At 42.3% G+C, this 115343-nt stretch carries 104 protein-coding genes, 1 rRNA gene and 8 pseudogenes (1 of these 113 only partly in view); 59 read left to right on the forward strand and 54 right to left on the reverse strand.

All coding sequences use genetic code 11. The features are described from left to right. Window positions 1-399 precede the first annotated feature (399 nt). Window positions 400-514, forward strand: a 5S ribosomal RNA gene (gene rrf / locus F973_RS04440). 587 nt (window positions 515-1101) lie between these two features. Here rrf and F973_RS04445 read toward each other — a convergent pair. After that, window positions 1102-1797 carry a TIGR04219 family outer membrane beta-barrel protein gene (locus F973_RS04445; protein ID WP_004679219.1) on the reverse strand — a complete coding sequence of 232 codons (696 nt, stop codon included), beginning with the start codon at window positions 1795-1797 and terminating at the stop codon, window positions 1102-1104. A 511-nt stretch (window positions 1798-2308) separates the two neighbouring features. On the opposite strand from F973_RS04445, the gene F973_RS04450 reads away from it, so the two are divergent. After that, complete coding sequence (locus F973_RS04450; protein ID WP_004756837.1) at window positions 2309-3787, forward strand: sodium-dependent transporter; 1479 nt, start codon at window positions 2309-2311, stop codon at window positions 3785-3787. 9 nt (window positions 3788-3796) lie between these two features. After that, entirely contained in the window at window positions 3797-3940 is a 144-nt protein-coding gene (locus F973_RS14495; protein WP_004679217.1) for a methionine/alanine import family NSS transporter small subunit, read from the forward strand. 67 nt (window positions 3941-4007) lie between these two features. Here the strand turns inward: F973_RS14495 and yidD are convergent, their stop codons facing one another. From yidD to fmt, 3 genes are all read right to left on the reverse strand, one after another. Further along, complete coding sequence (yidD, locus tag F973_RS04455; protein WP_004679216.1) at window positions 4008-4298, reverse strand: membrane protein insertion efficiency factor YidD; 291 nt, start codon at window positions 4296-4298, stop codon at window positions 4008-4010. A 179-nt stretch (window positions 4299-4477) separates the two neighbouring features. Continuing rightward, window positions 4478-5785 carry a 16S rRNA (cytosine(967)-C(5))-methyltransferase RsmB gene (gene rsmB / locus F973_RS04460; RefSeq protein ID WP_004760301.1) on the reverse strand — a complete coding sequence of 436 codons (1308 nt, stop codon included), beginning with the start codon at window positions 5783-5785 and terminating at the stop codon, window positions 4478-4480. Next, entirely contained in the window at window positions 5782-6744 is a 963-nt protein-coding gene (gene fmt, locus F973_RS04465; RefSeq protein WP_004760303.1) for a methionyl-tRNA formyltransferase, read from the reverse strand. The genes rsmB and fmt overlap by 4 nt, the downstream gene beginning before the upstream one ends. A 209-nt stretch (window positions 6745-6953) precedes the next feature. Between fmt and ilvD the strand changes: the two genes are divergently transcribed. Continuing rightward, window positions 6954-8783 carry a dihydroxy-acid dehydratase gene (gene ilvD / locus F973_RS04470; protein ID WP_034428198.1) on the forward strand — a complete coding sequence of 610 codons (1830 nt, stop codon included), beginning with the start codon at window positions 6954-6956 and terminating at the stop codon, window positions 8781-8783. Window positions 8784-8928: 145 nt separating this feature from the next. Then, entirely contained in the window at window positions 8929-10215 is a 1287-nt protein-coding gene (locus F973_RS04475) for a hypothetical protein (RefSeq protein ID WP_004760305.1), read from the forward strand. Between the two features lie 31 nt (window positions 10216-10246). Here F973_RS04475 and F973_RS04480 read toward each other — a convergent pair whose 3' ends face one another. From F973_RS04480 to F973_RS04490, 3 genes and pseudogenes are all read right to left on the reverse strand, one after another. Beyond that, complete coding sequence (locus tag F973_RS04480; protein ID WP_004760306.1) at window positions 10247-11542, reverse strand: solute carrier family 23 protein; 1296 nt, start codon at window positions 11540-11542, stop codon at window positions 10247-10249. A gap of 286 nt (window positions 11543-11828) precedes the next feature. Further along, a complete protein-coding gene (gene ppc / locus F973_RS04485; RefSeq protein ID WP_004760308.1) occupies window positions 11829-14510 on the reverse strand; it encodes a phosphoenolpyruvate carboxylase in 2682 nt (893 codons plus the stop codon). A gap of 84 nt (window positions 14511-14594) precedes the next feature. Further along, a pseudogene (locus F973_RS04490) lies at window positions 14595-15217 on the reverse strand (TetR/AcrR family transcriptional regulator). A 153-nt stretch (window positions 15218-15370) separates the two neighbouring features. Here F973_RS04490 and F973_RS04495 point away from each other — a divergent pair. The 7 genes and pseudogenes from F973_RS04495 to F973_RS15020 form a co-directional block, all read left to right on the forward strand. After that, on the forward strand, window positions 15371-16471 hold the full coding sequence (locus tag F973_RS04495; protein ID WP_004760311.1) for an efflux RND transporter periplasmic adaptor subunit: 1101 nt from the start codon (window positions 15371-15373) through the stop codon (window positions 16469-16471). A 2-nt stretch (window positions 16472-16473) separates the two neighbouring features. Beyond that, window positions 16474-19602 (forward strand): efflux RND transporter permease subunit, encoded by a 3129-nt coding sequence (locus F973_RS04500; RefSeq protein WP_004760313.1) that lies wholly within the window; start codon window positions 16474-16476, stop codon window positions 19600-19602. A 132-nt stretch (window positions 19603-19734) separates the two neighbouring features. After that, window positions 19735-20112 carry a hypothetical protein gene (locus F973_RS04505; protein WP_004679195.1) on the forward strand — a complete coding sequence of 126 codons (378 nt, stop codon included), beginning with the start codon at window positions 19735-19737 and terminating at the stop codon, window positions 20110-20112. Between the two features lie 145 nt (window positions 20113-20257). Then, a complete protein-coding gene (gene dnaJ, locus F973_RS04510; RefSeq protein WP_004760314.1) occupies window positions 20258-21361 on the forward strand; it encodes a molecular chaperone DnaJ in 1104 nt (367 codons plus the stop codon). Window positions 21362-21476: 115 nt separating this feature from the next. Next, window positions 21477-22298 carry a 4-hydroxy-tetrahydrodipicolinate reductase gene (gene dapB / locus F973_RS04515; protein WP_004679191.1) on the forward strand — a complete coding sequence of 274 codons (822 nt, stop codon included), beginning with the start codon at window positions 21477-21479 and terminating at the stop codon, window positions 22296-22298. Between the two features lie 93 nt (window positions 22299-22391). Beyond that, window positions 22392-23039: an START domain-containing protein gene (locus F973_RS04520; RefSeq protein ID WP_004760317.1), complete on the forward strand. Its 648-nt coding sequence runs from the start codon at window positions 22392-22394 to the stop codon at window positions 23037-23039. 143 nt (window positions 23040-23182) lie between these two features. Beyond that, window positions 23183-23416, forward strand: a pseudogene (locus F973_RS15020) (IS982 family transposase); the annotation flags it as partial. A gap of 12 nt (window positions 23417-23428) precedes the next feature. Here F973_RS15020 and ahr read toward each other — a convergent pair. From ahr to F973_RS14500, 7 genes are all read right to left on the reverse strand, one after another. After that, complete coding sequence (ahr, locus tag F973_RS04530) at window positions 23429-24454, reverse strand: NADPH-dependent aldehyde reductase Ahr (protein ID WP_004760318.1); 1026 nt, start codon at window positions 24452-24454, stop codon at window positions 23429-23431. A gap of 34 nt (window positions 24455-24488) precedes the next feature. Then, window positions 24489-25043 (reverse strand): DNA-3-methyladenine glycosylase I, encoded by a 555-nt coding sequence (locus F973_RS04535; RefSeq protein ID WP_004760320.1) that lies wholly within the window; start codon window positions 25041-25043, stop codon window positions 24489-24491. A gap of 36 nt (window positions 25044-25079) precedes the next feature. Then, entirely contained in the window at window positions 25080-25325 is a 246-nt protein-coding gene (locus tag F973_RS04540) for a hypothetical protein (RefSeq protein ID WP_004760321.1), read from the reverse strand. 9 nt (window positions 25326-25334) lie between these two features. Continuing rightward, complete coding sequence (locus F973_RS04545) at window positions 25335-25838, reverse strand: M23 family metallopeptidase (protein ID WP_171062316.1); 504 nt, start codon at window positions 25836-25838, stop codon at window positions 25335-25337. Window positions 25839-25908: 70 nt separating this feature from the next. Beyond that, entirely contained in the window at window positions 25909-26946 is a 1038-nt protein-coding gene (gene mutY / locus F973_RS04550) for an A/G-specific adenine glycosylase (RefSeq protein ID WP_004760325.1), read from the reverse strand. Window positions 26947-27324: 378 nt separating this feature from the next. Then, window positions 27325-28095: a dienelactone hydrolase family protein gene (locus tag F973_RS04555; RefSeq protein WP_228127456.1), complete on the reverse strand. Its 771-nt coding sequence runs from the start codon at window positions 28093-28095 to the stop codon at window positions 27325-27327. 115 nt (window positions 28096-28210) lie between these two features. Next, window positions 28211-28369: a DUF1328 domain-containing protein gene (locus F973_RS14500; RefSeq protein ID WP_004679179.1), complete on the reverse strand. Its 159-nt coding sequence runs from the start codon at window positions 28367-28369 to the stop codon at window positions 28211-28213. Between the two features lie 185 nt (window positions 28370-28554). On the opposite strand from F973_RS14500, the gene F973_RS04565 reads away from it, so the two are divergent. From F973_RS04565 to F973_RS15410, 5 genes and pseudogenes are all read left to right on the forward strand, one after another. Beyond that, window positions 28555-29007, forward strand: a complete 453-nt coding sequence (locus F973_RS04565) for a YcgN family cysteine cluster protein (protein WP_004760328.1) — start codon at window positions 28555-28557, stop codon at window positions 29005-29007. A 111-nt stretch (window positions 29008-29118) separates the two neighbouring features. Continuing rightward, a complete protein-coding gene (locus F973_RS04570; RefSeq protein ID WP_416201892.1) occupies window positions 29119-30270 on the forward strand; it encodes a PQQ-dependent sugar dehydrogenase in 1152 nt (383 codons plus the stop codon). 107 nt (window positions 30271-30377) lie between these two features. Beyond that, window positions 30378-30709, forward strand: a pseudogene (locus F973_RS15205) (hypothetical protein); the annotation flags it as partial. Window positions 30710-30792: 83 nt separating this feature from the next. Next, window positions 30793-32067, forward strand: coding sequence for a replication-associated recombination protein A (locus tag F973_RS04575; protein WP_171062318.1), 1275 nt, complete (start codon window positions 30793-30795; stop codon window positions 32065-32067). Between the two features lie 123 nt (window positions 32068-32190). Next, a pseudogene (locus F973_RS15410) lies at window positions 32191-32433 on the forward strand (hypothetical protein); the annotation flags it as partial. Window positions 32434-32603: 170 nt separating this feature from the next. Here F973_RS15410 and purC read toward each other — a convergent pair. Genes purC through dapA form a run of 3 tightly spaced genes read right to left on the reverse strand, consistent with a single transcriptional unit; the run spans window position 32604 to window position 34871 of the window. Further along, window positions 32604-33323, reverse strand: coding sequence for a phosphoribosylaminoimidazolesuccinocarboxamide synthase (gene purC, locus F973_RS04585; protein ID WP_004679174.1), 720 nt, complete (start codon window positions 33321-33323; stop codon window positions 32604-32606). Between the two features lie 36 nt (window positions 33324-33359). Continuing rightward, window positions 33360-33962, reverse strand: coding sequence for a hypothetical protein (locus F973_RS04590; protein ID WP_004679173.1), 603 nt, complete (start codon window positions 33960-33962; stop codon window positions 33360-33362). Window positions 33963-33977: 15 nt separating this feature from the next. Beyond that, entirely contained in the window at window positions 33978-34871 is an 894-nt protein-coding gene (gene dapA, locus F973_RS04595) for a 4-hydroxy-tetrahydrodipicolinate synthase (RefSeq protein WP_004760333.1), read from the reverse strand. A 268-nt stretch (window positions 34872-35139) separates the two neighbouring features. Here dapA and pncA point away from each other — a divergent pair, with 268 nt between their 5' ends. The 4 genes and pseudogenes from pncA (at window position 35140) to F973_RS14510 (ending at window position 38097) form a co-directional block, all read left to right on the forward strand. Further along, complete coding sequence (pncA, locus tag F973_RS04600) at window positions 35140-35772, forward strand: bifunctional nicotinamidase/pyrazinamidase (RefSeq protein ID WP_004760335.1); 633 nt, start codon at window positions 35140-35142, stop codon at window positions 35770-35772. Window positions 35773-35862: 90 nt separating this feature from the next. Beyond that, the gene (locus F973_RS04605) at window positions 35863-36327 is read left to right on the forward strand and encodes an Lrp/AsnC family transcriptional regulator (protein ID WP_004760337.1); all 465 of its coding nucleotides are present in this window, start codon (window positions 35863-35865) and stop codon (window positions 36325-36327) included. 216 nt (window positions 36328-36543) lie between these two features. Next, window positions 36544-36873, forward strand: a pseudogene (locus F973_RS04610) (YitT family protein); the annotation flags it as partial. Window positions 36874-36952: 79 nt separating this feature from the next. Next, window positions 36953-38097, forward strand: a protein-coding gene (locus tag F973_RS14510) for an IS3-like element ISAba14 family transposase (protein ID WP_155756458.1) whose coding sequence is annotated in 2 segments (ribosomal slippage) — window positions 36953-37217 and window positions 37217-38097 — 1146 coding nt in all. Because the reading frame shifts where the segments join, the coding sequence is not laid out codon by codon here. Window positions 38098-38415: 318 nt separating this feature from the next. Here F973_RS14510 and F973_RS04625 read toward each other — a convergent pair. Continuing rightward, complete coding sequence (locus F973_RS04625; RefSeq protein ID WP_004760341.1) at window positions 38416-38898, reverse strand: hypothetical protein; 483 nt, start codon at window positions 38896-38898, stop codon at window positions 38416-38418. 89 nt (window positions 38899-38987) lie between these two features. Here F973_RS04625 and F973_RS04630 point away from each other — a divergent pair, with 89 nt between their 5' ends. Then, the gene (locus F973_RS04630; RefSeq protein WP_004760343.1) at window positions 38988-39206 is read left to right on the forward strand and encodes a helix-turn-helix domain-containing protein; all 219 of its coding nucleotides are present in this window, start codon (window positions 38988-38990) and stop codon (window positions 39204-39206) included. On the opposite strand, the gene F973_RS04635 is transcribed toward F973_RS04630, so the two are convergent. The 18 genes and pseudogenes from F973_RS04635 to F973_RS04725 all read right to left on the reverse strand — a co-directional run bounded on the left by F973_RS04635 (window position 39203) and on the right by F973_RS04725 (window position 60847). Then, entirely contained in the window at window positions 39203-40162 is a 960-nt protein-coding gene (locus F973_RS04635; RefSeq protein ID WP_004760344.1) for a hypothetical protein, read from the reverse strand. The genes F973_RS04630 and F973_RS04635 overlap by 4 nt on opposite strands. Before the next feature lie 11 nt (window positions 40163-40173). Beyond that, a complete protein-coding gene (locus F973_RS04640) occupies window positions 40174-41880 on the reverse strand; it encodes an ORC-CDC6 family AAA ATPase (protein WP_004760346.1) in 1707 nt (568 codons plus the stop codon). 147 nt (window positions 41881-42027) lie between these two features. Next, a complete protein-coding gene (locus F973_RS14515) occupies window positions 42028-42288 on the reverse strand; it encodes an ORC-CDC6 family AAA ATPase (protein ID WP_004760348.1) in 261 nt (86 codons plus the stop codon). Window positions 42289-42290: 2 nt separating this feature from the next. Further along, window positions 42291-43283: a phosphoribosyltransferase-like protein gene (locus tag F973_RS04650; RefSeq protein WP_004760349.1), complete on the reverse strand. Its 993-nt coding sequence runs from the start codon at window positions 43281-43283 to the stop codon at window positions 42291-42293. A gap of 4 nt (window positions 43284-43287) precedes the next feature. Further along, the gene (locus F973_RS04655) at window positions 43288-44703 is read right to left on the reverse strand and encodes a DNA adenine methylase (RefSeq protein ID WP_004760350.1); all 1416 of its coding nucleotides are present in this window, start codon (window positions 44701-44703) and stop codon (window positions 43288-43290) included. 117 nt (window positions 44704-44820) lie between these two features. Next, entirely contained in the window at window positions 44821-46437 is a 1617-nt protein-coding gene (locus F973_RS04660) for a Tn7-like element transposition protein TnsE (RefSeq protein ID WP_004760352.1), read from the reverse strand. Further along, on the reverse strand, window positions 46430-47953 hold the full coding sequence (locus tag F973_RS04665) for a TnsD family Tn7-like transposition protein (RefSeq protein ID WP_004683632.1): 1524 nt from the start codon (window positions 47951-47953) through the stop codon (window positions 46430-46432). The genes F973_RS04660 and F973_RS04665 overlap by 8 nt, the downstream gene beginning before the upstream one ends. A gap of 13 nt (window positions 47954-47966) precedes the next feature. Next, complete coding sequence (locus tag F973_RS04670; RefSeq protein WP_004683630.1) at window positions 47967-49613, reverse strand: AAA family ATPase; 1647 nt, start codon at window positions 49611-49613, stop codon at window positions 47967-47969. Then, window positions 49614-51702 (reverse strand): annotated as a pseudogene (locus F973_RS04675) (transposase). Further along, window positions 51689-52519 (reverse strand): heteromeric transposase endonuclease subunit TnsA, encoded by an 831-nt coding sequence (locus tag F973_RS04685; protein WP_004760356.1) that lies wholly within the window; start codon window positions 52517-52519, stop codon window positions 51689-51691. The pseudogene F973_RS04675 and the gene F973_RS04685 overlap by 14 nt, the downstream one beginning before the upstream one ends. Window positions 52520-52671: 152 nt before the next feature. Then, window positions 52672-54510, reverse strand: a complete 1839-nt coding sequence (gene glmS, locus F973_RS04690) for a glutamine--fructose-6-phosphate transaminase (isomerizing) (RefSeq protein WP_004760357.1) — start codon at window positions 54508-54510, stop codon at window positions 52672-52674. 12 nt (window positions 54511-54522) lie between these two features. Then, window positions 54523-55887: a bifunctional UDP-N-acetylglucosamine diphosphorylase/glucosamine-1-phosphate N-acetyltransferase GlmU gene (gene glmU, locus F973_RS04695; RefSeq protein WP_004760359.1), complete on the reverse strand. Its 1365-nt coding sequence runs from the start codon at window positions 55885-55887 to the stop codon at window positions 54523-54525. Window positions 55888-55909: 22 nt separating this feature from the next. Next, complete coding sequence (locus tag F973_RS04700) at window positions 55910-56386, reverse strand: phosphatidylglycerophosphatase A family protein (protein WP_051062110.1); 477 nt, start codon at window positions 56384-56386, stop codon at window positions 55910-55912. A 22-nt stretch (window positions 56387-56408) separates the two neighbouring features. Then, window positions 56409-57326 carry a thiamine-phosphate kinase gene (gene thiL / locus F973_RS04705; protein ID WP_004760361.1) on the reverse strand — a complete coding sequence of 306 codons (918 nt, stop codon included), beginning with the start codon at window positions 57324-57326 and terminating at the stop codon, window positions 56409-56411. 12 nt (window positions 57327-57338) lie between these two features. Beyond that, a complete protein-coding gene (gene nusB, locus F973_RS04710) occupies window positions 57339-57788 on the reverse strand; it encodes a transcription antitermination factor NusB (RefSeq protein ID WP_004683615.1) in 450 nt (149 codons plus the stop codon). A gap of 3 nt (window positions 57789-57791) precedes the next feature. Beyond that, window positions 57792-58262, reverse strand: a complete 471-nt coding sequence (gene ribE, locus F973_RS04715) for a 6,7-dimethyl-8-ribityllumazine synthase (protein WP_004637206.1) — start codon at window positions 58260-58262, stop codon at window positions 57792-57794. 11 nt (window positions 58263-58273) lie between these two features. Then, a complete protein-coding gene (gene ribBA / locus F973_RS04720) occupies window positions 58274-59395 on the reverse strand; it encodes a bifunctional 3,4-dihydroxy-2-butanone-4-phosphate synthase/GTP cyclohydrolase II (protein WP_004760363.1) in 1122 nt (373 codons plus the stop codon). Between the two features lie 159 nt (window positions 59396-59554). Then, window positions 59555-60847 (reverse strand): hypothetical protein, encoded by a 1293-nt coding sequence (locus F973_RS04725; RefSeq protein WP_004760364.1) that lies wholly within the window; start codon window positions 60845-60847, stop codon window positions 59555-59557. 97 nt (window positions 60848-60944) lie between these two features. Between F973_RS04725 and serB the strand changes: the two genes are divergently transcribed. The 3 genes from serB (at window position 60945) to F973_RS04740 (ending at window position 63532) form a co-directional block, all read left to right on the forward strand. Then, window positions 60945-62165 carry a phosphoserine phosphatase SerB gene (gene serB, locus F973_RS04730; RefSeq protein WP_004760366.1) on the forward strand — a complete coding sequence of 407 codons (1221 nt, stop codon included), beginning with the start codon at window positions 60945-60947 and terminating at the stop codon, window positions 62163-62165. Window positions 62166-62568: 403 nt separating this feature from the next. Then, window positions 62569-62904 carry a ciprofloxacin tolerance protein AciT gene (aciT, locus tag F973_RS04735; RefSeq protein WP_004760368.1) on the forward strand — a complete coding sequence of 112 codons (336 nt, stop codon included), beginning with the start codon at window positions 62569-62571 and terminating at the stop codon, window positions 62902-62904. 148 nt (window positions 62905-63052) lie between these two features. Beyond that, window positions 63053-63532 carry a hypothetical protein gene (locus F973_RS04740; RefSeq protein WP_004679115.1) on the forward strand — a complete coding sequence of 160 codons (480 nt, stop codon included), beginning with the start codon at window positions 63053-63055 and terminating at the stop codon, window positions 63530-63532. A gap of 47 nt (window positions 63533-63579) precedes the next feature. Here the strand turns inward: F973_RS04740 and dtd are convergent, their stop codons facing one another. Then, window positions 63580-64020: a D-aminoacyl-tRNA deacylase gene (gene dtd, locus F973_RS04745; protein WP_004756864.1), complete on the reverse strand. Its 441-nt coding sequence runs from the start codon at window positions 64018-64020 to the stop codon at window positions 63580-63582. Window positions 64021-64171: 151 nt separating this feature from the next. Here dtd and pncB point away from each other — a divergent pair, with 151 nt between their 5' ends. The 4 genes and pseudogenes from pncB (at window position 64172) to F973_RS04770 (ending at window position 68167) form a co-directional block, all read left to right on the forward strand. Then, window positions 64172-65377, forward strand: coding sequence for a nicotinate phosphoribosyltransferase (gene pncB / locus F973_RS04750; RefSeq protein ID WP_004760369.1), 1206 nt, complete (start codon window positions 64172-64174; stop codon window positions 65375-65377). Between the two features lie 104 nt (window positions 65378-65481). Beyond that, the gene (locus tag F973_RS04755) at window positions 65482-66330 is read left to right on the forward strand and encodes a sulfurtransferase (protein WP_004760371.1); all 849 of its coding nucleotides are present in this window, start codon (window positions 65482-65484) and stop codon (window positions 66328-66330) included. Next, window positions 66327-67178 carry an archaetidylserine decarboxylase gene (gene asd, locus F973_RS04760; protein WP_004760374.1) on the forward strand — a complete coding sequence of 284 codons (852 nt, stop codon included), beginning with the start codon at window positions 66327-66329 and terminating at the stop codon, window positions 67176-67178. Before F973_RS04755 ends, asd begins: the two co-directional genes overlap by 4 nt. Window positions 67179-67347: 169 nt before the next feature. Then, window positions 67348-68167, forward strand: a pseudogene (locus tag F973_RS04770) (IS3 family transposase). Between the two features lie 129 nt (window positions 68168-68296). On the opposite strand, the gene phoR reads toward F973_RS04770, so the two are convergent. The 3 genes from phoR to F973_RS04785 all read right to left on the reverse strand — a co-directional run bounded on the left by phoR (window position 68297) and on the right by F973_RS04785 (window position 71289). Next, window positions 68297-69655 carry a phosphate regulon sensor histidine kinase PhoR gene (gene phoR, locus F973_RS04775; RefSeq protein ID WP_004760378.1) on the reverse strand — a complete coding sequence of 453 codons (1359 nt, stop codon included), beginning with the start codon at window positions 69653-69655 and terminating at the stop codon, window positions 68297-68299. 8 nt (window positions 69656-69663) lie between these two features. After that, window positions 69664-70374, reverse strand: a complete 711-nt coding sequence (gene phoB / locus F973_RS04780; RefSeq protein WP_004679100.1) for a phosphate regulon transcriptional regulator PhoB — start codon at window positions 70372-70374, stop codon at window positions 69664-69666. A 237-nt stretch (window positions 70375-70611) separates the two neighbouring features. Continuing rightward, on the reverse strand, window positions 70612-71289 hold the full coding sequence (locus F973_RS04785; protein WP_004683600.1) for a TetR/AcrR family transcriptional regulator: 678 nt from the start codon (window positions 71287-71289) through the stop codon (window positions 70612-70614). A 346-nt stretch (window positions 71290-71635) separates the two neighbouring features. Here F973_RS04785 and F973_RS04790 point away from each other — a divergent pair, with 346 nt between their 5' ends. Beyond that, window positions 71636-72463, forward strand: a complete 828-nt coding sequence (locus tag F973_RS04790; protein ID WP_004760382.1) for an SDR family NAD(P)-dependent oxidoreductase — start codon at window positions 71636-71638, stop codon at window positions 72461-72463. A gap of 63 nt (window positions 72464-72526) precedes the next feature. On the opposite strand, the gene F973_RS04795 is transcribed toward F973_RS04790, so the two are convergent. Together F973_RS04795 and F973_RS04800 are read right to left on the reverse strand one after the other, a co-directional pair. Continuing rightward, the gene (locus tag F973_RS04795) at window positions 72527-73894 is read right to left on the reverse strand and encodes an MATE family efflux transporter (RefSeq protein ID WP_004760383.1); all 1368 of its coding nucleotides are present in this window, start codon (window positions 73892-73894) and stop codon (window positions 72527-72529) included. Between the two features lie 92 nt (window positions 73895-73986). Next, entirely contained in the window at window positions 73987-75141 is a 1155-nt protein-coding gene (locus F973_RS04800; RefSeq protein WP_004760385.1) for a methionine aminotransferase, read from the reverse strand. A gap of 281 nt (window positions 75142-75422) precedes the next feature. Between F973_RS04800 and F973_RS04805 the strand changes: the two genes are divergently transcribed. After that, entirely contained in the window at window positions 75423-75872 is a 450-nt protein-coding gene (locus F973_RS04805; RefSeq protein WP_004760387.1) for a hypothetical protein, read from the forward strand. 36 nt (window positions 75873-75908) lie between these two features. Here F973_RS04805 and F973_RS04810 read toward each other — a convergent pair whose 3' ends face one another. From F973_RS04810 to F973_RS04820, 3 genes are read right to left on the reverse strand one after another with little or no spacing between them, the layout of a single operon-like run. Further along, on the reverse strand, window positions 75909-77216 hold the full coding sequence (locus F973_RS04810; RefSeq protein ID WP_004760388.1) for a DUF445 domain-containing protein: 1308 nt from the start codon (window positions 77214-77216) through the stop codon (window positions 75909-75911). 18 nt (window positions 77217-77234) lie between these two features. Further along, window positions 77235-77792 (reverse strand): CC0125/CC1285 family lipoprotein, encoded by a 558-nt coding sequence (locus F973_RS04815; RefSeq protein WP_004760389.1) that lies wholly within the window; start codon window positions 77790-77792, stop codon window positions 77235-77237. A 37-nt stretch (window positions 77793-77829) separates the two neighbouring features. Beyond that, window positions 77830-78369, reverse strand: a complete 540-nt coding sequence (locus F973_RS04820; RefSeq protein ID WP_004760390.1) for a DUF924 family protein — start codon at window positions 78367-78369, stop codon at window positions 77830-77832. Between the two features lie 234 nt (window positions 78370-78603). Between F973_RS04820 and gshA the strand changes: the two genes are divergently transcribed. Both gshA and F973_RS04830 read left to right on the forward strand, forming a co-directional pair. After that, entirely contained in the window at window positions 78604-80181 is a 1578-nt protein-coding gene (gene gshA, locus F973_RS04825) for a glutamate--cysteine ligase (RefSeq protein WP_004760392.1), read from the forward strand. A gap of 18 nt (window positions 80182-80199) precedes the next feature. Further along, window positions 80200-80700, forward strand: coding sequence for a disulfide bond formation protein B (locus F973_RS04830; protein ID WP_004760393.1), 501 nt, complete (start codon window positions 80200-80202; stop codon window positions 80698-80700). Between the two features lie 35 nt (window positions 80701-80735). On the opposite strand, the gene F973_RS04835 is transcribed toward F973_RS04830, so the two are convergent. Next, window positions 80736-82082, reverse strand: a complete 1347-nt coding sequence (locus F973_RS04835) for a PGAP1-like alpha/beta domain-containing protein (RefSeq protein ID WP_004760394.1) — start codon at window positions 82080-82082, stop codon at window positions 80736-80738. Between the two features lie 261 nt (window positions 82083-82343). On the opposite strand from F973_RS04835, the gene F973_RS04840 reads away from it, so the two are divergent. The 7 genes from F973_RS04840 to urtE all read left to right on the forward strand — a co-directional run bounded on the left by F973_RS04840 (window position 82344) and on the right by urtE (window position 90695). Continuing rightward, the gene (locus tag F973_RS04840) at window positions 82344-82931 is read left to right on the forward strand and encodes a YqiA/YcfP family alpha/beta fold hydrolase (protein ID WP_034432330.1); all 588 of its coding nucleotides are present in this window, start codon (window positions 82344-82346) and stop codon (window positions 82929-82931) included. A 17-nt stretch (window positions 82932-82948) separates the two neighbouring features. Continuing rightward, the gene (gene parE / locus F973_RS04845; protein ID WP_004760396.1) at window positions 82949-84832 is read left to right on the forward strand and encodes a DNA topoisomerase IV subunit B; all 1884 of its coding nucleotides are present in this window, start codon (window positions 82949-82951) and stop codon (window positions 84830-84832) included. A 260-nt stretch (window positions 84833-85092) separates the two neighbouring features. Then, complete coding sequence (urtA, locus tag F973_RS04850) at window positions 85093-86370, forward strand: urea ABC transporter substrate-binding protein (RefSeq protein ID WP_004760397.1); 1278 nt, start codon at window positions 85093-85095, stop codon at window positions 86368-86370. Between the two features lie 91 nt (window positions 86371-86461). Next, window positions 86462-88084: an urea ABC transporter permease subunit UrtB gene (gene urtB / locus F973_RS04855; RefSeq protein WP_004760398.1), complete on the forward strand. Its 1623-nt coding sequence runs from the start codon at window positions 86462-86464 to the stop codon at window positions 88082-88084. 4 nt (window positions 88085-88088) lie between these two features. After that, window positions 88089-89159, forward strand: coding sequence for an urea ABC transporter permease subunit UrtC (gene urtC / locus F973_RS04860; protein WP_004760399.1), 1071 nt, complete (start codon window positions 88089-88091; stop codon window positions 89157-89159). Beyond that, window positions 89160-89987 carry an urea ABC transporter ATP-binding protein UrtD gene (urtD, locus tag F973_RS04865; protein ID WP_004760400.1) on the forward strand — a complete coding sequence of 276 codons (828 nt, stop codon included), beginning with the start codon at window positions 89160-89162 and terminating at the stop codon, window positions 89985-89987. It begins immediately after the preceding gene. A 9-nt stretch (window positions 89988-89996) separates the two neighbouring features. Further along, complete coding sequence (gene urtE / locus F973_RS04870) at window positions 89997-90695, forward strand: urea ABC transporter ATP-binding subunit UrtE (protein ID WP_004760401.1); 699 nt, start codon at window positions 89997-89999, stop codon at window positions 90693-90695. A 23-nt stretch (window positions 90696-90718) separates the two neighbouring features. Here urtE and F973_RS04875 read toward each other — a convergent pair whose 3' ends face one another. After that, on the reverse strand, window positions 90719-91270 hold the full coding sequence (locus F973_RS04875) for a GNAT family N-acetyltransferase (protein WP_004760402.1): 552 nt from the start codon (window positions 91268-91270) through the stop codon (window positions 90719-90721). Between the two features lie 91 nt (window positions 91271-91361). Further along, window positions 91362-92087: an outer membrane protein OmpK gene (locus F973_RS04880; protein ID WP_004760403.1), complete on the reverse strand. Its 726-nt coding sequence runs from the start codon at window positions 92085-92087 to the stop codon at window positions 91362-91364. Window positions 92088-92458: 371 nt separating this feature from the next. Here F973_RS04880 and F973_RS04885 point away from each other — a divergent pair, with 371 nt between their 5' ends. The 5 genes and pseudogenes from F973_RS04885 to F973_RS04905 form a co-directional block, all read left to right on the forward strand. After that, the gene (locus F973_RS04885; RefSeq protein WP_004679065.1) at window positions 92459-92830 is read left to right on the forward strand and encodes an HPF/RaiA family ribosome-associated protein; all 372 of its coding nucleotides are present in this window, start codon (window positions 92459-92461) and stop codon (window positions 92828-92830) included. Window positions 92831-92970: 140 nt separating this feature from the next. Next, window positions 92971-93516 (forward strand): ankyrin repeat domain-containing protein, encoded by a 546-nt coding sequence (locus F973_RS04890; RefSeq protein ID WP_004760404.1) that lies wholly within the window; start codon window positions 92971-92973, stop codon window positions 93514-93516. A 31-nt stretch (window positions 93517-93547) separates the two neighbouring features. Next, window positions 93548-94315, forward strand: a complete 768-nt coding sequence (locus F973_RS04895) for a transporter (protein ID WP_004760405.1) — start codon at window positions 93548-93550, stop codon at window positions 94313-94315. 77 nt (window positions 94316-94392) lie between these two features. Continuing rightward, window positions 94393-96261 carry a protein-disulfide reductase DsbD gene (gene dsbD / locus F973_RS04900; RefSeq protein WP_004760406.1) on the forward strand — a complete coding sequence of 623 codons (1869 nt, stop codon included), beginning with the start codon at window positions 94393-94395 and terminating at the stop codon, window positions 96259-96261. Continuing rightward, a pseudogene (locus F973_RS04905) lies at window positions 96230-96593 on the forward strand (glutathione S-transferase); the annotation flags it as partial. The gene dsbD and the pseudogene F973_RS04905, both read left to right, overlap by 32 nt. A gap of 114 nt (window positions 96594-96707) precedes the next feature. Here F973_RS04905 and F973_RS04910 read toward each other — a convergent pair. Further along, entirely contained in the window at window positions 96708-97895 is a 1188-nt protein-coding gene (locus F973_RS04910; RefSeq protein WP_004760407.1) for a GGDEF domain-containing protein, read from the reverse strand. 272 nt (window positions 97896-98167) lie between these two features. After that, window positions 98168-99079 carry an alpha/beta hydrolase gene (locus F973_RS04915; RefSeq protein ID WP_004679056.1) on the reverse strand — a complete coding sequence of 304 codons (912 nt, stop codon included), beginning with the start codon at window positions 99077-99079 and terminating at the stop codon, window positions 98168-98170. A 187-nt stretch (window positions 99080-99266) separates the two neighbouring features. Between F973_RS04915 and F973_RS04920 the strand changes: the two genes are divergently transcribed. Beyond that, a complete protein-coding gene (locus F973_RS04920) occupies window positions 99267-99704 on the forward strand; it encodes a DUF2147 domain-containing protein (RefSeq protein ID WP_004760408.1) in 438 nt (145 codons plus the stop codon). 57 nt (window positions 99705-99761) lie between these two features. Here F973_RS04920 and F973_RS04925 read toward each other — a convergent pair whose 3' ends face one another. Together F973_RS04925 and F973_RS04930 are read right to left on the reverse strand one after the other, a co-directional pair. Next, the gene (locus F973_RS04925; protein WP_034432333.1) at window positions 99762-100112 is read right to left on the reverse strand and encodes an arsenate reductase; all 351 of its coding nucleotides are present in this window, start codon (window positions 100110-100112) and stop codon (window positions 99762-99764) included. A 484-nt stretch (window positions 100113-100596) separates the two neighbouring features. Beyond that, window positions 100597-101421, reverse strand: a complete 825-nt coding sequence (locus tag F973_RS04930; RefSeq protein ID WP_004760410.1) for an exodeoxyribonuclease III — start codon at window positions 101419-101421, stop codon at window positions 100597-100599. Between the two features lie 41 nt (window positions 101422-101462). On the opposite strand from F973_RS04930, the gene pyrE reads away from it, so the two are divergent. The 4 genes from pyrE to F973_RS04950 all read left to right on the forward strand — a co-directional run bounded on the left by pyrE (window position 101463) and on the right by F973_RS04950 (window position 104909). Further along, window positions 101463-102113: an orotate phosphoribosyltransferase gene (gene pyrE / locus F973_RS04935; protein WP_004760411.1), complete on the forward strand. Its 651-nt coding sequence runs from the start codon at window positions 101463-101465 to the stop codon at window positions 102111-102113. 342 nt (window positions 102114-102455) lie between these two features. Continuing rightward, a complete protein-coding gene (locus F973_RS04940; protein WP_004760413.1) occupies window positions 102456-102959 on the forward strand; it encodes a TIR domain-containing protein in 504 nt (167 codons plus the stop codon). After that, on the forward strand, window positions 102959-103837 hold the full coding sequence (locus F973_RS04945) for a DUF4231 domain-containing protein (protein WP_171062307.1): 879 nt from the start codon (window positions 102959-102961) through the stop codon (window positions 103835-103837). Before F973_RS04940 ends, F973_RS04945 begins: the two co-directional genes overlap by 1 nt. A 1-nt stretch (window position 103838) precedes the next feature. Next, window positions 103839-104909, forward strand: coding sequence for a toll/interleukin-1 receptor domain-containing protein (locus F973_RS04950; RefSeq protein ID WP_004760416.1), 1071 nt, complete (start codon window positions 103839-103841; stop codon window positions 104907-104909). Window positions 104910-104963: 54 nt separating this feature from the next. On the opposite strand, the gene F973_RS04955 is transcribed toward F973_RS04950, so the two are convergent. Both F973_RS04955 and F973_RS04960 read right to left on the reverse strand, forming a co-directional pair. Continuing rightward, a complete protein-coding gene (locus F973_RS04955) occupies window positions 104964-105152 on the reverse strand; it encodes a DUF3565 domain-containing protein (RefSeq protein WP_004760418.1) in 189 nt (62 codons plus the stop codon). After that, a complete protein-coding gene (locus tag F973_RS04960; protein WP_004683555.1) occupies window positions 105153-105605 on the reverse strand; it encodes a MarR family winged helix-turn-helix transcriptional regulator in 453 nt (150 codons plus the stop codon). A gap of 180 nt (window positions 105606-105785) precedes the next feature. Here F973_RS04960 and F973_RS04965 point away from each other — a divergent pair, with 180 nt between their 5' ends. From F973_RS04965 to lpxC, 9 genes are all read left to right on the forward strand, one after another. Beyond that, window positions 105786-106265 carry a glutathione peroxidase gene (locus F973_RS04965; protein WP_004760419.1) on the forward strand — a complete coding sequence of 160 codons (480 nt, stop codon included), beginning with the start codon at window positions 105786-105788 and terminating at the stop codon, window positions 106263-106265. A gap of 214 nt (window positions 106266-106479) precedes the next feature. Continuing rightward, a complete protein-coding gene (gene gshB, locus F973_RS04970; protein WP_004756907.1) occupies window positions 106480-107424 on the forward strand; it encodes a glutathione synthase in 945 nt (314 codons plus the stop codon). 225 nt (window positions 107425-107649) lie between these two features. Further along, the gene (murG, locus tag F973_RS04975) at window positions 107650-108747 is read left to right on the forward strand and encodes an undecaprenyldiphospho-muramoylpentapeptide beta-N-acetylglucosaminyltransferase (RefSeq protein WP_081399900.1); all 1098 of its coding nucleotides are present in this window, start codon (window positions 107650-107652) and stop codon (window positions 108745-108747) included. Window positions 108748-108760: 13 nt separating this feature from the next. Then, window positions 108761-110206, forward strand: coding sequence for a UDP-N-acetylmuramate--L-alanine ligase (murC, locus tag F973_RS04980; protein WP_004683550.1), 1446 nt, complete (start codon window positions 108761-108763; stop codon window positions 110204-110206). Between the two features lie 46 nt (window positions 110207-110252). Continuing rightward, window positions 110253-111179, forward strand: coding sequence for a D-alanine--D-alanine ligase (locus tag F973_RS04985; RefSeq protein ID WP_004760422.1), 927 nt, complete (start codon window positions 110253-110255; stop codon window positions 111177-111179). Window positions 111180-111182: 3 nt separating this feature from the next. Further along, window positions 111183-112040 carry a cell division protein FtsQ/DivIB gene (locus tag F973_RS04990; protein ID WP_004760424.1) on the forward strand — a complete coding sequence of 286 codons (858 nt, stop codon included), beginning with the start codon at window positions 111183-111185 and terminating at the stop codon, window positions 112038-112040. A 67-nt stretch (window positions 112041-112107) separates the two neighbouring features. Continuing rightward, on the forward strand, window positions 112108-113370 hold the full coding sequence (gene ftsA / locus F973_RS04995; RefSeq protein ID WP_004760426.1) for a cell division protein FtsA: 1263 nt from the start codon (window positions 112108-112110) through the stop codon (window positions 113368-113370). A 165-nt stretch (window positions 113371-113535) separates the two neighbouring features. Beyond that, a complete protein-coding gene (ftsZ, locus tag F973_RS05000; protein WP_004760428.1) occupies window positions 113536-114717 on the forward strand; it encodes a cell division protein FtsZ in 1182 nt (393 codons plus the stop codon). 111 nt (window positions 114718-114828) lie between these two features. Next, a protein-coding gene (gene lpxC / locus F973_RS05005) for a UDP-3-O-acyl-N-acetylglucosamine deacetylase (protein WP_004760429.1) crosses the window boundary here: on the forward strand, window positions 114829-115343 show its 5' portion. It continues 388 nt past the right edge of the window; the window shows 515 of its 903 coding nt (coding positions 1-515); the start codon lies at window positions 114829-114831; its stop codon lies off the right edge, out of view.

The raw sequence follows: 115343 nt of genomic DNA on the forward strand, positions 1-115343 counted from the left end.
ACGCCAGTGGCATCGCCGGGTAGCTATGTTCGGAAGGGATAACCGCTGAAAGCATCTAAGCGGGAAGCCTACCTCAAGATAAGATTTCCCTAGGAATTTATTCCTCTAAAGAGCCGTTCGAGACCAGGACGTTGATAGGTTGGGTGTGGAAGCACGGTGACGTGTGAAGCTGACCAATACTAATTGCTCGTGAGGCTTGACTATACAACACCCAAACAGTTGTTGTATTCAAGATAAATTCAATACACAACTTGATTTAGTGTGAAAACTAGTTAAAATGCTGAACACAAAGTTAGACTCAATATCTAATCCGTTAATAACTCTTTGGTTCGTAAGTAAGGCAGACATGAAGTGAAAACACAACATGATCAATAAGACCCCAAAACACCACAACAGTTTGCTGGCGACAATAGCAAGAGTGAACCACCTGATCCCTTCCCGAACTCAGAAGTGAAACCTCTTCGCGCTGATGGTAGTGTGGCGTTTGCCATGTGAGAGTAAGTCATCGCCAGCTTTTAAATACTAAACACCCCCTCCGCAAAAGCAGAGAGGGTGTTTTTTTATGCGAAAAGAAAATACAGAAAAGTATAAACAAAGAAGATTGTGAAATTCCTCAATATTATTTGATTTCTAGGTTAAAAATGCAAAAGCAGGAAAAGTGTAGGGTTTTCATCGGCGAATTGTATCTCGATGGATACCCTGTCAAATTCTGTTACAGGGTGAGAATAATAAAAAAAAGAAGCCCGATCATCCTGACAGGGCTTCTTTTATATTCAGTTTATTGTCGTTTATTTCCTATAAGCAACCACATCCTGTGCATCTTGTTGTTTTGAATGAGACTTCCTGTCTCTCTATGTTTTATATGATAGTGAAAATCTCCAGATGGGTATATTCGCCAATCTCTGCGATTGTTGTAGGTTTCGGCTTACATTGAGGTTTAGGAATCTATATAGCTAAATTCTAAAAATATTAGCACATGGAAACATCTGTAAAACCTCATTTCCTATAGTTTTAGGTGTGATGATAAATTAAGTATTCAGCTATAGTTTTAGATATAAAAAACGGAATCACTTGATTCCGCTTTTTAATCTGGCTTGATATTTAGAAATGGATATCTAAGCCAATATAAGGACCCTTGAAATTAAATTTAAGGTCATTTTTTTCGTAGTCGTCCAATTTAATGTCCAGAATACGGTAACCTGCCTTTAAGCCCACATCAACCAGTAGGTTATCGATAAAGTTGTACTGTAGTTCTGCCTGGGCATCGGTGATCTTGGCATCATTGAAGTTGCTATACAGCACTTCGCCCTTGGCACTTAAACCTGTAAATGGAAGTTTTGCACCTGCTGTTGCATAGATCACAGGAACTGTCTTATCAATATCTGTTTTGCTGAGAGCAAGAGTGGTGACATGACCGTTCAGGGTGGTTGCACCCACACCAACATCTGCATTTACGATATTATCCAGAATTTCATAGTATAGAATGAAGTCTGCATGATCCATGTTAATGTCATAGACTGGTTGTCCAGCAACTTCATTTTCAGTTTGGGTTTTTAAATTTACATAGCGAATTTTGGCATTGGGAATAAGTGGAACAGGATGCTCGATTGCCAGTGATAGTTGGGCTGCACCTTTACGCTCAAGGTCCTGATCACTTGCCGCTGTCTGGGCAGCCATGTTGGCCTGACCATCGTAAGCCCAGTAACTTAGGTCACCCTTGACACCAATGACATCTGCCTGTGCCAAACCGCTTAAGCCCATTCCTAGAGCAAGCAGTGATAATTTTAATACTTTCATTGAATTTTCCTAATTAAGTCGCTAAAAAAGTAATGAATTGTTGTGAATTCATCTAAGATTGGGCGAATCATATAGTGATCCAGAAAAATATGCAGTAATCTAAATTTAATTTTTTAAAAAGGAAATAAAAAGGACAAATGCAAAAGGCGTAGGTGGAAGAGGATTTTACTTGAATATTTTATATGCTGGACGGCAATAATTTGACTATACGGTTAAAATAACATTCAGTTGAAAAATAATCAATTATTTAAAAAACATAATTTTTCAGACAGAAATTACAGTAAAAAGAAATAAAAACAGGTATTGTTCGGCTATTAAAAAGCAGAAAAACAAAATCCAATCTTTAAGGAAGATGGTTTGGTTTTTGCTTGTTTGTTCATGAAAATGAGAGGCCCACAAGGTTGAAATTTCATGCAAGCAAAACAGGATTTTTATGGCACTTTTCATGTCTGTTGGATAATAAAACCTAACGCAGTATGAAAAATGCCAGCGGTATATATTTAGGTGTCATATGGCAGATTCTCGTGAAAACTGGACATCACGATCTGGTTTTATTATTGCAGCCGTTGGTTCGGCTGTAGGTTTGGGTAATATTTGGCGTTTTCCTTATGTTGCCTACGAAAATGGTGGTGGTGCGTTTCTTATCCCCTATTTACTCGCACTGATTACAGCTGGTTTACCTCTTTTATTCTTGGATTATGCAACTGGTCATCGTGCGCGTAATTCACCACCCAAAGCCTACCGTGCCCTGTTTAAAGGCGGCGAGACGCTTGGCTGGTGGCAGGTGTGTGTCTGTATCATTATTGGTTTGTACTATGCCAGCGTCCTGACCTGGGCGGGAAGTTATATCTATTTCTCAGTCGGTCAGGCGTGGGGCAGTGATCCAGAAAGTTTCTTCTTCAATACTTATTTACAGACTTCAAAGGCAACGGGTTTTGATTTTCAGTTTGTCAGTCACCTGTTTTGGCCAATTGTGGGAATCTGGGCGCTGACCTTGGTCATTCTATATGGTGGTGTGAAAAAGGGCGTTGAATTATCCAACAAGATTTTCATGCCATTGCTGTTCGTACTGTTCACCATCCTTGTGATTCAGTCACTACGCTTGCCTGGTGCGGTTGAGGGCTTAAACGCATTCTTTACTCCGAACTGGTCTGCGATGATGGACTATAAAGTGTGGCTGGCGGCGTATGGCCATACATTCTTCTCTCTATCCGTTGGTTTCGGGATCATGGTGACCTATGCCTCCTATCTCAAGCCTAAAACCAATTTGACAGGTTCTGGCTTAATCGTTGGCTTTGCCAATGCGTCAACTGAAATTCTGGCGGGTATTGGTATTTTTGCGGCATTGGGTTTTATGGCGCATACCGCAGGCAAGGAAGTGCAGGATGTGGTCAGTGGTGGTATTGGCCTTGCATTTATTGCATTCCCAAAAATCATTTCAAGTCTGGGTGCGGGTGCTGACCTATTTGGTCTATTGTTCTTCTCCTCACTGTTTGTGGCGGGTATTTCTTCCATGGTCAGTATTCTGGAAGTGCCAATTGCGGCAATGCAGGACAAGTTGAAATGGGGCCGTAAGAAAGCAGTAACCATCATTGGTGGGGGCAGTGCACTGGTTTCAGTGATCTTATTCTCAAGTGTGAATGCGATTAAACTGGTGGATATCGTCGATCACTTCATCAATAACATTGGAATTATTGGTGGTGCATTGATTTCAATTATCAGTATTGCGTGGTTTAAACGTTCAGCCCTGCTTGAGCTTCGTGACCATGTCAACCGTATTTCAACGATTCAACTCGGCAAGGGATGGGATTTTACCCTCACCGTGATTACCTCACTGATCCTGCTCACCACCTTAAGCATGACGGTATTTAATCTGGTGAAAAATGGTTACGATACCTACAGTATGAGTTTACTGGGCATCTTTGGATGGGGCAGTGTGATTTTCTGTGCTGTGGTTGCAATGGTGCTCAGCAAGATGAAAGATCGCTAGGAGTCTAGAATGAATACTTCCGCTATTATTATGATGATTGTTTCAATGGGTTTTATTTGGGGTGGGCTGGCTTTTTCCATTCTGCATCTGATGAAGCATCCAGAAGAAGCAGATGATGTTCTGGAAGATGTAAAAGACCAGCATACGCTTTAGTAAATGAGTAAAAAAACAGCCCTCAATGTAGGGCTGTTTTTTATACGAATTCAAATCAGGTGGAGATTTACAAGGGAATCGGCAGGACACAGCAACAGAAAGCATTCATGGGCTGGGTGGGATATGTAGCAAGGGTTTTGGCAGCCTGATGGCAACTGGAAAATTGTCGGTAGATCGCAGGCAGGCCTGAAATCAGTCCCTGTTTCTGAACAATATTTTTGACTGCACCTGAACAGGTCGTGCCACCATAAAGCTGACCCGCGGCGCATTTAAATCCCTTTATGGGTGAGAGGTGTTGCTGATAGGCTTCAATTGTTTTAATTGCCAGTGTATCGGTGAGTTTAGACAGAATCGCCATTTAAAATACCCATTATAATTGTATTTGAGCTACCCAAATTAACTGATTTCCTGAAATAATTAGGTTAAAGCCTGTTTGCTTTTTATGATGAAAATGCTGCGAAATAGCAGCAATCGTAACCATTTAAATTGTTTGAATTAAATCAACAAAAAAAGCAGGCTTTGAAGCCTGCTTTTTTATTAGCCTAATTTCTTAATCTGACAATAGTAGAAACCATCACCTGATTGTGCAGTTGGTAATAATTGACGACCGTAGGTCTGTTCAATGCCCCAATTGGCTTCGATTTTGATTTCCTCTGCATCTGCATGTTCCGCAAAGAATGCAGCCATTTGCTGTTCATTCTCAGCTTTTAGAATGGAGCAGGTGATATACAACAGCGTTCCACCAACTTTGAGCTGTTGCCACATCTGTTGAAGAATCTGTTTTTGTAATTCAACTGTCTGTGCGATATCAGTCGATTGTCTGAGCAGGCGAATATCGGGGTGGCGACGAATCACACCTGTTGCAGAACAAGGCGCATCCAGCACGATACAATCAACGGGTTCTGGTGCCTGCCAAGTGGTTGCATCAGCTGTCACGATCTCAACATTATGTTGATCTAATACAAGACGTTCTAAATTTTCAGAAACTCGCAGTAAACGTTTGGCATCATGATCCAGCGCAATCAGTTTTTTCGGGTTAAATCGCTCAAGAATATGCGCAGCTTTACCGCCTGGCGCAGCACAGGCATCGACAACCACTTGGTTATCTAAATTGGGTAAAAGCATCGCGCACAATTGGGCATGTTCATCTTGAACAGAAAAACCACCTTCTTCAAAACCTGGTAAATGGGTAATATTGCCTGTTTGTTCCAGAACAATACCCACATCTGAAAGCGTGCAAGGACGGGCGTCAATCTGTTCTTCATCTAAAATATCAAGATACTCATCACGACTGATTTGACGTTCATTGACACGCAGGGTCAGAGGGGCCACTTGTTTTAAGGCTTGGCATAGAGTTTCTGCTTGCTCAGGCCAATCTTTTTTGAGTCGCTTGAATAACCAGCTTGGTAAACCATGCGTATTATTCAACGCTGTTTGAAATTCAGCTGTTTCACGTGAAACACGACGCAGAATTGCATTGACCACGCCACTCATGGGTTCGAAACCGAGTTGCTTAGCCGCATTTACCGTTTCTGAAATCGCAGCATGTAAAGGAATACGCGTACATAAAATTTGATATAAACCTAGATATAAACAACTTTCTAGCGCTTCATTGTCCAATGGCTTCGTAAGTAAGGGTAAGGTAATTGCTTTTAAAGAAAACCATTGGCGTAAACAACCTAAAGTAAGTTCGTGATATAAACCACGGTCACGTTCAGAAACAATATTGATATGTTGATTTAAAACAGAAGCCAAAGATTGCCCGTTTTGAACCGCCAAAAGTGTTTTGACCACTTGTGCGCGCAGATTCAAATTTTTTGCAGATGATTGATTCGATTGGCTCATGGGAGAATTTGTCCAAGATGTAATTTTTGAGTTTGGGCAATTTGTACAGGATTTAGGGCCTTGCCACCTGGCCATTGCAGACTGGTGAGGCACACCGTGGTATTGTCGCCACAGGCAACATGTACGCCTTGTTTATCAATTGCAAGAATTTCACCGACTTGTGCATCTGCCTTGTTGTGTTCAGAGAGCATTGAACTCCAAACACGTAAAGCATTATTTTCATCCAATTGAATAAAAGCCACAGGCCAAGGATTGAACGCTCGAATATTGCGGTCGATTTGGATTGCAGTTTGTGTCCAATCAATTCGTGCTTCTGATTTCACTAATTTATGTGCATAAACCGTGAGGGATTCATCTTGAACTTCACGTTTTTCGATAAAATCCTGCAAGCTTTGCTCTGACTCAAGCACGGCACAAATCGCTTCAGCACCTTGAAGCGCCAACTTGTCATGCAAGGTTGCAGAGGTATCTTCTGCAGTAATTGGGCAATAGGTTTTGTACATCATATCGCCTGTGTCCAAACCTGCTGCCATTTGCATGATGGTGATACCTGTTTCAGCATCTCCTGTTGCGATTGCACGTTGAATCGGAGCTGCTCCACGCCAACGAGGTAATAGAGAACCGTGAATGTTTAAACAACCATATTTAGGGGTATCTAAAACCGCTTGCGGTAAGATTAAACCATAGGCTGCAACCACCATGACATCAGCGCCTAGAGCAGCAAGTTCTTGTCGAGCTGCCAAACCTTCTTCAGTAGACGCTTTAAAATTCAAAGGTTGATAGACAGGTAAATTGTGTTCAAGTGCCAATTGTTTAACAGGCGATGGTGTTAATTTTTGTCCACGTCCTGATTTACGGTCAGGCTGGGTATAAACCGCAATGATCTGGTGTGATGTTTTTAATAATGCCGCCAATGCGGTTGCCGCAAATTCAGGCGTACCAGCAAAAATGATTTTCACAAATGGAATCCAAATAAAACTTATCGCAAATTATAAGCGAAAACGTGACGAGTCCCTAATTCACGGGCTGAATTGCATTTGTGTAAAAAAGATAGGCCTGTTGGTCATCAGTTAAACGATAACTTGTAGTATGATGGAAACAGCTCAGTATCATTTCGCCAGAGAGAATGTTCTATTCTTCTCGAGCACAAACTTGTTGGGAATCAAAAATGCCTGATTATCGTTCGAAAACATCAACACATGGAAGAAATATGGCTGGCGCGCGCGGTTTATGGCGTGCGACAGGTATGAAAGATGAAGATTTTGGCAAACCAATTATTGCGGTGGTCAATTCATTTACCCAATTTGTTCCTGGACATGTGCATCTTAAAGATTTAGGGCAACTGGTTGCACGAGAAATTGAAGCTTCTGGTGGTGTCGCAAAAGAATTTAATACCATTGCCGTTGATGACGGAATTGCCATGGGTCATGACGGGATGCTGTATTCACTACCATCACGTGATTTAATTGCCGATTCTGTAGAATACATGGTGAATGCACATTGTGCCGATGCAATGGTGTGTATCTCGAACTGTGACAAGATCACACCAGGAATGCTGATGGCTGCAATGCGCTTGAATATCCCAGTGGTGTTCGTATCTGGCGGTCCTATGGAAGCGGGTAAAGTCAAATTCCGTGGTGATGAAAAGGCAATCGACTTAGTTGATGCCATGGTCGTTGCAGCAGATGAAAGCTATACCGATGAAGAAGTTGCAGCATTTGAGCGTTCGGCATGTCCAACGTGTGGTTCATGTTCGGGTATGTTTACTGCAAACTCAATGAACTGTTTAACTGAAGCTTTGGGTTTATCATTGCCGGGTAATGGTTCTATTGTTGCAACTCACGCTAACCGCAAAAAACTATTCCTAAAAGCAGGTCGTTTAGTCGTTGAACTTGCGAAGCGTTATTATGAACAAAATGATGACAGCATTCTGCCACGTTCAATTGCAACCAAAGCAGCATTTGAAAATGCGATGACTTTGGATATTGCAATGGGTGGTTCTACCAATACCGTATTGCATTTGCTTGCTGCTGCACATGAAGCAGAAGTTGATTTCACTATGGATGATATCGACAATTTATCTCGTAAAGTACCTGTATTGTCTAAAGTTGCACCTGCAAAGTCGGATGTGCATATGGAAGATGTACACCGTGCTGGGGGTATCATGGCGATCTTGGGTGAACTCGATCGTGCTCACTTACTGAACACCTCTTGCCCAACGGTACATGAACCTACTCTCAAAGATGCTTTAGACAAGTGGGATATTATCCGCACTGAAGATGCAGATGTTTATGAGTTCTATCGCTCATCACCGGGTGGTGTTCCAACTCAAGTGGCATTTTCACAAAACCGTTATTATTCAACTTTGGATGGTGACCGTGAGAAAGGTGTGATTCGTAATGCTGAACATGCTTTCTCTAAAGATGGTGGCTTGGCAGTCCTTTACGGCAACATTGCTTTAGATGGTTGTATCGTGAAAACTGCGGGTGTGGATGATTCGATTCTTAAATTCACGGGAACGGCTCGCGTGTTTGAAAGCCAAGATTCAGCGGTTGAAGCGATTTTAGATCATAAGATCGTGGCAGGTGACATCGTTGTCATTCGTTATGAAGGCCCACGTGGTGGTCCAGGCATGCAGGAAATGTTGTACCCAACCAGTTACTTGAAGTCGAAAGGTTTGGGTAAGGACTGTGCCTTGATTACCGATGGTCGCTTCTCTGGTGGTTCTTCAGGTTTATCCATTGGTCACGTGTCTCCAGAAGCAGCGGAAGGTGGTGCAATTGGTCTGGTTGAAGATGGTGATACCATCCAAATTGATATTCCGAATCGTAGCATTCACCTTGATGTTGATGATGCAACGATGGCACACCGTCGTACGGCACAGGAAGCCAAAGGTTGGCATCCAGTGGAAGAGCGTAAACGTAAAGTGTCTAAATCCTTGAAGATTTATGCGATGCATTCAACCAGTGCCGCAAAAGGTGCGGTACGAGTTTTGTAAGCCCATTCAGTCCCTTTTGATAAAAAAGGGACTTTTTTCTCATTTTATAATATAAGATACTGAATACACTTGATTCTCATTTGCCAGTAAACTTGAGAATATAATCTACTTTTCTATAAATTCATTACGCTTAGAGGCGATTGACATGTCTTTGTTACGTCGTTGGTTTGATCCCATCCGATCGAGTTGGTTCTATCAAAAACCCTCTCGTCAGGCGGTGTTACCCACGGAACAGGGTTTAACGATTTACCTCCGTTTGGATGATGTTTATAGCTATCTGGCAGTGCAGCAGCTTGATCAACTCAATGAGATCTTGAGTGATGAACTCAAACCCCTAAAAGTCATTATCTCAAGACAGGATGCAGAACCCCCGAATGGCATGTCCAGACAGGATTGGCAAAGTTACTGTCTAAATGATGCAAAAATCCTCGCCAAACAGCACCGTTTTGGTTTTGATGACACCCCAGAGATTCCTAGTGCAGAAGCTTTACAGCAGGCTGAGACAATTTTAAGAAATACCCCATTACGAGAACAAAATTTCCTGCATTTGCTTGAAGATGTGTTTCATATGCTGTGGCAGCAGCAATATGGAAAGTTGCGTACCCTGTATGCCATGGCAAGCCAGCATCAGGCGCCACAGGATTATCCTGAGCGTATCTTTAAAGATGTACCTGTAGCCGCCAGCTATTTCGAATTTGGCGAACGTAAATATCAGGCTGTAGATGATTTGCTGCGTCTAACCCGCCGTCTTAAACAGCAAAAACTGCTGACGGGCAATCCAATTTTCCTGATCAACCATATTGAATGGCGTGAACATCTGATCAATGATGGTGAGGCACTGGCAGAAGTTCAGGCATTGCAACCAGAGCTGGATTTGTATATTGCGCTTGAAGACCCGATGAGCTGGCTGTTGCTGGCCTATATCAAGGAAGAGCTGGCCAATTATTATAATATTCAATTGAGCGTTTATCCGCTGAGCTATCATGGGCGAGACTGGTTTGACTGGAGTCTCGCGACTCGTGTTTCCAAACGTACACAGGTGGCATTCACCCCATTCTGTCGTCCAACCAAAGAAGCCACCTATGAAATGGCGAAGCTGTTTTACAGTGTTGCAGAGGAACAGCAGGTGGATGTGATCCACCAGATTTTGGAAAGCGTATGGACACGAGGCAAGGATTTATCCTTTAAGGCGCATTTTCAGCGGATGCAAAAGCGCTTGCAGATTGAGCAGGTCACCGAACAGGATGTTGAGGTCTTATTAAAACAGAATGATGAGCTATGCCAGCAGAAGCACCAACCCGACTTTCCTGTACTGGAATTACGGATTGATGGGCAAAGCTATGTGTTTAATAGCCTGTATCGAGTTTGGATGATTGAAAGTATTATCAGTAATGTACTGGAAGAAAAATATAAGCAGGAAAGCCAAGAATAAATAAAAAAGGCAGCCTAAGCTGCCCACGATTTTAGTTTTTATCTTTTAAGCTAAACAACAAATTCAGGAAAATCGCTGCAAACGTTGCTGTGCCAATCCCACCCAGATTAAAGTTGCCAAATAGCAGTTCAAAATTGCCTGCACCTAAAATAATGGTCACTGAAGCCACAATCAAGTTTTTATTGTTGGAGAAGTCAACCTTGTTTTCGATCCAGATTTTCGCTCCAGCAATGGTGATCAAGCCAAACACCACGATGGAGGCACCTGTCAGAACCGCTGTTGGAATGGTGCTAATCACCGCGCCAAACTTTGGTGAAAGCCCCAGAAAAATGGCGAACACACCAGCGATTACAAACACAATGGTTGAATAGACACGGGTAACGGCCATCACTCCAATATTTTCACCATAGGTGGTCATGCCAGGCGCACCGACACTACCTGACAGGGTGGTGGCTAAACCATCGGCAACAAAGGCCTTGCCCAATTGTGGGGTCAGGTTTTCGCCTGTCATCGCTCCCACTGCCTTGATATGGCCTAAATTCTCGGCAACCAGAATCAGTGCCACAGGGGCAATAATCAGAATTGCATTCATGTCAAACGCTGGATGTGAGAAGCTTGGAATACCGAACCATGGCGCGGCTGCAATCTGAGAAAAATCAATGGCTTTGCCAAAGCCGAGCACATTGGTTGCAACGGCATACAGTCCGTAGGCAATCAACAAGCCCACCAATAAAAGTAAACGTTGTAGCAGACCTTTGGTGAAAACTGCGATAATACCCATACACAGTACTGTAATCAGTGCCATCCACATTTCAAAAGGCTGTCCCGCCACACCCTTGATGGTCACAGGGGCAAGGTTGAGACCAATGATCATCACGATTGCGCCTGTCACCACAGGTGGCATCAGTTTTTCAATCCAGCGCGTGCCTGTGAGCATCACGGCAACGCCAATCAGGGCATAGAAAATACCACAGGCAACAATGCCGCCGAGTGCAATCGCAAGGTTTGGATTTGCCCCCGAACCTGTAACATGACCTGTTGCGGCCGCCACCACACCAATAAAGGCAAAGCTTGAACCTAGGTAACTTGGAACACGTCCACCTGTGATCAGAAAGAAGATAATGGTACAAATCCCTGACATTAAAATGGCAAGGTTGGGATTGAATCCCATCAGCAATGGGGCAAGTACGGTTGCGCCAAACATTGCAAATGCGTGTTGAACCCCGAGCACCGCACTTTGTAAGGGCGGTAAATATTCGTTTGTCGCAACAGGGCGATGATCAATCTTTCCCTGATACGGCTGCCATTTTGGAAACCAACTTGACATAGATAAACTCTTGATCAGATAAATCAGCCGCTATGATACTCTGCCTGATCTGCAACTTTCATCTGGTCATGTTGGGCAATGGCTGCAATATCGTGGTTTTAAATACTTATTTTTATCATTTGGTAAAATAAATTTAAAGCTAAGCACCCATATTCATTGTGGATTTACACAAAGTTGACTATTTCACTCAACAAATAAAAAAGATGGGTTTTTAGCAATAAAAAATGACTGAATAGACATGCGGCATCTGCAAGTGACTTTACAGGTGCCGCGCCAGCTTAAATGATTAACCTGTATTTCTTAACCCTGCCGCAATCCCAGCAATACTGACCATCAAGGCATGATCGACAGGGCTATGTTCAGTTTGGTGCTGTGCCAGATACAGACGACGACGCTTCATCAATTCTGCCTGTAATAAATGCAATGGCAATAAATATGGTTTACGCACCTGCATGGACTGGTCCAGCACTTCATTATTACTTAAAAGCTTAGACTCACCTTTTAGACTCAGCAGGGTATCCACCGCATTTTGCAGGCGTTGGCGTAGCTCAATCCCTAGAACTTTTAAGTCCTGATCTTGGGTGAGATGAGATTCATAGTACAACGCAATATCTGCATCAGATTTGGATAAAACCATTTCCAGCATATCAATTAAAGTTTGGAAATACGGCCACTGTTCAAGCATTTCATTTAAGGTGTTTTGGTGTTGTCCATGTACCTGATTGATCGCCGTGCCTGTACCCAGCCATGCAGGCAGCATCAGGCGAATCTGGGTCCAGGCAAACACCCACGGAATGGCGCGTAGTGATTCAATGCCACCGCTAACCTTGCGCTTGGCTGGACGTGAACCGAGCGGTAACATTTGTAGCTCCAGTTCAGGGGTAACGGTACGCAGGTAGCTGACAAAATTTGGATTTTCACGCACAGTTTGTCGATAAACCTGTACCGATAAATCAGTCATTTGATTCATTAAGTCTCGCCATTCTTTCTTTGGCTCTGGCGGTGGTAGTAGTGTTGCTTCTAATGTTGCCGCTGTATAGATTTCCAAATTTTGTAGCGCGATGCCTTCTAAACCAAATTTAAAGCGAATCATTTCACCCTGTTCAGTAACACGAATTGCTCCAGAGATTGAACCTGGTGGCTGGGAAAATAAGGCTTGCTGGGTCGGTGCGCCGCCACGGCTGATCGAACCACCACGTCCGTGGAACAGGGTCAGTTGTACGCCATGATTTTTGGCAATCGCGGTCAGTTCCTCCTGAGCGCGATATTGCGCCCAGTTGGCCGACATAAAGCCCGCGTCCTTGGCTGAGTCTGAATAGCCAATCATCACTTCATGTTTACCCTGAATATGCTGTTTGTACCAATGCACATTAAACAGGGTGTTCATGGTTTTGGCTGCGCCATCCAGGTCCTTTAATGTTTCAAATAAAGGCACCACACGAAGCGGATGCTGAATCCCAGCTTCTTTTTGTAAGAGTAAAACAGCTAAGACGTCGCTTGGATATTCTGCCATCGAAATAATATAGGCACCCAAGCTCTCAGCTGGTTGTTCAGCCAGGGTACGCATGGTGGCAAACACTTCCAGCACATCTGGATGCCGAATCAGGCTGCCCTCTGGTTCATTCAGATATTTAGGGAGTAAAGGACGTTTGCTCTGCAGCTCTTGGATCAGGAAATTTTGACGAGCCTGTTCCGTCCACGATTCAAAATTGCCTAGACCTAGATATTCAGTAATCGCTGAAATGGCTTGACGATGTCGACCTGATTCCTGGCGGATATCCAGTTTCAGCAGTTCTATGCCAAAACAGTTGACACGGTAAATGAAATCCAGCAACTGGCCATTGGCAATTTCAGCTAGATTGCTGTCAATCAGGGAGCGATAGCACAGCAATAAAGGCTGTAATAGTTCATCTTTAGTCTTGATGATTTGACTGTCATCCGCATCCAGTCCATGTAAACGTTGTGTCAGCCAGTGACGAGTAGCTTTGAGTTTTTCACGTGTGGCTCTTAAATATTCACGATAGGGTTCAGGGTGTTCATAACCTAATGCTTGAGTGAGTTCATCTGAACAGGTTTGAATCGACAGTTCCCAACGCAGGTTTTCAATATCACGTAGATAGAGGTCGGCCGCCTGCCAGCGCGACAGCCACAACACCTCCTGTGTCACCTGATGGGTAACATTGGGGTTGCCATCACGGTCGCCACCCATCCATGAGGCAAAACGAATCGGGGCAATATCCAGAGGCAGGGATTGCTGGCAATGTTGCTGGGTCAGTTCATTCAGTTCACGGATAAATTTTGGAACTGCATTCCATAAACTCTGTTCAATGGTGGCAAAGCCCCATTTCGCTTCATCCACAGGAGTAGGGCGATGCTGGCGAATCTCATCGGTTTGCCAGGCTGAACTCACCAGTTGCTTGAGTGTGGCAATGGTCTGCTGGCGTTCTCTCGGTGTGAGTTTCTGTTGATCAAGCTGTGATAGGCAGTCGGTAATATCATCATATTTCTGGATCAGGGTACGGCGGCTGACTTCGGTCGGATGTGCGGTGAGCACCAGCTCGATGTTGAGGTCGCAGATCTGCTGGAACAGGTGCTGTTCACTAATCTGTTGGGTTCTGAATTTTTCAAAGAGATGCGTCAGTGGGTTTGGACTGGATGTCTGCTCGTCAAACTCAGCCTGACGGCGGTTACGCACCACATGGTACTGCTCAGCGATGTTGGCAAAGTTGAGAAAATATGAAAATGCACGGGTCAGGGGCAAAATTTCTTCATCTTTTAGGCCGAGGAAAAGGTGTTCGAGCTGTTTTTCCGCCTCGATTTGACCATCACGGGCACCCTTGGCCAGGGCACGAATCTGCTCAACCTGATTAAACAAATCCTGTCCTGCATGCTGCTTTAAGGTTTCGCCCAGTAAATTACCCAGTAAACGAACATCTTCTCGTAATGGCGCAGTGATTTGTTGTGTCATTATGCTTCTCCTCTGCTCATGTCTTGACTATAACCTGATTGTCAGACATTCCAAGTGGAGAACGTAAGGAAATGTGAAATTTCTTTAAAATTTAGGTTGATATTTAAGCAAAAAAAGTTCAATGGCCTGTTCAATCATCTGCTCAATTTCAACCGTGGTTGGCACCGAATCCAGACCCAGTAAAACCTTGTGATGACGTGTGCCGAGCATCAGCGCCACGATCAGTTCGGTTTGTTTGAGGGGATCATCTGCCTGAATAAAGTTGAGTGTGATGGCCTGCTCAAAAAAACCACACCAGACATTGCCCATACGGCTATGTGATGCATCAAAAAATTGTTGTGTAAGTGGACTTTGTTCAGCGGCAAGTTCAAACAGCACCCGATCCAGCTTCATCGCTTCAGGCAGGTAAATAATGCTTAAGGCACGCTGACACATTAAATATAGTGCCTGCCTAAAGTCGGACTCAGGTGTGAGTTCAAACTGCTTTGCCCGAATGGACTCCTCACAGCTCTCCTCAATCGCACAGGTAAACAGATTGGCCTTGTCAAGAAATGGTTGTACACCGTGAGTTTGGTGACAGCCGCCTCTTTGGCAATCTGGTCCATGCTGGTGGCGTGATAACCCATTTTTAGAAAAATAGATTTTGCAGCCTGCAAAATTCTGGCTCTTTTTTCTAAATCTTTGGGACGACCACTGGTTGTCTGCACGTTATCGTTCTCTTTTAATTCAATTAAAAAATCAGGTTGCTAGATTTAATTTTTATTTAATGTACTCATGAGTATATTAATTAAAAATTAAACAATTTATGATAATGCCCATATCACGCCCTAAAAATCAATTTGAATAAGAGCGCAAAATAGATGAATCAGATCAATCGTATCATATTGGGGTTAGTCATTGTCAGTAGTGTCATCCTCAGCGCATGTCAGAAAGAGGTGCCCAGAACTGAGGAAATTCCTTATGTCATGGTGACGCAGCCGAGTAGCAACCATATTGACCAGAAAAGCTATGCAGGTGATGTGCAGGCCAGACAGCAGACCGCACTGGCATTCCGTGTCGGGGGCCAGATTACCGAACGTTATGCCGATGTTGGAGATCGGGTTAAGGTTGGGCAGGTGTTGGCAAAACTGGATGTGAAAGATGCCCAGTTGCAAATGAATGCGGCCAAAGCCCAACTGGACAGTGCACAGGCCGCCGCAAAAATTGCATTGGAAGAATATAAGCGTTATCAACAACTTTTGCCTGTCAATGCGGTCAGCCGTTCACAATTTGATGCTATTAAAAACCAGTATGAGTCGGCACAGGCAACACTGCAACAGGCCCGTTCAAACTATGAGGTTTCCTCTAACCAAACAGGCTATAACCAGTTGGTCTCCAATAAAAATGGGGTGATTACCCAACGCAATATTGAAACAGGACAGGTGGTGGCGGCAGGGCAGGCTGCCTATCAACTGGCGATTGATGGGGAGCGTGAGGTGGTGTTTGGTGTGCCTGAACAGGCAGTCAGTACCATTAAAGTCGGGCAGCCTGCCTGGGTCACCTTATGGTCTCAGCCAGAAGCACGTTTTGCCGCAAAAGTCCGTGAGGTCTCACCAGCCGCTGACCAGTCGCGTACATTTACTGTCAAGGTCTCCCTGCTTGAGGGACAGTCCACGATTCAACTTGGACAAAGCGCACGAGTGTTCTTTGTGGCAAATGAAAACAATGTCCTGAGCGTGCCTTTATCCAGCGTCACTGCCAATGATCAACAAGCTTATGTCTGGGTGGTCAATGCCAATCAAACCTTACGTAAAGTTCCTGTGACTTTGGGAACTTATGGCCGTGACAGTGTGCCTATTCTTTCAGGTCTAAAAGCTTCAGATTGGGTTGTGGTCGGTGGTGTGCACCTGTTGCGTGATCAGCAAAAAATTCATCCTGTAGACCGTGATAATCGTGAAGTCACGGTAAAAGCGGGAGGTTAAGCATGAAATTTAACCTTTCAGAATGGGCGCTGAAGAATAAGGGCATTGTTCTGTATTTTATGCTGTTACTTGGCATTGTTGGGGTGATGTCCTATTCCAAGCTGTCACAGAGCGAAGACCCACCTTTTACCTTTAAAGTGATGGTGGTGCAGACCTATTGGCCAGGCGCAACCGCACAGGAAGTTGCAACTCTGGTGACAGATCGCATTGAAAAAGAACTGATGACTACAGGGCAATATGAAAATATTCGGGCATATTCACGGCCTGGGGAATCTATGGTGACATTTATCGCCAAGGATTCTTATCGTTCCAGTGAAATTCCTGATGTTTGGTATAACGTGCGTAAAAAGGTCAATGACATTCGCTCGCAACTGCCAAGCGGTGTGCAGGGGCCGTTCTTTAATGATGAGTTCGGCGATACCTTCGGCAATATCTATGTCCTGACGGGCAAAGATTTTGACTATGCGGTAATGAAAGAATATGCCGATCGTTTGCAACTACAATTGCAACGGGTCAAGGATGTCAGCAAGGTGAATCTTGTTGGTCTACAAGACCAGAAAATCTGGATTGAGCTGTCCAATACCAAGGCGGTGCAGCTTGGCGTCCCTGTCACAGCCATTCAGGAAGCGATTCAAAAGCAGAATGACATGGCAGGTGCGGGCTTCTTTGAAACAGGCACAGACCGTATTCAAATCCGAGTTAGCGGACACTTACATAGTGTCGATGACCTTAAAAAAATGCCGTTATTGGTGGGTGATAAAACCATTCAACTTGGTGATGTTGCTGAGGTCTATCGCGGCTTTAGTGAGCCTGCGCAGCCACGTATGCGTTTTATGGGCGAAAATGGGATTGGCATTGCGGTGTCCATGCGTAAAGGTGGGGACATCATTGCATTGGGCAAAAATTTAGAAACCGAATTTAACAGTCTACAAAAAAGCTTACCTTTGGGCATGAAACTGCAAAAAGTTTCAGACCAACCTGTTGCAGTACAACGTAGTATTCAAGAGTTTTTAAAAGTTTTAGCTGAAGCGGTCATTATCGTTTTATTGGTCAGTTTCTTCTCACTCGGTTTTCGTACAGGGCTTGTTGTTGCATTGTCGATTCCATTGGTTTTAGCAATGACCTTTGCTGGGATGAGTTTATTTGACGTTGGCTTACATAAAATCTCATTAGGCGCATTGATTCTTGCGCTGGGTTTGTTGGTCGATGATGCCATTATCGCCGTGGAAATGATGGCGATCAAAATGGAGCAAGGCTACAGTCGACTCAAGGCCGCAGGTTTTGCATGGCAAACCACAGCTTTTCCAATGCTCACAGGTACCTTGATCACCGCGGCAGGCTTCCTGCCGATTGCCACCGCGCAGTCAGGAACAGGTGAATACACACGTTCTATTTTCCAGGTAGTCACCATTGCCCTGATTGTGTCGTGGATTGCGGCGGTATTGTTTGTACCTTATCTGGGTGAGAAGCTACTGCCAGACTTCACCAAACAACAGCAGAAAGCGGCATGGTATCTGCGCCTATGGGCGCGACTGCGTAAGCAACCTGAACCTGTGGTCGAGGCACATGGAACGCATCACGATCCTTATCAATCCAGGTTTTACCAGTCTTTCCGTAATGTGGTGGAAATCTGTATTACCTATCGTAAAACGGTAATTGCTATTACGGTGGGTATCTTTGTGTTGTCTGTTGCGATGTTTAAGTTGGTACCGCAACAATTCTTCCCCCCATCGAATCGTGCTGAAATTTTAGTGGATTTAAAGCTGGAAGAAGGGGCTTCCCTAACGGCGACAGAACAAGCAGTACATAAGGTAGAACAATTCCTATCCAAACAAAAAGGGATTGATAATTATGTCGCTTATGTCGGCACAGGTTCACCACGTTTCTATCTGCCTTTAGATCAACAATTGCCACAGGCCAGCTTTGCCCAGTTTGTGGTCTTGGCTTCTTCTCTGGATGACCGTGATGAAATCCGCCGTTCTTTAGAGACACAAATTAAGCAGTTGTTGCCTCAGGTGCGTACCCGTGTGTCCTTATTGGAAAATGGCCCTCCTGTGGGTTATCCATTGCAATATCGGGTCTCAGGTGAAGATTTGGCGACGGTTCGGGCAGAGGCTCAGAAAGTGGCTAAAGTGCTGAGCGAAGACCCAAACACCACTAATGTACATCTGGACTGGGGTGAACCAAGCAAGATTATTGCCATTGAGATTGATCAGGACCGTGCGCGTCAAATGGGCGTTTCCAGTGTTGATCTGGCCAATTTCCTCAATGCCTCAGTGACAGGCGCGGTGATGAATCAATATCGTGAAAAACGTGAACTCATTGAAATTCGTTTACGTGGTGATAAGTCAGAACGTGTCGAAGTGGCTTCGTTAGCAAATTTAGCCGTGCCAACCACCAAAGGAACCACTGTACCTCTAGCACAAATAGCAAAAATTGAGTCACGTTTTGAAGAAGGTTTAATTTGGCATCGTAATCGTTTACCGACGATTACCGTTCGCGCGGATATTCGTACCCATTTACAACCTGCAACAGTGGTTCAGCAATTGGCGGAAAAGATGCAGACTCTACGTGCCGATTTACCAAATGGCTATTTACTTGAGGTGGGTGGTACAGTTGAGGAGTCGGCCAAAGGTCAAAATTCTGTGAATGCAGGTATGCCACTGTTCCTTGCGGTGGTCATGACCCTGTTGATGATTCAGTTGCGTAGCATGTCTCGCGCGACCATCGTCTTGCTGACCGCACCGCTTGGCCTGATTGGGGTGGTGGCGTTCCTGTTGTTGTTCAATAAACCGTTTGGTTTCGTGGCCATGCTCGGAACCATTGCCCTGTCTGGCATGATCATGCGTAACTCGCTGATCCTGATTGACCAGATTGAGCAGGACATTCAGGCGGGGCATGAACCGTGGGAGGCGGTGATTGGTGCCACCATGCGCCGTTTCCGCCCGATTGTGTTGACGGCCCTGGCTGCGGTGCTGGCGATGATTCCATTATCACGCAGTATTTTCTTTGGTCCGATGGCGGTTGCGATTATGGGCGGCTTGATTGTAGCCACCCTGTTGACCCTGTTTTTCCTGCCTGCACTCTATGCGGCGTGGTTTAAGGTCAAGAAAGCAACACATCTATCGTAATTATTTTGTGAATAAAGGTGCGAAATATTGAAAATTTTAATATAGTAGCACCTATATTTTAAGACCAAAAAATAATTGAATTTCATTGCATGACTGTTTTGGCAAAATGCGGTGAATGAGGTGATCTAGAGCATGGGGCAAGACAGTATTGAGCAGCATCGCCGCTATGTGGCGATATCTTATGTGTTCATGTTTCTTGCATTATTTACAATCGTGTTTGCAGTGTTTGCGTATCTGCTGGCACGAAAAGTTGCGACTGCGAATAATGCTGAAGTATGGATACACGCGCATGCACTGTGGATTATGCGTAATGTGCTGCTGTTTATTCTGATGGCTTTCTTTGCTGCCCTGTGGTTTATTCCACTGTTCTTTTTTGTCTGGAACAGCGCCCTCTGGGTGACCGCCATGACGGTTGTGGGTGTGGTGTTTAGCTCGATTGCATGGCTATTTCTGTTGAATGCATGGCTGAAAGGTATTGCCAGATACTTTAGAAATAAAGCGGTTTTCTAAATTTATCGCTTTTTTTATCACAATCACTCTTGTAAACGTATTGTACAGGCCCTATTAAGGCTTTGTTGACTTTAGAAATAAAATGTCAGCAGAGCCTATTTGTTTTTTCAAGTTTGAATAAATTCCGTGAGGAGCATCGCCAACCATGGCTAAACGTGATTATTATGAGGTTTTAGGCGTTTCGAAAACCGCAAGTGATGATGAGATTAAAAAAGCCTATCGTAAGTTGGCGATGAAGTATCATCCAGATCGTAACCCAGATAACGCTCAGGCGGAAGAAAAGTTTAAAGAAGCAGCAGAGGCTTACGAAGTACTTTCTGATGGCGAAAAACGCAGCATGTATGATCGTGCTGGTCATAGTGCCTTTGAGGGTGGTTTCGGTGGCGGTGGTGGTTTTAGTGCGGAAGACATCTTTAGCCAGTTTGGTGATATTTTTGGTGGTGCTTTCGGTGGTGGTGGTCGCCAGCAACAACGCCAGCGCCGTGGTTCAGACCTCCGCTATGTGATGGAATTGACGCTTGAAGAAGCAGTCAAAGGCGTGAAAAAAACGATTACTTTTACTGCACCAGCGCCGTGTGAAACATGTGATGGCAAGGGTTCGAAAAATCCAAATGATGTGGAAACCTGTCGTACCTGTCATGGTGCTGGTCAAGTACGTATGCAGCAAGGTTTCTTCTCGGTTCAACAAACTTGTAGTACTTGCCGCGGTCAAGGCAAAATCATCAAGAATCCATGTAACACCTGTCATGGTTCAGGCGTTGCAGACCGCCAGCAAACGCTTGAAGTCACTATTCCTGCAGGTGTGGACAATGGCGATCGTGTTCGCTTAACAGGTAAAGGTGAAGCGATTCGTGATGGTCAGGCGGGTGATTTATACGTTGAAGTCGTAGTTCGTGAACATGAAGTCTTCCAACGTGACGGTGCAGACCTGTATATGGATGTGCCTGTCAGTATTGCAGATGCTGCATTAGGTAAAGAAATCGAAATCCCGACGCTGGATGGTCGTGTCAGCTTAAAAATCCCAGAAGGTACTCAAACAGGTAAGCTATTCCGCTTACGTGGTAAAGGTGTTCGTCCTGTACGTAGCAGCATGGTCGGTGACTTATTGTGCCGTATCGTGGTAGAAACACCTGTGAATTTAAACAGTCGCCAACGTGAATTGTTGAAAGAGCTGCAAGCGTCTTTTGATGGTGATGGTCATGCTTCATCGCCAAAGAAAAAATCATTCTTTGATCGCTTATTTGATTAATAGACGGCAACAGAAAAACCTGCTGCGGCAGGTTTTTTTATGGGAAATTTTTAGCGTAGGCACAGAGTTTTGCTATAGTAGCGGAATTGTTTAAATAAAAGACTGGGAAAAAATTATGTCAACTTCTCCACGCATTGGAATCTTGGGTGCAGGCGGACGCATGGGGCGTATTCTGATTCAAGCAGTACAACAAGCAGGCTACCAACTGGCAGCAGCTGTTGAACGTCCAGAAAGCAGTTTGGTGGGTGCAGATGCAGGGGAACTTGCGGGTGTGGGAAGTCTGGGCATCAAGGTGGTGGGAAGTTTAAGTGAAGTTTTAAAAGACTGTGATGTGGTGATTGACTTTACTGCACCAGCCGCCACCGAACAGCACTTGAAACTGTGCCGTGAAGCGGGTGTGGCCATGGTGATTGGCACCACAGGCATGAATGATGAACAGAAAGCATTTCTGGATGAAACGGCGACACAAACACCAGTCGTGTATGCCGCGAACTATTCTGTGGGTGTAAACGTTTCCATTAAATTACTGGAACTGGCGGCAAAAGTGTTTGGTGATACCGTTGATATTGAAATCATTGAGGCACATCACCGTCATAAGGTGGACGCGCCGTCAGGCACCGCGTTTATGATGGGTGAGGCAATTGCTGATACCTTGGGCCGTAACCTCAAGGAAGTGGCGGTGTATGGTCGTGAGGGCTATACAGGTCCACGTGATCGCCAGACCATTGGTTTTGAAACCATTCGTGGAGGTGACATCGTCGGTGAGCATACGGTGATGTTTATTGGTGAAGGGGAGCGTGTGGAAGTCACCCATAAAGCCACCAACCGTATGAACTTTGCTTCAGGCGCAGTACGTGCAGCCGCCTGGGTAGTGGGACGTGAAGCTCGTAAATATGACATGAAAGATGTTCTGGGCTTTAACGATATTCAGGTATAACACATCAATTTTCGCACTATCCAGCGCCTGGCGAGCCTCCATTTGTAGGGGTGAAACAGGCACTCACGACCATTAAAATAAATTGAGCATGACATGAAAAAAAAACATATTGTTGCCGCACTTCTCAGTATCACCAGCCTGACAGCCACGGCTGCAACAGACGCAGCCAAACTAAGCCTAAACCGCAATAACATTAAAGTCTGGACCTATCAGACAGAGAATAATCCTGTCTTTCAGTACAAAGCAGAAACAACTTTTGATGTGCCATTAGAACGGGCTGTAGCCGTAGTTCTAGATGTTGAACGCACCCCACAATGGGTTCCTTATGTGGGTAAGGCTCAACTATTATCTCGAGACGAGAAGAGGGGTGAGTTCACGTTATATATGGTGCTTGATTTTCCTTTTCCATTAAAAGATCGCGATGTGGTGATAAAAGGGAAAATGAGTAAAAATGCGGATGGCAGTATTAGTATTAAAAACAATGCCATTAAAAATAACTATCCTGAACAGCCTGATGTGATTCGTTTGAATCAATATACAGGAGATTGGACGTTCCAAAGACTTGCCAATAATAAGGTTAAAGTTATGACTAGTGGTTATGCCGACCCAGCAGGTTCGATTCCATTGAGTTTTGTGAATATGTTTGTGCAGCAGCAACCGTATCAAATGCTGATGAAAATGAAGAAAGAAGTGAATAATCCATTCTATGCACAAGCACATTTGCCTGAATTGCTTAAATAAATCTAAGAGTAAAAAGCCTGATTCAATCAGGCTTTTTTATTGGCATTTAACTCTGAGGACATTGCTGTAATGTTGAATCTGCCTTGGTGGATAATTTGATCTGGATAAAAACACCAAGATTAAACCAATCGCTGCCAACACCGCCCCAATCCCTGGATGCTTTTGATAGTGCAGTATTAAGAAAACGAGGAATGATTGCAGCTCCATTTCATCTGATGGAAAGCCAGTTTGATCTTGAACATACTCGCCACAGATCAAAAATAGGGCTACTGACTACAATATTTGCTGCTTTAACATTATATGCTTTGATGCTTGTAAATGGATATAAGTCTGGGATTCAGCAGATTTTAAAACCGATTGAATTAAAATCTGCTTAAACCGAATTCACTTTAATCAAAGTCTGCCTTGAGCACGATACGATAACGCGCCTGCCCTGAATGCAGTCGTTCAATCGCTTCATTCAGTTGCGACATCGGATAAAGTTCAATCTGTGGGGCAATATTTTTACGGGCCGCAAATTTTAACAGTTGGCGCAGGGCCAAAGGTGAGCCTGTCGGTGAACCTGTAATGGATTTGGCACCATCAATCAGTGAACCCACACCAACAGGCACAGGTTCAAGCGTGAGGCCTAAAAAGTGCAGGGTGCCATTGGGTGCAAGGGTGCTTAAATAAGCCTGCCAATTCAGCGTTACATTAACGGTGCTGAGTAATAAATCAAACTTGCCCCGTTGCGCCTTGATTTGCTGCGCATCACGGCTATTGACCACATGATCTGCGCCCATGGCCTTGAGCTCTTCGGTTTTGTCTGGATTGGAACTAAAGGCTGTGATTTCACAGCCCCATGCCTTGAGCAGCTTGATCGCGATATGTCCCAGTCCACCAATGCCAATGACACCAACATGATGTGTTGCTTGGATCTGATGTTTAAGTAAAGGATCAAACACGGTAATGCCGCCACAAAGCAATGGTCCTGCACTCTCAGGATCCAAACCCTCTGGTAGAGGAATGACCCATTGCCAACCTGCGCGAACTTTTTCTGCAAAGCCACCCGCATGACCAACGATAGTCGCAACGCTGCCACCGGTACATAAAACTTGATGACCACCAATACAAGGATCGCATGCTTGGCAACTTTCAGCTGTCCAACCAATGCCAACACGTTGACCAAGTTTCAGTCCTTTGGCTTCTGAACCGAGTGCGATAATTGTGCCAATAATTTCATGTCCAGCGACAGCAGGATAAACGGATGAATGCCATTCATTATTGATCACAGACAAATCTGAGTGACATAAACCGCAGTATTCAACTTTAACTTCAACCTGATGTGGCTTTAATTCACCTGCATCAAATTGATAAGGAACCAATTGCTCTCCTGCTTTCATTGCAGCATAAGCACGAATTTGGTTATTGCTCATTCGATAACTCCTTGGAAAGCAAAATAAATTCGTATTATTTAAAATGACAGTGATTTTCGTGATCGTTGACCATTCCTACCGCTTGCATAAACGCATAACACGTTGTGGGACCAACAAATTTAAAACCACGTTTTTTCAGTGTTTTTGAAAGTTTTTGACTGATTTCGGTTTGTGCAGGTGCATCACGATAATGAATGACATCGTTATTTGGTGTTTGATGGTCAACAAAACTCCAAAGCCAAGTGGAGACATCATCCACCTCATTCTTAAGCTTGAGCCATGCCAGGGCATTATCACGAATGGCTTTTAATTTGCCTAAATGACGGATAAGGCCTGAATCGCTAAGCTTATTTTCCAGTTGCTCATCGCTGAGGGTGGCAATCTGCGTGATGGGATATTGAAAGAAATGTGTGCGGTAGTTTTCACGTTTTTTCAATACGGTAATCCATGACAATCCCGCCTGCTGCCCCTCAAGGCACAGCATCTCAAACAGCTGTGCTTCATTATGCTCGGGCTTGCCCCATTCTTTATCGTGGTAGGCGATATAGAGCGGATCAGAGGAACACCAGCCACAGCGTTGAATTGTCATATTGGATGCTTCCTATTGTTATTATCAGGGAAAAATTTAGAGTTTGAATGTGACCCAGTCATCTTGACGGGTATCCCAATAATACAATTCCGCTGTGGTTAAATCAGTAAATTTAAGCCAAAAGTCCTTGCCTGATTTATCTGCAAAACCTGTGCTAATCAGCAGAGCATCTTCGGTAATTTCCATAATCCAGCCTTGATAGCTTGTACCATTGAGGATGATTTTCTGTTGATTTCCAGACTCTGCAAATTTAACCAGTCGTTCAATCAATGCTTCTGACATGCTGTGTTCCTAACGTAAATATGAGTATGGATTGACTGCTCCACGCCCTTTGCCATTTAAATAAATACCATAATGTAAATGTGGGGCAGTGTGGCGGGCATTGCCTGTATTGCCCACATAACCAATGAGGTCGCCCTTATGAACATAATCCCCGACATTAAGCCCCCGTTTATGACCATCTAAATGGGCATAGTAGTGCCATGAACCAGAGGGGCCAAGAAGCCAGATGACCTTACCACCTAAATTATTATTACGTAAATCAGCCACTAAGCCCTCAGTGGCACTATACACTTTCGTGCCACGCTCCGCCATGATGTCAATGCCTTCATGGCTGCGACCATGACTGCGTGCCGAACCCCAGGTATCACGCAATTGATTGCGACTGATCCCCTTGACAGGAACAGGCAGGCGGCTGTCCAGACGCATCATTTTAAGTTTGTTCACCTGTGCATTTGGCAAGGATGCAGGTTTCTTTGGTGCAGTGGTACATGCTGAAAGGATCAGCATCAGCATGGCAAGAACCGTATAGCAAATCGGGTAACGCACACAAACTCCTTGCGTTCGAATTTACAGCATGCAGGTTTTAGGCCTTTTGTTTGGCTGTAATCAGTTTTTTCATGGCCGTTGGAATGCCTTTGGCAATCGCGGCTTCTGGACAGAGCCATATTCCATTCAGTTCAATGCTGAGCTGTTCTTTTTGGTCATGTTCCACGTGGAACAGTTTTTCATTGAGCACCCATGTGAAATGAGTGAAACTATGGCTAATCTGCAAAGATGATACTTGAGCTTGCAGCTTAAAGTGCTGCTCAATCTGTTGTAATTCGGTTGCCTGCTCAATGATCGGCAGGCAATACAATCCGCCCCATAACCCATGTGCCTCACGCTGTTGCCAAAACCATTCATCACCCGACTGGATCACAACCACATCAGCCGTTCTGACAGGAACGGGTTTCTTGGCCTTTTTGAATGGCAGTTCCTGTTCAAGCCCTTGTTGATAGGCCTGACAATGTTGCTGCATCGGGCAGTAAAGACATAAAGGCTTTTTCGGGGTACAAATCGTTGCACCCAAATCCATGATTGCCTGAGTATAGTCATGGTTGCGCTGTTCAGGGCAAAGTTGCTCGGCAATTTCCCAAAGCTTGCGTTCATTTTGCGGTTTGGACAGGTCATCTTCGATGGCAAGGAAACGGGATAATACCCGTTTGACGTTGCCATCCATAATCACGCCATATTGTCTTAAACCCAGCGACATCAGCGCACCCGCAGTTGAACGACCAATGCCTGGCAGCTCAATCCATTGTTCCCGCGTTTCTGGAAATTTACCTTGTTGACTGACAATGGCTGCGGCTTTATGCAGGTTACGCGCACGGGCATAGTAGCCTAGACCTGCCCAATAAGGCGCAACATCCTCCCAACTGGCTTGGCCTAAATCCTGTACAGTCGGAAATCTTTCAATAAAGCGATCAAAATATTGCAGAACAGTTTTAACTTGAGTTTGTTGCAGCATGATTTCTGAGACCCAGACCTTGTAGGGATTATCGGCAATTTGCCAAGGCAGGTTATGGCGACCATGTTGGTCGTACCATGTCAGGAGTGCGTCAGAAAATGAAAAATCAGGCATGAATCAGAACAATCAAAAGCAGAGGGGTAGTATAGCGGAAATGGGGAGAGGGGTTTTGTTACTTTTGACCCGTCAAAAATAAGGCATCGCTTACGCAAATTATATTTGATTTCGTATGGCTTATGAGGCTGTATAGTTTCTTCTAAATGGAGTCATGCCGAGTACTCCTCCAATTTTAGGATAAGCTTTCAGCTGGACTTACTTTTCAAGGATGAAAAGTAAGCAAAAATCCTTTGTTTGGCTGACGGCACATCCTTGATGCCGCAGCCAAACAGGCGGCATCCATGCCGCCTTTGCACGAGCAAATATTTTCAAAATTTTAGATCTCAGATTTGCACTAGCAGCTATTTCCGAGAACCTAAATTTTGTATTTACCGATTATTTTAAATACCTATCCAGTAACTCATACATGGCTTCAAGGCCCTGACGTTCAGCCTCGGCGTTATAGCCTAAGTCAACATTATTGGCTTTGGCCCGTTCATCAGCAAGCGGATTACTAAAACCGTGTTTGGCATCCTCAAAAATAATCACTTCATGATCCACTTCTGCGTCATGCATTTCCTGACGGAAGCTTGCCACATCGTCCAGTGTCACCATGCTGTCGAGCTCGCCATGCAGTACCAGAATCTCAGCTTTCACCTTACCTTTCTCTGCTGGAGTGCCAGTCGCCAACACGGCATGGAACGTTGCCACTGCCTTGAGATCAGCACCAGAACGTACCAGATCAAGTACCACCTTGCCGCCATAACAGAAACCAATTGCAGCCAGCTTTTCCGCATTGACTCCTGGTTGTGCTGCTAAAGCATTCAGGCCTGCCTGAGCGCGGTTGACAATGGTGTCTGGTTGTTCAAAAGTCTGGTTCATCCATGCTGAGGCTTGTGGTACATCCGTAGTAACTTTCTTGTCGCCATACATGTCAATCGCCAGCGCAGCAAAGCCATGCTCCGCCAACTCACGGGCGCGCTGTTCTGTATAGTCATTACGACCCCACCATTCAGGTGCAACAATCACACCTGCAACAGGTTCATCTGTAACAGGTGCAGCAAAATAGCCAATAAGGCGTTCGCCATCTGGAGCGCTATATTCAATTTCACGGGTATGGATGGCAAAGTTCATTCTATTGTCCTGATCTGTATTGTTAGAATGCATTGATTAAAACATAAAAATAATGGTTTGCTGGAGAAGAAATAAATAGAAACATGATTTTTATCAATAAAAAAAGAAGAATATTAAATTCTTCTTTTTTATTCTCTCTAAAATTTTTTTAGACTCGACCTCTGGAAATAAAACCAACAATTGCCAAAATTACGGCAACCACGAGTAAAATCACAGCAAAGTCTTTAGATAAACCTGCAACACCACCAAAACCCAACAAGCTGGCGATTAATGCGATAACTGCAAAAATAATAGCCCAACGGAACATATTAATATCTCCTCAATTTTTCGTTATGTTTAAAATATATCTTGACTTTTCTGAATAAAATGTACTGTTTCTGTGGTATGAATGTGTAATAGTTAAAGAATTGTTAATGAACAGATCACTGCGCTGGCCCATCAGAAGTCTGGTCAATGTTATAATCAGCTCAAACTGAAACTGAAAAACGGCCTATGTCATCTGAACTCCGTCCAAACTTCTGGAAACACTACCCACTTGAGCAGCTTAGCCTGACTGAATGGGAAGCCTTGTGCGATGGTTGTGGTTTGTGCTGTCTGGTCAAGCTTGAGGATGAGGACACTGCTGAGGTGGCCTATACCAAGGTGGCATGTAAATTACTGGACTGTAAAACGGCACGCTGTTCAGATTATCCAAACCGCCAGCAACGGGTGCCTGACTGTATCCAACTCACACCAGAACGCTTGCAGACCATTTCATGGCTACCTCCAAGCTGTGCTTACCGTCGCTTAAAGGATGGGAAAAACCTGCCCTCCTGGCATTACCTGAACACAGGCTCACGCCAGAGTGTGATCAAGGCGAAGAAATCGGCCGCTGGACGCTGTATTCCCGAAAATGAAGTCGATCAGGAACAGATAGGGGACTATATTGTGCGCTGGGTGCGTTAAGCACAAATTTAACGGTTGGTATTGCATAAAGCAACATTTCTACAGCATTGTTACTGGCTAATCTCCGTAAAATAAATCGTATAAACAGGGAGATAGACAGTGATTAAATGGATGGCAACCCCTTTTCTGTGCAGCAGTTTTTTATTTTTGCTGGCCTGTGGTTCCAGTGAAACCAATTCAGGAACTCCTAAACAGGACGCGGCACAAACAAGTGCCCAAAACAATATCGCACAAAGCTATCGTGTTGAAACGATTGCCCAGTTCAATGAACCGTGGGCCATCACCAGCTTGCCTGACCAGCATCTACTGATCACAGAACGTAAGGGACAATTAAAGTTATTCGATCCAAAAACCAAAAGTATTGTCAATGTCAGTGCTGTTCCTGCGGTGAGTTATGGTGGACAAGGCGGCTTGGGCGATGTCATTTTACATCCTGATTTTCAGAATAATCACTGGCTGTATTTAAGTTATGCCAGCAAAGGACAGGATGGCTATGGAGCGGAAATTTCACGGGCAAAGCTGGATTTATCCAATCCTGCACAGCCAAAACTGACCGATTTAAAAACCATCTGGCAACAAGTGCCGAAAGTCTCAGGGCAGGGGCATTACGGCCATCGGATGATGTTTGGGCCTGATGGAAAATTATGGGTCAGTTCAGGCGAGCGACAAAAATTTGATCCTGCTCAGGATATGCAAAGCAATCTAGGTAAGGTTCTGCGTCTAAATGACGATGCTACGCCAGTCAAAGATAATCCATTTATCCAGCAAGGCGGTGTCACGGCGCAAATTTGGTCACTGGGTCATCGTAATCCACTGGGCATGGCCTTTGATCCGCAGGGGCAGCTTTGGGTGGTGGAGATGGGGCCAAAAGGCGGTGATGAGCTAAATCGTATCGTTAAAGGAGAAAATTATGGCTATCCGATTGTCTCCAATGGTGATCATTATTCAGGCTTGCCGATTCCTGACCATCATACCCATCCAGAATTTAAGGCACCTGAGATTGACTGGACACCTGTCATTTCACCCTCCAGTCTGATGATTTATACAGGCAATCAATTTCCCTTATGGCAACAGAAAGCCCTGATTGGTGGCTTATCATCCGAGGCGATTATTGTGGTTGACCTAAATGCTAAACCCGTTAAGGAAGTGCAGCGACTGGAAATGAAACAGCGTATCCGTGGCCTGCATCAGGCACAGGATGGTTCAATCTGGGTGATTGAAGATGGCCCTAAAGCAAAATTACTTAAACTGAGTGCCAAATAAACTTAATTACTGATGTTACGCAGTAAGTGCATTTTTGGGCACTTTCACCACAATATGTTGTGTTTGAATTTTTGAAAATTTACAACATATAGGCTAGGTGCGTGGCATCAGTTATTCATGTACCTGAACAGCAGCAATCGCAATATGCATGAGGCTATAAAAATGATCAGCCGATTCGAGTGTCAGCAGGCATGTTTGATGCTGAAGCTGATGGCATAAAAAGCACCAGCTCGGATATGCTGAAATTTCTGGATGTCCATATCAATGTGCAGCAGTTAAAACAGGTGCCACCAATGGCTTTGCTGCTCATGTCGCCTTTATTCCCCAGCAAAAAATTGGCCTCGTGAAGCTTGCCAATACCAATTTCCCCAATGAGGCAAGGATTAAAGCCAGCTATGAAGTGGTGCAGCAGCTCATTGAAGCAAGCAGTGCGCAATAGAATGACGCAGTGCATGCAGATTCAAATTGTAGATTTGCGCCAGACGCAATAGACTAGGATAAAACAGCAGAAAGCCCTTGATGATGTCAGCTACGCATATTCCACTTCCTGAACGCTTACGTCCCCGTGATTTATCCGAAATCATCGGGCAGGATCATTTGCTGGGTGAGCATGCACCCTTGCGCCAGATGATTGATCAAGGACATTTGCCATCGATTATTTTCTGGGGGCCGCCAGGCGTGGGTAAAACCACGATTGCCTTGTTATTGGCGCAGGCGGTGGACCGTCCTTTTATTAGCCTGTCTGCATTGAATACAGGCGTGAAAGAGCTGCGTGAAGTGATTGCTGAAAGTGGTGATCTGCTCACGCCTGTGGTGTTTATTGACGAGATTCACCGTTTTAATAAGTCGCAGCAGGATGCCTTACTGGGTGCGGTGGAGAAAGGTAAAATTACCCTGATTGGGGCCACCACTGAAAATCCATCCTTTGAGGTCAATAGCGCATTGTTGTCCCGTTGCCAGGTCTATACGCTGAATAGTCTGGATGCAGAGGCGATTCAAACCCTGATCAATAGGGCGATTCAAACTGATTCATTTTTAAGGCAACGGCATATCCAGATTGAGGAATATGATGCGTTGGTTCAGTTTGCCGCAGGAGATGCCCGCAAGGCACTGAATCTGATTGACCTAATCGCCAGTACCTTTGAGCCCGATATTGAAAATATTGTCACCAATGCCATCGTGGTCAAGGTGGCGCAGCAGAATATTGCACGTTATGACAAGTCAGGCGAGCAGCATTATGATCTTGTTTCAGCCTTTATCAAGTCGATTCGGGGCAGTGATCCAGATGCAACATTGTACTGGATGGCTCGCATGCTCAAGGGGGGCGAAGACCCTGTGTTTATCGCCCGTCGCATGTTGATTGCCGCTTCAGAAGATATTGGTAATTCCAATCCCAATGCCTTGTTGCTGGCAGGCGAATGTTTCCGTTCAGTACAGGCGGTGGGTATGCCAGAAGCTCGGATTATTCTGGGGCAATGTGCGGTGTATTTGGCCACCAGCCCGAAAAGTAACAGTACCTATTTAGCCATCAATCGCGCGCTGGAACTGGCAGATAAAACAGCGAATTTGCCTGTGCCTTTGCATTTACGCAATGCACCGACCAAGTTGATGAAACAGCAGGGCTATGGCGTGGATTATCTGTATCCACACAATTTCCCAGAGCATTTTGTGATGCAGGAATATCTGCCGCCTGAGTTAAAAGGCACTAAGCTGTATGAATCTGCCAGAAACAAGCGTGAAGTTGAGGGCGAACGTTTGCAGCAACGTCGTTGGCAGCAGGAACAGCAGCAGCAATAACTCTGAGCTGGTCTGGGTCTATAATGTAGCAGGCAAATGGACAGATATTTTTATAGTGATACTAGACACTTCATATAAAACAACGCATCATCGCCGTTTATCACGGATGATAAAGTTCCATCAATGTCCACCCAAAAAATTAATGCTGCGGAAAGTATACGGGGCCTTGCCTGTCTTGCGGTGGTGTTGTCACACCTGTCGCTGACATTCTTTCCACAACTTCATAATTTTGGTGAAAGTGCGGTTCCGCAATATGCTCTTTTCGCCCAGTTGCACAACTCGCCGCTGGCATTTTTCTATTCAGGAACAGGCGCGGTTTTTGTGTTCTTTGTCCTGAGTGGTGCGGGACTATGGGCAAGTCTTTTTACCGTGATCATGAGTATTATGCTGGCATATCCGTATAGCCGTTATGTGGATGATGCAGCAATCAAGATTTCAAACCAATTGGCGAGTCGGTTCTAGGTTCAATTGACCGATAATAAAAAACCAGCCTAAATGGCTGGTTTTTTATATGAAAACTTAAGCTCTATAAAAGCTTAGATATCATCTAGGTTGATGCCCAAACGTGCAGCAACTTCTTCATAGGCCTCAACTACACCACCTAAACCCTGACGGAAACGGTCTTTATCTAGTTTTTTCTTGGTGTCTTTATCCCATAAACGGCAACCGTCTGGAGAGAACTCATCACCTAGTACAATGCGGTCATGGAACACACCAAACTCAAGCTTGAAGTCAACCAGAATCATGTTGCCTGCGTCGAACAATGCCTTAAGCACATCATTCACCTGATAAGTCAGCTCTTTCATTTTTTCAAGCTGTTCAGCATTCGCCCAACCCAACGCAATCGCCTGAGACTCGTTCACCATTGGATCGCCAAGCGCATCGTCCTTAAAGAACAATTCGAAAGTTGGTGGCGTCAGTTCCTTGCCTTCCTCAACACCCAAGCGACGGCACAGTGAACCCGCAGCATAGTTACGAATCACACATTCAACTGGAATCATCTGGAGTTTCTTAACCAGCACTTCAGTTGGAGAAAGCAGTTTTTCAAAATGCGTCTCAATGCCAGCTTCAGCCAGTTTTTCCATGATAAAGGCGTTAAAACGGTTGTTGACCTTGCCTTTACGATCTAGTTGTTCGATTTTTTCGCCATTGAACGCAGAGGCATCATCACGAAAGACTAAAATCAGGTGGTCAGCATGATCTGTTTCATAGACAGATTTTGCTTTACCAGTATAGAGCAAGGTTTGTTTTAACATGGGGGAACCTTTATTTAGAAAATGCCTAGTCAACCACTAGGCTGGCCAATTTTGGTAAATCTGGGTTAACACTTCCGTTGCCGTGGCTTGGTCTGCAAAGGTGGTGTCAAGTTTAAACAGGGCAACAGTGTTGCTTGTGCCTACGGCAGAGAGCTTGAGCAGGTAGTTCTGGTCGCCTACCTTGATGGTTGCCTCATAACCATTCTCCGCCTGTGAAACCACCTTGTAGTTGAGGCTGCTCAAGGTTGCAAAGGTATACTGCCAGGCGGTTGCGGTTGGTCCATCTACCTTAAGCAGTGGATTCTTGTTGCCATCCATCACCAGTTGTGGACGACCTAAAGTCGCAGTTGTGCTTGCAGCAGGATTGCCTGAACTCTGCATTGCCTCTGGACGGGGAAGCGCATAACGGTTGCCCGTCTTGTTTACAAAATTTGGCGCATGCTCGATGGCAAGCGCGTCAACCGTAGGAGCTGGATACAATGGTGTAAATGGTCTGACCGTTGCATTGTCAGGGAATTTGAGGGGTTCAAGTGCCTGCGCCTTTTTATAATCCAGAGAATGGTTATTCAGGGCAAAACGACCACAACCAGCCAAACTTAAAGCTGAAATGACCAGGACAACACCAAGACGTAATTGCATCATAAATTGCTCGTATTAGATAATTCCCGCAACTTTTAAACCATTGCGAAGAGGTTCACGATATTGTTCCGCAAGCGGGGTCAAAGGCAGGCGAATGCCTGTACCTATGTAGCCCATCTCATGCAACGCCCATTTCACAGGAATTGGGTTTGATTCGCAAAACAAAATATTGTGTAGATTTGCAATTTGCTGATTCAGGTCTTGCGCTTTCGCCTGTTCTCCCGCCAGTGCGGCCTCACACACTTCACTCATTTGCTTAGGTGCAACATTTGCGGTGACGGAAATATTGCCTTTGGCACCCAGCAGAATCAGTTCCCATGCGGTTGCGTCATCACCTGAATAAACGGCGATCTTGCCATTTAGACCGTTAATGAGTGCCTTGCCACGAGGAATGTCACCCGTTGCATCCTTAATGCCGACGATGTTCTTGACATCAGCAAGGCGGATCACTGTCTCATTTTGCATGTCGACACCAGTACGGCCTGGAACATTGTAAAGAATCTGTGGAATTTCAACCGCTTCAGCAATGGCTTTATAGTGCTGGTATAAGCCTTCCTGTGTCGGTTTATTATAGTAAGGCGTGACCAAAAGCGCTGCATCAGCGCCAACATCTTTGGCTGCCTGAGTCAGTTCAATCGCTTCACGTGTCGAATTCGCACCTGTTCCAGCAATGATCGGAATGCGTTTATTGGCAACACGGATCACTTCCTGAATGACCTTGATATGTTCTTCCATACTCAAAGTTGAGGCTTCGCCTGTTGTGCCGACAGCGACAATGCTATGTGTGCCTTGCTGGATGTGCCACTCAACAAGCTTCTCAAGACTCTTCCAATCCACACCACCATCTTCAAACATAGGGGTAACGATTGCGACAATTGAGCCTTGAATATTCTGTGCTAGCTGAGTCATTTTAAAAAAATATCCTATTTTCCCATCCGAATTTGAAGTGAATAAAAAACGAAATAATGGATGGTTGCAGTATTTTGATTGGTCATTCAGCAATGAGCTTGGTTGAATGACAATTATGCAAATTATGACTGATCGAGCGCATAAGAACAATATGCTTTAGTCAAACTGTGGAAAACTTTAATTCATCTCGATAAAAATTCAGAGAACAGTGGCGGTAAAGTCAGCAGCAGGGTAAGGTAAAAACAGCAGCTTAAGGTTGAATTATAAAATGCAGAAACATTCCAGACATAGCGCATTGATCGTGGTCGATGTCCAAAATGGCTTTACGCCAGGCGGTAATCTGGCCGTCGCCGATGCGGACCAGATTATTCCATTGATTAATCAGTTGGCGCAGCAGTTCGATACGGTTGTGCTGACACAGGACTGGCATCCTGAACAGCATATTTCCTTTGCGGAAAACCATAAGGATAAAGTGCCCTTTGAAACGGTTGAACTGGCTTATGGTACGCAGGTGCTATGGCCAAAACACTGTGTGCAGGGCAGCCATGATGCTGAATTTCATCCTGATCTTGATGTTCCAACTGTACAACTGATAATTCGTAAGGGCTTTCATCCAGATATTGATAGCTATTCCGCCTTTATGGAGGCTGATCGCAAGACACCCACAGGTCTCAATGGCTATTTAAAGGAACATCAGGTGGATACCGTTTATATTGTTGGAATTGCCACGGACTTCTGTGTGGCATGGACGGCTTTGGATGCTGTACATTTTGGATTTAAAACCTATGTGGTTGAGGATGCCTGTAAGGCGATTGACTTGAATGGCTCACTGCAAAAGGCCTGGCAGGAAATGTCTGGGCAGGGGGTTCAGCGGATACAGTCATCCAACCTGCTTGCCTAGGCTTGTGACGGCCATGCTAAAAACGTAAACTTTTGTTCACGAGTAAATGCCTTATTGTATTTGCGGACTAGAATAGTAATAGAGGGTGTTATGACTGAAGAAATAGATAATTTTGACCGCAAAATTATTCATCACCTCCAGCTTAATGGACGTTTGGCCAATCAGCAACTCGCTGAGTTGGTGGGCTTGTCTACTTCCCAGTGTTCACGCCGTCGGATTAACCTCGAACAGAAGAAAATTATCACAGGCTATTATGCGCAGATTGCCCTGGATGCTGACCCAACGCCGATTATGGGGATTATTGAGGTGAAATTGCAGAATTATAATGATGCAACCCATGATCGTTTTGTTGAGTTTCTTTTGCATGAGCCCGCAGTTAAAGATATTCATAAACTTACAGGCAGTTATGATTTTGTACTCAAAGTTGCGGTCAAGAGTTTGGATGAAATGGTGAAATTGATTGGCATATTGTCATCCAGTAACTTTGGAGTCAGTAATTTAAATACATCTATTGTTTTAGAAAAATTAAAGGAAAATGGCATTGCGATTAAATAATAAATACTTTGCTACCCTTATAATGCCAGTCAAGATAACGCTATCACAGCGCAAACTTTTTGTATTTTAATGTGTTATTTTAATTATAAATTGCATTTATGATAAAAATATAATAATAAATTGCGTAAAAACTATAAAAATGATCAAATATATCAATCCGCATCCATATTCAGGATGCTCTCCCTGCTGTTGTCTTCTTTCTTGAGTTATACCGTTATGAATACTGATCAACATGTGTCTTTGCTAAGCCCAGCCGTGCCTGTGGTAGACCAACACTCAAGAGTGGAGGATGCTCTGGCGATGTTGATTGGAACATTTATTTTATCGTTTGCCATGACCCTGTTGCAGCAGGCAGGCATTATGACAGGTGGAACGGCAGGATTGTCGTTGTTGATTCACTACATCACTGACATCAAGTTTGGCGTGTTATTTTTGCTGATCAATATTCCATTTTACTATTTTGCCTATAAAAAGATGGGTATGGCCCTTGTGGTGAAAACCTTTGTCGCGGTGGCGTTACTGGCTGGGTTTACAGAAACCATTCCCCATAGAGATGGATCCGTAAATTTGAACAACTCCTATAAGTGATATTCTGCTCCTCAAATGATGTTATAAACATCAATATATGGAGTATTTTATGGCACGTAGACCAAGAAGAAATCATTCAAATGATTTTAAAGCTAAGGTAGCACTTGCTGCGATTAAAGCAGAAAAAACACTTGCTGAATTGAGTGCTGAATTTGATGTTCATCAAAACCAAATTATTGACTGGAAAAATCAATTGATCTCAGCTTCCTCGCAAGCTTTCGATCAATCAAAAGCTCCAACAGAACCACCCATCGATCTAAAAAAACTACATGCAAAAATCGGTGAGCAGGCATTAGAAATTGATTTTTTAGAAGGTGTGTTGAAGAAACTGGGCCGCTTCAACCACAAAAGTTAATCGACGACTCACTTCAGATTTCAGTATCTAAACAAGCTAAGCTGCTGAAAGTCTCCCGTGGTTGTTATTATTATCGCCCAAAACCTGTTAGCTCATCAGATCTGAAGCTGATGCGATGTATTGATGAATTACATATGCAATATCCTTTTGCAGGCAGTCGTATGATGCGTGATTTGTTGAATCGTCAAGGGCATCATATAGGACGACGTCATACACGTACTTTAATGAAGAAAATGGGTATTCAGGCGTTATATTGCAAACCAAATTTAAGCCGGGCTAATCAAGCTCACCGTAAATATCCATATCTGCTCAAAGGGTTGGCTATTCAGCGCAGTAATCAAGTGTGGTCTACGGATATAACGTATATCCCTATGGCAAAAGGCTTTGTTTATTTATGTGCTGTGATTGATTGGCATAGCCGCAAGGTACTTGCGCATAGGGTATCGATTAGTATGGAGGTGGATTTTTGTATTTCGGTTTTAAATGAAGCGATTGAAAAATATGGATCACCTGAAATATTGAATACAGACCAAGGCAGTCAGTTCACCAGTGATGCATTTATTGATGTATTGAAATCAAATGGCATTCAAATCAGTATGGATGGTAAAGGTCGATGGGTAGATAATGTGATGGTTGAACGATTATGGCGGAGCGTTAAATATGAAGAGGTGTATCTCAAAGCTTATAGCAGTGTCACAGATGCGAAAAAGCAATTAAGTGCATATTTTGAGTTTTATAATTTGAAACGACCTCATTCGAGTCTAGACAAAATGACACCAAATGAGTTTTACTATGATCAGCTACCACAACAAAATAAGGTAGCTTAACTAGAGCAGAATATCACTTATAAATAAGCTTTTAGTTGTTCAAACATGTGGGACCACCTCTGCATAAAATAAATTTTTTAAATTCTTAATTTATAGTTGAAAATGATGGTAAAGGGTAGAAGAAAGGCGAACTGTATGAAAGTAATAAAGTTTCATACTAACCTAGCTCTATCTAATTGATATTTATAAACTGTAAATAATTGAAGAAAAAATAAAGTTTCATACTAAACATCATTTTTTCTTCAATTTTTACTATACGTTGAGTAATAAAGTTTCATACTGAAATGAAACTTTAGACTCAGTAAATCACCTTTCATTTTATCTCAATGATGTTAAAAAATCAGTGTAAGCTTTTAGTTTTTCAATATCTTGAAGTAATTGGTTTTTTCTTCTCAAAATATCTGTTTTTAGTTCTGGAAAGTCTATAAGAGCTTGTTCGGAAGCTTTGATTTGGTTTTCATATATCTTTTGCTTTTCTTTTAATTGTTTGGCCTTGAATTCAAGTTTTCCCGCATCATTTTTTACGGTTTTAATATCAAATTGCTTTTTAAAAGTATCCATGCTTTTTGTTTCAATAAATGTTGAAAGTCTTGGATTATCTAAATGAATGTTTTTAAGTAAGTGGCCTTGTTGTACAAGTTTCCTCAGAAGTCTATAAAGTTGTTGTTGGTTAGCTCGTTGTTTTTCTTCTTTAGAAAGATTCAAATTGTTCCAAATCTTGTTTGATGTCCATCCATCAATTTGATTTTTGTCTAGAAGGTAAAGAAAAGATTGAAAGAAAGGAGAAGTAATTTGTTTCATGATAGAAAGCTGGAAAACTTAAAAAGAGGATTATAGTCCGTGGATATGTAATCCTCAAATGGTGATAGTTCTATTTTTTAAGCATTTGAATGTTTATGTCAGAACTTACTATTCAATTTGGTCAATTGGTTCGCAAGTACAGAAAAGAAAGAAACATGTCACAAGAACAATTGGCATTGCGCTGTAACATGGATCGAAGCTACTTAGGGCGAATTGAAAGAGGAGAAGTTAATCCTACCTTAGAAAAAATTTATGAGTTGGCTGATGCTTTAAAAATTTTACCTACAAGTTTATTACCAGTAAATTAAACTTTGAGTTCAACTTCGTAAGACCATAGTCTTTTTAATCCTTGAGAAGTTTCACGCGAATAACTTAAGCATTCTGGTAATAAAATAGTTATACCTCTGTCTCTGCCCTCTAACACCCAATAAATGGCGAAACCTAAAGTTTGAGCTTTTGTTGAAAGAGGTGCTAAATAGATATTATTTTTTCCATTAAAATTTAGATCTAGCTCTTTAACCAAGTCACTAATAACTTGGGCTGTAGCAAATGGATTATTAGCAGGAGAAAATTTTCTTTTAGTTATCCAATCGGAATTTTGAGTAATGCTCCCACTTAAAGCTGCTCTCATAGAACTTTGTTGATACATGTCAGCGCTTAATGATGGAAATGAGAATACAGGGTGATAAGTGGCACCATCTTTGTAAGATGCTATTTGTGATAGCATTTTATGGTCATAACCAATATTAATTATTAGATGATCTTTAAATTCAGAGTTCGATGTAGCAGAAATCCCACTTATCGATTTAACAATTGATGAAGTTGTTGTGCTAAAATTCGTATTATCTCCATCAGAATAAAACTTTGGTTCAGAATAAATAGCTGTGAATTTATCTACACCATTATATTTTAAAGAAGCCACTAAAAATATTAACACATGCCGCATAAAACCAGTAATATCGATACAAATGTTTTTATCACTTAAATCTCCAATTCTAGATAATAATTCATTAACTTGAGAAATGTCAGTGATATCAGATGGAATGATTACTTCATTTACTTCTGCGCTAGGTATTTCTTCATTACTAAAATGATATTCTGGATGGACTAGCCAAAATTTTTTAGTAGAAGTTATAGACTCAAATAATGTTTTGACTCTTTCACTATCATTAAAAGCAGAAATAAAAATATCAAAATTAGGAAGGTTCTCTGAAATTTTTGTATATTCAATTGGGCGAGTATAAAAAATAGAATAATCAATCATATGTATTAAACTTAAAAATTAAAAAGATCGTTATGTGCCAAAGATGATTCATCTCTAGTAAATGGTTGATTCCATTTGATATTATAATTTTTTAATAAAGCTTCAAATTCCTTAGCCCGATTAAAATCAAAAATAGCATTTACTAAGTTTGGTGGTAGTCCAATATCACCACGTTTACTAATTGGAAGACCATATATAGGTGAAATCATTGGATTGAGAGAAAATTTTCGATTAATTTTTAAATTATTTCTATTTGGTCGGCCATTTTTTATTTCAAATATAAATGAATAATTTAGTGCACTTTGCAAAGTTTCTTTAGATTGCTTTGTTAATCCTTCATCTGAAAAACTAATTAGTAGTGGGGAAACTTCTGGAATGTTTAAAGCAAATCTAGCTACACGTAGTAATTCACATAAATTTTTTACAGCATCTCTAGCAAGATCTGAAGGTCTGCCAAAATTTGAATCTTGTTCAAATATAAATCTCGCTGAATCTAAAACAGCTTTACTTTGGTCTTCTATAGATAATGGTTTTCCATTGATAAAATCTATATTTTTAAACCTCGCCAAATCATATGCTGCACCTAAAATACTTAGTAAGTTACGAGGGTTGCCAGATGACATTTCAATAAATGTATCCAGTCCAGCATAAATCATGGGTTTGGAAGATTCTTTATTTAATTGAGCAATTAAATCTTTTCTCCAACTAGAATATGAATCTCTATAAGACTTAATACTAGGATCTTTGGGGTCTTGAATAAAGAGAGTACAATCATTTCTAATTTTATTAGCTGTAGCTAAATAAGATTCATCACTTTTATATTCTTTTGCAAACCTAAGAATATTGTGTTTTTTTAAAATTATTGAAAAATCTCTGGTTAAAATGTTTAATAGTTCTTCAATATCGTTAGGTTCAATAATGTTGGGTATTTCTTTGAGGGTTTCAATAAATCCATTAATAAACTTAAAATCTTTTCCATTGTTAAAGTTTAAATAATCAATAAATTCTTTATAATGATTATTTTTATTAACATTTTCAAAACATTTAGATAAGTTGAAACTGTTGCTGTCAATGATTTTTTCATAAACTAAGCGTTCTTTAACAAAAGAATAGGCAAAGTCTTTATAATTTGAAACCTCTTGAAGAATATCATCTAAATAGGTTTTTTTGAACTCAACATCTTCTCTATTTTCTTCGCCATTCCCAATAGTACTATATGTTTTAAGAGCATAAAGCCTACCACTTATTCTAAAAGTTACACTACCAGAACTATATCTAATTAAGGTATTAATGATCTCTTGTTGGCTTTCAGTATAAAAATTTTCTATTTCATCAATTAAGTAAAGGAGTGGTATATTTTTAAATGAAGGATGCCAAATATCTATTGCATTCTTAATTTTTATAGAGAAAGTACCTAGTGAAAATGGTGGAATTATGTCTAAGGATTTAGTAAATGCATAGGCATTAATTGCATTATCAATTTTTTTTAATTGTTGGTGAATCCAATTTTTAACAGAAATTAGATCAACAAGATTAGAAAATTCATTTTCATTAAGAACATAAGTGGATAAGAGTTTAATAAAATCATGATTATTAAACTTAACATTAGGTGTGGTTTTTTCTATATCGATTAATATCGAGAATAAATCTTCGGCTAATTTCAGTTCTAGATGAACGCCAAACAGTTGTTGCCATTTTGAGATATCGATATCATTCAAGCAAATAAAACGGCTAGCATCTAATGCATTTGCTCTTAAGAAAACACCTAGTGACTGATGTTGATTTACAATAGACCTCTTGCGAAAGTATCTTTAATGACTATTTTAGATGTTGATATTTATTTAAAAATCAACGCTTATCACTGATTAAATTTTGACTAACGCAAGAGGTCTAATATCTAAGCCAGTTAAATTTGAACTTCTTAATTTCGTTGCATTATAAGAATAATGACGAAGTAAGTGTGTTTTACCTGTTCCTTTACCACCTAAAATAAATTTAGACTTTCTTAAAGTTGGTTCGATAACTGCTTCAACAAAATTTTCACTAATATCGATCCAAAGTTTATTAATTTCTTCGTCAGAGTAATCTGATGCTTTTGCAAATGAGAATGGATTCGAATTTATCATGTTTATGATCTCACAGAGCCATAATTTTTTTCAAATCTTTTGAAAATAGGAAACCAAGAATTACTCGTTTCTGGTATATAACCATCTTTCCAAAAAACTGGTAAAGTATTATTAGGGGTATTGTGAGAAAATCCAATTAATAGCTCACAATCACTATGACCGAATGGATTTGAATAAAGAGGTGAACCATAATGTTCAATTATTTTTTTAAAATTTTCCATATTAAACCAGTCAACTTTTTTGAAATATCTAGCTCCAGTAGTACAACTCTTATAACTCTCATCAAGTTCAAAAAGGCAAACCGCATTTCCATTAAAAACATTATGATCATTAAGAACTTCTAGGCCTTGACTCGTAGAAAATATTGACATAAAACTAATTTGTATATGTGGATTATTTTCTCTAATATTTGCAAGAGTATCTTTTAAATAGCCTGTTATTTGGGTTCCCCCTCCTACAAAATCATCAAAAAAAACATATCTTTTAATATTAATGTCTCTAGCAATCCATTTAATTTTACCATTTTCATCTGATTCAGCTTTAAATGCATGATAAAGATCTCTAAATAGAAATTTTTTTAAATCATTAACTTGTCTGAAAATATATAATAAATGAGCTCCACTTTCGGCAGGATTACCTACACTGATGAAACGTGATAATTTTAATTCTTCTTCAAATAAATTATTTAAAAGTTCAAAATTAGTGGTGTGGTTATTTTTTTTACGTAGTTCATGAATAATAGGTGTCCGAAAGTAATCCCGATATAGAGATATTAGCATTTCTCTAATCATACGTTGACTGAAAAATATAAACTTTGAAAGTGCTAAAGTCATATATAATTTTTCTTCTTGTTCACTCAGTATTTGGCCAGTAAATTGAGATAGCCACTCTTCAATCTCTGGCATTTTTATTGCATTATCCCATATATCTGAAGCTAAAATTTTTAACTTAGATTCTATTTCTATATAATCCACACTGGAAAAAAAGTCATTCATACTTTTACTTTTCAAATACTAAAACGGTTTCACGAGATATTATTGACGCTGTTCGATTACGCTTTGTCATTAGCCCTCTAGATTTAATATCATCAATAAGAACCAGTTTCAATCGTAACCCATATTTTTTAAAGCAATAAGTCATAAACTCATCATTTCTTAGAGTCTCACCACATACCTGATTGTTTCCTAACACGAAGATGATACGTCCTTTAGGGGCTAGGATACGAGAAAGTTCCTGTGCTACTTGTTCCATCTCAATAAGATATTTCTGAGTTATTCTGGCTCTACTTATGTTGGTTTTGGCTATTTTCTCAATAAGATGAGTATATTTTTTTGGTAAATCGCCTGCCTTTAAACATAATAGTTCCGTTATTAAATGTTCTCTACCTATAGATTTTTCTTCTAAAGATCTTAATCCTTTTGGTGGAACAAAGCCTAACCAATTCAATGAAAGACTAGTAGATCGTATATATTTTTGTGCACTGCCATATGGTGGAGAAGTAATAATTAGTGGTACTGAATTATCTGGCATCTTCGTAGTCAGATCAAAATCTTTAAAAATATCCCTTGCATCTATCCCAACCTTTAACGCACTAATTCTTTTTGGAAATTGAGCGTTAGTCTGTCTAATACGTTCGATATTTGCATCTACAATACTTTTGAATTCCTCTATGACATTAAGATTTTGTATCCAGTCTAATCGCTTCTGAATTCGCTGATTCGTAGCTTCTGAAAATTTTTCTTTGGTTTTTAAACGAACAGGAACACTAATGGCTGGATCTGCATAGCTAATTTTTTTTGCCAAAGATGAAAAACAGACTTTAAAAAAGTCCTTTTCATCGATTTCATCAATTTCATTAATAGCTCTTAAAATAATTTCTAATTTGCTTTTATGTTCAGGTAAATACCACAGATGTGAATTCACCACATCAACTGCAGTGGCTTTTTGGTATCTTTTAGCTTTGACTAGAACTTTTTCTTTAATTTTTATTAGCTTATCAATCGAATAAGATGTTGTTTTTACCTTTGCAATTAATAAGGCAAAAGGATTTGCATCAGCTACCAAGGGTAAGAAACCCTGCATGGATGATTCTAAAGCTACTGTACCTGAGCCACAAAATGGATCTAATACAATTTTATTCTTAAAATTACTATGAGCTTTTAAGAAGAAATTAATTATGTGGGGAAGCAACTTTGCGGGGTATGGGTGAATTTGATGTGTTAACTGATCCCCAGCTTTTAACCAATACACAAGTTTTCTAAAATCGACATTGATTGGAGTTCCAGTAATAGAATACTCAAAAATCATTTTATCTAAAATTCTTTGGACGTACTCATCCTTCGGGGGAGAGTCTTGAAGAATATCTATTTCATATTCATCAGCAGTCATGTATCTATTGATATTCAACTCACCCATTTAAAAGATTGAACTCCATGAATTTTAAAGAAATCTAGCATAATGAAGAGCAGCTTAAATTATTAAACATATTTGGGCAAGCTAATCTTAATTAAGATTAGCTATACCTGTGAAATGTCAGTTTTTATTTTTATTGATAAAGATAGTACAGAGTCTGCTTGACCAGTTGTTTAATTCAGATTCTGAGATTTCCTGACGTTTACTATCCATTCTAGGATGGTTTAATGTACTATTTTTATAGCAAATATTTTTAAAAATTCCTTTTGGCCACCTTAAACATTGAGTGACTACAAGTTCCAGTACTTTAGCTCTATCACTAGTATTCCACTGATTTGTATCTTTAATGAATAGAACACGAGTCGAAAGCGGTTTTTTATTGTCAGATGTATCTACCTCTAAGATCACAATATTTTGATTATTAAGCTGGAAACTCACTTCGGCTACACATCTAGGATTGCCATCGGTTTTTACATGTTTGGAATGACCTTGAATGTTTGGTAGTTTGTGTAATTGAAAGCTGAAATTCTTGATAGGGTTCTCTTTGCAAAACAAATCAATCATTTGTTGAAATGCAGAGAATCGATCAAGATACAGGTGAAGGTCTTCAGTCTCATCTTCTGCACCGTTAAATTCAGCAGAGGGAACAGAGCCTTCAGAAACTGGCTCGTTAGTACTAACACCTGATGATTCATTAGCAGATGGTAGGTCTTGATCTTTTGTACCGTAATTTCTATGGCGAGATTTTTTTGATGCTTTCCTTGTCTCAATTGCTTCAAGAAACTCAAAACTAGTAGGAACTACATCAATAATTTGCACATCATCGTTACTACCTTCTTCGTCATCTTTAATTGTCGGTTCTTTCCCATTATTTTTAATGCCTGAAGAGCTTTCAGTTTTACCACCTGATTTTGACTCTATGAATTTATCGCTATAGAACTCAACCTCTTTTGAGATATGGCTTGAGATTTTTTGAAATCCTGAAATTTCATTTACAAAGAACTCAGAAGTTTCTGCTCTGTAGTAACCATAGGTGTCAAAGATTACGCCATCAAGTTGAGGTGGGTTAAAACAAAAATTCCAGATACGATATTGATCAAAATCATAGCCATATTGGGTGAAAAATTGGCTGATACTTTCGAAAGATTTCCTAATATCACTATCAAGTAGAATCCAAGATAAGATTCGTCGTATGCCAGCATCGTTGAAATGAGAGGTAGGATAGGAGCAAGCAGGCAAAATATTGATGAGGTAGTGATCTGGGTTTGAAACAATATCAAAATCAATACTTAGACTATTTTCTAAAACTGCTGATCTTGCAAGATATGGAGTATAGAAAAAGAGCGATCTAGCCAGTTCAAATTGTGGAAGTCGAACTTTGATTGTTTCGGACATTGGCTGCCCAAACTGATCGACTCGAACAGCATCAAACAAGAAATAATGCTCTATAAACTTTCCTTTAGGTAGGTTTGAATCATAGACAGAGGATAGCCAATCTTGTGTTGAACTAATTTTAAAGCGTAAATTATAGCCTTTAGGGTATTCTTGTGTAGGGTTGATGTGACTATTTTTTCTTAATAACTTTGCATTAGAAAAGTTAGTGTAAGTTGTCTCAGTTACTTTATTTTCATTTTCCAAAGCTAGATTTATTGCCCAACTGCCTGAATTATGTTTTTTAAACAAAGAGCCAATCTTTTTTATTTTCATATTCTTAGCGATGTGACTTATTTTAGCCATGATTCATCCTTTTCATTTGATTTAGGAATTTGAGGGCTTCATCTGTTAATCGTTCTTCACTTAATCCTGAATGTCGTAATAATTGCCAATTCGCTGGGTGTTGATTCATTTTTTTAAATTGAATAATTGTTCGAGTGATTCTTCGGATTTGATAACTACTAATATCTTCTGAAAACGTGTTCAGAAATTTATGTGTTAAGGGCAGCTGATATAGGTTTTTCTCTACGGTGGAGTGTTGCGGTAGTTGCCTGAGATACCAGTTTCTAGATTGCCTAGGCAAATTCAAATCATTCAATGATTGATAAAATATTTTGAATAATCGCCTCACCATTTGCCAATCTCTCAGAGGCCAATTGATCTTCTTACGGCCTAGTGTCGGTAAAACGTGAAATTTTCTATTTTTATTTAACAACCACATTTTATCATTGCGATAAAGCCATGCGTATAAGGCGGCATTTTTGACTCTAGATGGCTTTATTCCATAATTTTGAATCAAAGACATCCATTCATTACGTTTTTCTTTGAGCATCAATATGTCTTTATACTTATTTTTTAGAATTGATGTATCAAGCTTAAAGGGATTAGAAGGTAACTGATGGATTTCACTTAGAATGGCAGTCCATGTCCAGTTTTTAGTGAAAAACGTCTCTAAGACGATAATATGTTCAAGATAACTGAATGACTTACGATGCTTTCTAAAGATAGCTTTAAGCCAACTTGTTTCAGATTTCAGTTTATCTAGGTGATGTTCCTGTAGCCATTTTAGATCCCATGTTTTTATAACTGCTGAATAAATTTTTGAATGATCAATATGACTAGAACCTTTGTTGAAACCTAATCGCTTTGCAATAAGTTGATAAAATTGACTCCATTGATGAAACGTAGGAGATGTTGATGGAGGAAGGTTTAACAGTTCATCAACATGCCTACTCACGATTAGATCTAATTCGTGAGCAGGGTTATGAGATTGCTTGTGATTCAGAATAGAACTTGCAGGAATAAATTGATGTCGTCCATTCAAATGGACTGGTTGCAAAAATTCTGACAATTTAACCTTATGTTTGCTACAGCAATTTGCGCCTTGAATGTACCAAAGTCTTGACCAAAAAAATTCTCCATATTGATCATATTGCTCTTCTAAGCAATGTCGACAATATCGATGTGTTGATATCTGCTTAACTTTGGATGCCGCCACTCCTAATGTTAAATGAATAGAACCTTTTGATTGATTCCTCATCCATTGAAGGCATTTTAAACGTGTGTTTTCTGGAGAAAATAAAGCGTGGATGGGAAAAAGCGTATGTTTATAAGCAAGATTTTCAAGCGTGTAGTGTGGTGGTAAATGCTTTAAAAGGCATCTTAGATGGCTAGGTAAATCAATCGTGGCAATAACCTTACGATTAGCAAACACTTCTTCAAGTAATTGTTTTGGACTTGTAATAGCATGGTGAATTCCAGCTCGTGCTATCGTGCTGTAAATTAACTCATTGGGATATGGTGTAGGAAAGTTCAACATGACAATTCTACTATTACATTGATTGTATCCAAGTTTGCGTATCAAAAATCAACTCACTTGATTGAAGAACGTCATAAAAATTTTGTGATTTTTGCTTTTGCGAAAACTTAAACCTTAAATCATCTGACGGTAAGGTTATCCATTCGCTCTGTTTTATTTTTCTCAGATTCGTTGTTTCAGGTTTGATTTCTTTATCCGCCTCAACTTCAGTGAGCCAATTCGAAACGATAGGCATGAGTTCTTGCATATTGAGATGAGGAAAATCGATAAAGGCTTTTTTTATTACAGAAATTACTTTAGATTCTGGATATCCAGTGGCAATCAGTAGATTATGCAATCTTTGTGCATGTACATTTCCATTATATTGTTCAACTTTTTCTTGTTCTTCCTCTATTTTTTTCTGAAGTAGAAGTAAAGTTTTGTCCACATATGGAATAGTTAAGTCAGAATAGAGTGCGATGCGATTAGGATCTCCAGACTTGAGTGCTTCTATCATTGGATGGACAAATTTGAGTTCATCCTCATAGACTTGTCTAAGCAAATTTGGCGTTATTCTTTCTAATCCTGTCATGATCGCTCGACACTGAGCCAAAACAAAAAGTTTGACGACAATATCCAGTACGCCTTGAGACAGTTCATACCAGCAGTCTCGAATTTCGTCACTCAGTTGTTCTTTATTCGTTAGCCATTGATATTTCCAAAGGGCATTGGTGAAAGCCATCCATTCTGTTCTAGTCGCAGTATTTGATAATGGGGGATTGTTCTTCATAGGTTCCCATATAACAGCCCCGAAACCAGCCCCACGACGCGCTGAACGCAAATCACCATCAAATATAAACTTAGCTTTAGGTGTGCCGACCATAACCACTGGCAAACCTACAACATTGATTAAGGTGACAAAGAAGTTCAGCATTTTTTCAGCACCACCTGAATTTTTAACACTCAGGTGTTGGATTTCATCAATGACAAGAACACCAATAGCGTAGGTGTTGGTAATTTGACGCATATAGTTGAGTAGAGCTTCGATTCCTAATCTTTTTAAGGCTACTTTTCTTTCAAAATCTGTTCCTAATGCAACATCAATCGCCTTAAAGAAATGCAAACATAGATTTTTTAATGAGCCATCATGAGGGCAGTCTATTTTGAGATAAACGAGTTGAGTGAAGTTATATTTTTCATGATAAATAACTTGAGGATAAAGGTTTAGAATTCGCTGTAGGGTTGTGCTTTTGCCACTTCCTGAACAACCGATCAATGAATAGCTTAAAGCTGTAGATTTTGGTGCATCAAAACGAAAGGCATTAATATCTCCCGACATAATACGTTCATAACCATTTTGCAAATGCTGGTGTAATTTCCCATCAGCAATATTGCGCCCGACATAGCCTTGACGAATTAATATTGCAATTTTTTGTTCTAATGAAATATGCCGAGTAATCGGTTGAAAAAATTGATGAAGAAGTTGAGACGAAAGATGAATTCTTTCGTTCTTAGATCTCAGAATATCCTCAGGGTTAAAATCAACTTTACCAATCAGATTAGCTTTGATATCTGCAATTTCCTGCATGATTGGTGGTAGGGCTTCAATAAATGGATTGTCTTTATATTCACCAAAACTAGACGTGTAACGTGCTTGAATAAAATTTAATGGCAAAGTCATTTAGTCATCCTCACCAAATAATTCGTCTGTTAAGTCTGGATAATGAACTGCTTCAGCATCTTGAGGCTTAATTGAGGTTTTCAGTTTAGGCATTGGAATAATATTTGTATCCATTATTCCTTGCTGTTTTACCTTAGCTTTGCGTTCACTATTTTTTTCTTTTGCTTTATTTTCAGTTATTTCAGCGATTCGCTGAGATGATTTAATTGGACTCTTCGGATGCTTAGTTTTAAGTTTTTCACTGATAAAAGCTTCAAGCTCTCTTCGTTTTTTCGAAGCCTCTAGTTCGTGCTGTGCAAGGTGCTCTTTTTGGGCTTTTTGCCTTTCTTTAACTTCCCACAAAGTACAATCCATAAATTCTCTCGATCGATCGGAGAGAGACCCTATCCAATATTCAAGACTATTATCTTTTGGAAAAATATAAATTTTATTCATTGAGCAAGGATCATATGCAGCTTCAAGGTTTTGAGGACGAGAACTTTCTGTCTTACGGTGTAACCAACCAAGATCGAGTACTTCTTTGGCTAGGTAGTAAAGACCAAATGCTTTGATGCCTAAGTCTGATATTGTGATTTTAGTACGTGGCAATAATGCAATTCTTAGTGCTTCCTCTGGAACACTCCTCAATTTTCCAGTTCTGTTTTGAATACCCCAATTCCATAAATGTAAGGGAATGGTTGGTAAGTCATTAGGCATGTCTGGCTCACGATCATACGTCTTTAGCACATGAAATTGATTATGCGAGATGATGCAAGCAAGAATGATTTCAGTAAATTGGTGAATATTTAATGTGGCATCTTGACGGTAATCATTACCACCAGTTTTTTTTACAGTAGTGCCTTCAACAACACCTTTTCCTTTACCTTCTTTTTTAAAATAAGCCTGATAGGTATTGAAAGCTTGTTCTACTATGCCTTTAGCATCGCCACGTCTAGCTGGTGCATTTTCAAGTCTTACAGCGAAAGTTTTTTCTAATGCTTCAATTTGATAGCCTAATAGTTCTCCTCGATCCGCGAGTAAAGCATCGGGTAAACCAACTGCTGGCCAATCTTCTGGCTGAATTGAGATCCCATACTCAGCACAATACTTAACCTTGTTGGTCATCGCTATATTCAATGCTTGTATAGCAGCTAAATATGAAGGTGATTCAAAACCGATATAAAAGCCTGCGACTAATCTACTGAAGACGTCAATCACAAAGTAAATGGTGGGTCTACCAACGATACTTTCTGGATTTGAATTTGAAACAAGATAAATATCAGCGATCGTGGCATCAATTTCATAACGTGCACCAGGGCCTAAGGCTTGAGCGTTAGATGTTGATTGCAAAGGACGATAGTCTTTGCGGTAGTTGGATGTACCAATACGAGCTTTTACGCTTTCAATTTTTTTGAATTCTTTTTCGTAGTAATACTTAAACTGCCATATTGTTGGAATATCTGATTCTGCTATATCGGGATATAGATTTTTATAAGTGGTTTGAAATTTTCGATATACAAATGGGAGTGAATGTTTGTTGTCTTTTAAAAAGAATAATTTAATGGTGCGATAGAAAAGCTTTTCAATATCTTCATTAACATTAATGCCTTGTTCACTATTATAGATACGAGGTCGACCTAATTTTTTGTCTTTAGCTGTTCTTTTTTGACCCTTAGCTCCACTATTTTTGTAATCAGGAAGTAATGCATTAGGAGTTTGTCCTCTTTGCCAATATCTGCGAGCTAAGCGATAAATAGTTGGTTTGGTGACGTCATGTTTATCCATGATTTCCCTAATTATTTTTCCTCTTTTGAGCTGGAATATAAAATAACTCATGAGAAATTAGAGGGTAAATAAGAGCATAATTTTGGTCACGTTTTATTTCTTGTATTGATTCCTTCTTCGGCTGAATGAAAGCAAGTGGCTCATGTGGGTCTATTGCTCTTTTAATATTGCCATCTTCCAAACCTTTTAAGATTTCTGTTCTACTAACTTCAATTGGAAAAGCATTTTCCAAGTCAAGATTAATCCAAATCACAGAGTCAGGTAGGATAGTTAAAATCCTAAATAAAGAGCTTTCAAAACTTAATACTTCATTAATTTTCAGCATGAAGTACCTCATTCCAAATATTAAGCTCGCCCAATTGAATATGATCTGTATTCAAATCCTTAAAAGAAATATTAAGATCAAATATGAAATACCGCTGAGCCAGCAAGTCTCTAATTTCTCTTAAAGATTGTCCTAACTCAAAATGATATTTTTGATCAACAGTTCTCGCTAATTCATTAATCTTTTTAGATTTATTTTTAATAAAAATATCTGCATAAAAGTTAAGTTTATCTAGCGTATCTTGTTCACTCAGTTCCATAGTATTTATTGAACTGTATAACCATTGAATGTTCTGGCTGACAGTTTTAGGAACTTGATACTCGGTAAAAATATAAAAAGGTATGTTTTGCTGTTTCCAATATTGTCGTTCAATTTCTATTTTTTCTATTGTGCGTGGGTCATTGAGAGCATTTGAATATTTAACTTGGACTACAAACTTAGGTGTTATTGAATTATGTGTATCCACTAAAAAATCGCTTGTCATGATTTGATAGTGTTTCCCAAATCTAGGGTGAGGGATTCCAATTGTCTTCGCAATTTCTAGAGTTTGTTCGAGGTCTAAGGGATATTGTTCTCGAATATCGATAGTCGTTGAATGCCATTCTAGTAATAGAAAAGTAGAAAGTTCTAGATCAGAGAGAAGGTGATGAGTTCTTTGGCTTTTATGACCAAAAACTCGGTGAGATCGACCTTCTGAACTCACATCTCGAATTGTGAGCCAAGGCTTATAGTTATTTCCAAAACCCTGTCCTCGTCCTTCTTTAATCCATTTTTGAATTTTGAGTTCATGATTTTGTGTGTTCTTAAAGTTGGCCATAAAAAAATCCACACATCATGCTGTTTAGAGCATAGCTTGTGTGGATTTTTTGAGCAATTCGGTATTACACTTTATTACTCAGTATGAGACTTTATTACTTAGTATGAAACTTTATTACTCTCATACAATTACTCTCATACAACTTTATCATTTTACTCTACAGTCACACTCTTCGCTAAATTACGTGGCTGATCGACATCAGTTCCGCGTAATACCGCAACATGGTAGGAAAGCAGCTGTACAGGAATACTGTAAACAATTGGCGCCAGCCATTCATTGACAGATGGAATGTGAACCACATGCTGACGATCTTTACCGTGAATACCACTGTCTTGGTCAGCAAATACAAACAGCTCACCGCCACGAGCCTGAACTTCTTCCATGTTCGACTTGAGTTTATCCAACATCTCATCCTGAGGAGCTAGGATCACCACAGGCATTTCATTATCGACTAGAGCCAATGGGCCATGTTTCAGTTCGCCTGCTGCATAACCTTCGGCATGAATATATGAAATTTCTTTCAATTTCAATGCACCTTCCAGCGCGATTGGGAAATGTGTGCCACGTCCCAGGAAAAGGCAATGGTTTTTCTCAACAAAGAGGGTCGAGAGACGCAAAATCTCAGTATTATGCTGCAAAGTATCCAGAATCACTTTTGGACAATGCCATAATGCTTCCACAATCTCATTCAACTGATCTGTCGCAAGCTGCTGTTTGACTTGACCAATTTTGAGAATGAGCAACATTAATGCGGCAAGCTGTGTGGTAAATGCTTTTGTTGAAGCAACCCCGATTTCAGGACCAGCCAGTGTCAATAAATGATGATTGGTTTCGCGCACCATCGATGAGGTGGCAACGTTACAGATTGTCATGGTGGTGATGTCAAGGTTTTGTACCTTGGCGCGTTTTTGTGTTTCACGTAACGCTGCCAGCGTATCCGCTGTCTCACCAGACTGGGAAATACAGATATACAGTGTATTGGCCACAATCACTGGCGTGCGGTAACGGAATTCACTGGCGATCTCGACCTGGCAAGGTACACCGATCAACTGTTCAAACCAGTACTTGGCAATCATGCCCGCATGATAACTGGTGCCACAGGCAATAATCTGGACTTGCTGAATTTTGTCAAAATCCGCATTGGCATGATTAAGGAAATCGTCACGTAACGTATTACCATTCAATGCCTGGGAAATCGTTTGTTGAATTGCTTCTGGCTGCTCATAGATTTCCTTGAGCATATAATGCTTATATTCACCTTTAGACGCATTGCTAATCGTGGCATCCAGTTCTTTGACAGGACGTTCGACCAGTTCACCATTGACAAACACTTCAATACTGGTACGGGTTAAACGCGCAATGTCGCCTTCTTCCAGATAAACAAAACGATTGGTTACAGGCAATAAAGCCAATTGATCAGAACTAATAAAGTTTTCACCAATCCCGACTCCGATCACCAGAGGGGAACCTTCCCGTACAGTGATCAGCTCATCGGTATGACCCGTATGAATAATCCCCAGTGCATAGGCACCCTTAAGGCGAGGAACAATATTCTGTACGGCTTCAAGTAAACTATCGGTTTGCTTAAGTGCATCATGCACTAAATGTGCAACCACTTCGGTATCGGTCTGGGACGTAAAGATATAGCCCAAAGCCTGTAATTCTTCTTTGAGTTCCTGATAATTTTCAATAATACCATTGTGTACAACCGCCACATCACCTGAAACATGTGGATGAGCGTTATTTTCAGTTGGTTTACCATGGGTTGCCCAACGGGTATGTGCAATACCCACATGACCAGTCAAATGCTGTTCAGATACTGCTTCAGCTAAATTTGCAACTTTACCTACACGACGTTCGCGTAAGATTTGTTGATTATTCAATAACGCTAAACCCGCAGAGTCATAACCGCGATATTCAAGACGTTTTAATCCTTCAATCAGAATATCAGTTACACATCGTTCTGCAACGCCACCAACAATACCACACATAATTTTATCCTCTTATTTTTTCAGCTTTTGGGGACGTTGATAATTTGCTTTCTCAAACTGTTTAGATCGTTCGACAGCTAAACTATGCTCAGCCACATTTCGAGTTAAGGTTGAGCCTGCACCTGTGGTTGCACCTTGAGCAATTTTGATTGGTGCAACCAATGAGTTATTGGTACCAATAAATACATTGTCTTCAATAACAGTGCGATGTTTATTTGCGCCATCATAATTACAAGTGATTGTCCCTGCTCCAATATTACAATCCGCACCGATGTCAGCATCGCCCAGATAAGTAAAGTGATTGGCTTTTGAACCGACACCGATATTGGAGTTCTTTACTTCAACAAAGTTTCCAATGTGCACATCATTGGCCAGATTTGCGCCAGGACGTAAACGGGCAAAAGGCCCAATCTGGGTATTTTCACCCACAACCGCATTTTCAAAAATGCTATAGGCTTGAACTTTGGTACCTGCTGCAATACGGGTATTTTTTAAAATACATCCCGCACCAAGCTGGACGTTATCGCCAAGCTCACAATCCCCTTCGATGATCACGTTCACATCAATCTGCACGTCCTGACCACACTTAAGGTTGCCACGTAAATCAAAACGGTTCGGATCGATTAAGTGAACGCCCTGTTCCATCAGTTGTTTGGCTTGTTGTTGCTGAAATTGACGTTCCAAAGTTGCAAGTTGTATGCGGTCATTCACACCATCAACTTCAAACGCAAAATCTGGTTCAACTGAGGCAACTTCCAGACCATCCGCAATCGCCATCGCAACAATATCGGTCAGGTAATATTCACCTTGCGCATTTTCATTGGAAAGTTTTGGTAGCCATTGATGCAGCTTGGCATTGCTAACGCAATAAATGCCTGTATTGATTTCCTGAATCTGGCGCTGTTCTTGATTGGCATCTTTATGTTCAACAATGGCCTGAATTTTACCGTCTTGGCGGACAATGCGACCATAACCTGTTGCATCTTCTACGGTAAGCGTAACTAAGCCAATGCCTGTCTGAGTAGAGGCATCTAATAGTTTTTGTAGGGTATTTGCATGAATACAAGGTACATCACCCGATAAAATCAGCGAAATACCGTCTTGAGGTAAAACAGGTAATGTCATTTGCACTGCATGACCTGTGCCCAATTGTTCGGCTTGTTCAACCCACTCAACCTGTTCATTGGCAAAACTTTGCTTAACCAGCTCACCGCCATGTCCATAAATGGTAATAATGTTTTCAGCATGCAATTTTTTTGCGGTTTGAATCACATGTCCTAAAAGTGGTCGACCTGCAAGGGGTTGTAGTACTTTTGGTATTTGTGAACGCATTCGCGTTCCTTTCCCTGCGGCAAGAATAATAACAGTTGTTGACATAACTAACCCTAATATCAATGGTTTAAGTCAAAAAATAAAAATGAATCATAAAAATACAAAGCGCAGCCCAAAGACCTGCAATGATGTCATCAAGCATAATCCCTAGACCACCAGTAACTTTTTGGTCTGCCCAACTAATCGGAAATGGTTTCCAGACATCAAATATACGGAATAATACAAATCCAGCAATGACCCACAACCCATTCATTTGCTGTAAATAAAGCAAAGGCAGGAAAGTAATGGACTGTCCTGCGAACTCATCCCAGACAATACGTCCGTCATCATGCACATTGAGGACTTTGGCGGTTTGTCCGCAGATATAAATGCCCACAACCGACATGATCAGGATGGCAATCAAGCTGCCATAGAAACCCAATTGTAGCCACAATGGTACAAACAGCAGGGCAAAGGCTGAACCAAATGTTCCAGGTGCCTTGGGTGCTAAACCAGAACCGAAACCGACACCGCAAAAAACGATGCAACGGTTGAACCAGCTCATTTGTTTAAAGTGAATCGGTGGCTTATGCAAAGTGTTGATATCCCTGAACAGCTAATGGGTGATTTTCGCCCATATACACAAATGACAATCCAGTTTGTTGGGTGATTTTACCAATTATTGTAAGCGGAACATCTAATTGTTGTCGAAGTAGTTTTTCAAAATTTTGCGGTGATATTGTAAAGCACAGCTCATAATCGTCACCACCCGCAAGGGCGTAGTGCCATGCTTGCTGCTTTTCCAGATTTTTGAGTGATTCATCAATCGGAAGCTGATCAAGTTGTAGTTTTGCACCGACATTGGACGCCTTCAGAATATGTCCCAAGTCCTGGGCCAATCCATCCGAAACATCAATCATACTGGAGGCCAGACCTTTGAGCTGTTGTCCTAAAACACAACGTGGCGTTGGATAATCAAGTCGTTGCTGTAGGGCATGGCCAAGATGCTGTAGCCCAAATGCGGCATCGCCAATCTGACCACTGACACAAATGTAGTCACCCACTTGTGCACCTGATCGGGTAATGGCCTGACCCTGTTCAATCCAGCCCAGAGCCGTGACCGTGATGGTCAGTTGGGAATTCTGTGTGGTATCACCACCAATCAGACTGACACCAAATTGATCGCAGCAATCGAACAAGCCCTGACTAAAGCTAGCTAGCCAGCCATGATCAACTGTTGGTAGGCTTAATGCCAGTAAAATACTATGCGGTTTTGCACCCATTGCAGCGAGGTCAGATAAATTGACCGCCACACTTTTCCAGCCGATGGCATGGGCAGAGGTATCGGTTGGAAAATGTCGACCAGCAACCAGTGTATCGGTACAGATCACCAGTTGCTGTGAGGGAGCAGGAGTCACAATCGCTGAGTCATCACCAATTCCTAAACTGACATCGGATTTTGATGCACGTTTAAAGTATTGATCAATAATTGAAAACTCAGCCATGACACAAGCCTGTTATTTAGCTTGCTGTTTTTCAGCTTCACGAAGCTTTGAAGAAAGACGGTCCAGTACACCATTGATGTATTTATGGCTGTCCGCACCACCAAAGTGTTTTGCTAGCTCAATTGCTTCATCAAGTACAACGCGGTATGGAACTTCGAGATGATCTCGTAATTCATAAGCACCAAGTCGTAAGGTTGCAAGCTCTACACCATCGAGGGCATTTAACTCACGATCAAGTACAGGGATGAGTAACTCATCCAGGGCGTCATGTTGGGCAACCACTTGAGTGAGCAATTCATGGTAATAGTTAAGGTCAACCTTGTGCATGGCATTTTCAACACGGGTGCGTGCCTCAATTTCATGGACAGGGTTCTGACTCATTTGCCATTCATAAATCCCTTGTACAGCAAAACGACGTGCTTTGCGTTTCGCTGCATAAGCGGCCTGAAGTGTTTGCGACATGCTTTAAATTGCCTTTAATAAGTTAACCATTTCGATAGCAGTAAGAGCAGCTTCGCTACCTTTATTACCTGCTTTCGTACCTGAACGTTCAATCGCTTGTTCGATGCTATCGGTAGTTAAAACACCGTTAATCACAGGCATTGTGCTTTCAAGTGCTACAACACCTAGACCTTTCGCACATTCACCCGCAACGAAGTCAAAGTGTGGAGTGCTACCACGAATCACTGCACCTAAAGCAATGATGGCATCAAACTTGTTTGAGGCAGCTAGCTTTTTCGCAACGATTGGCAATTCCCACGCACCTGGTGCATGAATCACGGTAATCGCATCTTCTGCAACGCCATGACGTTTTAAGGTGTCAATCGCACCTTCCAGTAAATGTTCAACCACGAAGCTGTTGAAACGACCAACCAAGATCGCATAACGACCTTCGCTTGCGAGATGTAGTAAACCTTCAATTCGGCGAATTGCCATAACAACCTCGATTATTTTGCTGTGACTTGATCGGCAGTGATGTATTCCACTACCTCTAAATTAAATCCTGATAGTGCATTGAAACGAAGTGGTGAACTCAACAGTTTCATTTTCTCAACGCCCAGATCACGTAAAATCTGTGCACCAACACCAATGGTCTGATATTGCTGGGAGAGGGCGGCATTGGATTTCAAAGGCATTGGCTGATTCAGGTGATGAATTGCATGACCCAGATCTTCCAGATGGTCCTGTCCAATCCATACCAGCACTCCACGGTCGCTCTCTGATATGGTTCTCAGTGCGAGGTCCAGACTCCATGCAGTGGAACCATCTGCTTTATTGAGTTTTAGCAAGTCACGTACAGGGTTGAAACCATGCACACGAACTGTGGTGACCCCTTGTTTTGGTTCACCTTTCACTAACGCCAGATGGATGTCTGGACTGCCGATTTCACGGTATTTGTATAGCTCAAACGCACCGTATTCAGTATCAATGGTTTCCTGGGACAGGCGTTCAACCGTTTGTTCATTGGTCATACGGTAATGGATCAGATCCGCAATCGTACCGATTTTTAAGCCATGTTTCTCTGCAAATACTTCTAAATCAGGGCGACGCGCCATAGTGCCGTCATCATTAATGATTTCACAGATCACGGACGCTGGCTCAAGACCCGCCAGACGGGTTAAGTCGCAACCTGCTTCAGTATGGCCTGCACGGTGCAGTACGCCACCTGGCTGTGCCATTAATGGGAAAATATGGCCTGGCTGAACGATATCGCTTGGCTTGGCATGTGCCGCAACCGCGGTACGGATGGTATGCGCGCGCTCAGCAGCGGAAATGCCTGTGCTGATGCCTTCAGCTGCTTCGATTGAGAGGGTGAAGTTGGTCGCGTGCTGTGCGCCGTTCTGGTCAACCATCAACGGAAGATTCAGTTGTTTACAACGGTCACGGCTGAGCGTCAGGCAGACCAAACCACGTGCATGGGTAATCATGAAGTTAATATCTTCAGGGCGCACATGCGTTGCGGCGATGACCAGATCACCTTCATTTTCACGATCTTCATCATCCATCAGGATGACCATTTTGCCTGCACGAATATCTGCGACAAGCTCTTCAACACGACTCAGCGGCATTCGCTTTCACCTTTTTATTGCCTTTCAAGGCACTCATATTCGATAAACCACGCATAGTTTACCGCATTTTAACAAATTTCGCCTGTGCTTCTTGATCAATTAAAAAGCCTGATGCCTTAGAAAAGCGATCAGGGTAATCAGGAAACAGATGATAATGGATTATGACGCTGGAATATCAGAAGATTCACTTGAAACTTTTGCTTTCTTACCCATCAGGATTTCAGTGCGAAGATTTTGCGCCAAAGTGGCACACTGCTCATTCATCCCATTAATCATAAAGGCATGACGGGTCATGATATTGCTTGGGTTTGGCATTGCCACCAGTTCATAACTGTTTTGAATGGTTTTAAGCTGGTCATGGCTCAGGTGCAAAGCAGCCTCTTTTGCATGCAAATGCTGGGTAAGGCGTTTAGATGCCTCAATTGCGTCCAGTTGCATCGCATCCACCGCACTTGCCACCGCGCCACGGGTCTGTAGTGCAAAGCGTTTATCTTCACGGTATCGCTTGTACAGCACCTCTGCCAGCAACTGGAACACTGCACCCACCATCATCAGGCATTCAAGCGCATGTGGCTTTTCCAGTGTGGTTGATAATGTGGCACCCTCGGCATTAAATTGCTGTACCACATGAATATGTGAGGCATCCATTTGATAATGTCTACTACACAGATCAATACTTTTATCTAAAAATAACTGGCAAAGCTTGAAGTAGGGAACCGAGACTGACTGGTTTACACTGCTTAGCAACTGCTTTGGATCATAAAACTGGATATTCAGCGCCAGCGTTGCGTGGTCAAGCTGGGTTTGTTCGGCTGGCTTCTTTTCAATCCGTGATTTTGGTTGTGCTTTTGCCTGTTGCTGGGCTTGTGCGACCAGCGTCACGGTGTTCTGTTTTTCCAGTACCAATGCCTGAGTTAAACGCTGAATCTCATGTTTAAGATGATTTTCCTGATTGATACGGGCTAAATATTCACTGCGTGTTGGACGGGCAATGGCACGGTAAGCCAGCCAAATCAGGAAGTGGATAAACAATGATGCTAAAATCGCCAGCCATTGTGTGCGTAAGATTTCACCAATACTTGGCTGGATCAAGGTGATTTCGACCGTTCCTACTTTCTTTTCATTTTGTAGGGCATCACGCACAAAGACTTCACCCTGACGGGTTTTGGCCATACCACTGGTTGCAAGCACCTGTTTATTGGCATCGAGGATACGAATGGATGCGACACTTGGGTTGGTTGCATAACGGTTGGCCACCAGTGCCAATGAGACCGTGTTGGCGGGTTCCAGTTCTGAAAGGCTATCTGCCACAAGCTGACTGGTCATCAGTTGTCCCTGACTGGCGCGGTTTTCATTGAGTTGATGTGTCGTTGCAATCACCAGTAAAAAGGTATGCAGTGCAAAACTTACGATCAGCAGGCTAGCAAATAGCCCTTGGCGTGGCGCATTCAAGTTAAACTTCCAAGATAAATAAGAGTCAAATAGATTCAGGTCAGGTTATGTTATGATTCTTACATACAATAGTTGTCGCTCAACCACGAGTCAATTCATGCGAGAAATCATTCTTATATCCTTTTTAGGACCAGATCAACCGAATCAGTTTACTCGATTAATGCAGGTGCTCTCCGTACATTCTTTGCAAATACTCGATGTGGGTCAGGCTGTTATCCATAATCAACTCACCCTTGGGATTGTTGTGGCATCGGATAATGAGACTGCAACCGCATTGGCAATGAAAGAGATCCTGATTTTAGCACATGATATTGGCTTAACTGTGCGATTTAAACCAATCTCTAACGCAGAATATGAACAATGGGTGAGTGAGGGTGGACGAACCCGCTATATCGTGACTGCGCTTGCCCCAGAACTCACGGCGGCACATTTGCAGGCAGTGACCAAAATTGTGTCAAGTCAGGGCTTTAATATTGAAACAGTGACACGTTTGTCGGGTCGAATGGATCTGGAAACCAATAGCCCATTTCCGCGCCGTGCCTGTGTGCAGTTTGGTTTAAGTGGACAAATGTTGGATGCACAAGCGATGCGAGCTGCATGTTTGAGTTTGTCAGGTGAGCTGAATATTGATGTTGCGGTACAGGAAGACAATGCCTATCGCCGTAACCGTCGTCTGGTTTGCTTCGATATGGATTCAACCCTGATTGAGCAGGAAGTGATTGATGAGTTGGCGCTGGAGGCGGGTGTGGGTGCTCAGGTAGCTGAAATTACTGAGCGAGCCATGCAGGGGGAGCTGGATTTTCAGCAAAGTTTCCGCGCCCGTGTTGCCTTGTTAAAAGGTCTGGATGCTTCGGTTCTACCAAAAATTGCAGAACGTTTAACTGTGACCGAAGGCGCAGAGCGTCTGATTTCAACCCTGAAAGCATTAGGCTACAAAACCGCTATTTTGTCGGGTGGATTCCAGTATTTTGCTGAATACCTACAGGCCAAGCTCGGAATTGATGAAGTGCATGCCAATATTTTAGATGTGCAAGATGGTTTAGTCACTGGTGAGGTTAAAGGTGCGATTGTCGATGGCGCACGAAAAGCTGAATTACTGCGTCAACTTGCCGATAAAATGGGTATTTCACTAGAGCAAGCGATGGCGGTAGGCGATGGAGCAAATGATTTGCCAATGCTGTCTATTGCAGGCTTAGGTGTGGCGTATCGCGCAAAACCATTGGTTCGTCAAAATGCCAATCAGGCAATTTCAAGTGTTGGTTTAGATGGTGTGTTGTACTTATTGGGTATGCACGATAAAGACTTAAATCGCGCTTAAAAGCTTAAAACACTTCCTGTGCATCATGTCGTTTTGTCACGATATGGTGCATTTTTATGGTGTCATGATTTGTTCATAATCATGTCTAAATGTATAGAAATACAACGATAAAAAAATTCAAGAAAAAGTTTTTCTACACAAAAAATATCGGCTATTTATTTGTAATGACACGCGGTAATTGATGCCATATAGCAATATTGATGTTTGATGATTTTAAAATGTGTAATGACAAAAACATATTGCGACAGCTTGTGTCGTAGCATTGGTTTTTACCTCTTTTCTTCTTAAAAAAAACTTCCATAATGCATAAAGACCTAAATGCAATGAGTTAGTAAGCGTTAGAAATTACACAACAATAGCGGTCTGAACAGAACAGACTAATTTTTTTAAGACGGAGGTTTCTATGGAAGCAGCGAATTTCACCATGTGGGTTGGATTTGGCTTGATCGCTGTCGCAGTTATTGCTGTTTTCTTTTCTCCTTATCGTCGTTGGTTAGGTTTTATGTTGGCAGGTATGCTGTGCTGGGGATTGCTGGAAATGGTGCGCTTTGGGGTGCAAACCATGTTCGACATGTCGGTCGCCTATAGTTATTTGACAGCCTTAAGCCTTGCGATGGTAACGGTTACATTCATACTTTTACGTGAAGACAAACAAACACAAAAGCAATTGGCGAAACGTCAGTATATTGAACACACCCCTGTGTACAAGGATGACCAACAACAATGCTCTAGCAGATAATCCATAATAATATCAATTATATCAAAGGCATGCTTAACATGCCTTTTTTGCACTAACTTTCTGAAACAAAGCTTTTACCGCCTTTGCAACAATTGTGCTAGGATACAGTTGTCTTAATTTTCATCATAATACTGTGGGCATAAATGTCATGAAGCTTTCTTCTTTACCTGTGATTCAGTTACCTATTGTTGATGTAAGCACTGATCCGTTAGATTTGTTGGTGACAGGTTTGGCGTTACGTATGAAGCAATTGGCACGTACTAGCCCAAAGTTTATTGAATTGGTTCATGATCGTGAATTCCGTATCCAGATTGGTACGGATGCAGGACTGGCACGTCAGATTATTGTCAACCGTGGCAAGATTGATACGGTTGCAGGCAGTCCAGAAAAGGCTGACTTTATTTTACAGTTTGCTTCAAGTGAGCAGGGCGTGAAAACCTTGGTGAAAGGTGATCCAACGGCTTTCATGACAGGCATGCAGGATGGCAGCATTAAAATGGAAGGTGACTTTAGCCTGCTGGTTTGGTTTAACCAGGCGGCAAAATTGATTCCACCGAAAGTACCAAAAGCTGTAAAAGAAAAAATTCGTCAGGCGCGTGCCTTTATTAAAGAAAAAACAGGCAAATAAGCCTAAATAAAAAAACTCCCAATTCGGGAGTTTTTTATGGCTTAAACTTATTCAATTTCCAGATTAAAGGTTAATGGGCCATCATTGACCAAATGCACTTTCATGTCAGCGGCAAAAATACCTGTTTGGACATTTGCAAATTGTTGGCGTGCATATTCCACCAGTTGTTCATACAGCGCTTTGGCTTCGGCTGGCGGCATGGCAGACCCAAAGTCAGGGCGTAAGCCTTTTTGTGTTTGCGCCATCAAAGTAAATTGTGAAACTAATAAAAGTCCGCCCTGAGCTTGGCTTAGATTCCACCCCATCTTGCCATTCTCATCATCAAAGATTCTATATTTTAAAATCTTGTCAAGCAGCTTCTGGCCTTTTTCCAGGGTATCTTCTTTACCGACTCCCAAAAATACCAGTAAGCCTTGTTGAATCTCACCTGTGGTTTGGCCCTCAACCACGACTTTCGCTTCTAAAACTCGTTGAATTAATGCGCGCATAACATTGAAAGATAGATGAAAAAGACAGGGAATTTTAGCAGACAAATGGTCCTGAAAATTGACTGTGCAGCAAAAGTCTACTATTCAATCCCAGCCATTTGGTTGTATAACAACTTATATTATGCAAAAGAATTGGTTAAAACCATCGCCTATGTCTGCCGTTATTCAATCTTTACTGGACACCGACCTGTATAAATTCACCATGCTGCAAGTGGTGCTGCACCAGTTTCCACAAACGCACAGTGTTTATTTATTCCGTTGCCGAAATCTGAAGGATACCGCCTATCCCTTGACGGAAATTTTGGGTGATCTCAACCATCAGCTCGATTTGCTGTGTGAACTTCGCTTTAAAGAGGATGAATTGCAGTATCTCCGTTCACTGCGCTTCATCAAGAGCGACTTTGTTGACTATCTGGAGTTGTTCCAGCTCAAGCGACGTTTTATTCAGGCCAGTATTGATGCGGCAGGGCGGCTGGATATTCGGATTGAGGGGCCGATGGTGCAGGCCATGATGTTTGAAATCTTTGTCTTGGCCATTGTCAATGAACTGTATTTCCGCCGTATCCGTACCGATGAGGTTTGGGCTGAGGGTGAGCGCCGACTACAGCACAAGCTGGTGCAACTGCAACACTATGCCCAGCAACAGCAGGACAATGATCCCCCATTCTTGGTTTCAGACTTTGGCACCCGTCGCCGTTATAGTTTTGATTGGCAGAAGCATGTGGTGCAGGCGTTTCATGATGCTGCACCGCAAGTATTCCGTGGCACCAGCAATGTACTGCTGGCGAAAGAGTTGGGTATCAGCCCGATTGGAACCATGGCCCATGAGTTTTTACAGGCATTTCAGGCACTGGACGTGCGGTTGCGTAATTTCCAGAAAGCTGCCTTGGAGGCATGGGTTCAGGAGTATCGGGGTGACCTGGGGATTGCCTTGACCGATGTGGTGGGGATGGATGCGTTCCTGCGTGATTTTGATCTTTATTTTGCCAAGCTGTTTGATGGTTTGCGCCATGATAGTGGTGATCCCTATGGATGGGGTGACAAGGCCTATGCACATTATCGTCAATTAAAGATTGATACTAAGACCAAAATGCTAACCTTTAGTGATGGTCTTAATCTGGAAAAAGCATGGTTATTGCATCAATATTTTAAGGACCGTTTTCAGGTTAGTTTTGGAATTGGCACCAACCTCACCAATGACATGGGGCAGACACCGCTGAATATCGTGTTAAAACTATTGGAATGTAATGGGCAGTCAGTGGCAAAAATTTCCGATAGTTCAGGTAAAACCATGACCGATAATGAAACATTCCTTGCTTATTTAAGACAAGTGTTTGAGATTGAGCCAGTGATTTAGTTTATATCTCCTTTTTTGCTAAACCAATGCAAAAAATCAGACAAAGATAAAAAGTAGGCTATGTTAAAATCATTGCAGTGCTGTGGCGACAAGACCCCCTAACCATGACAGATGTAGACTTTAAACTTGATTTACTGATTGAACCTGAGCAGCTTGTGCCCTACTTGGGGCACGAGTTGATTCGTATTGTTGATTTAAGCCGAGCATCGGTTTATGAGCAACTACATATCCCGCATGCGATTCATTTGCAGCCAAAGTATCTGGTGGCGCAACAGGAACAGGCCAATGGTCTATTGCCCGATGTACAGGGATTAAAAACCCTGATTGAAAAGCTGAATATCTCACCGCAGCATCATGTCGTGGTTTATGATGATGAGGGCGGTGCTTGGGCGGGGCGGCTGATCTGGAATTTACACTGCCTTGGTTTTACCCGTACCAGTTTGATCAATGGCGGAATTCATGGCTGGTTGGGCGCTGGTCTACCCACCACCGCAATGGTTGAAAAAGTCATCCCTGTCGCTGATGTGCTACAGGTTGATCTGGATAGTGTGCAACAGCATCGGATTGAATACAACGAGCTATTGCAGCAGGTTCAAGAACAGAATATTCAGCTCTGGGATTGTCGTACCAATGAAGAATATACTGGACTACGTTTAGCTGCGCGTCGTGGGGGTCACATCCCAAATGCACTGCATTTTGAATGGAGTACTGCCCTTAATCGTGAAAATCATCTAAAATTGCACCCGCTTGAACGCACTCAACAACGTTTGGAGCAATTAGGCTTTAATTTACAACAACCTGTGGTGGTGTACTGTCAGTCGCATCACCGTTCGGGTTTGGCGTATATATTGGCAAGATTGCTCAATTGGCAAGTCAGGGCCTACGATGGTGCGTGGAGTGAATGGGGCAATCGCCTCGATAGTCCTATTATTTCAGGGGAGTCACCGTCTTGAGTTTTTCAGCAGATTTTAAAAAACAACTTTTTATCAAAGCACAAAATTTAGTACCGCAACATCAACTGAGCCGTGTTATTGGCAAAGTTGCAGCAAGTGAAAACGTTTTGGTGAAAACTGCTGTGATTCAAGCGTTCAAAGCAAAATACGGCATTGATATGAGCATTGCCGAACAAACGAATCCGAATCAGTATAAATCATTTAATGAATTTTTCACCCGTGCATTAAAACAGGGTGTGCGTGGTGTAGATGAGCGTGCCGATAGTATTGTTAGCCCTGCGGATGGTGCGATTTCGCAGTTAGGTAAAATCGAATCTGGCGATATTTTTCAGGCCAAAGGTCAAAGTTTTTCTGTTGAGAAATTGATTGGTGATCCGCAATTGGCCAAACCATTCCAGAATGGGCAATTTGCAACGGTTTATTTATCACCGAAAGACTATCACCGCGTACATATGCCATTTGCTGGAACATTAACGGAAACCTTATATATTCCAGGCGAGTTATTTTCAGTAAACCAAACAACTGCGGAAAATGTCCCAGGCTTGTTTGCCCGTAATGAACGTATGGTGTGCCTGTTTGATACTGAGCTGGGCCGTATGGCGGTGGTGTTGGTGGGTGCGATGATTGTGGCTGGCATTGAAACCGTTGCGACAGGTAAGGTGAAGCCATCAGGTAAAGTTGAGTTACAGCATCATCAACTGCAACTGGATAAAGGTGCGGAGCTTGGACGTTTCTACTTGGGTTCAACAGCCGTTGTTTTATTTGAACAAGATAAAATGGTGTGGGAAGAGCAGTTTAAAGCCAATTCAACTGTGGTGATGGGTGAGCGGTTGGGGCATTCGGTTTAATTTAGAAGTGATTTTAAAAAGCCCTTAAAACTTAGGGGCTTTAATTTTTTATGTATTTCGCATAAGGCGTATTATGCTAAATGGGAGCCACCAACAACGGTAATCCCCCCAAAAAATAATTGAGTTTAAAAGTAGAAAACCGAATAACCTTGATTTAAGGAGATTTTCTATGAAAACATCTAAGTATTCAGACAGCTTGATCATGAATATTTTGAAGCAAGCTGAAGCAGGAACACCCATACCGAACTTGTGCCGCGAACATGGTATGAGCTCTGCTACATTCTACAAATGGAAGTCCAAATATGGCGGCATGGATCTTTCAATGATGACGCGGCTTAAAGAGCTTGGGGCTTCAAACTCTGCTTTTTGTATCTGCGTAATATCAAAAATTATCAGTGGAATGAGGAGCACTGCTCAGCAAGGCGTGTCTATCGCATTTATAAGGAGCTTGAGCTTAATTTAAGAATCAAGCCTAATAAGCGGATTAAACGAGAACAGCCTCAAACCCTTGCAGTACCGACAGCTGAGAATGAATCATGGTCAATGACTTTATGCATGATCAACTCAGCGATGGACGTAGTTATCGAGTTCACAACGTGATTGATGACTATAATTGCGAGTCATTGGATATGTTGATTGACTTTTCATTGCCAGCAGAACGTTTGCTGAGAGGACTTGATCAGCTCATTGACTGGCGAGGTAAACCTAAACGCATTAGAACCGACAATGGCCCAGAGTATATAAGGGAGCTGATGGAAAAGTGGTGTGATCAGCATGGTATTGAGCATGTATTTACTCAACCAGGCCATCCACAGCAAAATGCATATGTTGAGCGATTTAATCGTAAAGTACGTTATGAATGTCTAAATCAATATTTATTTCGAGATCTGAGCGAGGTGCAGGACTATACAACTGACTGGCAGTACTTTTATAATCACGAACGACCTCATATGTCAGTAAATGGTTGTTCACCTATTTTTAAACAATAACAAGGGCTTTAGATTTTCTACCCATTAATTCAATTAAAAATGGGGATATTACCTTTGGTCTACAGCGAAAAATCTAGACAGGATAATAGCTAAATTTAAACGCAGAGGGAAGGGTAGATGCCCTAAACTTTACAACATTCGGTACAAGCGTTCTTTCGGAAAAACCGCAGTAAAGGTTGAACCCTCGTTTTCTTTCGAGCTAATTTCCAGATGTGCACCATGCTGCATCAGCACGTGTTTGACAATGGCGAGGCCCAAACCTGTTCCCCCTGTCTGGCGGCTACGTGCACTGTCCACCCGATAGAAACGTTCGGTGAGGCGAGGCAGGTGTTTGGGGTTAATACCAATACCAGTGTCCTGCACTGTAAAGTAGGCGTGATCACCATCTTCATGCCAGCCAATGGTGATAATGCCACCTTTAGGGGTGTATTTAATGGCATTGGTAATCAGGTTGCTGAATGCACTGGCAATTTCCATATCTGAACCGATGAGGTCACAGTGGCTATCAATATCCAGATTCAGGGTATGACCATAATCCAGATTATAGGCACGGGCATCATCGAAGATCTGGTTCATTAAATTGGCCATATCAATAATCTGATTTTTTGCCACTTTCTTATTATTTTCTAAATTGGAGAGTAATAATAAATCGTTGACCAATGCATTCATCCGCTTGGTTTGTGACTGCATTTGGGTAAAGGCACGTTTCCAGCGTGGGGTAATGTCATCCTGATCGGTAAAGGTTTCGATATAGCCACTGAGCACGGTCAATGGCGTTCGTAGTTCATGTGAGATGTTATCGACAAAGTCCTTACGCATTTGTTCAAGATTGTGCATGCGGGTAATGTCATAGGCGACCAGCAACCGACTTTCACCCCCAAAACGGGTCAGTTTCACCTGTACATAATGTTCTTCATCCATTTTGACCTGTAGACGAATGCCATCGGGTGCCTGATCACTATGCTTGAAATATTCAATAAATTTGGGTTGGCGTAAAATCGCCAGCAAGTTACGCCCTCGGTCCAATGGGCTAATCCCCAGTAATTTTTCCGCAGCGGGATTCCACCATTCAATTTGATGCTGGTCATCAATCAAAACCACTGCCTCAGCCAACGCCACCAGAGATGATTGGGCGCGGTCGATCAGTCCGACCATTTCCGCCTGAACAATACGTTCCTGACGCTGGGCACGGTAGACATTGAACAGCAATGCACCCCAGATACCATTGAGGTTGGGTGGCACATCGTAGGGGCGATTGGAAATCCAGTCATTGACCAGATAAAGCGAGCGTAGCTGGAGGGCAAAAAAAACCACGAACGCGATAAAAACACAGCTCCAGAAGTATCCGACCCCGAATCCAATCAAGCTTGCAATCAATAAGAAAAACAGCAGCAGCCTTAAATCCTGTTTTGCAAACGTCCATAAACTGCTGTAGCGAAAATGCTGGTATTCACGTGCCAGTTCAGGGACGGGATAGGGTTCATACATAAAGTATTTTAACCTGCTGCCAAATCAGCGCGTGTAGAGAAACGATAGCCTGTACCGCGTACCGTCTGTACAAAACGATCAACACCAAATGGTTCTAACACTTTGCGCAAACGACGAATATGTACATCAATAGTACGGTCTTCGATATATACATTGCCTCCCCAAACTTGGTCAAGTAATTGAGCACGTGTATATGCACGTTCAGGGTGAGTCATAAAGAAAGCAAGCAAACGATATTCAGTCGGCCCCATCTCAAGGATACTGTTTCCAAAACTCACACGCTGGCTGACAGGATCAAGCATTAAGCCGTTGGCATCAATCACTTTTTCACCGCTGAGCGCATTGGCACGGCGCAACACCGCCTTGATGCGTGACACCAGTTCACGGGTGGAGAATGGTTTGGTCATGTAGTCATCCGCACCTGCATCGAGACCCTGTACCTTATGGTCTTCCTCCCCACGAGCCGTTAGCATAATGACTGGGATTTCTGCCAGATTTTCATCACGTTTCAGGCGACGGCACAAATCCACACCGCTGACTCCCCCTGGAAGCATCCAGTCCAGCAAAATAAGTGCGGGGCGCTGATCAACGATGATCTGGTGCGCCTGTTTGGCATCTTCCGCCTGTAGACACTGGAAGCCCGCCATATCCAGAGAGGTATGGATCATTTCGCGGATTGGTAGCTCATCATCGACAATTAAAATATAGTCATCTTTCACAGCGCAATACCCTTAAATATGGTTTTTTAGTTATGACAGGCTTATTACAAAGATTAATTATGACAATATCATTGCAAAAGAGCTGATAAAGTCGAATTTAGCAATAAATTGTGACAGTTTTGGGGCAGAGCAGTGACCAAATGATGACAGTTAAACGATCAATAAAGCCATGCAATTCATTTGCTTAACTCTACCTCGGTTTTAGGGCTGTATCTGTCATAAAACTGTAAAACGACTTTAATTTTTTTTGGCTGTGGTCTCGATAAAGGACTGGAACACTGCACAGCAGGCCGCCAAAACATCCTCCAGTGGCTGCTTAAAGCCCTCGGAAACCCAACGGATAATGATATGCGTGACATAGCCATTCAGCCCTGTTGCCATTAAAGACACTCCTTCAGCACTCTGTGGGGCATTGGGCATGGTGATCATCACGAAGCCCTGAATAATACGGTCAAACTGGGTCAGGGTTTCCTGAATGGTGGCCTGGTTATGTAAATCCTGCACCAGCATGGCATCAATATAAATGATCCGTGCCATGCGTGGATCATCCTTAATGGTACTGAGTAAGGCGGACAATCCCGCCGTGACCATGTTGTTCGGTTCAGGCGCAGCCATGAGTACCGCCTGGGTCAGGCAGGTCTGCATTTTCTCGATCATTTTCAGGAAAACCGTCTGAAATAGTTCCTCACTTTTCTTAAATGATTCATAGAAATAGCGTTCAGTCAGCTTGGCTTCATTACAGACATCCTTAACCGTCACGGAGAAGAATCCCTGTGTGCCATACGTGGCAATGCCTGCCTCAATCAGTTTTTCGCGGCGTGCTTGCTTGCGCTCAGTCAAGGAGAGACCCTTGAACTGACGTTCTTTACTATCAGTCGTATTTTTCTTGCGTATCGATCGATCTTGAGTTGCCATTGAGAAAACCGTTCCTTAATAAAAAGTCTTTAAATCATGTAGATCATGGTTATCTGTATTTCAACAATGTTGTGCTGACCTGGCATAACCAAATTTTGAAAATCCACCTTGTCTCTTTTAACCATGTTCGGCCATAAAATGTAAATAGGCCTATTATGACATGTAAGGTGTTGGTTATTGCCATTTGTCTTAAAGGTCCATTGTACTATATTGACAACATGTATTGTCAAAATTATATTGGTTACAGCTTAAACTGCACATGATAACGCATGATTGGGGCGAACTATGTGCATCTCATTCATAGGGTCTGTTGGCATTTCACAGACCCTTATACAAAGGATAGGCAATGAAAAACTTTAAAAATAAAGTCGCGGCGATCACAGGTGCAGGTTCTGGGATTGGGCAGCAACTCGCAGTTTTATTGGCTAAACAGGGCTGCCATTTGTCATTGAGTGACATCAATGAAAAGGGACTGGCGCAAACTGTTGAGCTGGTAAAACAATATCCAGTGACTGTAACCACCAAGGTGCTTGATGTTTCAAACCGTGATGCGGTGAAACAGTGGGCGCAGGAAACGGTACATGATCATGGTGGAGTAAATATGATCTTCAACAACGCGGGTGTGGCTTTGGGCTCAACTGTGGAAGGTGCAAGCTATGAAGATCTGGAATGGATCGTAGGCATCAACTTCTGGGGCGTGGTTTACGGCACCAAGGAATTCTTGCCATTCATTAAGCAAACCAAAGATGGTCATATCATCAATATCTCCAGTATTTTTGGTTTAACCTCGCAGCCAACACAGTCTGCCTATAACGCAACCAAGTTTGCGGTACGTGGTTTTACTGAATCATTACGTCAGGAGCTTGATATTGAAAAGAGTGGCGTAAGTTCTCTTTGTGTACACCCAGGGGGTATCCGCACCAATATCGCAAAAGCGGCGAAGATGAATGACAGCCTCAAAACTTTGGGTATGGATCCAGCCAAATCCACCCAACAGTTTGATAAACTTTTACGCACACCGCCAGAAGAGGCAGCGCGTCAAATTTTAAATGCGGTGTTAAAAGATAAACGCCGTTTGTTGATTGGAACTGATGCACGCGTGATTGATGCATTTCAACGGTTGTTCCCAACGGGCTATCAACGTCTTGCAGCGATTGCAACGAAAATGATGTAAGTTTCAAGCATAAAAAAGCCATTCTTAAAGAATGGCTTTTTTATTTGAGGATCAAAGAAATTTTTAAATAAGGACTTTGATCTTGGTTTTCTTCCAAACGAACTGATAATAAGAGGCTTGTAATACACATAAGCAGACAAAAGAAAGTGCGTAAGCCGTCCAAATGCCCGTTAAGCCCCATAACGAACTAAACCAATAGGCACAAGGAACTTCAATTAAAATAATGGTCAGAATATTGATCATCATTGGGACATTCACTGTACCACTAGCCCGCATGATTGATGCAAAAATCGCGCTAGCCCCAAAGAATAAAACAGCCCACAGTACAATAAACAACAGTTGCTGCCCAAGCTCAATCACGCTGTGATCGGTAATAAACAGCGCCATTAAATATTTGGAAAATAAGTAAGCCAAAGTGATCAAACTGCCAGTAAATATGACATTCATTCCTAAAGCCGTTCGGGTGACTTTGGCCAGTAAATCGGGCTTGCCAGCACCAATCGCCTGTGCGGCAAAAATAGAAGCCGCAATTGAAATGGATAGCGCTGGAAACTGGATATAGTTGAGTACTTGGTTCACTGCACCATATGCTGCGGTCGCATGTGCACCATAATGATTAACCAAACCAATAATGACTAAGCCTGCCAATGAAGTTGTCACCATTTGGACGCCTGTTGGGATACCAAGCTTTAGGATTAGTTTACTTATTGTTGCATCATGGCGAATGCTTTGCAAAAGTCGCGCATCTATTTTCAGTGGATGGTTTTTATAATTGAGATAAAACCCTAGAAAAATCAATACGGCTGCATAACCCAGAATGGTTGCGATGGCTGGTGCAACAATCCCGAGGGCGGGAAAGCCAAAATAGCCTTTCAGCAACACAGGCGTAACCGCCAGACCAATCAGGCTGGTTAGGCTCAATGCGATCAGCGGTGTCACACTGTCGCCGACACCGCGAAGAATTGAGGTGTAGATAATATAGACAAATAACAGTGGGCTACCTGCCAGCATCCATTGCACATAGGGTAGCGACAGGTGCATGACCTTGGCATCTGTACCCAGCAATTTCAACATGGGCTCAGCCATCATCACGCCTAAAACCGCAATCACACTCCCGCCAATCAGGGTCATGAACAGGGTTGAACCAATCACACAGCGCACTTTCTCAAGATTCTGGGCACCCCAGGCCTGTCCCACCAACACGGTTGTTCCCGCCGAGATCCCAATCACAAAGGCAAGCAGAAAGAACAGGATTGGAAAGAACACTGAAACTGCGGCAATGGCATCCACGCCCATCATTTGACCCACAAAGATGGTATTAATCGTTCCCGACAGGTTTTGCAAAATATTGGTGGCAATCAAGGGAACCAGAAAGACAAAAAAGGTTTTCCAGAGGTTTGGCTGCATCACCAGAGGTTGGTGTGGTGTCATTCAGTTTGCTTCATCCTGAAACATCTATTTTTTTCACCATACCATCATCAGTCAGGTGGAAGTCATGATTGTTCGGTTTATTTTTTTGTTGATCAGCAACGCACCAGAATTTCACCTGCATGTTGCAGCGTTTGGTCGGTTTTGGCAAAGCAGAAACGAATCAGGCGTAGATCATCTGGTGCATTTTTATAAAATACTGAGATTGGAATCGCGACGATTTTATGCTGTTCCGCTAAAAACTGGCACATTTCAATGTCATTCAGGTCAGGACGGATTGCACTGTAGTCCAGACTTTGGAAATAAGTACCTTGCGATGGAATCAATTTGAAACGTGAGTTTTCAATCTGGGCATTAAACAGGTCGCGTTTCGCCTGATAAAAGTTCGGGAGTTCCTGAATGTGCTCAGGATGTTGCTGCATATAGTTCGCTAATGCTATTTGGCAAGGTGTGGTTCCGCAAAAATTGGCAAATTGATAAATTTGACGAAACAAACGCATTAAATGTGGTGCTGCAACGCAATAGCCCGTTTTCCAGCCCGTCACATGATAACTTTTGCCAAAAGAGCCAATTACATAACTACGCTCACGCAGTTCTGGAAACTGTAGCGCGCTGTAGTGTTTCTGTCGATCAAATACCAGATGTTCATACACCTCATCAGATAGCACCACAATATTTTTATCTTGAATGAGTTCAATCAGTTGATGCCAGTCTTGTTCTGACCAAATCGCACCAGTCGGATTATGCGGTGTATTGACGATAATCATGCGGGTTTTGGCATTGATGCGGTCTTTAAGCTGTTGCCAGTCCACCTGAAATGTTGGTGCCTCCAGATGGATATGAATGGATGTTCCACCTGCAAGCTGTACGGCGGGAGCATAACTGTCATAGCTCGGGTCAAAAATAATCACTTCATCATCTGCATGAATACAGGCCTGAATGGCACAGAAAATTGCGATGGTTGCGCCTGGGGTAATGGTGATCTCAGTGATGGGATCAAGCTGTAGCTGGTCACGCTGTAGAAATTGCTGCGCCAGTTGCTCACGTAATGCCAGTAGACCATCACCCGCAGAGTATTGATTGTATCCTGACTGGGTGGCCTGACAGAGGGCTTCAATCAGGGCAGGCGGTGCTGGGAAATCGGGAAAGCCCTGTGACAGGTTCAGGGCATTGAGCCGTTGTGCAAGTTCAGTCATCACGCTAAAAATGGTCACGCCTTGGCTCGGGAGTTTTGACTGAAGCTGCAACATTGTTTTTAACCTGATTGACGTTTTGTTTTGCAGTGATTGTATAGTAAATGTTGAGGTTTGCCGTTAATTGACTGAAAAATGTGGCTTAGGTCAGTAAAAACAGGTAATTGTGTCTGAATAAAAACAATAGTGACGGAATTGGTCATTTTTTATTGAAAATTGTCTAAAAAATTTGTTGTTTTTCATGATGATACGCTATTTTAGTTGCTGCTGTAAAGCGCTATAATTTCTATCGAGCGGTTCAATTAAATACCAATTATAGTGAAATGGGACATCAGCCAATGGACAGTTTCGATTTAAAAATACGCTATCCGCATCATATTGATCTTAATGATGTGGAGCAGTTTGGGACTTTGAATACCATTGGGATATTGACCAGATTTGACCGAATGGGCTGGAAACAGCAGTTAAGCCGCTGGTTGCAACTGGATGGTGCTAGTCCGACCTTTACCATTACCGATGAGAAGACGGAACAGACCATAGAAATCGTATTGAATACTTATGGATCATCTCAGGAACTTAACTTTATCGTCAAGACAGACATTCCTGTAGTTGTTGCTAAAAAACAAATATTTGGATTAATTACGCTTCAGGCGAAAGAGACGGTTCAATTTAAGCAGCTTTCTCTGGTACAGGTCAAAACCTACCTCACTGCGTTCCTAAAGCAGGACACCGATGCACTGGTTCGATATTACCAGCAAAGCAAGCAACAACTTGCGCAATCTGCATAACGATGAGGAGTAAATCCCCCATCGTTCCGTTGCTATTTATAAAACATTTTCAACAATCGCACGAATCACACCCAGTGCCAAGCCAATAAACGCCCCGACAATCACGCCATTAACGCGAATCATGTGTAAGTCACCACCGACCTCACTTTCGATTTTGGCAATCATTTCGCGTGAATCCCACTCGTGGATACGTTCGCTGATATAACGGATGATCTTGTCGCTATATTGTTCGCTAAAGTTGGTTGCCAAACCGACCATTTTCTCATTCAGAACCTGACGCACTTTTTCATTCTGAACCAGGCTTTCGCCCAACTGTTGTAATGCCGCCTGTAAATTGCTGGCAATACCTGAATCTGCCTGCATCAAGTCGGTTTTGACCGCATCACAGAGAATGGCAATTGCACCACTGATAAAGTTCAGCACCTGTGGACTGTCCAGCACATCATCCTTGCTCTGGTTTAAGCGCTTGCTGGCTTCACTGTTGCTGTCCGCAAGCTGCAACATCAGATTATGCGTGGTGGTTTCAATGTCCTGCCGCCACGGATGTTCAGGATTAGCCAGCATGGACTCAACCTTTTCAATCAGTGAGTCAATGGTGCGCTGCTGCACATCAATGCCAATCCAGCTTGCGCCTTTGGCAAGTTTCCAGACACCGAGTTCCTGAAACAGTTTGCGTGACAGGTTGCGTGCCTCTTCTGGATGCGACACAATCCATTGATGGGCCAGATCAAGGCCACGCTGTAGCACATCCTGATGGAAGTCATTTTCCAGAACGGCACGTAACATTTCGCTGGCTAATTTATTGATTTTGGTACTGCGTACCCATTGCACACTATTGTTTTGCACAAAGTGGGCAATTTGATCTTGGCTCACAAATTCAAAAATTTTCGGTACAGTATGTTGAATCATCTGTACGACTTGCTGATTATTTTGAGGGGTAGCTAGCCATTGACCAACGGCCAAACTGAGGTCGGCATTTTTTAAACTACGTTCAACAATTTGAGGAGATAAAAAGTTTTCTTGTACAAAACGACCCATTGATTCTGCAATTCGAGCCTTATTCCGTGGAATGATTTCGGTATGGTCACGCAATAGTTTGGGTAAAGGCATTTTTCCAAAAGGATTGCGGAAAAGCACAGTGACAGCGTACCAATCAGCTAGCCCACCAACTACACCTGCTTCCGCACCTAACATAAAAATATGAATGACCCATTTATATTCAGGTAAAAAATGCGCCGCGACCATTAAGCCAATCCATGCTATAACCGCAATGATCAATGCCATAGTGGCGAAGTACTTACTTTTTTGCAGGCTCGGTACGTGAATTTCTTCGACTGAATTCATTGAGTCATCCTTATCAATTTACTTTTTGCTTTGAGATGGCGCAGCGGGCTGCAACACGTCTCCTGTTGGACTCAATCCGTATTTTTGCCCTAATGATTGCAAAATGAGGTGCGCATCAAATGCGTCAGGCGATTGCTGCTGAGTCTGAAAACACTCAATAGTATACGACACTTGGATGGGATCAAGATTGACCACTTGAGGCATATCATAGAATGGATCAGGCCAAAAGGCAGGATGTCGTCGATAATAACCATATGGGTAATAAGAGGGTGTCGGATAAATCACAGCTTGGCGTTGTGTCTTGTGACGTGCATTACTTGGATCATCAACAACGGTAAAATAACGGAAACCGTTTTTGACAGTGGTTTGTGCCGCCTTTAACAAGGTTATCTCCTCGGCTGTACCATAACTCAAATTACGATCAGCCTGAAAACCCACACGGTAAGTTTTGTTATTTAATGGATAAGCGGTGAACTGTCCAAGTTGATCGAATGTTCTGGGTTGTGATGGGACACTGGCACAGCCTGTAAATGTCAGTGCGACAAGGAGCGGTGTGCACATCAATAAGGTTTTCATAGGCAATTCCTGTTTTTCAGCGTCTGGGAAGATGGCCCTAAAAGCTACTGTTCGGTTGGGTTAAAAATTCAAGTTCCTCTGCGGTTGAGCTTCGCCCTAAAATCGCATTGCGATGTGGATAGCGCCCAAAACGGTCAATAATCAGCTTATGCTTTTTCTCAAAGCTGAGATTGATTTCATTGCCCAGTCGTTGAAACAGCTTGAGTGCAAACTCATGTATGAGCTTTGATTCACTGTGCATAAATGGCATATATAAAAATGAGCGATGATCAGGGCTGAGCTGGGCATCCAGTTGCAGGCTGATTGCCTCCTGTGCCAGCATCAGTGCCATGCTGTCATGGGCAAAGGCCTGTGGCTGGTCGCGATACAGGTTTCGGGAGAATTGATCTAGCACAATAATTTCTGCCAAGCGTCCCTCGGCGGTCTTGCGCCATGACCACAGTTCAGCCTGTATAGCCTGATGATGAATTGTTTGAAAACGCTCACGAATTTTTGCATCAAATTCATCACTTTTGGCGAACCAGAGTGAACGGTGGTCAGGATCAAACCAGAAATCAAGAATGTCTTGCGCTTGCATGGGTGGATATCCATCGGAAGATTTATTTTTAATAAAATCACAATTTCAGCGTGTTTTATATAATCGGATTGTGTTAAAAATTGCCAAGCTAAACCAATACAATCAGGTGACTAGGCCATAATTGTCGTTATAATTGGCTGAGTCGAAAGGATTGCTATTATTCAAATCCAATCTACTCGACAAAGTCGTTGCCATTTCGTTGGTCGGCTGATCTTGAACAAGCGAGCATATAATATGAATCAACCCAGCACACTTTCCGCCTCTGTGATACCAACGTGGGTAGATGCCTCGCTATTCAAGGGGATGCTGCGTGGTATAGAGCGTGAAAGTCTGCGTATGCAAAGCAATGGATTTTTATCACAAAAAAATCATCCAAAAGCTTTAGGCTCGGCACTGACCCATCCACATATCACCACAGATTACTCCGAAGCGTTGATGGAGTTTATCACCAACCCACAAACCAGCATTGCCGCCGCGTTAAATGAACTCAGGGATATTCATAGTGTGGTGCATCAGCAGCTAGAAGATGGTGAGCGTCTATGGCCACTGTCCATGCCGTGTATGTTGGATGATAATGAAGAAAATATCCGATTAGCACAGTACGGCACTTCTAATATTGGCCGCTTTAAAACCTTATACCGTCATGGTTTAGGTGTGCGTTATGGTCGCCGTATGCAAACCATTTCTGGTGTGCATTACAATTTATCTTTCCCTGATCAATTATTTGCAGTATTGCAGCAACATGAAAGCAATCCAGAATTAAAGCAGCTCAGTCCGCAAGATTATCGTAGCCACCGCTATTTTGGCCTGATTCGGAACTTTATCCGACTTACCCCATTGGTTATGTATCTGTTAGGGGCAAGCCCATCAGTATGCCGCTGTTTCCTGACAGGCCGTGAGCATCATCTACAGCCGCTGGTCAAGGGCACTTTATATTTACCCGAAGCCACTGCATTACGCATGGGGCGCTTGGGATACCAGAATTCAGCACAAAAAGAATTGGGCATTCATTATAACGATCTACACGATTATCTTGAGGGATTACAAAAAGCGGTACATACCCCTTATCCTGAATTTACCGATTTAGGTCTGGATGATGAGAATGGTGAACCGATTCAGATCAATGACCATGTGCTGCAAATTGAAAATGAATACTACAGTCTGGTTCGTCCAAAACAGGTACCTCAGGCAGGTGAAACTCCATCACAAGCATTGAAGAATCGTGGTGTTGGATATGTAGAATTACGTGCTGTAGATGTGAACCCTTATAGTGCGATTGGAATTGATGAAATTTCAGCGGGTTTTCTTGAAAGTTTAGCATTGTATTGTTTATTAAATGACAGTCCTGATTTGTTTGCAGAAGAGCAAGAGCAAATTGATCATAATCAAACTGAAGTGGTTAATCGTGGACGTGCAGTAGATGCTAAAATTATAGAAGGTGAAACAATAGTTTCACTTCATGATTGGGCACAGCGTCATTTAAATGCGATTCAAGACTGCGCTATTTTGTTAGATCAAATGGATGGTTCACAGTTATATTCTGAGGCAATCCAAGTGATGCAGCAGCGTTTAGATCATGTTGAAAATACGCTTTCCGCGCATGTGATTAAAGATACTTTGGATAATGGTGGTACGTGGAACTTTGGTAGCATGATGGCGCAGCTGCATGTCAACAGTTATGATCAACATCCATTAAGTGTGGAAAGACAACAATATTTTGCAGAATTAGCGCAAAGATCGGTGCAAAAACAGGCGCAACTTGAACAAGATAACGACATCAGCTTTGAACAATATCTTGCACAATACCGTTAAAATTTTAGAGGACTTCCCATGCGATGGACTTACCGCTTAGTTAGTGCATTATTGGTACTAACGAGTATTATTGGTATCTCGTTTGCGTTGTATTTAGAACATGTGCAAGGTTTAGAGCCTTGCCCACTGTGTATTTTCCAGCGTATTGGCTTAATTGGAATGGGATTGATTGCCTTAGTCGCATTTATTCATAATCCGATTTCAAATGGCTTTAAACGTTTTTATGCACTATTAGCGACTTTATCCATCGGTTGGTCAGTCAGCGTGGCATCTCGTCATGTTTGGCTACAGCATTTACCACCTGATAAGGTGCCAAGTTGTGGTCCAGGCTTGGACTATTTAGTTGATGCCCTGCCAATGAAAGCGGTGTTTAGGGAAGTGCTTTCAGGATCGGGTGAATGTGCTGCAATTGACTGGACTTTTCTGGGACAGTCATTGCCTGTCTGGTCTTTGCTCTATTTCAGCCTGATTCTGTTGATCTGTTTATGGCAACTGTTTAGAAATTATCGTGCAGCTTAAATAAAAAAAGCTCGGCTTTGGCCGAGCTTTTTACTTTAAGTCTCAACAATGCCGTCTAAATCATCGAAAGTATAATTATGTTGCATATTCACCATATGTGTTTGAACGCCTTCTTCAATCACTTCACCCACTTCAGGATATAACCAGCGGGTAATCTGCTCCGCAACACTGGAATGATACTGAATTTCAAAGTGATTCAGTCCATAAAACACAGCTTTATGCGTTTCTGGTAATTTAAGCTGGAAACGAGGGTTTGGATGCTCTCCCAAAGCACTCTTGACACTGACCATTGAATCTCCAATCACCTTGAGTGCCTTGTTGCGCAACTTCTCAAACTCCAGTGTTCCCGCGATCAGGAATGTGTTGATATAAGAAGGTAAAGGCGCAGGTTTGCGGTTGTCGTCTGCAAACCCGATACGTGCGTCATTATGTTCCCAGTCGTCATCACGGACACTGCCATAGCGCAGATCCAGAATACCGTTACTACGGATATTGACCAACTGACCAATCAGGTTAATAAAAGGAAATGCACCAAGTTTGTCCTGCAATACAAAACCGAAACGCTCAAGCGCTGCACCATGGTGAGGTGAACCAATGCAAACCAGATTCTCAACCATATGAACCCATTGATACAGGTTCTGTTTGCCATAGAACAGCGCGCTGCGTGAAACCAGCCCACCCATACTGTGGCCAATCAGGTCGATACTGGTGATGCGTGGATTGCGTTGCACCAGATCTTCAAGCGTATCGGCAAAACTATGGCCATTAGCGGAAATGCGTCGTCCTGTATTGTAGTTCAGGTACAGCATGGTGTTGTTGTCACGCTGTGCCAGTAACCGTTCACCGATACCGCCATAACGCTGATTTGACCAGGTTAAATGGTTCATGCACAGACCGTGGGTCAAAATCACCACACGCCCAGTCAACTCACCTTGCTGTAGTGATCCATAATGGTCATACAGCACCATCGGCAAAGCCATTGGATTATGCTGCTTAAGGAAAAAATCCCCAAAGATCCCATTCAGCGCCCCCACCACGAAATGTAGGGTCGGGGTCAGTGGTTTGTCATGTAGGACTGGGAATCGTTCAATGATGCGGCGCAGACTTGGTGCAAGAAAACAGCGACCATATTTTTGGATGGCATCATAGGAAAAATGATAAAACTTTTGTAATTGTGGAAGTTTTTGTAAATTTCTGGCTTTTTGTGCACTTAAACCGAGCGTAGTCCGTAACACTTCAGTTTGTACCAACTGCAACAATTCATGAACCCCGCTTAAACTAGTACTCACAAGTTGTGCGAAACCTTCCAAAACATCTGCCTGACTTGGGGGGGTACGGTCCCACTTACAGTAGGTTTCATGCAGAGGTGTTAAACTTGGCATATTAATTTCCCCATCCTTTTGTATACCGAAGGTTTGATGTTATTCAGTTTAATACTGTTTAGATAAACTACAACAAACGCTTACATCTTATTTGTTTCATAAGTAATTTTTTTAGAATACTGATGAACGGAGTGCACTATCGTTTTTTATGTCAGACAATATCAAGCTTAAATGTAATTTATATTGTTATTTGATTAACTGTTGTGCTTAATAATGTGATTTATTTTACTATAAGTAAAACTGCTGTCTATTTTGGTGCATATGCAAATTATTTATTTACATGGCTTTCAGAGCAGCCCCATGTCAAAAAAGGGGCAACAATTACAACAATATTGCACAACTGTCGAGCATGCTGATGTGCATTTACCTGATTTAAATAAACCGCCTAAACACGTTTTAAGAGATATTTCTAAGTTGATTGAAAGTTTACCACTCGATCACGTTGCATTGGTTGGAAGTAGCTTAGGGGGATTTTATGCGACATATTTTGTCGCTAAATATGCTTGTCCTGCTGTACTGATTAATCCAGCCATGCAACCATGGCAACTGTTTAAGGATTTGTTTGGGATTGAGCAAATTCCACTCAAGGTGACTGAATCATGGACACTTGATACTGACCAATTGCAGCAACTACAATCCATTGCCAACACCAGACTGAATCATGCTGATAAAATTCTGGTGCTGTTGCAACAAGGCGATGAAGTCTTGGATTATCGCCAGGCACAACGTTATTATAGTGCGGCGCAGCCATCATCGTTGATTTTAATTGACATGGATGGCAATCATGCAATGGATGATTTTGAAGAAAAACTACCCTTAATCCTCGAATTTTTATCGGCAGCCCTCTAATAAGGAAGTCAGACCAAGTGACACAATACACGGCACAATCCCTTGAAGTTCTTTCTGGTTTAGACCCAGTTCGTCGTCGTCCAGGCATGTACACCGATACCTCGCGTCCAAACCATTTGGCGCAAGAGGTGATTGATAATGCAGTGGATGAAGCACTTGCAGGACATGCCAATCAAATTTGTGTCACCGTATATGAAGATGGTTCATTGTCAGTCGAAGATAATGGACGAGGTATGCCAGTCGATATTCATCCTGAATATGGACAAAGTGGGATAGAAATTATTCTGACTAAACTGCATGCAGGCGGTAAGTTCAGTACCGATAACTATCAGTTTTCAGGTGGGTTGCACGGTGTCGGTATTTCTGTCGTGAATGCTTTATCAACACGCGTTGAGGTTGCTGTACAACGTCAGGGTAACTTGTATCAAATGGCCTTTGAACAAGGTGAACCTATTGCACCATTATCGGTGTTAGAAGGTAAAGTTGCGAAACGTGCGACAGGAACAACCGTTCGCTTTTGGCCAGAAGCAAAATACTTTGATAGTCCAAAATTTGCACTAAAAGCATTGAAGCATAATTTGAAAGCTAAAGCCGTTTTAGCGGCAGGTTTAAAAATTATTTATGACGATAGAATTAATAACGAAAAAATTGAATGGCAGTTTGAAAATGGTCTAGTCGACTATTTAATGGATGAACTGCAAGATCGTGAAATCTTGCCAGATCCTGCTTTTGTCAGCAGCGGACAGGCAGAGCGAGCAGCTTGTGAATTTGCGATCTGTTGGAATGTTGAGGGTGGTGAACAAATACAAGAAAGTTACGTCAATTTGATTCCAACTGCACAAGGTGGTACGCATGTCAATGGATTGCGTTCAGGGGTCACGGAGGCGTTACGAGAGTTCTGTGAATTACGCAATTTGTTGCCGCGTAATATGAAACTTTCGGCAGAAGATGTTTGGGATGGGGTCAATTTTATTCTATCTTTAAAATTCCAAGAACCTCAATTTTCAGGACAAACCAAAGAACGTCTATCGAGCCGTGAAGCCTCCAATATTGTGCTCAATATTGCCAAAGATGCGTTTGCTTTATGGTTAAACCAACATGCTGAGATTGCAACGCAGTTAGCTGAAATGGCAATTGCCAAAGCTGGACGTCGTTTAAAAGCAGCTAAGAAAGTCGAACGTAAGAAGATTGTGGCTGGTCCAGCATTACCTGGAAAACTGGCAGATTGTGTGGGTTTAACCCGTGAAGACAGTGAGCTGTTTATTGTCGAAGGAGACTCTGCGGGTGGAAGTGCAAAGCAAGCGCGTGACAAGAATTTTCAAGCGATTATGCCGATTCGAGGAAAAATTCTAAATACATGGGAAGTATCTTCGGATGAGGTGCTCGCTTCTCAAGAGGTACATGATATTGCGATTGCCATAGGGGTTGATCCAGGTAGTGATGATCTATCTGAATTACGTTATGGCAAAATCTGTATTCTTGCCGATGCAGACTCGGATGGTCTACATATCGCGACATTACTCTGTGCGTTGTTTGTGAAGCATTTCCCGACTTTAGTTGAAGATGGTCATTTGTTTGTCGCAATGCCACCACTGTATCGTATTGATATTGGTAAAGATGTTTATTATGCGTTGGATGATAGTGAACTCGAAAGCATTTTGAAAAAAGTGAAAGGCAATAAAAATCCGCAAATCACTCGATTTAAAGGATTGGGTGAGATGAATGCGAGTCAATTGCGTGAAACCACGATGGATCCCAATACCCGCCGTTTAGTCCAACTCGATTTGGATGATGCGCATTTTACCGCAGGATTATTAGATAAATTGCTGGCAAAAAAACGTTCGAGTGATCGTAAGCATTGGTTAGAGCAAAAAGGTAATTTAGCGGATATAGTTGTTTAATTCTTTTTAATTGAAAGATTAAAAGCCAAGCTCATGCTTGGCTTTTCTTTATCTAGGGTCTAGCCATATTTAGGATAAATTAATCTGCATCATTTTAGTTCATCCCGTTCTTTTTGTATGCAATGTTGTATACAAGATTGGATTCTTATTTATCTTATCTTATAAATATTAAAATAAAACAATGATTTAAATTGTTGGCATAGAAATTGAATAACTCCACTCAGTAAAAATCACAATATCCATGTGTGGGGAGAAACAAGATGCAAAATAAATTATCAATGTCCGTTCTTATGGCAGCCATGATGGGGGTAGGACTGGTCGGTTGTTCAAAACCAGCAGAAAAAACAGAACAAACAAAAACTGAAACGAAAGCTGCACCTGCAGCAAGCGGTGACACGATTAAAGTGGGGATTTTACATTCACTCTCAGGCACGATGGCGATTTCTGAGACTTCTCTGAAAGATACTGCATTGATGACCATTAATGAAATCAATGCCAACGGCGGGGTGATGGGTAAAAAACTCGAACCTGTCATTGTTGACCCAGCATCGGATTGGCCGCTATTTGCTGAAAAAGCGCGTCAGTTAATTACTCAAGATAAAGTTGCCGTTATTTTCGGTTGCTGGACATCAGTATCACGTAAGTCGGTTCTTCCTGTGGTTGAAGAGTTGAATGGTTTATTGTTCTATCCAGTGCAATATGAAGGTCAGGAACAATCAAAAAATATTTTCTATACAGGCGCAGCACCGAATCAACAAGCCATTCCTGCAGTTGAGTATTTGATGGGAGAAGAGGGCGGTAAAGCACAACGTTTCGTTTTACTTGGTACAGATTACGTCTACCCACGTACGACCAATAAAATCTTACGGGCATTCTTGAAGTCTAAAGGCATTGCCGATGCAGACATCATGGAAGAATACACACCGTTTGGTCATAGCAACTATCAAACCATTGTTTCCAATATCAAGAAATTCTCTGCAGGTAAAAAGACTGCGGTGATTTCAACCATCAATGGCGATTCCAACGTTCCTTTCTACCGTGAGTTGGGTAACCAAGGTATTAAAGCTTCCGATATTCCAGTGATGGCATTCTCGGTGGGTGAAGAAGAATTGCGTGGTATCGACACCAAACCATTGGTTGGACATTTAGCTTCATGGAACTATTTCATGTCAGTTAAAAATCCGAAAAACACCGAATTTGTGAATAAATTCAAACAATATGCAGTGGAGTACAAGCTTCCAAATGCCGACAAAGTTGTGACCAACGACCCGATGGAAGCGACCTATGTGGGTATCAATATGTGGAAACAAGCGGTTGAAAAAGCAGGTACAACGGACGTTGATAAAGTTCGTGATGCAATGGCAGGTCAAACTTTTGCAGCACCATCGGGTTATACCCTCAAAATGGATGAAACCAATCACCATTTACATAAGCCTGTGATGATTGGGCAAATTCGTGGTGATGGGCAATTTGATGTGGTTTATAAAACGCCTCAAACCATCAAAGCTGAGCCTTGGAGCCCATACATTCCTAAATAATTTTCCTATGCAACCTGCTGTTTCGGCAGCAGTTTTTTCTTGGTTTTATTTCTGATTGATTGGTTTAAATAGAAAATATAAGGGGAGTCTTATGGCGAAACACTATGTTTTGGCAATGCTCTGCATCATGGCACAGATCATTTTTAATCCTGCATGGGCAGAAGTTACTTCACCAACAACTGTGACGTCTACAACTTCTCAGGATGCCATCCAGACTTTTGTTAAATCTGACTTTGCTACTCGTCGTACCATGTTGAATCAATGGCCAGCCAGTATTGAGCAACTGGATCAATTGGTCGCGTATATTGATCAAAATGAGTTATATACTGATGGTTCAGGTGATACTTACATTTTAAAAAACGATGAAAAATTATTAAGTTACCCACAATTGCAAGCCATCGAAACTTGGCCTTCAGACTTGTCTCAAGTGACTTTGGTTAATACATTACGTAAGGCACTGAACTTTGGACAAGCCAAAGTTAAATTGAATTCTGATGATGCATCACAACGTTTAGCCGCTGTTGATATTTTAGAAAATAACTTGGATGAGCTTGATGTCGCAACGATCAAACAACTCTATCTCAATGAAAAAAGTGAAAGTGTTAAAGCCCGTTTAGCACAACTGAAAGCTCGTTTAGATTTTAATAGTTCAGATGAATTTACCAAAATCGAAGCGGTAAAAGTTTTGGCAGATTCGAACCGTCCAGATGTATATGCTTTAATCACACAAAGCTTAGAGCAACCGCAGAGCAATCCAGCACTCAAGACGGCTCTGGTTGAAGCACAAAATAAAATTAAAACCCGTTTGCAAATCAGTGAGTGGTCAGGGCATGTATTTTCGGGTCTCAGTACCGCAAGTATTTTACTTTTAGCAGCGCTTGGTCTTGCGATCACTTATGGTTTGCTTGGTGTCATCAATATGGCACATGGTGAACTCATCATGATCGGTGCTTATACCACTTACGTCATTCAAAGTTTTTTTAAAACGCACTTTGCAGGCTTAGTCGATTGGTATTTATTGGCTGCGATTCCTGCTGCATTTCTGGTGAGTGCGCTGATCGGCATGTTGATTGAGCGTACTGTGATTCGCCCGTTGTATGGTCGCCAATTGGAAACATTATTGGCAACCTTTGGGGTGAGCTTAATCTTGATGCAATCGGTTCGGATGATCTTTGGCGCACAGAACGTTGAAGTGTCGAATGTCGCATGGCTCAGTGGTGGTATTGCCCTGACGCCAAGCCTGATGTTGCCGTATAACCGTATTGCGATTATTGGTTTTACTGTGGTGGTGTTACTGCTACTCGTTTTCTTATTAAACAAAACCCGTTTCGGATTATTTGTCCGTGCTGTGACACAAAACCGTCAAATGGCCCGTGCCGTGGGCATTCGATCTGCACGTATTGACATGCTGGCATTTGGCTTAGGTTCTGGCTTAGCTGGATTGGCAGGTTGTGCGTTAGCACAAGTAGGGAATGTCGGGCCTGACCTCGGACAAAACTACATTATTGATGCTTTTCTTGTTGTTGTGGTTGGCGGCGTGGGGCAAGTGTGGGGTGCGGTACTTGCAGCCTTAGGTTTAGGGATTAGCGGTACAGTTTTGGAGATTGGTTTAGGTGCGGTTTTAGCAAAAATTATTCTCTTGGTTCTTGTGATTTTGTTTATCCAAAAGCGTCCACAAGGTTTGTTTGCCATCAAAGGTCGTTTCGTGGAGTAAGCCAATGAAAATCACTTCTTTATTTGCAGATAAACCCTATAGTGCAATCGCGATTGCCATTTGTTTTGCTGTGTTATTGAGCTTGCCGTGGTTGCATTTGTTATCCCCTGATTCGGCATTTTATCTGTCAGCGTATTGGATTACGTTGATTGGCAAAATCATGTGTCTGGCATTAGTCGCGTTGGCACTGGATTTGGTGTGGGGCTATGCAGGGATTTTAAGCTTGGGGCATGGCTTATATTTCGCCTTGGGTGGTTATGCTTTCGGTATGTATCTGATGCGCGAAGCCGCAGGCGATGGTCTGCCTGATTTTATGCGTTTCCTCAGTTGGACAGAACTCCCTTGGTATTGGGTGGGCACAGAGCACTTTGCTTGGGCGATGATCTTGGTTTTATCTGTGCCTGCCTTAGTTGCCTTTATTTTTGGTTTCTTTGCTTTTCGCTCAAAAATCAAGGGTGTGTATTTCTCAATTATTACCCAAGCCATGACCTTTGCAGCGGCACTGTTGTTCTTCCGCAATGAGACAGGTTTTGGTGGAAATAATGGCTTCACGGGTTTTAAAACCTTACTCGGTTTTGATATCACCTCTGCGCCGATACGTGCCACTTTATGTTTTGTCACTGCTTTGGTGTTAATGCTGTGCTTTATCGGCTTACGTCAACTGATGAATCGTCCTTATGGGCGTGTGTTGGGGGCGATTCGTGACAGCGAAAACCGTTTGCAATATTTGGGTTATCGTACGCTGTGGTACAAGCTTTCAGCGTGGGTACTGTCTGCGGTAATTGCAGGTATCGCAGGGGCGTTGTATGTGCCACAGGTGGGCATTATCAACCCAAGCGAAATGAATCCAGTCAACTCGATTGAAATGGCAGTGTGGGTTGCCGCAGGGGGGCGTGGTACCTTGATTGGACCGATTCTTGGTGCAGGTTTAATCAATGCGGTGAAGACTTATTTCACAGTTGCAGCACCAGAAGCTTGGTTATTGATCTTAGGTGCTTTGTTTATCGTAGTGACGATTTTCTTACCGAAAGGTGTGATTGGTTTATTTGACCGTTTTAAAAAGGAGAGCAATTAAATGAGTGATTTATTCGTAGACTCAGCTCAACATGGCGGTCAACTCGGCGAGGGCTATGGACGCGCCAAAACCGAAGGTGCAGATTTTAGTCATGGCATTGCCTTGTATTTAGAAAGAGTCAGTGTGTGGTTTGATTCGTTTCGTGCCCTCAATGATTTATCGCTGTACATCGCCGAAGGTGAGTTACGCTGCATCATTGGACCAAACGGTGCAGGTAAAACCACACTAATGGACGTGATCACAGGTAAAACTCGTCCGACTACTGGCACAGCATTTTTTGGACAAAACTATGATCTTGCTAAAATGAGTACAGAGCAAATTGCGGAAGCTGGGATTGGGCGCAAATTTCAGAAACCAACGGTATTTGAAAATTTTACAGTCATGGAGAATTTACTGCTCGCTGCACCACGCGATAAGCGAGTGAAAAAAAGCTTGTTTAGTCGACTTGATCCAGAAGCGCAGTTAGCACTGGAGGAAAGTTTAGAGCAAATCCGTTTAAAGGAATTTGTGAAAAAGCCCGCAGGATTATTATCGCATGGTCAAAAGCAGTGGTTAGAAATCGGCATGCTATTGATGCAACGTCCGAAGCTGATTTTATTGGATGAGCCTGTGGCAGGAATGACTGATGCGGAAACAGAACGCACTGCTGAATTGTGTCTGGAATTGAAAAAAAATCATACGCTTGTGGTCGTAGAACATGACATGAGCTTTATTGATACCATCAGCGAAAAAGTGACGGTATTAGCACAGGGCGCAATCTTGGCAGAAGGCACATTGGCAGAGGTACAAGCCAATGAAGATGTGATTGAAAAGTATTTGGGACGCTAGGAGACTGCCATGTTAGAAGTGAAAGAAATTAACCAGTTTTATGGTGGTAGTCATATTCTTCGTGATGTGTCATTTCAAGCGCCTGTAGGTGAATGCAGTGTGATTCTAGGACGGAATGGCGTTGGTAAAACCACGTTGCTGAAATGCTTGATGGGGATTCTCCCGATTAAATCAGGACAGATTTTGCTAGATGACAAAGATATTGCCAAAATGTCGCCTGAGCAACGAGTACGTGCAGGATTGGCGTACGTGCCGCAAGGACGAGATATTTTTTCAACTTTAACTGTAGAGGAAAATATCTTAATTGGTATGGCGAAATTTTCAGGTGCAAAAACTCGAAAAGTACCGAGCCATCTCTACGAAATTTTTCCTGTTTTGGATGAAATGAAACACCGCCGTGGTGGAGATTTATCGGGTGGTCAGCAACAGCAGCTTGCGATTGCGCGAGCGTTGGCTTCTGAGCCCAGTGTTTTGATTTTGGATGAGCCAACTGAGGGGATTCAACCCTCGATTATTAAAGATATTGGCCGTGTGATTCGTAAACTGGGGGATCAGGGTGAAATGGCGATCGTTTTAGTTGAGCAGTTTTATGATTTTGCTGAAGAGCTTGCGGATAACTATACCGTGATGGCGCGTGGTCAGGTGATCGCACATGGGCAAGGGGCAGAAATGCCTGAAAAGGGGATTCGGGAGTTGGTGGCGATTTAATAAAAGCCTCGAAAGAGGCTTTTTTATTGAGTGGTTGAAAGTTGTAACTGCATCCACACCAAGTCACGCCATTGCCCAAATTTTTGTCCAACCTGTGGCATATAACCTGTTTGTACAAAACCAAGCTGTTCATGTAGCACAATAGAACCTGTATTTTCACTATCAATCGCAGCCACCATGATATGCATGTTTTGTTGTATCGCGAGATGGATCAGTTGTTGCATCAAGGCTTTGCCTAGACCTTGACGTGCATAACTTGGGTCAACAAAAACAGAATGTTCGATACTCTGACGATAACCGCTGATACTTCGAAATGCAGCATAGTAGGCATAGCCAGCAACTTTATTATGGCATTGGTCTTCAACCACAATCATGGGAAATTGCCGCTGTTGCATGTCTTGAAAACGTTGTTGATATTGTTCTAAAGCAACGGCATGATCATTCCAGTTGGCCGTCCCTGTGAGGATTTCATGATTATAGATCGCGAGAATTTGTGCTAAATCATCCATTGTGGCAAAACGAATCTGATAACGGGGATTCAAGTTGTGTGCTGCGAGCTTAAGAACGAATGACATGAGAAAATAAAAGAAAGTTCACATCTTCTAAATATGCGTGATTGAAAAAAACAGCAAGACTAAGCTTGCTGTTTTTCAATTGACTGACTGTTTAGAAATGATATTTCACTAACGCACTGACATTGTTTTCGTCACTACCTTTAATACCAAACTTGTTATTCCAAACCGAATGTTCAATACCTAGATACAGGCGTGTTTCTGGTGAAATATGCTTACCGACATTCCACTTGTATTGGGTGGTCCAGTTCAGCTCGCTGGCATGATCTTTCTCACCTGTAGACCAGTCAAGAAAGCCATCCACCAGAAAATCCTCATTTGACAGTTTAAATGGCAATGCGTAGGCAATGGTCATTTGATAGTCATCAGCAGTGTTTTCATTGCTGGCACGGTAGAAATTGACATTCGCATATTGGAAATAAGGAATTGCAAGATCGAAACCTACGCCGTATAAGAAGTTATCAAAACTAGAAAAGTCATCATTATTGCTTTCCCAAGTGGTTGAGATCAACACATCTTTAATCGGACCAAAAGCAAGTTTCTGACCTGAAACCTCACCCAAGCTCAAGCGTGGAGAAAGCTCGAAATAAGTGCTTTTATGATCGTCGCTACCACGCATACGATCCATAAAGAAGAACACATCGGCATATTTTACTTTTGCAGCGTATTCAGTGGTTAAAGTCGTTTGCTTTTCATCGACAACTTCGTAGTTTTCGCCGTATAAACCAGTGAGGCTAAAATCTTGCCAAATAGGCTTTGCCTGAACGAAAGCTGCTGTAGATACCAATAAACAAGTCGCTGCAAGTTGCTTCAATTGCATTTAAAAAATTCCCCCAAAAATGGCGTGTCAAGCATACAAGGGATTAAGCAAAAATAAAGCCAAATTTGACCAAATGCTCAAAAGAATTGTATAGAGCCGACCAAAAGAAAAAAGCCAATGAATTTAAAAATCTTTTTGATCAAGTTTTAATAAAAATGTCAAAAATCAGCTTGCATATTTGTGATGAAAGACAGATATTAGAGTTATAGTAGAACTTCTTAACTACTGAAAAGCAACAGATGCGAAGCAAGGAGACCACAAGCATTTACATAATCAGAATATACAACTGCACTGAATGAATGCATGCTCAAAGTGTGCCAGATAACAAAGTTTTGTAGCACCGTCTCAATAGAAAAGAGAGGAAGATATTTATGAATATTGAAGTCCGTACAGATAAGAACATTCAAGGTGGCGAACGTTTAATTAGTTATGTCCGTGCAGAACTTATGAAAGAATTCCAACGCTATAGCGAACGTATTACACATTTTTTGGTTTATATTAGTGATGAAAATGGGGAAAAAAAGGGCGATGATGACAAACGTTGTACGATCGAGGCTCGTCCAGCAGGCCTGAAACCTGTTGCTGTGACAAACAAGGCGGCAAATGTTGATGCCTCCATCCACGGTGCGATTGATAAACTAAAACGCAGTTTGGAACATTTATATGAGAAAAAAGAACATCATCGTGGTGGCTTGCCAAAATATATTGATGTCGATGATGACGTAGACCTGAAAGAAGCATAGGTAGATATGCATAAAAAAAGCCCAAAGTGGGCTTTTTTTATGTGTGTATCAAATTTATACATGATTTTTGGGCTGTTTTATAAAAACCTGTTGGGATATTCGGCATAATAGAAACATTAAATATATTGTGAGAATTGGTCATGTTAAGCAATCAGCAGCAGGCCTTGGTGCAAGCCATACAACAACTCGATTTAGCCCAAGTGCAATCTTTACTTGCTGAAGGACTCGACCCGAACTTTATTGATCCAGAACATGGTTTCCCAGTCTCTATTCTATGTGATGGCTTATTTGTCTGGTGGGAGAATGTCTGTGAAGCTTATGAAGCAGGTCAGCCATTGACTGAAGCAGACAAACAACAACAATTACAAGTTTATCAAGACATTTTAGAAGCATTAATTCAAGCGAAAGCCAATCTTCATTTATGGGATGCCGAGGAATTTTATGGACCACTTTGGGATGCGGCAAGCTCGGCCTGTGTGCCTATGGTACAGCGTCTACTGGATGAAAAGGTGGATCCAAACACAAGAGATGAAGAGGGTCTCACCATTTTGTCATCCATTAGCCAGTTATTCTTTGACTGCGATTTTGATGAAATTGACTGGTCGGAGTCCTTGCAGGAAGAGCGTGAAACACTAGAATTGCTACGTCGCCATGGCGCAAAAATGTCAAAAGAGTTAACGGCATAAGCCTAGCCAACAAGATATAAAGGGGAGAACAATGAAAAAGTTTCAAGTATTAGGCTTGATTGCTGCATCAATCATGACAACTGCAACATCTGCAGCAGAATTTTCTTTTGACCGTCGAGGCTCAGGTATAGGTACGGGTATTACACCTGTAGGTCACTTGGCGTGGGAGCAAGGTCTACCGAGCGTAAGCTATCAAGAAGGGACCGTCGATGGCGTAAAAGATAAAACGCTTACATTAAACGCTGACATGCTTTTACGCACAGGTTTAGCTGATGGTCTAGAACTGCAACTGGGTTGGCAAGGCCCTGTCTGGCAGCAAAACAAATATGCGGGCATGAAAAAGGAAACTCATGGTTTGGGTGATGTTAGCATTGGCTTGAAAAAGGCGATTGACCTAAAGGATGACCGTTTAAGCATGGCGTTGCTGGCTGAGGCGGTTATTGCAACGGGCAATGACGAGTTCACTGCACATGACGACATCTATAGCCTGACTTCGGCAGTGGCGTATGAGCTGAGTGACTTGGTTGGTACATCCATTACCATGCGTTATGAGGCGCAGAACAGTGATTGGGCAGTCACCGCCGTTCCGACCATTGACTATAAAATTGCAGGTAAATTGTCTGGTTTCTCAGAGTTTATCTACCGTAAGGCGGAAAGTCAGGACTATGAATATGGTTTAGGTACGGGTCTGGTTTATGCCATCAATGACCGTGCTCAACTGGATGCCAGTGTTGGTGTCGATTTAAATGGCAGTGGCAAAAGCTATAACGGTGGTTTTGGCGTTTCGGTCCTATTCTAATCAAACCTCTCTCCATGTTCCTCCCTTGAATTCCTGTTGCGCATAGGGAGTGCTGGAGAGAAAGCAGAGAAAACATAATGAAAAAGTGTGTTCAGGGCGGCTACAGTTTTCAGCTGATCCGTTATTTTCTTGGCAGTTTACTGTTGTTATGTGGGACGGTCATCCATGCCCAGGACAATGTTTCAGCGCCATTGCTCAGCCCAGAACAGGCATTTACATTTTCGGTTGAATCGACCAAAAACAATGAAGCGCGTCTGCATTGGACCATTCAGCCCAACTACTATTTGTATCAACACAAATTTGAGGTTCAGCAGGGCAATAAAGCGGTCGCCTTGAATTTACCCAAGGCGGTTGACCAGTATGATGAAAATTTTGGTCATACCCAGGTGTATTACCAGCAGGTTGAATTCAGTATTGCCACGCAGGCATCACAACATTATCGGGTGAGCTGGCAAGGCTGTGCCAAAGACCGTATCTGCTATCCACCGCAAAACATTGAGTTCCAGACCGATGCCGATGGCTTGGTCAGCATGGAAAATACAGGTTTAAACTCACAAAAACGCTTTCTGGATGTCGCCCGTTCCGCCAATGCCTTAAATGCCCAGACAGCCGCAAATGACAGGGCGGAAACATCAGACGCTACCGTTTCTGTATCTTCCAACAATTCAACTGGTATGGCGCAAGATCAGAAATGGTCAAGCACGCTGGAACAACATTCCCTTGCCTACAGCCTGTTGTTGTTTCTCGGTTTAGGTATTTTACTGGCGTTTACGCCATGTTCGTTGCCGATGCTGCCGATTTTGACTTCATTGATTGTTCGTGAACATAAAGGGGTCAAGGCATGGACAATTGCACTGACCTTTGTGCTGAGTATGGCGATGGTCTATGCGGTACTTGGCCTGATCGCCTCGGCGGCTGGACTGAACTTCCAGCGCTGGTTGCAGCAGCCTGCCACACTGGTTGCTTTCAGCCTGTTGTTTGTACTGTTCGCCTTAAACCTGTTTGGCCTGTTTGAGATCAAGCTACCGCAAAAACTGCTTAATCGGCTGGATCGTATGCAGTCGGTACAGCAGGGTGGAACCCTGATTGGTGCCAGTGTCATGGGCATGATCTCCGCCTTGCTGGTTGGGCCGTGTATGACCGCACCCTTGGCAGGCACACTCCTGTTTATTTCCCAGACCCAAAACCAGTGGCAGGGCGCATTATTGCTGTTTACGCTGGGTTTTGGCATGGGGATTCCACTGTTGCTTGCCAGCGTGTTGGGGGCGAAAGCCTTGCCGAAAGCGGGTGAATGGATGCACCAGATTAAGGTGATTTTTGCCTTTTTGATGTTGGCTTTAAGTATTTATTTTATCCGTCCGTTGTTGCCTGAATTAGCGATTCAAATACTTAGTCTTATATTGGGCATGGCATTTATTGGTTTCGCGATATATCGTCTGTTTGTGAAGAAAGGACAATTACAGTGGTTATATGCATTGTTGCTGATGATCTCAGTTCCGTTTTTAGCTTTTAACCAATATCAACATATTCAAAATTTAAGCGCAGTTCAGGCAGATAAATTAGCAGAGTGGCATGTCGCAACAACCGCTGTTGAGTTTGAGCAGATTCTAGCTAACGCACCAAAAGATCAGGCCGTTGTGATTGATGTGTATGCAGATTGGTGTGTGGCTTGTCAGCCGATTGAACATCGCATCTTAAAGGATGCTGAGGTGCAACAGGCTTTAGCTCCTTACTATTTGATTAAACTGGATTTAAGCCATTATGATGCCTCACATCAGGCACTGCTCAATCAATGGGATATTTTAGGCCCACCGACCTATCTATTCCTGAACTTTCAACAACAGGAAATCCGTCCGCTCCGTTTGACAGGCGCATTTAAAAAGAACGAATTATTACAACAACTCACGACATTAGACAGAAATTTTAAAGCTGAACCCAACAGCTAAGGTTAGTGCTGTTGGATGAGGAACTGGTGGTTTGGGACAGTCTGGCCATCTGTGAATATGTGGCACGGATTGAGCAAATCTGGTCTGAACGTCCAGCTGAGGACAGCTTTTTATGTGGTGAGTTTAGCCTTGCCGATGCATTCTATGCACCTGTGGTGATGCGCTTTGAGTGTTTTAAGCTGCCATTATCGGCGTCAAGCCAGGCCTATATGCAAAAGATATTGTCTTTGGCATCCGTGCAGCAGTGGATTGCGGAAGTCAGACAGGAGCAGATGTTTGTGGCGTTTGATGAGCCTTATCGAAAAAGTCGTGATGAATATTTAAAACCCTAAAAATCTGGAAAAATTGATAAATAAAGCCTAGGGATATATCGAAGTTGAATAGAACTCCAACCTGCATAATATGAAAAATTTCCAGCCATTTCCCCTAAATGGCTGGAAATACCTTTAATCAATGGCAAGATCAGTAAAGATTTTCACCTGATTCCGTCCATCTGCCTTGACCGCATATAAAGCCTGGTCGGCCTGACTAATGATTAAATGGGGTTCATCCGCACTCACTGAACTGCTAATGCCAAAGCTGGCGCTGACCGAAAATTCCTGCTGATATTCCGTGATAAAGTTCAAGTGGGAGATTGCAAGACGGCAGCGTTCCGCCACACTTTGTGCCTGTGCCGTCGTGGTGTTCGGCAGTAGCAAAATAAACTCCTCACCACCAAAACGCCCAATCACATCCAGGTCACGAATGTTGTATGCCAGACATCTTGCCACCTGAACCAACACTTGATCGCCCATGCTGTGCCCAAACTGGTCATTAATATTCTTAAAGTGGTCTAAATCGAGCAGCACAATTGAATATAACGGGTCTGGCTGCTGATGCAGCTTTTCCAGATAGCTGCTAATACTGCGTCGGTTCAGCACATTGGTGAGGGGATCAAGACGGCTGAGGAGCTGAATGGCGGTTTCCCGTGTGCGCCACTGGGTCAGCAAAACCTCAAACAGGAATAGGCAGGCCAGCATAATCGGAACAAGGAAGAACATCATGCTGCCCACCCAGAAAGGATGCATGGCAACCTTGTTGATTTCCGCCATCTTAAACAGAGGGGCGTAGGTGAGTGCCCCGATAATGCTCATATAATTGCAGAACAACAGGGCAATGGTGGCAGGCACAAGGGCGTAGTAAATCATTTTACGGTTAAACAGGATCAAGCCCACACCCACCACGCTGACATAACCCACCATGGTTGCTGGACTAAAGCTTCCCACCAGATAGCTGTTGTGGCAAAGCATTGCGGTAAAGACCTGCACCGTAATGAGGGGAAGAAACTCCTTTGCCCATTTCCGATCCCTATAAAAGTGGCAGGGAAAAATGATGGCCACTAAAACCACAAGCATAATCAGGCTGGTCCATAACTGAGACCAGACCAGGTTTAAATGTACCCATGCTGAATATGCTGGATGGGTGAGGATAAAAATATCCCAGCTGATCCAGAACAGGTTCATAACAGCAGCAAGTATCAGTAATAAAATACTTTTTTTAAGTATGGTCCAATTGACTACAATTTGATGTTCCAAAAAAAGCCTGAGGCCCCATCTCTTTTTGTCAGTTGGCCTATTAAAACGAATCTTGACCATTGGCATGCATCCTTATATGCAATGAGATTCCGTAGAAACTGTAGAGTTGTCCTCAAAATATTGAAGAATAATAATTAAAATAACAATAACATCTTTGGAATGAGAAAAAAGTCTAGTTCTAGGCTTTTTAATGCAAATTATAACGGGAAAATTTTTTGAAAAAAGGGGGGTGATGTGAATATCCAATCAGATTTATTTTATGATGACAAAATTAAATTAACAGTGACAATGGTCAGCCATAGCTGACCATTTTTGCATAAAATTTAAGCGGCCTAGTCACGGTCAAGTGAATGGGCGAAATCCGCAATATCCGCCAGTGCCTGTTTTGCTTCAGGGAACCATGCATTGAACATCTGGAAATTATGCCACATGCCTGTGTAAAGTTTAAAGTGTACTTTGACTCCAGCTTTTTCAGCTTTTTCTCTAAAGCGTTTTGAATCATCCAGTAAAATTTCTTTTGAACCGACTTGCACCAGTGTTGGCGGTAAGCCTTTAAGATCATCAAATAGAGGAGAAACACGCGGATCATCCGCTTGTACACCATCTTTTAAGTAATGATTAATTCCTGCTTGTAAGGCTTCAATAGAGAGCAGAGCATCATGTTTTTGGTTAAAGCGTAATGATTCACTGGTGAGGGTCAGATCTAAATAGGGTGACATTAAAATTAAACCGCTTGGCATGAGATCAGGTTGTGCTTTTAATCGTAAGCACAATGCCAACGCGAGATTGGCACCACAAGAATCCCCCGAAATAATAATATCTTTGGGTTGGATACCTTGTACCAGAAGCGCCTGATAGACATCAAAAATGGCGTCAATTGCCTCAGGGTAGGGATGTTCAGGCGCAAGCGGATAATCCATATGAACCACTTGCATTTGCGTGCGCGCAGCAATATCAGTCATGAGGGCCCGATGCGTACTTAAACTCCCCAGGAAAAAAGCACCGCCATGAATATGAAAAATAAGTTGTGTGGCAGACGCTTGTGCCTTGATTTCTTCACCACGCACGCCTGCTAAGCGCAATGGTCGAATTTGTACTGTGGGATTTTGGGGGAATAGACGACAAAGTTGGTCTAATAAAGGTCGCAAAGCATTCGGGGCTAAATTAAACTGACTCGGCGTACGAATGGTCGCTTTTAGTAATGATTCAGTAAAATAATATTTCCAAACAGTACCAAATTTCATAATTTTTCCATATTGTTAGTTCAGTATATAACTAAGAGAGTTTTGACTCATGTGCCTTGCGCTGTAATTACAGCAATGTTTTGTTGTTGCTCAGGCTATACCCAATAGTCATAATCAAGCATTGCAATATTGATAGAAATTCTCAATACTCTTAGTCTTGAAAAGACCCCTTAAGGATATTACAAAAATGAAGAAAATTGCTTTAGCATTTGGATTGCTCGGTTTAACAACTTTTGCCAATGCGGCAGATGCATTAAACGGTAGCGTTTGGCAGACAATCGATGATGAAACGAAGCAGCCAAAGGCGATTGTGAAGTTTACTGAGCAAAAGGACGGTTCGTTAACAGCGTCTATTCAAAAGTATTTAGTTCCAGGGCAGGAAGATGCCTGTTCTAAATGTGAAGGAACCTACCACAACAAACCTCTTAAAGGTATGGCGATTGTGCGTAATCTGAAGAACGTGGGTGGAACAAATTATGACAATGGCACAATTATTGATCCTAAAAATGGCAAGACCTATAAGTTGAAAGCTCAAATCATCGAGGGTGGTAAAAAGCTTAAACTGCGTGGCTATATTGGTGTAGCCGCTCTAGGCCGTAACCAGACCTGGGTTCGTGCCAACTAATTTGAGTTTGAACTGAAAAAAACCGAGTCCTGAGACTCGGTTTTTTATTTTTTCTGTTTAAGCGGAGAGATTCTGGTAAGTCGCCTCATCAAAGCCAATAATAAAGCCCTGTGGAGTTTGTAGCACTGGACGCTTAATCAGGCTTGGTTGGGCAATGAGGGTCTCAATCAGGTTTTGCTCGTTGCTGCTGGCATGGGCCTGTTCTGTTTCAGATAACTTGCGCCAAGTTGTACCTTTTTTATTCAGCACCTTATCTGCACCCATTTCTTTCAGCCAAAGCGCTAAAGTGGCAGCATCAATTCCCTGTTTTTTGTAGTCATGAAATTCATAGGCAATACCCTTTGCCTGTAAGGCATCAAAGGCCTTTTTCATCGAATTGCAGTTTTTAATACCATAAATTTTAAACATACTGGAAACCATAGAAAACAAGAAAAGATATGACTGAAAGCCTAACGCAAAAAGCTGGTCATTTGCCAGTTGAGTTTTTTAGCCTATAACTCAATGCATGTTTGAAATGGTCAACAGACCCTGTTTATCAAGTAAATTGATGCATTGTGTTGAGCAAAATTAAAATGATCAAATCAATCATGCTTTTTGATGAAAAAAGCTAAAGATAAACGGGGTGAAAAATATTTAAGATTAAAAAAGAGAAAACCCACATTTAATCTTCCTGATCATGCGGGTCTCATTTCAACGTCCAATGTCTCATCCATGCAAATAAACTTAAACTAAGTTTATTTTGTCTTCCTACGGCTTCCTATCCTTTTTTGGTCATCCTGACCGCTTCCTTGTGCCGTGGTGCTATAATGCCGTTACAGCCGATAAATAAAAATACACAAAAAACGACACAAGCTGTCAGCCAAAGAGGCGGTCAAAGTGAACAAGTGTTCACTTATTCGTGTATTTTATAGTCAATTATGACAGGGGCATGGTCGCTAAACCATTGTTCTTTATACACCCATGCGTTTGCAGTCCGCATTTTCCAGTCAGGTGAACAGGCCTGATAGTCAATCCGCCAACCCACATTTTTTGTACGAGCCTGCCCACGATTTGACCACCATGAATACAATTCCGCCTCTTTTCGCACTTCGCGGAATGTATCGACATAACCCAGTTCATCATAAATATGATCAAGCCATGCCCGTTCATGCGGTAAGCAGCCTGAAGATTTCTGGTTGCCTGACCAGTTTTTAATATCAATGCGCTTATGCACGATGTTGTAGTCGCCACATACGATGATCGATTTATTTTCATCTCGCCATTGTTTGAGTATTTGGGCGTATTCTTGAAGAAATAAATCTTTACGTGCTTGTGCTTCATCGCCACTTGAACCTGATGGCAAGTATAGCGAGGCAATATGAACAGGCTGTGACAATCCTAGATCGAATTCAGCCGTGATAAAACGCCCCTGCGAATCAGCCAGTTCAAAACCCAAACCGTTTTGTACTGAAACAAATGGGAGGCGGCTGTAAATCGCCGTACCTGCATAGCCCGCACGTTCGGCAGGGAACAGGTGGGTATGCCAGCCTTTAGGCTTGAATTTATCGGTCCACTGTTCATGGGTAATGCGGCTTTCTTGCATACACACCACATCGGCATCGGACTGTTCCAACCATTCCAACAGACCTTTGGTCACAGATGAACGTAGACCATTTACGTTAATTGAAACCACTCGAAGAATTTTTACATCACTTGGATAGCTATCCTTTGGTATCATACGTCTGTTTAACCTCAATTAAAGAATCTGGAGCACCTTATATGACAACGCCTGTGTCATTTCATCCGCAAGCTTTTATCGAACTCGCATTATCACGTGGTGTGCTTAAATTTGGTGAGTTTACCTTAAAATCAGGTCGTGTCAGTCCTTATTTCTTTAACGCAGGTTTACTGAATGATGGTGAGGCACTGTCGCTGTTAGCGCAGGGCTATGCGGATAAACTGGTTCAGTGTGACAATGTTGGGGTGATTTTTGGTCCAGCCTATAAAGGTATTCCGTTCGTCGCTGCAACTGCGGTGGCATTGTCTCAGGTGCATGGTAAAAGTGTACCTTGGGGTTTTAACCGTAAAGAAGCCAAAGATCATGGTGAGGGTGGTGTGTTGGTTGGCGCATCGGTTGCTGGCCAGAAAGTCTGGATCATTGATGATGTGATCACCGCGGGGACTGCGATTCGTGAAGTTGTGACCATCTTAAAAAATGCGGGAGCAACCATTGCAGGGGTTTTGGTGGCGCTAGATCGTCAGGAACGTGGTCAAGGTGAGCTTTCTGCAATTCAGGAAGTACAAAAAGAACTGGAAATCCCTGTGCATGCATTGATTACCATGAAAGATTTGATGGATTATCTGGATGCAAAAGGTGAGAAAGAAGCTTTAGCAAATATGCAGGTCTATCGTGAAAAGTATGGCATCTAAGTTTTAGGTGTAGGAAAGGAAGCTAAGGCTTCCTTTTTTGTTGAGTTTAATTAACGAATTATTGGAAATAATGATTAAAAAATAAGTGTGGAACGTGACAAATCATGTAAAAGCCGTTTCAGTGCGCTGAACCCTAGAACGACTTTAACTAAGATATTGATACTTATATGAAAATTTAAAGCATTTCGTATAAGGCGTATTATGTTAATTTTTAGATACTCTTAACTTATGAAAGAAACCTCAATTTAAGTGAATTTATTTAAATTTTTCCATAAGATATATCAAATTGAAGATTTGTAATGCATCTGATATAAATAACATTTTGAGATATCTGGTCTTTATATGGGCTTACCAAGAGCATTTGTAGGTTTTAGTAGTAGTGATATTCGTTCTTATCATTTAATGAAAGCATGGAAAGCTAATACTCGATTCGACTTCAACTTCTCAGATTGCCAGTTACATACTGCAATTAACTCCACTAATGAAGCTTATATAAAAAGATTATGCCGAGAAAGAATAAATATGGCAGGAACTTTTATATCTTTGATTGGACAAGATACTAGATTTAAGAAAACATTTGTAGAGTGGGAGATCGAAGTAGCTCTAGAAAAAAATTGTAGAATTATTGCTGTCAATCTTGATCGAAATCATCATGATGGAAGACGTATTAATAATTTTTTGACTCCAGAGCCTTTAAAAAATGTAGGTGCTGTCTTTATTCCATTCTCGCCAGATATCCTTGCTTTTGCCTTAGAAAATTATACGAAAAAACCTAATGATAATTATCACTATTTATCTCATGTCTATGAACGATTAGGTTATAAAAAAATTTTAGGTCTTGAATGATGAATAAAGTTCTTAAATTTCCGACATTGTTTTATCAGGCTGATAATTTATCAGACTCTTCTCAGAAAAATTATCTATTAAATATTAAATTAACTTTTATTTTGAGCTTAGTAAGTGCTGTATTAGGATTTTTTGGATTAACGAGCTCTAATCTTGCCTTTACTAGTGCAGCTTTAATATTTTTTTCAATACTTGCTACAATTTACTTAGTACTATCTAAAAAAGACCAAACTTGGTATAGATCTAGAGCACTCGCAGAATCAGTGAAATCCATATCTTTTAAATATGCTACTGGTGCTGAACCATTTTCTTTACAACTAGAAGCTAAAGTTGTGGATGACAATATTATAGATAAATTAAATGCCTTATTAAAAGAACACCAACAATTATCTGAAGATTTTTGTCATATTGGATCAGATATAAATTATATAACTAGTGAAATGAAAACTATTAGAAATCAAAATTTTGAGGAAAGAAAAGATTTTTATCTTAAAAATAGGATTCAAGACCAACTAGATTTTTATAATGTAAATGCAGAAAAGAATCGAAAAAAATCAAAAATCTGGTTTTCTGTAATGATTATATTTCAAATTTTAGCAATGTTATTTGCAATTCTAAGAGCTAAATATCCAGAAATAAATATTTGGCCTGCAGATGTATTTTTATTAGCTAGTTCATTTGTATTTACTTGGTTAGTTACTAAAAAACATAGAGAGTTATCCGCTAGCTATAGACTCACTGCATTTGAGATTTCTAAAATTAAGGAGAAATTTTTAAATATTTCAGATGATAAAGAATTTGAGATCTTTGTAGCAGATAGTGAAAATGCATTTTCTCGAGAGCATACGCAATGGTTAGCTAGGCAGGATAGTCTATAATATGTCCATCCAAACAGATCAAAACTTAAATAGGGTTTTTATTAGCTATGCTAGTGAAGATTACAACAGTGCAAAAAAAATTTACGACTTCCTAAGTTGTACAAACTATGAACCATGGCTAGATAAAGAAAAGTTATTACCAGGACAGGATTGGGATTTAGAAATAAAGGAAAATCTTTCGGCCGCTGACTTTATTATTTTTTTAGTTTCGACTACTTCATTAAGAAAAAGAGGATATATTCAAAAAGAATATAAACTTGCAAGAAGCTTAATGGAATATAAGTTAAATAATGATATTTATATTGTTCCCATTGCTTTAGAAGATAATCTTACAGATATAAATTTTAAACATATACAACATATTTTTATTGATGATGTGTACTTTGAGAAAAAAATTCTTAATAGCCTAAACTTACAACGTAAAAAATATTTTCAAGAAAACCATCAAATTAATTCAATAAATGATACTTATATTAATCAAGAAAATAGATATAAATTTAACATACACGATTTCAAAATTGATTTCTTCTGTGAATTTCCTGAATTTATTGATAATTATTTTTTTGACGCGAATGAAATAAATAATGTAATTCAAGGAAAAATTATAGAAGAGATATTTGAGTATAGAAATTTCGTTTTAGAAGATCCTGAATATTTTGAATCAGATGTGATGAGAAGTTCAAGTTTTGATTTGCAAATTGTTGGAAATATAGTTTTCATATCAAATAACATTATAAGTATTTGTATTTCAATAAATTCTTACTTTGGTGGAGTCCACCCTAATACTTATATAAAATCCATTAATTTCCAAATTCCACCTTTAAGAACATTGAAATTTAATAATCTATTTAAAGGTTATCGAAGTTGGGACGAAACGTTAATTTTATTAAAAAAATATACTAATTTTGTAGGTTTGACAGAATATTTTCAGTATATAAATGAGGAAAATATTATTTTTTCCATTACAGAAGATTTTTTAATAATAGAATTAGCAAATTTCGTACCTAGAGTAATTTTAGCTGAAGCTAGAATTGAAATTCCCATTAAGGAGATAGATTTACAAGTTAAATAATAAATATAGATATTTTCTATAGTTTTTTATTTAACATAAAATCTCTTATGCGAATCACTCTTCCTCACATTTCTTACATTCCAGCATCGCCCCTAACTTTTCCCTACGCCCTTGCTCCGTCAACACCCAAGGGCGATTTTGCCACGGTGGATCATGGCGCACATGCTGCCCATGCCCGCAGGCAAGCTCTGCCACCCAATGATTTTCTTCATCCAGATGAAATCCCACAATGGCTTGCTGCATTTATTCACCCAAACTTTCAAGTTTAGAATCCTCTAAACCCTTTAAAAAACGATGGCATAGATTATGAATCGCCACCAAATCATTGGGCTCAATACCCAAAGAGCAGGCGAGTTTAAAAGGAATCAGGGTAATTTCATCTTTTGCCGAAAGCGCTTTTTCCAGCAAAATGACTTTTTTCATGCGTTCATCTTCTTTAACCGCAACACGCTTTAAAAACTGCTTTTCTTCCAGTTTTTTAATAATCGGCGTTAAGGTTCCCGAATCAAAAAAAGTCTTTTGTCCGATTTCAGACAAGGTTACGTTGTCTTTTTCATACAACGCCAGCAACACAATAAACTGCGGATAGGTCAGGTCATATTCCTGAAGCAATGGACGATATTGACGAATCATGGCATTGGTGGCGGAGTACATGGCAAAACAGACTTGATTTTCCAAGTAGGCAATCTCAGTCATGATCCTGTCCTTAACCTGCAATAACTATAAAATAGTATAAATTGAAAAATGCAAAAAGTATATTGTGTATAATTAACTTGTACGCAATATAATTGTGTGCAATATTGTTTGTGCTATAGCTTAACAAATAAACAAAGCTACTTTGGGAATGGCACAAGTTTTATTGCAGAGAGAATTTTTATGACCAAGATTTATGATTTTCAGGCTGAACTTTTAGAGGGTGAGCAAAAAGACCTCGCAGACTATCAAGGCAAAGTGCTGCTGGTGGTGAATACTGCAAGCCAGTGTGGCTTAACCCCACAGTTTGAGGGCCTGGAAAAGCTATATCAGGACTATCAACAGCAGGGCTTGGTGATTTTGGGGTTTCCATGTAACCAATTTGCCAACCAGGACCCATCAAGCAATGAGGAAATCGGCAGCTTCTGTCAGCGCAACTATGGCGTGTCATTCCCCATGTTTGCCAAGGTTGATGTCAATGGACCAACTGCCCATCCGCTTTATCAGTATTTAACCTCAGAGGCCAAAGGTCTTTTGGGAAGCAGTATAAAATGGAATTTCACCAAGTTTTTGATCAATCAAAAAGGTGAGGTGGTGAAACGTTATGCGCCAATCACCAAACCAGAAAAAATTGCCAAGGATATTCAACGTTTATTGTCATAAGGCAGTATTCGTATGGGGGAAATGTATCTGGCTGGAACTCAAATGAGTCAAACATTTCCCAAACTTGCCCATAATTGAGAAAGAAAGATGATAATGTTATAGCTAATTGAATAAAATAGATTTTTCATTATTTAATATTTACATAACTTGTTCAGCCATAAGCAGAAAACTTGTTTATACTTTTCGGTAAGATTAAAAATACGAGCGTCAGGTTATGCGTGTACTTGTGGTGATGGACCCAATTGAAACTGTGAATCTCAAGAAAGATTCAACCATGGCAATGCTATGGGCGGCAAGCCGTCGTGGACATGAGCTGGGTTATGCACTGCAACAGGATTTATATATCGAACAAGGCAAGGCATTCGGTCTGATCTCACCATTAAAGGTGTTTGAAGACTACAGCCATTATTATGAGCTGGGCGAGAAACAAAAAGAGTCACTTGCTACTTATGATGTGGTGCTGATGCGTAAAGACCCACCATTCGACATGAACTTTGTCTACACTACCTACATTTTGGAACAGGCGGAGCGTGAGGGTGCATGGATCATCAATAAACCCCAGTCATTACGTGACTGTAATGAAAAGCTGTTTGCGACCCAGTTTCCAGAACTTCAAGTTCCGACCTTGGTGACATCACAACAAAGCCTGATTCGTGAGTTTATCAAGGCGCATGGTGATGTGATTGTGAAACCTCTGGATGGCATGGGGGGCATGGGAATTTTCCGCCTGTATCAGGACGGTGTGAACATTGGTTCGACTCTGGAAATGCTGACGGAAATGGGAACACGTCCAATCATGGTGCAACGTTATATCCCTGAAATTGTCGAAGGCGATAAACGTATCCTGATGGTCAATGGTGAGCCAGTTCCTTATTGTCTGGCGCGCATTCCACAGAATGGTGAGGTGCGTGGCAATCTGGCGGCAGGTGGTTTGGGGCAGGCACGTCCACTGACTGACAATGACAAAATGATTGCTGCAAAGGTTGGACCTTTCCTGCGTGAAAAGGGTCTGGTGTTTGTCGGTCTGGATGTGATTGGAAATTATGTCACTGAAATTAATGTCACCAGTCCAACCTGTATTCGGGAGATTGATGCCCAGTTTGGCACCTCAATTGCCGATGACTTGTTTACTGTGCTTGAGGCTGGACGACAGAACTAGACTCCCTGTTTATTGACCGAATTGCCCATTTGTTTTTGACGCTGATTGCAAGGTAAATGGGCAATGGGATGTAGTGCTCCCCTGTTTTTAATAAACAATTGAAAAAAGCGGGGCTTTCTGTTGTAAACAGGTGAAATTCGCTTTTCGTGAATGAAGCTTTAGGATTAAAATAACTTCCGAAAACAATAGACGATAACTTTCTTTTTTGAGTTGAAGAATTAGACCGTGACCAATTCACCGCAGAACAAACCCAAACATGTCATGATGATGGCCGCTGGTACAGGTGGGCATGTTTTTCCAGCACTGGCTGTTGCAAAACAACTTCAACAGGAAGGCTGTCAGGTGTCGTGGCTTGCGACGCCTACAGGTATGGAAAATCGGTTACTCAAAGACCAAAATATTCCAATTTATCAAATTGACATTCAGGGTGTGCGTGGCAATGGCCTGTTGCGTAAAATCAGCGCACCTTTCAAGATTCTCAAGGCGACCCTGAGCGCAATGCGCTATATGCGGCAGCTCAAGGTTGATGCGGTAGCGGGCTTTGGTGGCTATGTGGCTGGACCAGGTGGTTTGGCTGCACGTATCTTGGGGATTCCGATCCTGATTCACGAGCAAAATGCCATTGCGGGATTTACCAATACGCAGTTGGCACGTATCGCAACAACAGTTTGTCAGGCTTTTCCAAATACTTTCCCAACTAGTGATAAAGTGGTGACCACAGGCAATCCTGTGCGTGCGGAAATTTCTGCGATTTTGAATCCATCATGGCGTTATCAGACCCGTGAACAGGAGCAGCAGCCCCTTAGTGTTCTGATTGTCGGAGGGTCTCTGGGTGCGCAGGCTTTAAATGAGCGTTTGCCTGAGGCGTTAAGCAAGGTGAATATTCCTTTAAAGGTGTTTCACCAATGTGGGCAGAACCAGCAGGATTTAACCCGTGTTCGCTACCATGATGCGCCTAAAAGCCTACAGGTGCAGATTGAGCCATTTATTCATGATATGGCAAAAGCCTACAGTGATGCTGATTTAATTATTTGCCGTGCTGGCGCATTAACGGTTACAGAAGTCGCAACTGCAGGTCTTGCTGCGGTGTTTGTTCCGCTACCTATCGCAGTGGATGATCACCAGACTGCAAATGCGAAATTTTTAGCAAATGTGGGTGCTGCGAAGATTTGTCAACAAGCAGACATGACACCCGCTGTTTTAGATGAATTGTTAGCCACATTATTAAATCGCCAACTACTGTCTGAAATGGCAATTAAAGCACGCCAACAAGCACAACCGAATGCAACTCAGCATGTGGTTGATCTGATTAAAAAATTGTAATTCGAGTTTATCTATGTCTCCTACAAATCCAAACCAATCCAAAAAGCTGATTAAAGTGCCAGAAATGCGCCGTATTAAACATATCCACTTTGTTGGTATTGGTGGTGCAGGGATGTGTGGTATTGCCGAAGTTCTAAAAAATCAGGGCTATAAAATTTCGGGTTCGGACATTAAGGAGTCCAAAACCACCACGCATCTCGAAGCAAATGGCATCAAGGTTTATATTGGGCATTCAGCCGACAATATTAAGAATGCCAATGTATTAGTGGTTTCAACGGCAATCGACCCTGAAAATCCAGAAATTAAAGCCGCGATTGAGCAACGTACCCCAATTGTGCGCCGTGCGGAAATGCTGGGTGAGCTGATGCGTTACCGTCATGGCATCGCGGTTGCGGGTACACATGGTAAAACCACCACCACCAGCTTGTTGACCACCATGCTGGCTGAGGAAAACCTTGATCCAACCTATGTGATTGGCGGTTTGCTAAACAGTACAGGGGTTAATGCGGCACTGGGCGAAAGCCGTTTTATTGTGGCGGAAGCTGATGAGTCGGATGCATCATTCCTGTATTTACAGCCAATGGCGGCGATTGTCACCAATATTGATGCCGACCACATGGATACCTATGAGGGTAGCTTTGACAAGTTAAAGGATACGTTCATCCAGTTTTTGCATAACCTGCCGTTCTATGGCTTGGCGGTGGTCTGTGGTGATGATGCCAATATCCGTGAGATTCTGCCGCGTATTGGCCGTCCAATCCTGACCTACGGTTTTGGTGAGGATAATGATATTCGTGCGGTTGAGGTGGTGCAGGATGGCATGCAGTCGCACTTTACTGTGTTGCGTAAAGACCGTGAGCCATTGCGTGTCACCATCAACCAGCCAGGTTTGCATAATGTCCTGAATGCATTGGCGGCTATTGGTGTGGCAACTGATGAGGGTGTTTCTGATGGAGCGATTTGTCGCGCATTGGAGGGCTTTAGCGGTGTCGGTCGTCGCTTTCAGGTTCAGGGTGAGTTTGAAGTTGGCGAGGGTTTGGTGAAGTTGGTGGATGACTATGGCCACCATCCAAAAGAGGTTGAAGCAACGATTAAGGCGGCCCGTGCCAGCCATCCAGATCGCCGTTTAGTCATGATGTTCCAACCACATCGTTTTAGTCGTACTCGTGATTGTTTTGATGATTTTGTCGATGTGTTATCGCAAGTGGATCAACTGTTATTACTGGAAGTCTATCCAGCGGGTGAAAAACCGATTGTGGGTGCGGATAGCCGTGCTTTAGCACGCAGTATTCGTTTACGTGGTGAAGTTGAACCGATTTTGGTTGATCCCGTTGAAGGTAATTTGCCAAATGTTTTACAAAAAGTGTTACAAGCGAATGACTTGTTATTAACACAAGGCGCGGGTAACGTGGGCGCAATTTCGGTAGAATTGGCTCAGCATCGCCTGTATGCCAAATAATTTATTTTCGTGAATATAAAAGTTTTACAGTTTTAAGGATATAAACGTGTCAAATGCTGCAAAATTCGGCAAAGTTGCTGTGTTGTTTGGTGGGAAGTCAGCTGAACGTGCTGTGTCACTGGATAGTGGTCAAGCCGTTTTAGAGGCTTTGTTGCGCTCAGGTGTGCAAGCAGAGGCATTTGACCCACAGAATCGTAGCGTGACGGAACTGGTTGGCTATGACCGTGCCTTTATTGTGCTGCATGGTCGTGGTGGTGAGGATGGCCAGATTCAGGGTGTTCTTGAATGGCTCAATATTCCATATACGGGGACTGGTGTACAGGGTTCCGCCATTGGTATGGACAAGGTCAAGACCAAGCAGGTCTGGCAGGGCAGTGATTTACCAACAGCGCCTTATCGCATCGTCACCAAGGATTCTGACTTAGATGCGATGATCGCGAATTTAGGCCTGCCTGTGATTATCAAGCCTGTGCATGAAGGCTCAAGTGTCGGTATGAGCAAGGTTGAGAAAGCAGAGGATTTTGCCAACGCAATTGAAAAAGCCACACAGCATGATGCGGTGGTGATGGCCGAAAAATGGATTACAGGCCGTGAATTTACCATTTCATTCCTGAATGGTCAGCCATTGCCCGTGATTCGCTTGCAGCCGCCAGCAGATGTTGCCTTTTATGACTATGAGGCGAAATATCAGCGTGATGATGTGCAGTATGGGATTCCTTGCGGTTTAAGCGAGGCTGAGGAGAAAAGCCTACAGGCGCTTTGTCTGCGCGCGTTTCAGGCGGTTGGTGCAGAGGGCTGGGGACGTATTGATGCCATGCAAGACCAGGATGGAAACTTCTGGTTGCTGGAGGTGAATACCGTACCAGGCATGACCAGCCACTCTTTGGTGCCTAAGGCGGCCCAGGCGGTGGGCTATGGTTTTGATCAACTGTGTGTTGCGATCCTAGAGCAAACCCTGGCGAAGTCGGCTTAATTCATGGCTCAACTTCCTGCATCCATGCGCCGCAAACCACGGGCAGCAATCAGTTCTATCCACGAGAAACCGCCATCACCCAAGCAAAAAATGGTGAATGCGGGAGGGTGGATACTGTTGCTGATCGCTTTCGCTGTGCTCGCAATCGGTCTTTATGGCTTGTATAAAGTGATGACTGATGCAACCGTGGCGCAATTGCAGATTGTTGGGACCAATTCAGATGTTGAAAATCAACAGCTGGCACAGCACTTAAGTCCGATTATTAAACACAACTACTTTACTTCAGATTTAGAACAAATTCGGGACCAGGCTTTAAAGGTCTCATGGGTTGACCGTGTGGTGGTGTCACGAGCTTGGCCAAATGCGATTCGGGTGCGGGTGATGCCACGCCACGCAATTGCACGCTGGGGAACAGGGCGTTTGCTTAGTGACAACGGTGAGGTGTTTAGCGAGGCGGTACCTAAAACACACCCAAACCTGCCGCTGCTTCATGGTCCAGTCAGCCAATCCAAAATGATGATGCGTCGCTATAATGAAATCAACCAGTTGTTTCATCCAGCGAACCTGCGTTTAAAAGAACTGTATTTAACCGAGCGCATGACATGGTTTATGCAGTTTGATTCGGGTCTGCGTATCATTGTGGATCAGGACCAGACCATGAACAAGTTGCAGCGACTCAGCCATTTGGCACAAACGGATCTTAAACCTGTATGGTCAAACATCTCGGCGATTGACCTGCGTTACCGCAATGGCCTTGCCATTCAGTGGAAGAACGCGGCACCGCCCAAGATTGTCAATGGTCAGTTAGTTGTAACGATTGATGACACAAAGCTTGCAGGTGCAATTCAGGCAAAGCCATAATACGTGGCTTAAAAATAACGGGAGATTTTCCCCCGTACTACACAACAAAAGATATGGTATTGAAGTAATGAGTGAAGCTGTTCCCTCAGTTGTTGCGATTGATATTGGGACCCATAAGGTCTCAGTCTTGATTGGTAAGATCCATGCGCCAGATAAGATTCAGGTCATTGGCATGGCAACTGCTCGCAACCGAGGTATGGTTAAAGGCAAGATTGTCAGTCTGGACAAGGTGATTGCCGCCATTAAAAATGCGGTATCTGAGGCCGAGGATATGGCAGAGTGCCGTATCCACAGTGCGTGGGTGTCCATTCCAAGTACAGAGTTGCAGAGTTTTTATGCTTCGGGCCGTACCCCTGTGTCCAACCATGATCATATTATTACAACCAATGAAGTGGTGCGGGCTTTGGAACTGGCAAAAGCCAGCCATATCTCGCCAGACTATTATCTGGCCAGTGCGGTGCCGCTTGGTTTTGAGCTGGGCAACTCTGGTGAGTGGGTGCAGAACCCAGTCAATATGTCGGCGCATAGCATGACAGGGCATTATCAATTGATGATGATGCCGATTAGTACCATGCAAAACCTTGATCGTGCCATGAAAGGTGCGAATATCGGGGTAGAGAAAATGGTGGTATCTAGTTTAGCTACGGCTGAAGCTAGTTTGCTCAAAGATGAAAAAGAATATGGCGTGTGTTTGGTTGATATTGGCGCTGGCACTGCCAATCTCGCCGTCTATCTTGATGGGCGTTTGGCATTAGTACGTACCTTGCAACGTGGTGGTGAAAATGTGACCCGCGATATTGCCGCTGTTTTACAGACCACCACTGAAGAAGCCGAACGTATCAAGATTCTGCATGGCTGTGTAGACCTGAGTGTGGTGAAGCCAGACCACATGATTCAGGTGCAGGGCATTGATGGCACACAAACCATCAGTCGCATTGAGCTTGCAGAAATTATCATTGCACGTTATGAAGAAATCTTCACCTCAATTCGTGAAGAGCTGGAACATAGTGGCGCGATTCATGGCTTGTATCATGGGGTGGTGCTTACAGGCGATGCCTGCCAGATTGAGGGTATGGTCAATTTGGCCCGCCGTATGCTTGGAGTGTCCGCACACCTCGGTAATCCACCCTTGCAGGTTTATGCCGATGACCAGCACTTGCCAGCCTTGCGCCGTTCCATGTACGCAACGGCTGCGGGTTTGCTGATGTTTAGCCAGAGTGACTTGCAGGATGCGGTGGAGGAGCCAGAAGAAGCAAATGACCGTAGCTTTATGGATCGGGTTGCCAATGGCTGGAACGCATTGAACAGCAAACTGAAAGCGATCTTTTAAGTTGTAGGGATTTTGGGGGAAATTGTTAGGAAGTTGTAATCGTAAGTCACTGGACTTGACAAGCTCGGTATTATTGAACAGCATCCTAAACATCAGTTGTTTTAAAAATCAGGGCAGTAACGGGCTGAAGTAACTGCCATTTATATATTAGGAAATCTAAAGGTCATGGCCTCATTTGAATTTATAGAAGATGAACTAGACGATGACAACGGTCAAGCCCGTTTCACAGTATTTGGGGTTGGCGGTGGTGGTGGTAATGCTGTCCAGCACATGGTGCAGTCTGACATTCAGGGTGTAAAGTTTGTCTGTGCCAATACAGATAAACAGGCACTGGATAGCATGAATGCACCTTTTAAAATTCAGATTGGTGAACAAAGTACACGTGGTTTAGGTTGTGGTGGTAAACCAGAGATGGGGCAAATTTCTGGTGAAGAGAGTCGTGAAGTGATTCGCCAGCACCTTGAAGGCACCGATATGGTCTTTGTCACCGCTGGTATGGGTGGCGGTACGGGTACAGGTGCCGCTCCAGTGGTTGCAGAGGTCGCCAAAGAAATGGGGATTCTGACAGTTGGTGTTGTAACGACCCCGTTTAATTTTGAAGGTCGTCGCCGCCAAAAGTTAGCAGAAAAAGGTATTGAAGCTTTAGAAGTGCATGTTGATTCATTGATTATTATTCCAAACCAACGCTTACTGAGCGTTTATGGTGATATTTCAATGAAAGATGCCTATAAAAAGGCAGATGATGTATTACTTAATGCGGTACGGAGTATTTTTGATCTTGTAGTGAACCATGGTCATATGAATCTCGACTTCGCTGATCTGAAAACAGCTATGAGTACTCGCGGTTACGCAATGATGGGGTCGGGTACAGGACGTGGTGAAGATCGTGCTCGTCAGGCGGCTGAACAGGCTATCCGTAGTCCGTTGCTTGATAATGTGAACCTCACCAATGCAAAAGGTGCCTTGGTGAATATCACAGGTGGCGAAGATATTACTGGACGCGAAATTGACATTATTTCAGAAGTAGTCAACCAGATTGTTGATTTGGATGAAGGTGAAATTTTCTATGGTACAGTGTTTGATCCTGATGCGCGTGATGAACTGCGTGTGACTGTAATTGCAACAGGTTTGACACGTAATGCGAATGATACCGAACCCAAAAAACGTACAGTCACTCATACGCCAACAACAATCGCTCAAACCCAACAACCTGTGGATGAAGATGATGTACCTGCGATCAGTAAGCGTACCACGACTGAGGCGCCTGCAACCGCGGCACCGAGTTCCACGCCACGTTCATCGCCTATGAGTATTCAGGATTACTTGAAAAATCAGCAGCGTAAATAATAAAATCATATGTTTAGAGAAAGGGGGCAAATAATTGCTCCCTTTTTTATTTTTTAAAAATGGCAAAATATGCTAAGTTATATCGGTTTTTGCAAATGAAGTTAGCATGGCATGGTGAAACAACGTACTCTAAAGCGTGTGGTGAAAGCGAGCGGTATTGGTCTGCACAGTGGTCAAAAAGTGCTGATCAATTTTGTTCCACACCATATTGATGGAGGCATTGTCTTTCGCCGCATTGACCTGAACCCACCTGTTGACATCCCTGCAAATGCCTTGCTGATCCAGGAAGCATTCATGTGTTCCAACCTTGTCCGTGAAGACATTAAGGTGGGAACCATTGAGCATGTCATGAGTGCGATAGCAGGGCTTGGCATCGACAACCTGATTGTTGAGGTGTCTGCCTCTGAAGTACCCATCATGGATGGCAGTGCGGGACCATTTATTTATTTGCTCATGCAGGGTGAACTTGCCGAGCAAGATGCCGCCAAAAAGTTTATTCGCATTTTAAAACCTGTTGAGGCATTGCTTGATGATAAGCGTGCGATCTTTACCCCCCATGCAGGTTTTCAGCTGAATTTCACTATTGATTTTGACCATCCTGCTTTTGCCAAGGAATACCAGTCGGC

It is taken from the genome of Acinetobacter sp. CIP 102129, from assembly GCF_000368305.1.
GTDB lineage: Bacteria > Pseudomonadota > Gammaproteobacteria > Pseudomonadales > Moraxellaceae > Acinetobacter > Acinetobacter parvus.

What these genes read in the sequence shown, in the direction of transcription:
- murC (WP_004683550.1), top strand. Translation starts at nt 108,761, where the DNA reads ATGTCTCCTACAAATCCAAACCAATCCAAAAAGCTGATTAAAGTGCCA.
- F973_RS04830 (WP_004760393.1), top strand. Translation starts at nt 80,200, where the DNA reads ATGCGATGGACTTACCGCTTAGTTAGTGCATTATTGGTACTAACGAGT.
- urtD (WP_004760400.1), top strand. Translation starts at nt 89,160, where the DNA reads ATGAGTGATTTATTCGTAGACTCAGCTCAACATGGCGGTCAACTCGGC.
- F973_RS04660 (WP_004760352.1), bottom strand. Translation starts at nt 46,437, where the DNA reads ATGGCTAAAATAAGTCACATCGCTAAGAATATGAAAATAAAAAAGATT.
- F973_RS04495 (WP_004760311.1), top strand. Translation starts at nt 15,371, where the DNA reads ATGAATCAGATCAATCGTATCATATTGGGGTTAGTCATTGTCAGTAGT.
- F973_RS04605 (WP_004760337.1), top strand. Translation starts at nt 35,863, where the DNA reads ATGACTGAAGAAATAGATAATTTTGACCGCAAAATTATTCATCACCTC.
- F973_RS04815 (WP_004760389.1), bottom strand. Translation starts at nt 77,792, where the DNA reads ATGAAAACCTTATTGATGTGCACACCGCTCCTTGTCGCACTGACATTT.
- F973_RS04450 (WP_004756837.1), top strand. Translation starts at nt 2,309, where the DNA reads ATGGCAGATTCTCGTGAAAACTGGACATCACGATCTGGTTTTATTATT.
- F973_RS04890 (WP_004760404.1), top strand. Translation starts at nt 92,971, where the DNA reads ATGTTAAGCAATCAGCAGCAGGCCTTGGTGCAAGCCATACAACAACTC.
- urtA (WP_004760397.1), top strand. Translation starts at nt 85,093, where the DNA reads ATGCAAAATAAATTATCAATGTCCGTTCTTATGGCAGCCATGATGGGG.
- mutY (WP_004760325.1), bottom strand. Translation starts at nt 26,946, where the DNA reads ATGCCTGATTTTTCATTTTCTGACGCACTCCTGACATGGTACGACCAA.
- F973_RS04520 (WP_004760317.1), top strand. Translation starts at nt 22,392, where the DNA reads ATGAAAAAAAAACATATTGTTGCCGCACTTCTCAGTATCACCAGCCTG.
- F973_RS04545 (WP_171062316.1), bottom strand. Translation starts at nt 25,838, where the DNA reads ATGCTGATGCTGATCCTTTCAGCATGTACCACTGCACCAAAGAAACCT.
- F973_RS04885 (WP_004679065.1), top strand. Translation starts at nt 92,459, where the DNA reads ATGAATATTGAAGTCCGTACAGATAAGAACATTCAAGGTGGCGAACGT.
- F973_RS04800 (WP_004760385.1), bottom strand. Translation starts at nt 75,141, where the DNA reads ATGTTGCAGCTTCAGTCAAAACTCCCGAGCCAAGGCGTGACCATTTTT.
- F973_RS04790 (WP_004760382.1), top strand. Translation starts at nt 71,636, where the DNA reads ATGAAAAACTTTAAAAATAAAGTCGCGGCGATCACAGGTGCAGGTTCT.
- F973_RS04950 (WP_004760416.1), top strand. Translation starts at nt 103,839, where the DNA reads ATGTCCATCCAAACAGATCAAAACTTAAATAGGGTTTTTATTAGCTAT.
- dapA (WP_004760333.1), bottom strand. Translation starts at nt 34,871, where the DNA reads ATGACTCAGCTAGCACAGAATATTCAAGGCTCAATTGTCGCAATCGTT.
- aciT (WP_004760368.1), top strand. Translation starts at nt 62,569, where the DNA reads ATGGAAGCAGCGAATTTCACCATGTGGGTTGGATTTGGCTTGATCGCT.
- F973_RS04925 (WP_034432333.1), bottom strand. Translation starts at nt 100,112, where the DNA reads ATGTTTAAAATTTATGGTATTAAAAACTGCAATTCGATGAAAAAGGCC.
- F973_RS14500 (WP_004679179.1), bottom strand. Translation starts at nt 28,369, where the DNA reads ATGTTCCGTTGGGCTATTATTTTTGCAGTTATCGCATTAATCGCCAGC.
- rsmB (WP_004760301.1), bottom strand. Translation starts at nt 5,785, where the DNA reads ATGAGCCAATCGAATCAATCATCTGCAAAAAATTTGAATCTGCGCGCA.
- F973_RS04670 (WP_004683630.1), bottom strand. Translation starts at nt 49,613, where the DNA reads ATGACTTTGCCATTAAATTTTATTCAAGCACGTTACACGTCTAGTTTT.
- F973_RS04910 (WP_004760407.1), bottom strand. Translation starts at nt 97,895, where the DNA reads ATGGTCAAGATTCGTTTTAATAGGCCAACTGACAAAAAGAGATGGGGC.
- pncB (WP_004760369.1), top strand. Translation starts at nt 64,172, where the DNA reads ATGTCTGCCGTTATTCAATCTTTACTGGACACCGACCTGTATAAATTC.
- F973_RS04920 (WP_004760408.1), top strand. Translation starts at nt 99,267, where the DNA reads ATGAAGAAAATTGCTTTAGCATTTGGATTGCTCGGTTTAACAACTTTT.
- ilvD (WP_034428198.1), top strand. Translation starts at nt 6,954, where the DNA reads ATGCCTGATTATCGTTCGAAAACATCAACACATGGAAGAAATATGGCT.
- F973_RS04500 (WP_004760313.1), top strand. Translation starts at nt 16,474, where the DNA reads ATGAAATTTAACCTTTCAGAATGGGCGCTGAAGAATAAGGGCATTGTT.
- serB (WP_004760366.1), top strand. Translation starts at nt 60,945, where the DNA reads ATGCGAGAAATCATTCTTATATCCTTTTTAGGACCAGATCAACCGAAT.
- urtE (WP_004760401.1), top strand. Translation starts at nt 89,997, where the DNA reads ATGTTAGAAGTGAAAGAAATTAACCAGTTTTATGGTGGTAGTCATATT.
- F973_RS04740 (WP_004679115.1), top strand. Translation starts at nt 63,053, where the DNA reads ATGAAGCTTTCTTCTTTACCTGTGATTCAGTTACCTATTGTTGATGTA.
- F973_RS04635 (WP_004760344.1), bottom strand. Translation starts at nt 40,162, where the DNA reads ATGATTGATTATTCTATTTTTTATACTCGCCCAATTGAATATACAAAA.
- nusB (WP_004683615.1), bottom strand. Translation starts at nt 57,788, where the DNA reads ATGTCGCAAACACTTCAGGCCGCTTATGCAGCGAAACGCAAAGCACGT.
- F973_RS04535 (WP_004760320.1), bottom strand. Translation starts at nt 25,043, where the DNA reads ATGACAATTCAACGCTGTGGCTGGTGTTCCTCTGATCCGCTCTATATC.
- ahr (WP_004760318.1), bottom strand. Translation starts at nt 24,454, where the DNA reads ATGAGCAATAACCAAATTCGTGCTTATGCTGCAATGAAAGCAGGAGAG.
- urtC (WP_004760399.1), top strand. Translation starts at nt 88,089, where the DNA reads ATGAAAATCACTTCTTTATTTGCAGATAAACCCTATAGTGCAATCGCG.
- F973_RS04685 (WP_004760356.1), bottom strand. Translation starts at nt 52,519, where the DNA reads ATGGCCAACTTTAAGAACACACAAAATCATGAACTCAAAATTCAAAAA.
- F973_RS04835 (WP_004760394.1), bottom strand. Translation starts at nt 82,082, where the DNA reads ATGCCAAGTTTAACACCTCTGCATGAAACCTACTGTAAGTGGGACCGT.
- ftsA (WP_004760426.1), top strand. Translation starts at nt 112,108, where the DNA reads ATGAGTGAAGCTGTTCCCTCAGTTGTTGCGATTGATATTGGGACCCAT.
- glmS (WP_004760357.1), bottom strand. Translation starts at nt 54,510, where the DNA reads ATGTGTGGTATTGTTGGTGGCGTTGCAGAACGATGTGTAACTGATATT.
- F973_RS04665 (WP_004683632.1), bottom strand. Translation starts at nt 47,953, where the DNA reads ATGTTGAACTTTCCTACACCATATCCCAATGAGTTAATTTACAGCACG.
- yidD (WP_004679216.1), bottom strand. Translation starts at nt 4,298, where the DNA reads ATGGCGATTCTGTCTAAACTCACCGATACACTGGCAATTAAAACAATT.
- F973_RS04575 (WP_171062318.1), top strand. Translation starts at nt 30,793, where the DNA reads ATGTCAGCTACGCATATTCCACTTCCTGAACGCTTACGTCCCCGTGAT.
- F973_RS04805 (WP_004760387.1), top strand. Translation starts at nt 75,423, where the DNA reads ATGGACAGTTTCGATTTAAAAATACGCTATCCGCATCATATTGATCTT.
- thiL (WP_004760361.1), bottom strand. Translation starts at nt 57,326, where the DNA reads ATGGCTGAGTTTTCAATTATTGATCAATACTTTAAACGTGCATCAAAA.
- F973_RS04795 (WP_004760383.1), bottom strand. Translation starts at nt 73,894, where the DNA reads ATGACACCACACCAACCTCTGGTGATGCAGCCAAACCTCTGGAAAACC.
- F973_RS04945 (WP_171062307.1), top strand. Translation starts at nt 102,959, where the DNA reads ATGAATAAAGTTCTTAAATTTCCGACATTGTTTTATCAGGCTGATAAT.
- F973_RS04915 (WP_004679056.1), bottom strand. Translation starts at nt 99,079, where the DNA reads ATGAAATTTGGTACTGTTTGGAAATATTATTTTACTGAATCATTACTA.
- F973_RS04565 (WP_004760328.1), top strand. Translation starts at nt 28,555, where the DNA reads ATGTCATCTGAACTCCGTCCAAACTTCTGGAAACACTACCCACTTGAG.
- F973_RS04505 (WP_004679195.1), top strand. Translation starts at nt 19,735, where the DNA reads ATGGGGCAAGACAGTATTGAGCAGCATCGCCGCTATGTGGCGATATCT.
- F973_RS04875 (WP_004760402.1), bottom strand. Translation starts at nt 91,270, where the DNA reads ATGTCATTCGTTCTTAAGCTCGCAGCACACAACTTGAATCCCCGTTAT.
- ppc (WP_004760308.1), bottom strand. Translation starts at nt 14,510, where the DNA reads ATGACACAACAAATCACTGCGCCATTACGAGAAGATGTTCGTTTACTG.
- F973_RS04820 (WP_004760390.1), bottom strand. Translation starts at nt 78,369, where the DNA reads ATGCAAGCGCAAGACATTCTTGATTTCTGGTTTGATCCTGACCACCGT.
- pncA (WP_004760335.1), top strand. Translation starts at nt 35,140, where the DNA reads ATGCAGAAACATTCCAGACATAGCGCATTGATCGTGGTCGATGTCCAA.
- F973_RS04895 (WP_004760405.1), top strand. Translation starts at nt 93,548, where the DNA reads ATGAAAAAGTTTCAAGTATTAGGCTTGATTGCTGCATCAATCATGACA.
- F973_RS04940 (WP_004760413.1), top strand. Translation starts at nt 102,456, where the DNA reads ATGGGCTTACCAAGAGCATTTGTAGGTTTTAGTAGTAGTGATATTCGT.
- F973_RS04700 (WP_051062110.1), bottom strand. Translation starts at nt 56,386, where the DNA reads ATGAGCTGGTTCAACCGTTGCATCGTTTTTTGCGGTGTCGGTTTCGGT.
- ftsZ (WP_004760428.1), top strand. Translation starts at nt 113,536, where the DNA reads ATGGCCTCATTTGAATTTATAGAAGATGAACTAGACGATGACAACGGT.
- F973_RS04445 (WP_004679219.1), bottom strand. Translation starts at nt 1,797, where the DNA reads ATGAAAGTATTAAAATTATCACTGCTTGCTCTAGGAATGGGCTTAAGC.
- F973_RS04880 (WP_004760403.1), bottom strand. Translation starts at nt 92,087, where the DNA reads ATGCAATTGAAGCAACTTGCAGCGACTTGTTTATTGGTATCTACAGCA.
- F973_RS04930 (WP_004760410.1), bottom strand. Translation starts at nt 101,421, where the DNA reads ATGATACCAAAGGATAGCTATCCAAGTGATGTAAAAATTCTTCGAGTG.
- F973_RS04655 (WP_004760350.1), bottom strand. Translation starts at nt 44,703, where the DNA reads ATGGGTGAGTTGAATATCAATAGATACATGACTGCTGATGAATATGAA.
- F973_RS04785 (WP_004683600.1), bottom strand. Translation starts at nt 71,289, where the DNA reads ATGGCAACTCAAGATCGATCGATACGCAAGAAAAATACGACTGATAGT.
- F973_RS04570 (WP_416201892.1), top strand. Translation starts at nt 29,119, where the DNA reads ATGGCAACCCCTTTTCTGTGCAGCAGTTTTTTATTTTTGCTGGCCTGT.
- F973_RS04840 (WP_034432330.1), top strand. Translation starts at nt 82,344, where the DNA reads ATGCAAATTATTTATTTACATGGCTTTCAGAGCAGCCCCATGTCAAAA.
- F973_RS14495 (WP_004679217.1), top strand. Translation starts at nt 3,797, where the DNA reads ATGAATACTTCCGCTATTATTATGATGATTGTTTCAATGGGTTTTATT.
- F973_RS04475 (WP_004760305.1), top strand. Translation starts at nt 8,929, where the DNA reads ATGTCTTTGTTACGTCGTTGGTTTGATCCCATCCGATCGAGTTGGTTC.
- F973_RS04555 (WP_228127456.1), bottom strand. Translation starts at nt 28,095, where the DNA reads ATGCATTCTAACAATACAGATCAGGACAATAGAATGAACTTTGCCATC.
- gshA (WP_004760392.1), top strand. Translation starts at nt 78,604, where the DNA reads ATGAATCAACCCAGCACACTTTCCGCCTCTGTGATACCAACGTGGGTA.
- F973_RS04590 (WP_004679173.1), bottom strand. Translation starts at nt 33,962, where the DNA reads ATGCAATTACGTCTTGGTGTTGTCCTGGTCATTTCAGCTTTAAGTTTG.
- F973_RS04755 (WP_004760371.1), top strand. Translation starts at nt 65,482, where the DNA reads ATGACAGATGTAGACTTTAAACTTGATTTACTGATTGAACCTGAGCAG.
- ribBA (WP_004760363.1), bottom strand. Translation starts at nt 59,395, where the DNA reads ATGCCGCTGAGTCGTGTTGAAGAGCTTGTCGCAGATATTCGTGCAGGC.
- dapB (WP_004679191.1), top strand. Translation starts at nt 21,477, where the DNA reads ATGTCAACTTCTCCACGCATTGGAATCTTGGGTGCAGGCGGACGCATG.
- F973_RS04955 (WP_004760418.1), bottom strand. Translation starts at nt 105,152, where the DNA reads ATGCAGCAAGCCATTGTGGGATTTCATCTGGATGAAGAAAATCATTGG.
- F973_RS04630 (WP_004760343.1), top strand. Translation starts at nt 38,988, where the DNA reads ATGTTTATGTCAGAACTTACTATTCAATTTGGTCAATTGGTTCGCAAG.
- phoR (WP_004760378.1), bottom strand. Translation starts at nt 69,655, where the DNA reads ATGTATGAACCCTATCCCGTCCCTGAACTGGCACGTGAATACCAGCAT.
- F973_RS04625 (WP_004760341.1), bottom strand. Translation starts at nt 38,898, where the DNA reads ATGAAACAAATTACTTCTCCTTTCTTTCAATCTTTTCTTTACCTTCTA.
- glmU (WP_004760359.1), bottom strand. Translation starts at nt 55,887, where the DNA reads ATGTCAACAACTGTTATTATTCTTGCCGCAGGGAAAGGAACGCGAATG.
- F973_RS04650 (WP_004760349.1), bottom strand. Translation starts at nt 43,283, where the DNA reads ATGAATGACTTTTTTTCCAGTGTGGATTATATAGAAATAGAATCTAAG.
- pyrE (WP_004760411.1), top strand. Translation starts at nt 101,463, where the DNA reads ATGACAACGCCTGTGTCATTTCATCCGCAAGCTTTTATCGAACTCGCA.
- F973_RS14515 (WP_004760348.1), bottom strand. Translation starts at nt 42,288, where the DNA reads ATGATAAATTCGAATCCATTCTCATTTGCAAAAGCATCAGATTACTCT.
- F973_RS04480 (WP_004760306.1), bottom strand. Translation starts at nt 11,542, where the DNA reads ATGTCAAGTTGGTTTCCAAAATGGCAGCCGTATCAGGGAAAGATTGAT.
- F973_RS04990 (WP_004760424.1), top strand. Translation starts at nt 111,183, where the DNA reads ATGGCTCAACTTCCTGCATCCATGCGCCGCAAACCACGGGCAGCAATC.
- dtd (WP_004756864.1), bottom strand. Translation starts at nt 64,020, where the DNA reads ATGCGCGCATTAATTCAACGAGTTTTAGAAGCGAAAGTCGTGGTTGAG.
- dsbD (WP_004760406.1), top strand. Translation starts at nt 94,393, where the DNA reads ATGAAAAAGTGTGTTCAGGGCGGCTACAGTTTTCAGCTGATCCGTTAT.
- gshB (WP_004756907.1), top strand. Translation starts at nt 106,480, where the DNA reads ATGCGTGTACTTGTGGTGATGGACCCAATTGAAACTGTGAATCTCAAG.
- dnaJ (WP_004760314.1), top strand. Translation starts at nt 20,258, where the DNA reads ATGGCTAAACGTGATTATTATGAGGTTTTAGGCGTTTCGAAAACCGCA.
- ribE (WP_004637206.1), bottom strand. Translation starts at nt 58,262, where the DNA reads ATGGCAATTCGCCGAATTGAAGGTTTACTACATCTCGCAAGCGAAGGT.
- urtB (WP_004760398.1), top strand. Translation starts at nt 86,462, where the DNA reads ATGGCGAAACACTATGTTTTGGCAATGCTCTGCATCATGGCACAGATC.
- purC (WP_004679174.1), bottom strand. Translation starts at nt 33,323, where the DNA reads ATGTTAAAACAAACCTTGCTCTATACTGGTAAAGCAAAATCTGTCTAT.
- F973_RS04540 (WP_004760321.1), bottom strand. Translation starts at nt 25,325, where the DNA reads ATGTCAGAAGCATTGATTGAACGACTGGTTAAATTTGCAGAGTCTGGA.
- F973_RS04965 (WP_004760419.1), top strand. Translation starts at nt 105,786, where the DNA reads ATGACCAAGATTTATGATTTTCAGGCTGAACTTTTAGAGGGTGAGCAA.
- F973_RS04810 (WP_004760388.1), bottom strand. Translation starts at nt 77,216, where the DNA reads ATGAATTCAGTCGAAGAAATTCACGTACCGAGCCTGCAAAAAAGTAAG.
- F973_RS04960 (WP_004683555.1), bottom strand. Translation starts at nt 105,605, where the DNA reads ATGACTGAGATTGCCTACTTGGAAAATCAAGTCTGTTTTGCCATGTAC.